Source organism: Planosporangium spinosum, assembly GCF_049999945.1.
In the GTDB taxonomy this organism is placed as follows: Bacteria; Actinomycetota; Actinomycetes; order Mycobacteriales; family Micromonosporaceae; genus Planosporangium; species Planosporangium spinosum.
This window is the reverse complement of the sequence record NZ_JBLYUB010000027.1, coordinates 1-95,053: the sequence shown is the minus strand read 5'-3', so window position 1 is coordinate 95,053 and position 95,053 is coordinate 1. Positions and strand designations below refer to the sequence as shown.

Sequence of the window (95,053 nt, the reverse complement as noted above, 5' to 3'; positions counted from 1 at the left end):
ACCACCCACCCGCCCCGAGCCCGGACGACCCCGGCCCGGTCGGGTCGGCATGACGGCCGAGGTCGCCGACGCGTTCGTGGCCGAGCACGCCGAGCGGGCCACGAGCCTCGCCGACGAGGTCGGGCTGCGCGCCGACGCGGCGGTCCGCTCGGTCGCCCCGCTCGGTGTCGCCGTCCTGGGCCGGCTGGCCCGGCGGGCGCTCGTCAGTGGCGAGCCGTCGCAGGCGGCGGCGCACGCCGAACGGGCCGCGGCGCTGGCCGGCGGGGTACTGTCCCCGGCCGACCGGCTCATCCAGGCACGGGCGTTGCTCCAGCTCGGGCGGACCGTCGACGCGCTCGGGTACGCGGAGAAGATCGCGGCCAACGCGGCCGACGCGGCCGACGACGCGACCGTACGGGCCGGCGCGCTGCTGCTCGCGGGCCGGGGGTACCGGATGATGGGCGATCCGGAGCGGGCGTACGTCACCTGGCAGGAGGCGCTCGACGCGGCGACCGCGGCGGGTCGGCCGGCCGAGCGCGGTGAGGCGATGCGCCGGCTGGGGATGGCCGACTACCTCGCCGGGCGCCTCGCGGAGGCCGGCGAGCGGTTCGCGTCGGCGTACCAGATCGCGGTGGAGACCGGCGACCGCCGCAGCCAGGCGTGGTCGTTGCAGAACCTGGCCTGGGTCACCACGACCCGGGGTGACTTCGCCGGCGCGGACGTCGCGCTCGGCCGGTCCGCCCGGCGGTTCGCCGAGCTCGGTGACCCGGTCGGCCGGGCCTGGATGCGCGGCACCACGGCGTTCGTCCGCATGCTGGCGGGGCGGCTGGGCGAGGCGCGCCGGCTGGCGCGGGTGTTCCTGCCGTTCGGCGAGCGGGTCGGCGAGGCGTGGGCGGTGGGTACGCTGCGCGCGGTCGAGGCGTTCGCGGCGGCCGAGGTGGGCGAGCTGGCCGAGGCCGACCGGGAGGCGCGCCGGTCCTACCGGGACTTCGCGGCCGCCGACGACGACTGGGGACGTGGCCTCGCGCTGGTCGTACGGGGGGTCATCGCGCGCGGCCTGGGCGAGCCGTCGCACGCGACCGACCTGCTCACCGACGCCCTTGAGTACGGTGAGAAGACCGGCCACCCGCTGCTGATCGGCATGGCCCGCACGATCCGGGGCTTCGTGTCGATCGCGCAGGGCGACGCGGAGGCGGCGGAGGCCGACGCCCATGCCGTACTCGCGGTCGTCGAACCGCACGACGTGTTGGAGGCGGCGCAGGTCGGCCCGCGGGTGCTGCTGGCCGCGGCCCGGTTGGCCGCCGGCGACGCGCCGGCGGCGGTGAAGCTGCTGGCCGACCTCGCCGCCCTGGCCGAGGTGCCGTCGCTGCTGTTCCCGCGCCGGGAGGCGGTCGCCTACTACTCCGAGGCGCTACTGGCTGCGGGGAGGGCGGACGAGGCGCTGGAGTGGGCGCGGCGCGCGGTCGCGGCGCCCGGCGAGGACGTCCGCAGCCGGGTGCACGCCGGCCGGGCGCTGGCGCGGGCGCTGGCGGCGGTCGGGCAGCGCGCCGAAGCGGTGATCGTGGCCTCCGCCGCCGTCCGCGAGGCGGAAGCCACCCAGCAGGTCTCCGAGCGGGCGACGACCCGCGCTGTACTGGCGTCGATGTCCTGATCGTCCTTTTTGCTGGTGGTGACATGTCGGAATTCGACGGCTCGGGCGTTGTCGATATGACGATCGTCGCGGCAACCGTGACCACCACGCGACATATCTTGTCAGCTCGCTGGCGTATTTTTCTCACATGACCGATCCCCGCACCACCATGCCGACGGTGCCCGGCCTGACCGGGTTGTCCGTGCTGGCGCGGGGCGGGTACGCGACCGTTTACCGGGCGGTGCAGGAATCGGTCGGCCGGGACGTGGCGGTCAAGGTCGAGAATCGGCGCCTGGAAAGCGGGCGCGATCAGGAGCGGTTCCTGCGTGAGGCGCGGGCGGCCGGGCGGATGTCCGGCCATCCGAATGTGATTGATTTGTTCGACGCCGGAGTGACCGCCAGCGGTCATCCATATCTGATCATGGAACTGTGCGAGGCATCGTACGCCGACCGCATGAAAACCAACCCGCTGTCGCCGGTGGAGGCCCGCGATGTCGGGGTGAAAATCGGCGACGCGCTCGCCGACGCGCACGCGCTCGGCGTGCTGCACCGCGACGTCAAGCCCGCCAACCTGCTGATCTCCCGGTTCGGGGAGCCCCAACTGGCCGACTTCGGGCTCGCCGTGCTCGTCGAGGCGCGCGACCATGCGATCACGCTCGACGTCCTGACGCCGGCCTATGCGCCGCCGGAGATGTTCCGGTACGCGCCGCCCTCACCCGCCGCCGACGTGTATGCCCTGTGCGCCACCCTGTACGCGTTGATGCGCGGCCGCCCGCCCCGCTGGCGCGACGACGTCAACCCGACGCTGGTGTCGATGGCGGGCATGTTCGGCGCGCCGATCCCCGACGTGCCCGGCGTGCCCCCGGAGCTGATGAGCCTGCTGCGGGCGGGCATGGCCAACGACGAGCGGCAGCGACCGAGCGCGGTCGAGCTGCGCGACGCCCTGGTGGCGCTCGAATTCGACCTGGGCGGGGCGCGGCCGGCGGCACCGAGCCGACGGCCGGTGTTCGGCCCGCCGAGCTTCGGCCCGAGCGGGTCGGCGTCGACCACCCTCCCGGCCGCGTCGACCACCCTCCCGGCCGCGTCGACCACTCTCCCGGCCGCCGACGCCACGCTCGCCGAGGTCACGGCCGAGGTGTCGGCCGCCGAGGTCACGGCCGCGGTGTCGGCCGCCGAGGTGGCCACGGGCGCCGACACCGCGGCGGGTGCCCGGCGCCGGATGTGGCTCGGCTTCGCCGCCGGCTGTCTCGTGCTCGTGATGCTGGTCAGCGCGGTGAGCTGGTACGCCAGGCACACCACGCCGTCGTCGAAGCCCCAGTCGCCGGCGCGGCCGTCCCGTACCGCGGCCGGGTCGGCCGGTGGCACGGCGGCAGACTCGTGCGGGCTGACCGCCAACCTGCCCGGTCTGCGCTGTCCCGCCACACCGGAGTGCTTCGGTCCGGTGGGCGTTGACGGCGGTGTCGCGCACGCCGCGCCGACCGGCTGCGACGGCACACATGCCGCCGAGGTGTTCGCGCTCGGCGAGCTTCCCGCCACGGTCACCGGCGTCGACTACCTGCAGGTCAGCAACGACCCGTACGTGCGGAGCGCCTGTAGTGGCCGGACGCTGGCGCACGTCGGCGCCGGGTCGGTCGACTGGCGGGTCGACGTGCTGCCGCCCACCTCTGACGCCTTCCGCGCCGGCGACCGCACCTTCCGCTGCGTCGCCGGGCCGGCGACGGGTACGTCGACCGGTTCGAAGTTCGCCAGGGGCCGCTGACCCGGCCGAGGCCGGCGGCGGGCCGCAGGCGCGGTCAGTACGACTTCTCCTGGCCGAGCATGTGCTGGGACACGAAGTTGAGGATCATCTCGCGGGACACCGGGGCGATGCGGCCGGCGCGTACCCCGCCCATCAGGGTCGCCACACCGTACTCGGTGGTCATGCCGTTGCCGCCGTGTACCTGGATCGCCGTGTCGACGGCGAGCACCGCCGCCTCGGCGGCCGCGTACTTGGCCATGTTCGCGGCCGCACCGGCCTCCAGGTCGCGGCCGGCGTCGTACAGGGTCGCCGCCTTGGCGACCATCAGGCGGGCCAGTTCGACCTGGATCGCCGCGTGCGCGAGCGGGTGCGCGACGCCCTGGTGGGAGCCGACCGGCCGACCCCACACCGCGCGTCCGGCCACATAGGACGACGCCCGCTCCAGGGCGTACCGGGCCGTGCCGATGCTCATCGCGGCGACCGTGATCCGCTCCGGGTTCAGGCCGCTGAACAGTGCCGGCAGGCCGGCCTCGGCGGACCCGCCGACCAGCGCGCCGGCCGGTACCCGTACGCCGTCGAGGAACAGCAGGAACTGGTTCTCCGGCGACACGATCTCCATGTCGATCTTCGTGGCCGACAGTCCCGGCGCGTCGGTCGGTACGACGAACAGCGCCGGTTGCAGCCGGCCGGTGCGTTCGTCGGCCATCCGGGCCACCACCAGGACGTGGGAGGTCTCGTCGACCCCGGAGATGAAGACCTTCCGGCCGGAGAGGACGTAGTCGTCGCCGTCTCGGCGGGCCACCGTCACCAGTCGGTGGACGTTGGAGCCGGCGTCGGGCTCGGTGATCGCGAAGCAGACCTTCAGCGTCCCGTCGGCGAAGCCGGGCAGGTACGCCGTCCGCTGCTCCCGGGTGCCGTGCCGGGCCACGATCGTCGCCGCGATCGCCGGCGACACCACGATCAGCAGCAGCGGGCAGCCGGACGCGGCCAGCTCCTCGGCGACGATCGCCAGCTCGGTGATGCCGCCGCCCCCGCCGCCGTACGCGGCCGGCACGCTGACACCGAGGTACCCGAGCTTGGCCGCCTCGGCCCACAGCTCGTCGGTGTGCGCGCCGGCCTTCGCCTTCTCGACGTAGTAGGAGTGCCCGAAGCGCCGGCCGAGCGCGGCGACGGAGTCGCGGAGCAGCCGCTGTTCGGGAGTCTCATCGAATTCCATCGCTGTCCTTCGCTGGTTATTCCCCGTGATCACGGAATTTTCTCCGTGTCCCGGCGCGGAGAAAATTCCGTGATCACGGGGAGGTCGGTCCGGGGGTCACCACCGCGAGCACGGCGCCGGCCTCGACCTGGGCGCCGGGTCTGACGCGCAGCTGGGTCACCACGCCGGCGGTGGGGGCGGACACGGGGTGCTCGAGCTTCATCGCCTCCAGCGTGAGCAGCAGATCGCCGGCCGCGACGCGCTGGCCGGCGGCCACCAGTACCCGCCCCACGGCGCCCGGCAGCGGGGCCACCAGTGAGCCGGCGATCGTCTCGGCGGTCGGCAGCGGGAACCGCGGCAGCTCGACCAGCGTCACCGAGCCATCGGGTCCATCCACGTAGGACACTTCGCCGACCCGGTGAACCGGGTACGGCAGCCGGACCCCGTCGACGTCGAGCACGACCCGGTCGGCGGCGGCCGACACGAGCGCGACCCGCGGATGACCGTCCGGAGTGGACAGCTCGGCGACGCCCGGCAATCCGGCCCCGTCGCGGTCGACCGGGCGGACCGACCACTCGACGAGCGTGCCCGACCGGTCGAGCCGGTAGCTGGTCTCCAGGCACCCCGTCGGCCCGTCGAAGACCACCACCTGTGGCGCGGACGGCACGTTGCGCCACCCCGACGGCAGCGCCGACCCCGACGGCAGCGTCGACCCCGACGGCAGCGTCGACCCCGACGGCAGCGTCGACCCCGACGACCGGGATGCCGCTCCGGCGAGCGCCGCGGCGAGGGCGGGCAGGCGGATGTCCGCAGTGGACAGCAGCGGCGCGAACACCTCCGGGTGGGCGTCCAGGAAGTCGGTAGCGGTGTCGCCGTCGCGGAACGACGGGTGGCGGAGCACGCGTACCAGCAGGTCGCGGTTGGTCACCAGGCCGTGGATCCGAGCGTGCGCCAGCGCCGTGGACAGCAGCCGTACCGCCTCGGCGCGCGACGGCCCCCACGCGATCAGCTTGGCCAGCATCGGGTCGTAGTGCACCCCGACCACCGAGCCGTCGCCGACGCCCGAGTCCAGCCGTAGCCCGGGCGCGGGCAGCGGACCGAAGGAGTGCGACACCCCCGGTACCGCGAACCGGTGCAGCGTGCCGGCCGAGGGCAGCCAGCCGGTCGCCGGGTCCTCCGCGTACAGGCGCACCTCGATCGCGTGCCCGCGCGGTGGCGGCGGGGCGTCGAACGGTAGCGGCTGGCCCTCGGCGACGAGCAGTTGCAGGCGTACCAGGTCGACGCCGAAGACGCACTCGGTCACCGGGTGCTCGACCTGCAGGCGGGTGTTCATCTCCAGGAAGTGGAACTCGCCCGACGGCGCGAGCAGGAACTCGACCGTGCCGGCGCCCACGTACCCGACCGACCGTGCCGCGACGACCGCGGCGGCGCACAGCCGCTCCCGCAGTTCCGGAGTCACGGCCGGCGAGGGGGTCTCCTCGACGATCTTCTGGTGGCGGCGCTGGATCGAGCACTCCCGTTCGCCGAGCGTCACCACGGTGCCCAGCGTGTCGGCGAGGATCTGCACCTCGACGTGGCGGGCGCCGTCGGTGTACCGCTCGCAGAAGACCGTACCGTCGCCGAAGGCCGACGCGGCCTCCCGCCGGGCCGACGCCACCGCCTCGGCCAGTGCCGCGGGGTCGCGGACGATCCGCATGCCGCGGCCACCGCCGCCCGCGGACGCCTTGACCAGTACCGGGAAGTCGGTGACCTCGTCCGGGTCGGTGTGGCTCGGCAGCATCGGCACCCCGGCCTCGGCCAGCAGGGCCTTGGCCTCCACTTTGGAGCCCATCAGCGCGATGGCTTTGGGCGGCGGCCCGATCCAGGTCAGACCGGCGTCGATGACGGCCTGTGCGAACTCGGCGTTCTCGGACAGGAATCCGTACCCGGGGTGCACCGCGTCGGCGCCGGCCTTCGCTGCTGCGGCGACGAGCAGGTCGGCGCGCAGGTACGTGTCCGAGGGCGCGTCGCCCGGCAGGCGCACGGCGCGATCGGCCTCGCTGACATGGGGGGAGCCGGCGTCCGCGTCGGAGTACACCGCGACCGTCTCCACGCCGATCGCGCGGCAGGCGGCGAAGACCCGGCGGGCGATCTCGCCCCGGTTGGCGACGAGCAGGCGTTCGATCATCGGCAGCTGTTTCCCCTCTGTTCGTGACTGCGGGGCTCGCTTCGCTCACTCCTCGCGCTCACGGTTACATCCGGAAGACGCCGTAACCGGCGCGCTCAGACTCGCTCTGGACGACCGAGAGACACAGGCCCAGCACGGTACGGGTGTCGCGTGGGTCGATCACGCCGTCGTCGTACAGCCGGCCGGACAGGAACAGCGCCGCCGACTCCTGCTCGATCTGATGGGAGACCATCGCCCGCATCTGGGCGTCCCGCTCGGAGTCGAACGGCTTGCCCAACGCCTGCGCGGCCTGCCGGGCGACGATCGACAGCACGCCGGACAGCTGCGCCGGACCCATCACCGCGGACTTGGCGTTGGGCCAGGTGAACAGGAACCGGGGGTCGTACGCCCGGCCGCACATGCCGTAGTTGCCGGCGCCGTAGGAGGCGCCGATGGTGACCGTCAGGTGCGGCACGGTCGAGTTCGCCACCGCGTTGATCATCAGGGCGCCGTGCTTGATGATGCCGGCCTGCTCGTACTCGGCGCCGACCATGTACCCGGTGGTGTTCTGCAGGAACAGCAGCGGCGTGCCGGACTGGTTGGCCAGTTGGATGAACTGCGCCGCCTTCTGCGCCTCCGCGGAGAACAGGATGCCGCGGGCGTTGGCGAGAACACCGATCGGGTACCCGTGGATGCTGCCCCAGCCGGTGCACAGCGCGGTGCCGTACGCGGGCTTGAACTCGTCGAACTCGCTGCCGTCGAGGATCCGGGCCAGGATCTCGCGCGGATCGAACGGTACCCGCAGGTCGGCCGACGGGATCGCGAGCAGGTCCTCGGGGTCGTGCTTCGGCGGCGGGCCCACCTCCGGCAGGGACGACCGCCGGTTGAGGCGGGCGACGCACGACCGGGCCAGCCGGATCGCGTCACGTTCGTCCTCGGCGAGGAAGTCGGCCAGGCCGGACGTCGTGGCGTGCATCGCCGCCCCGCCCAGGGACTCGTCATCGGTGTCCTCGCCGGTCGCCATCTTCACCAGAGGCGGGCCGGCCAGGAACACCGTGGCCCGGTCCCGTACGAAGATCGTGTAGTCGGACATGCCGGGGATGTACGCGCCGCCGGCCGTCGCGTTGCCGAACACGACCGCGACCGTCGGGACGCCGGCCGCGGACAGTCGGGTCAGGTCCCGGAACACCCCACCGCCAGGGATGAAGATCTCGGCCTGGTTGGGCAGGTCGGCGCCGCCGGACTCGACCAGGTTCACCATCGGTAACCGGTTGGCCCGGGCGATCTCGCCGGCCCGCCGGGTCTTCTTCAACGAGTACGGGTTGACCGCGCCGCCGCGTACGGTTGGGTCGTTGGCGACGATCATGCACGTGACGCCCTCGACCACGCCGATGCCGGTCACCAGGCCGGCGCCGACGCCGCTGTCGGTGCCCCAGCCGGCCAACGGCGACAGCTCCAGGAACGGCGCGTCCCGGTCGAGCAGCAGCTCGATGCGTTCCCGGGCCAGCAACTTTCCGCGCGCCCGGTGACGGCTGACGTACCTGTCGCCGCCGCCGGCCACGGCCTCCCGGAGCGCGGCGTCCAGCTCGTCGAGGCGGCGCAGCATCGCGGCCCGGTTGTCCAGAGCGGACGGTGACCGGGGATCGAAGCTGGTGGCGAGTAGCGGCATGACCGTCAGACCTCCACCTGTTCGGCCCGGGCTGCCCGCAGCAGCTCCTCCGGGACGTCGACGAGCCGGGACCGCAGCCACTCGCCCAGCGCCTTGGCCTGCGGGTCGAACCGGGTGGACGCCGCGACCCCGCGCCCCAGCAGGCCGTGTACGACGAAGTTGAGCGCACGGAGGTTCGGCAGCTCGTACCGGTCGACGTCGCGGGAGGCGGTCTCCGGTAGCAGCTCACGCAGCCGTTCGACGGTGAGGAACGTCCGCAGCCACTCGAATCCGGCCTGGTCACGTCCCCAGATGCCCAGGTTGGCGTCGCCACCCTTGTCGCCCGACCGGGCGCCGGCGATCGTGCCGAGCGGCACCCTGCGGGTCGTTGATCGCCCCGGCGTCGATCCACGCGACTTCCCGGAAGTTGTGACGATCTCCGGGGGCGCGATCTCGACCCGCTCGCCGGACGGCAGTACCGCGGCGTGCGCCACCGAGTCCTGCGGTACGGACGCGGTCGTGAACACGCCGACCGGTGTCGCGTCGCCCGGCGGACCGGTGAGCGTGAAGCCCGGGTACGACGCGAGGGCCAGCTCCACCGCGGCCTGCGAGAACGCGCGACCGGCCCGGCGGGCGTCGGTGTCCGCCACGTGTACGTGCAGCAGCGCGCTCGCCGTCTCCTCGGTGTCGGCGTCGGGGTGGTCGGTACGGGCGAGGACGAACTCCAGGCCGTCGGCGCCGACCGCGTCCACGAGCTGGGTCCGGGCCAGCGCCGCCTTCGCCTCGATGTCCGTCCCGCACAGCACGAACGTCATCGCGTTGCGGTAACCGGCCAGCGTGTTGACCCCGACCTTCAGGGTGGGCGGCGGAGCGCTGCCGCGTACACCGCCGATGAGCACCCGATCAGGGCCGGCGTCGGACAACCGGATCGTGTCGACGTGCGCCACCACGTCGGGCCCGAGGTAGGCGGGCGCGCCGATCTCGTACAACAACTGGGCGGTGACCGTCTCGCGCGTGACGGCTCCGCCGGTACCCGGGTGTTTGGTGATGACGGCGGAGCCATCGGCGTGCAGTTCGGCGACGGGGAAGCCGGGCCGGCGGCCGCCGTCGGGGAGCTCGGTGAAGAAGGCGAAGTTGCCGCCGGTCGCCTGGGCACCGCACTCGAGGACGTGGCCGGCGACGGTCGCGCCGGCCAGGGCGTCGAGGTCGTCCCGCGACCAGCCGAAGTGCGCGGCGGCCGCGCCGACCACCAGCGACGCGTCGGTGACCCGGCCGGTGACCACGACGTCGGCGCCGGCGCGCAGGCACTCCGCGATCCCGAACGCGCCGAGGTACGCGTTGGCGGCCAGCGCGTCGGGGAACTGGGCGCTCACGTCGTCGCCGTCGACGAAGCCGATCTTCGCGTCCAGCCCCAGGGCGCGGAGGGCGTCGGCGAGGCCGGACGGGCTCAGCCCGCCGGCGTTACTGACGATCTTCACGCCCCGGTCGAGCGCCGTACCCAGGCACTGCTCCATCTGGCGCAGGAAGGTCCTGGCGTACCCGCTCGCGGCATCCCTCATCCGGTCGCGGCCGAGGATCAGCATCGTCAGTTCGGCGAGGTAGTCGCCGGTGAGGACGTCGAGCCGGCCGCCGTCGAGCATCTCGCGCCAGGCGGTGAACCGGTCACCGTAGAAGCCCGAGGCGTTGCCGACGCGCAGTGTCCCCGTCATGCCGTCGGCTCCCGTCCGGACGCCGTGGGCTCCCGCCCGGACATCGTCGGCTCCCGCCCGGGGCCGGGAGGCCCCGCGAACGCCTGCGCCACGTCGAGCCATTCGTCGGCGATCCGGCCGGTGGCCTCCAGATTCAGGTCGGCCCGGTGCCGCCGCTGCGTGACCAGCAGACAGAAGTCCAGCGCCGGCCCGGACAGCCGGTCGGGAGCGTCGGCCGGGCCGAACTCCCACACCTGCCGGTCCGGGGCGGTCAGCGCCACCCGGACCGGCTCCCGCGGAACCGGCCGGCCGTGTGCGGCGAAGCCGTGGCCCAGCGTGCGGTACCCGATGTACGCCACGTGTCGCAGGCGGGCGGTCGGCTGCCGGGTGAGCCCGAGGGCGTCGGCGACGTCCTGCCCGTGCGCCCAGGTCTCCATCAGCCGGCCGGTCGCCGTCATCGCCGGCGACATCGGCGGGCCGAACCAGGGCAGCTTCACCTCCGGGTCGGTGGCCGCCAGCGCGGCGCGCAGTGCCGCACGCCCGTGCCGCCAGCGCGCGAGCAGCTCGGGCGGGGCGGTGATCCCCTCGGCCGCGGTCCGGTCGACCAGCCCGGTCGTGTCCCGGGCGGCTTCGGCGAGGACGGCGGCGAACGCGTCCGCGTCGGTGGCGGCGAGCGTCGCGACGGCGTCGGTCCAGGCCAGGTGGGCGATCTGGTGGGCGATCGTCCAACCGGGTGCGGGGGTCGGCCGGTGCCAGTCGGCGTCGGGCAGGTCGGCGACGATGCGGTCGAGGTCCGCGGACTCCTCGTCGAGGTCGCGAAGGAGCGTGCCCAGGTCCACCATCTAGCGCTCCCGGATTTGGGTGGCGAGCTGCCGTTTCCATGCCCCGAGCAGGTGCTCGCGGCGCTGCGAGTCGTCGCTGAGCAGGTTGGCGACCCCGAGCCCGCGCAGCAGGTCGAGGGTGGCCTGGACCGCCTCGCGTACCCCCGGCCTGGTCTCGTCCGCGCCCAGCAGGTCGACGGCGAGCCGGTGCAGTTCGCGCCCGACCCGCGCCTCCAGGGGGACGAGGGCGGCCTTGAGGTCGGGATCGGTACGGGCGGCCACCCACACCTCGAGCGCGGCCACGTACAGCGGGCCGGTGAATGCCGCGGCGAGCAGGTCGATGGCCCGGCCGACCCGGCGTTCGAGGTCATCGGCGAGGTACGTGCCGGCCCGGTCGTCCAGCTCGGCGGCGGCTTCCGCCCGGATCTCGGCCGCGCGCCGCTCGGCGAGGTGCTCGACGGCGGCCAGGACGAGCGCCGCGCGGGTGGGGTAATGGTGCAGCTGAGCGCCGCGGGAGACCCCGGCGCGTTCGGCGATGACCGTGGTCGACGTGCCGGACCAGCCGAACTCGACCAGGCACTCCACGGTTGCCTCGAGCAGGCGTTGCTGGGTCGCGCGGCTGCGCTCCTGTTGCGGAGCGCGAATGGCGGTCACCCGACCAGCGTCGCCTCACCAAAACAAACAGTCAAGACTGACTTTTTTCGTACGGTCCGGTTCGCGACGGTGGGTGCGGTGATCCGTCAGGCGCGTAGCCGGCGGGGCGGGGCCGGTGCCGCGCTGACCTCCTGGATGACGGCGCAGGCGCCGGGAGTCGGGTCCAGATCGTCGATCCGGGTCGCCAGGCATTGCAGGAGTGCCCGGAACGCCGCCCGGTCGTCGTCACCGAGTGGCCCCAGCAGGTGTCCCTCGGCCTGGCAGAGCCGTGCGGTCAGCTGGGTCAGGAGGTCCCGGCCGGGGCCGGTCGCGACGACGTGCCGCGCGCGCCGGTCGGCAGGGTCCGGCCTGCGCTCGACCAGGCCGGCCCGTTCGAGATCGTCCAGCAGATAGGTCATGACGGTGCGGTCGATGCCCAGTTGCTGCGCGAGCGCGAGCTGGGTGCCCGGCCGGCCGTCGGCCGCCGACGCCAGAACCTGATAGCCCCGCGGTCCGCCGGGCACGTCGGCCAGTGCCTCGGTGGTGACCTTCAGGTACGCGCGGAAGACGACGCCCAGTGCCCAACCCAGGTCGGCGTCGAGGGTGCCACATAACGGGGCGGCATCACCGCCGGGGGCGGCATCACCGCCGGGGGCGGTCGTGACGTTGGGCACCATCCCTCCATGTTAAGGGGACGGGAATAAAAACGGATGCTAAACAGATCTTCTGTTTAGCAGATCATCTGTCAGACAGTGATCCCCTCGTCTAAGGAGTCCCCGTGACCCTGTTCCGTCTCGACGCCAGCGTCCGGACCAACGGTTCGTTCTCCCGGGAAGTCGCTGACAGCGTGCAGGCCGCATGGCAGGCCGAGCACCCGGACGTCCGCGTGATCCGGCGCGACCTGGGTGCCGAGCCGCTGCCCGCCCGCGCCTGGATGAGCCTGGTCGGTGGCGCCTCGACCGCTGCCGAGCGGGAGGAGGCAGCCGCGCTGACCGCCAGCCTCGCCGACGAGCTGCTCGAAGCCGACGCCTACCTGTTCGCGGTTCCGCTGTACAACTACGGCGTCCCGCAGCACGTGAAGACCTGGCTGGACCTGCTCATCGCCGACCCTCGCCTGGGCCCGGGCGGCGACCAGCCGCTCGCCGGGCGGCCCGCGGTCCTCACCGTCGCCCGGGGTGGTGGCTACGGACCCGGTACCCCCCGTGAGGGCTGGGACCACGCCACGCCGTACCTGCGGCGCATCCTCGCCGACGTCTTCGGCCTGGACCTGAACGTCGTCGTGACCGAACTGACCCTGGCCGGGGTCAACCCCGCGATGGAGGGCCTGCGCGGCCTGGCCGAGCAGTCGCTGCGGGAGGCGCACGAGACCGCCCGGGAGCACGGCCGGACGCTCGCCGCGCGGGCCGGCGCCGCCGCGGCCTGAGCCGGTCGTACGTCGGAGTCCGCTCCGGGGCGCCTGCGCGCCCCGGAGCGGTGGGCGGTGACGTGCGGGCGACCCGGCGCGGTGGGCGGTGACGCGATCACGTCCGGCCCATGACGACCGGCAGGCGAAAATTCGGACGCCGCCACCCGGGCCGGGTGGCGGCGTTCCGATTACACGTTGGAAGCGTCGATCAGACGCGGGCCCGGCGGGCCAGCCGCTCGGGGTCCAGAATGATCACGCTCTTGCCGTCCAGGCGCAGCCAGCCGCGCGAGGCGAAGTCCGCCAGCGCCTTGTTGACCGTCTCGCGGGACGCACCGACCAGCTGGGCCAGCTCCTCCTGGGTCAGGTCGTGCGTGACGCGCAGGACCCCACCGTCGCGGGTGCCGAAGCGCCCCGCCATCTGCAGCAGATTCTTGGCGACGCGGCCCGGTACGTCGGTGAAGATCAGGTCGGCCAGCGAGTCGTTCGTCCGGCGCAGCCTGCGCGCCAGCACCCGCAGCAACTGCTCCGCGATCTCCGGTCGGTGGGTCAGCCACGGCCGCAGGGCCTGCTTGCGCAGCCGGGCCAGGCGGGTGTCGACGACGGCGGTCGCGGTGGCCGTACGCGGACCGGGGTCGAACAACGACAGCTCGCCGACCATGTCGCTCGGGCCCATCACCGCGATGAGGTTCTGCCGGCCGTCGGCCGCCCGCCGACCGACCTTGATCTTTCCGGAGAGCACGATGTACAGGCTGTCGCCCGGCTCGCCCTCGCTGAAGACCACCTCGCCCTTACGGACCTCTATGGTGTCCATCTCTTTGACGAGGACATCCGCCGCTTCAGGGTCGACACCCTGGAAGATCCCACTCCGGGCAAGTACCTCGTCCATGCGTCACCTCTGTCGCTCAAGAGTGCGATGCCGTGGGGGGTGTACGGCAACGCCTGCTGCGAGCCAGTCTAGGCATACCTACCAGTAGGTATGCCATCCACCCGACGCGCTGAAGCGCCCGGCACGCGCAGCATATCCGGTCGCGCGTCCCGTTCTCACCCGCCGCGGTGCCCCGCCGGCCGACCCTCAGGTCGGCGTCGCCGCGCCGGTGTTGAGGCGAAATGTCGTTGATGATCAGCAAAATTATTCGCGACCGTCGCTGCCTGGGGTATGGTCCACGCCAGCGGCGGGCGCCGCGTTCTCGACGGCCCTTGGATGTTGAATGGCGATGTGGGGCGCTGGCCCGGACGATCCGGTGAGTCGGCCGCCCGACCCTTTCCGCCAGTCGCCGCCGGTCGGTGACGCACCCGGTCGCCCCGCCGCCGGCCGGGCCGCTGTCGGTCGCCCCGCCGCTGGTCGAGTCGCCGTCGGGGGATCCGCTGACGGGCGGACGCACCGGGCGGACACGGCCCGTCCGCCGGCCGGCGGGTACGGGCCGCACGCGGCGCCATCCGGCGGGTACGGGCCGCCCGGCGCGGCGGCCGGGCCGGCCCCGGGGGAGCGGGCCACCGAGCGGCCGAGCCGGCTCGCCGGCATCATGGCCGCCGCCCCGCCGCCGCGGGAGCGCCGCCGCCGGCGTCCCGCCTTCACGATCGTCGGCCTGGTCGTGCTCGCGACCGGCCTCGCCGCCGGTACGACCGTGGTGGCCGCGCGGAGCGTCACGGTGAGTGCCGGTACGCGGTGGGCAACCCCGTCGCCGACCCCGGTCGGGCCCGACGGCGCCGCCGCCCCGCTGCCGACCGCGGCACCGGTGGTCGCCGGCGACGTCGAGACGATCAGCCTGTCGGCCACCGGCGACATCATCATGGGTGCGGCGCCGGGCGGGTTGCCGCCGGACGGGGCCAGGAACTTCTTCGCCGACGTCAAGACGGCGCTGCACGCCGACCTCCAGATGGGCAACCTGGAGCAGCCGCTCACCAACGACACGGGGGTCAGTAAGTGCCCGCCCGCCCCGACCGCCGGACCGGCGGCGGGGGCCAAGCCCACCTGTTACGCGTTCCGCTCCCCACCCGGGTACGCGGCGGTACTGCGCGACGCCGGCTTCCGGGTGCTCAACCTCGCCAACAACCACGCGTACGACTTCGGCCCCGAAGGCAACCGGCAGACCCGTACCGCGCTGGCCGCCGCCGGCCTCGCGGACACCGGGGCACCGGGCCAGATCACGGTGGTGGAGGTCAAGGGCGTCAAAGTCGCGGTCCTGGGCTTCTCGTCGTACGCCTGGTCGGCCAACGTCGTCGACATCGCGGGCGGTGCCGCCCTGGTCAAGCAGGCCAAGAACCGTGCCGACCTGGTCGTGGTGCAGATGCACGTGGGTGCCGAGGGGCCGGACCAGACGCACGTCCGGCCCGGTACCGAGATGTTCCTGGGGGAGAACCGCGGGGACCCGTACCGGTTCGCGCACGCCGTGGTGGACGCCGGTGCCGACCTCGTCATCGGGCACGGCCCCCACGTCATGCGGGCGATGGAGTTCTACCGGGGCCGGCTCATCGCGTACTCGCTGGGCAACTTCGCCGGGTACCGGGCGCTCAACATCAACGGGCTGCCCGGCGTCGGCGGGGTGCTCAAGGTGACCCTGCGCGCCGACGGTACGTACGTCGAGGGCTCCCTGGTACCGACCCGCATGGTGGCGCCCGGGCTGCCGGCGCTCGACCCGGCGAAGCGGGCCCTGGGACTCGTCCGTGAGCTCGGTACCGCCGACCTGCCCGACTCGGCGGCGCGGATCGGCGACGACGGGGCGATCACGCCCCGTTCCTGACGTCGTGCGATCGATGTCGTACCGGCGACGTAGGCTGCGATCCGTGGCCGCTGGAGAAACGGAGCTGGGACGCAAGCGGCGGGCCCGGCGGATGGCGCGGGAGCTCGCCCGGGTACACCCCGACGCGCACTGCGAACTCGATCATCGAAACCCGCTCGAACTGGCCGTCGCGACGATCCTCTCCGCGCAGTGCACCGACCAGCGGGTCAACGAGGTCACGCCGAAGCTGTTCGACCGCTACCGGACGGCGGCCGACTACGCGGGTGCCGACCGGGCCGAGCTGGAAGAGATGATCAAGCCGACCGGTTTCTTCCGGAACAAGACCGACTCCCTGATCCGGTTGGGGCAGGCGCTCGTCGAGCGCTTCGACGGTGAGGTTCCCCGCACCCTCGACGAGCTGGTGACGCTGCCCGGCATCGGGCGCAAGACGGCCAACGTCATCCTCGGCAACGCGTACGACGTGCCCGGCATCACCGTCGACACCCACTTCTCCCGCCTGGTGCAGCGCTGGCGCTGGACCGCCGAGACCGACCCGGTCAAGATCGAGCACGCGGTCGGCGCGCTGATCGAGCGGCGCGACTGGACGATGCTGTCGCACCGGGTGATCTTCCACGGGCGCCGGGTGTGCCACTCCCGCAAACCGGCCTGCGGGGCCTGCACCCTGGCCGGTGACTGCCCCTCGTTCGGCATCGGGCCGACCGACTTCGAGGCGGCGGTCACGCTGCTCAAGGGCCCCCGGGCGGCCGAGTTGGCCGAGGAGGCCGGGCGTTACCGGGAGGCGGGGCGGCGATGAGCCGGCTGCGCGGGGCGATCGTGGCCCTCGTGACGGCGGCCGTCGTCCTCGCCGGGTGCACGTCGACCGGTGGCTCCGCCGGGTCGGGTGGTGCCCGGACCGGCGCGGCACCGGCGCCGTCCGGGCCGTCCTGCGTGCCGGCGCAGACGCCGACGCAAACGCAAACGCAGACGCCGACGCCGACGGGCGGCTCCGCCTCGCCCGTCGCGGCGGCGGACCCGCTCCGGTCGGCCGGTACCCCGGCCACCGGCGCCGGCGAGCCGCTGCCCGACCTCGCGCTGCCGTGCTTCGTCGGCGGCCAGCCGGTGCGGCTGGCGCACCTCGGCACCCCGGCCGTGATCAACCTGTGGGCGTCGTGGTGCGCGCCGTGCCGCACCGAGCTGCCCCAGCTCCAGCGGTATGCGGATCGGGCCGCCGGTCGGGTACAGGTGATAGGTGTGATCACCACCGACGTCGACCGCCGCGGCGCGCAGTCCCTGATCGACGATCTCACCCTGCGGTTCCCGATGCTGTACGACGAACGAGGCGACCTGTGGAACCGGATCGGTCCGCCCCGGGTGATGCCGACGACCCTGCTGGTCGACGCCCAGGGCCGGGTGGTCTACCGGGAGGCGACCCGCACGCTGGACGAGGCCGCCCTGGCCGCCCTGGTGCGCGACCACCTCGGGGTGGCGGTATGAGCGAGGCGCACGGTGCCGGCGGGCCCGGCGCGGCGGCCGGGCCCGACCCGCGCCGCGATGGCCTGCCCACGTGGTGGCAGCCGCTGCTGGGCCGGCTGGAGCAGGCCGAGGCCGCCGACTTCACCCGGCTGCCGACGCCCGACACCGCGGGCCGGGAGAGCGCCGTGCTGGTCCTGTTCGGCGAGGGCGGCCCGGACACCGGGCCGGACGTGCTGGTGCTGCAGCGGGCCCACACGCTGCGCAACCACGCGGGCCAGCCCGCCTTTCCCGGTGGTGCCCGCGATCCCGGCGACGTCGACATGGCCGCGACGGCGCTGCGGGAGGCGACCGAGGAGGTCGGCCTCGATCCGACGAGCGTGCGGGTCGTCACCCAGCTCCCGACGCTCTGGATACCGGTCAGCCGCTTCCGCGTGACGCCGGTGCTCGCCTGGTGGCACAGCCCGCACCCGGTCCGCCCGGTCGACCCGGCGGAGGTCGCCCGGGTCGAGCGGCTGCCGGTGAGGGAGCTGGTCGACCCGGCCAACCGGTTGCGGGTGCGTCACCCGAGCGGGTGGATCGGCCCGGCGTTCCGGGTACGCGGGATGTTGGTCTGGGGTTTCACCGCCGGCGTCCTGTCCACTTTGCTGGAGATGGGCGGTTGGTCCGTGCCATGGTCGATCGACCGAGTCGAGGGTCTGCCCGATCCTGGATCCGTCCCCGTACGCTGAATCCGTGCCCGGCACCCTGGTTGATCTCCTTCTCGTGGGTCTGATGCTCGTGTTCGCCCTGAACGGTTACCGTCAGGGCTTTCTCATCGGACTCATGTCGTTCATCGGTTTCTTCGGCGGCGCCCTGATCGGACTGCAACTCGGGCCCCTGATCGCCCAGCGCTTCGCCGACGACCCGGTCCGGGTGCTCGTGTCGTTGGCCGCCGTCTTCGGGCTGGCCGCGGTCGGACAGGGGGTCGCCGGCTTCGTCGGGGCCAAGCTACGGGAAGCGGTCAGCAGCCAGTCCGCGCGCCACCTGGATGATCTGGGTGGCGCGCTCGTCTCCGTGGTCGCGGTGCTCCTCGTCGTCTGGCTGGTCGCCGCGCCGCTCGGCTCGTCGTCGCTGCCCTGGCTGGCCCGTGCGGTGAAGAACTCGGCGATCCTCGGCACCGTCGACCGGGTCATGCCGGGCGAGGCCAAGGCGCTGTCCGGTGCGCTGCGCCAGACCGTCGACACGCGCGGCTTCCCGGACGTCTTCGGCGGACTGACCCCCACCCGGGTCCGGGAGGTCCCCGAACCGGACCCCGCCCTGGCCAGCTCGCCGCTCGTGGCGAACTCGCGCAGCTCGGTGGTCAAGGTGCTCGGCACCGCACCGAGCTGTTCGCGCCGCATCGAGGGCTCCGGGTTCATCTACTCGCCGGAGCACGTGATGACCAACGCGCACGTCGTGGCCGGTACCCGCAACAACACCGTGGAGGTCAACGGGGTGCGCCGGGCCGCCCAGGTGGTCGTCTACGACCCCCGCCGGGACCTGGCGGTGCTGTACGTTCCCGGCGTGCGCGGCCCGGTCATGAAGTTCGGTGGGCCGGCCCAGTCCGGCGCCGACGCGGTCGTGCTCGGCTACCCCCTCGACGGGCCGTTCGACGCGCGCAGCGCCCGGGTCCGTGACCTGCGCGACATCACCGGCCCGGACATCTACAACGCCGGCAAGGTCACCCGCGAGGTCTACACCCTTAAGGGCCTGGTCCGCAGCGGTAACTCCGGCGGCCCGATGGTCGGCACCGACGGCACGGTACTCGGCGTCATCTTCGCCGCCGCGGCCGACGACCCGCAGACCGGCTTCGCGGTGACGGCGGAGGAGGCGTCACCGGTCGCCGTCGCCGGGCAGGCCCGCACGCAGCCGGTCGACACCGGCGACTGCGCCGACTGACGACCCGGCGCGGACCGACCGGCCGCGGCTACCCGGCGCGGGTGAACCGGAGGACGAACAGCACGCCGCCGACGAGGAACAGCACCACGACCAGGCCGACGGCGGCGCCGACCAGCAGCGCGTAGGGCACCACCCGTATCCGGTCGGCGGTGACGGCGGGCTCCGGCGACGTACGCGCCGCGAACCGCTCGACCCCCGGATACGCCGGAGGCGCGACGAGCGGGTTTCGCCGTACGGTCGGCACCGTGGCGGTCACCGCGGCGACCGGGTTGACCTCGCCGTAGCCGTACCGGTCGTCGCGTCCTGGGGGGCCGAGGTCGCGGGCCGTGCGGATCAGCCGGTTGATGACGTTGGCGGCGTCGAGCGTCGGCCAGCGGGCACGCACCAGCGCGGCCGAGCCGGCGACCAGCGGCGCGGCGAAGCTGGTGCCCTGGACCTTCCAGTACCCGCCGGGGCGGGCACCGATCAGGTTGACCGCGGGCGCGGCCAGCACGGTCGGCGAGCCGGTCAGCGACCCCGTCCACAGCGCCTCCGAACCGCCGCCGGAGCCGGCCCCGGCCGCGGTGCCGCCGCCGCTCGCGGGGGTACCGGTGTCCTCACCGCCGGCCAGCCCGGCGACCGCGACCACGCCCGGTTCCCGGGCCGGGTACCAGACCTCGGTGTAGTTCGCGCCGGCTGTCACGTTGCCGGTACAGGCGACCACCACGACGTCGTGGGCGGCCGCGTAGCGCAGCGCCTCCGCGATGGCGTCGCTGTGCGCGCTGCCACCCAGGGAGAGATTCGCGATCTTCGCACCATGATCGACCGCCCAGCGCAGGCCGGCCGCGACCACGGTCGCGTCGTCGTACTTGTTCTCCTTGTCCAGGACCCGTACCGGCAGGATCTTGGCCCCCGGCGCGATGCCGGCCACCCCGGAGCTCTTGTCGTTGCGCCCCGCGATCAGCGCGGCGACGGTGGTGCCGTGCCCGACGAAGTCGCGCCGGCCGTCGGTGGAGCCGTCGACGAAGTCGGCGCCGGGCAGCACCTGCCCGGCCAGGTCGGGATGGCTCGCGTCCACGCCCGAGTCGAGCACCGCAACCGTCACCCCGGCGCCGGTGGTGGTCCGCCACGCCGTGGGCACGTCGAGCGCGCGCAGCTGGAACTGCCCGTCGCGGATCGGGTCCGCGTACGCGGCGGCGGGCAGGCCGGCAGCCGCGACGACGGTGGCCACGGCGCACGCCAGCGTCAGCGCGGCCGCGCGTGTGATGGCTCGGCGGGCGGAGGCGAATCTGGTCACGGTGGCTACATTCTGGCGGTGATCCAGCCGGCGTGGGGATCGGCGTGCGTTAAGAGTTCCTTAGTTCGGCAAGTTCCTCAGTTCGACGGGACGTGCGCCACCTGGATGAGCCGTGCCCCTTCCCTGCGGGTGACCAGCCAGCCCCGGCCGGGCGGCTGGATCGACGGCCGGATGTTGCCCAGCAACTGCCCTTCCTCGCGGTCCCCCGACATGATCAGACCGGGCGAGGACAGCTCGCGCAGTCGCTGGATCACCGGGTCGTACATGGCCCGGCCGGCACCACCGCTGCGCCGGGTCATGATCAGGTGCAGCCCCACGTCGCGCGCCTGCGGCAGGTACTCCAGCAGCGGCAGCAGCGGGTTGTTCGGCCCGCTGACGACGAGGTCGTAGTCGTCGACCAGGACGAAACACTCCGGCCCGGTCCACCACGACCGGTTGCGCAGCTGCTCCTGGGTGACGTCCGCCGGGGGCAGCCGCTCCTTCATGTACTGGGCGACCGCCTGCGTCAGCTCCAGCGTCTGCGCCGCCGATGTGCAGGTGGCCATCTTGTGCTCGGTCTCCAGCGCCCCCAGCAGGCTGCGCCGGAAGTCGACGAGGAGGATCCGCGCCTGCTCCGGCTGGAACCGCTCGGTGATCGTCCGCGCGAGCATGCGCAGGAACGTCGACTTGCCCGCCTCCGAGTCGCCGAAGAGCAGGAAGTGCGGCTCGGCCTCGAAGTCCACCAGGACCGGCCGCAGGTCGGCCTCGGCGATACCGATCGGCAGCGCCAGCGGGCGGCGCTCGTCGCGTACCGTCTCGACGGCCGAGTACGGCACCACGGCCGGCAGCAGCCGTACCCGGGGCGCCGGCGCACCGGTCCAGCTCGCCGCGATCTGCTTGACCAGGTCGGCAGGCTCGCCACCGGTCAGCCTCGGTACGGCGGTCAGGAAGTGCAGCTGCTCCGCCGTGATACCCCGGCCCGGGGTGTTCTTCGGCACGTTGTCCGCGGCCTTGCGCGAGATCGACGAGTCGCTCGGGTCGCCCAGGCGCAGCTCCAGCCGGGAGCCGAACACGTCCCGGATCGCCGGCCGGAAGTCCATCCAGCGCGTCGCGGCCACGACCACGTGGATGCCGTACGACAGGCCGCGGGTGGCGATGTCGGTGACCACGGCCTCCAGATCGTCGTACTCGCTGCGCAGCGTCGCCCAGCCGTCGATGACCAGGAAGACGTCGCCGAACGGGTCATCGGCGGCGCCACCGGCGCCGGCGGCCCGACGCTTGCGGTAGGTGGCCATGCTGTCCACCCCGATGGCCGCGAAGCGGCGCTCCCGCTCCGCCAGCAGCGTCGCGATCTCGCCGATCGTGCGCCGCACCGCGGCGGTGTCCAGCCGGCCGGACACGCCGCCGACATGTGGCAGCTCGCGCAGGCCGGCGAGCTGGCCGCCACCGAAGTCCAGGCAGTACACCTGGGCCTCGGCCGGGGTGTGGGTGAGGGCCAGGCCGGTGATCAGCGTGCGCAGGGCGGTGGACTTGCCGCTCTGCGGGCCGCCGACGACGGCGACGTGGCCGGCCGCCCCGTCCAGTTGCAGCCACAGCAGGTCGCGGCGCTGCTCGTACGGCTTGTCGACCAGGGCGACCGGCACCTGCAGGGCGCCACGCAGCTGCGGGTTGGTGACCGAGAGGCCGCGGGCCGCGTCCAGCGCCACCGGTCCCACCAGCTCGTCGACGCTCGGCGGGGTGGTCAGCGGCGGCAGCCACACCTGGTGGGCCGGAACACCGTTGCCGGCCAGCCGGCCGGCGATGATCTCCAGCAGGCTCTCACCCTCGGCGGCCTGCTCGACCGGAGCCTCCGGCTGCTCCGGTACGGGCACGAAGTGGGTGCTGAAGTTCTGTACCCGACCCGCCACGCGGCGCCCGTCGGCCGTCGTCGTCTCGCCGGGCCGCAGGTACGGCCCGGACACGTACGCCGCCTTGAACCGGACCAGCGGCTCGGTGCCGAACTTCAGGTACCCGTGCCCGGGGGAGCGGGGCAGCTCGTAGGCGTCCGGGACGCCGAGCACCGTGCGCGACTCCAGCGCCGAGAACGTCCGCAGACCGATCCGGTACGACAGGTGCGTGTCCAGGCCGCGCAGGCGCCCCTCCTCCAGGCGCTGGCTGGCCAGCAGCAGATGGACGCCGATCGAGCGGCCGATCCGGCCGATCTGCAGGAACTGGTCGATGAACTCCGGGTTCTGCTGGAGCATCTCGGAGAACTCGTCGCAGACGATGAGGAGGCTCGGCAGTGGCGCCAGCGGCGCCCCGCCGGCGCGGGCCTTCTCGTAGTCGCGCAGCGACGAGAAGTTGCCGGCCGCCTGCAGCAGTTCCTGGCGGCGCATCAGCTCGCCGCTGATCGCGTCGTTCATCCGGTCGACGAGGTGCCCCTGGTCCTTCAGGTTGGTGATGACCGCGGCGACGTGCGGCAGCTTGTCCAGCGAGGCGAACGTCGCACCGCCCTTGAAGTCGATCAGGACGAAGTTGAGCGTCTCCGACGAATGGGTCGCGGCCAGCGCCAGCACGAGGGTGCGCAGCACCTCCGACTTGCCCGAGCCGGTCGCGCCGACGAGCAGGCCGTGCGGGCCCATACCGTCCTCGGCCGACTCCTTGAGGTCGAGTTCGACCGGCTGCCCGTCGCGGCCGATGCCGATCGGGACCCGCAGCCGGTCGCGGTGCGGCCGGGGCGCCCAGCCGTGGGCCACCTCGAACGCGTACGGGTCGGCGATGCCGAGCAGCTCGGTGAGGCCGAGGTCGCGGCTCATCGGCGCGTCGCTCGAGCGCGCCGCGGCGGCCAGCCGCAGCGGCGCCAGGCGCCGGGCCAGCCCTTCGGCGTCGGCCCGCGACAGTGCGTCGGCGGTGCCGACCTCACCCTCGCCGTCGATGGAGATGGTCAGCAGCCGGCGGTCCGGGCCGGACGGGTCGAGTACCAGCATCGACCGGTCGAGCAGCCGCGGTGGCGGCTCGTCGAGGTCGAGCAGCGTCACCCCGTCCACCCCGCCGTCGGTGGCCAGGTGGGCGCTGCCGGTCAGCTCACCGCCGTCGAGGACGACGATCAGGTGCGGGCTGGTACCGCCGCCGGGAGTGAACCGGGGACGGTTGGAGATCAGCTTGTCCAGGCGCTGCTCCAGCTCGGCCGCGGTGGTGGCGACCAGGCGTACCGGCCCGACCGCGTCGGTCGCCGACGGGTGCAGGTTGTGCGGCAGCCACTTGACCCACTCCCACTCGCCGCGCCGCTCGGGTGCGGTGCAGACGGCGATCAGCAGGTCGTCGGGGGCATGGAACACGGCGAGCTGCGCGAGCATGGCGCGGACCAGGCCGCGGGCGGCCTCCGCGGTGGCCGGCGTCACCCGGCCGCCGCCGCCCCGGTCGGCGGAGACGCCGCGCACGTACACCCGGGCGAAGCCGCGCACCGACACCGCGACCGGCAGATCCGGCACGACCGAGTACGCGTCCAGGAAGCGGCGCAGCGCGCCCGCCGTCATCGGCTCCAGGTCCTCCAGCGGCCGCGTCACCGGCGGGACGAGCGGGGTGGCCAGCGTCTGCGGCCCGACCGCGACCCGTACGATGCCGAAGTCGCCGTCGCCCGGCCGCCGCTCCCACAGCCGGTGGCTGTCCACCGTCGACCAGATCCGGTCGGGGTCGGGATGGCGGTAGAACAGGCCGGTGCGCTGCCGCTCGGCCGTCTCCCGGACCCGTTTGCGCAGCAGGGCGAGGTGGCGCAGGTACTCCCGGCGGGCCGTCATCATCTCGGACTTCTTGGGCCCCGAGTTCGACCAGGACGTGGCGAGCATGCCGAGGGTCGAGACGCCGAACACCCCGCCGACGATGTACGAGTACGTGCCGCCCTGCCTCCCCGCGAACAGCAGCGCGGTCGCGACCGTGCCCGCGAGCATCGGCAGCATCTGCAGAGCCTGCTGCCAGCGCGCGTTCGTCGCCTGGGGGATCTCCGGCGGCGCGTCGACCGCCAGCTCGCCCGTCGGGATCTCGGGGGCCGGGCGGCGGGGTAGGCGTTTGACGACGACCGTGCTCATGCCGTCACCTCGCACCGTCGTCCACGCATTGAGCCTCCGCTTCGCTCGCTCACGTCAGGGATGCTAGGTGTTCGATACGAGTTCCGTCTGACCGGTGGTTCGTGGTAGGAGTACCGAGTGCCTGCCCCATCGACCGGCCTCGCCCGGGTGACGATCAGTTCGCCGCAGCGACGCGTCGATGTCGCGCTCCCCGACGGCGTGCCCCTCGCCGAACTCCTGCCCGAGTTGCTCGGCCATGCCGGGGAAGCGCTCGCCGACGACGGCGAGCGCCACGGCGGGTGGCTGCTGCGCCGCGGCGACGGCACCGTGCTGTCCACCACGTCGCCGCTGGCCGCCCAGGGTGTCCGCGACGGCGCCGTGCTGCACCTGGTGCCGGCCCGGGAGGAGTGGCCGGAGCTGGAGTACGACGACGTCGTGGAGGCGATCGCCGCGGGCTCCCGCCGGTACGGGCTGGGCTGGAGCGAGCGGGCGAGCCGGATCACCGGCCTGCTCGCGGCCGGTCTCGCGCTGGCCGTCGGGCTCGGCGCGGTGCTGGCCTCCGGGCCGAGCTGGACCGTGCCGGGGCTGGTCGCGCTCGCCGTCTGCCTCCTGCTGCTGGTCGTCGGCGTCGTGTCGTCCCGCGCCTACGGCGACGGGCCGGTGGGCGCCACCGTCGGGGCGTACGCGCTGCCGTACGCGTTCGTCGGCGGCCTGCTGGTGCTGCGGCCGGACCGGGGCGCACCCGACGAGTGGAACCTGCTCGTCGCGGCGACGACCATGCTGCTGGTGGCGCTGGTCGGCGCGGTCGGCGTCGGGTACGGGCTGCGCCTGTTCGTCGCCGGTGTGACGGCGGCCGTCCTGGGCGTGGCCGGCGCGCTGCTCGGCCACGTCACCTCGGCCGCGGGTGCCGCGGCGGCGCTGCTCGCGCTGCTGGTCGCGGGGATCGGCGTGGTACCGCTGCTCGCGATCCGGCTGGGCAAGCTACCCATGCCGTCGATCACGCTGCCCGCGGACCTGTCGGCCGGTGGTCAGGGCCTGGAGCCGCAGCCGGAGCGGGAACGCGTCTTCGCGGCGGTGGCCCGTACCGACGAGATGCTCACCGGCATGCTGCTGGGGCTGACCGTCGCGGGCGTCGCGTCGGCGGCGCTGCTGGCGCGTACCGGAGACCTGGCCGCCGGCCTGCTGGTCGCGGTCGCCTCGGGGGCCCTGCTGCTGCGGGCGCGGCTGTTCGTGACGGTCCGCCAGCGGTTGCCGCTGATCGGGGCCGGGATCGCCGGGTATGTGCTGCTCGCGGCCGGGGTCCTCGTCCCGCGTGGTGGCCTCGTGGCGCAGGCCGGGGCGTTCGGGATCGCCGTCGTGGCGGTGCTCGCGGCGCTGGCCGGTGCGCGGTACGCCCGGCGTGCGCCGTCGCCGTACCTCGGCCGGGCCGCCGACGTGCTCGACGCGCTCTGCGTGGTGTCGGTGCTCCCGATCGCCTGCGCGGTGCTCGGTCTGTACGGGCTGGTCCGTACGCTGACCTCCTGAGGCGGCGCCCCGTCTTCGGACACGGCCGGCGGCGCCGCCGGAAACGCGAACGGCGCGGCTTCCCGTGAGGGGCGGCCGCGCCGTTCACGATGACGGTGTCAGTCGTGCTTCGGGGCCACGTCGCTGATCGGCTGCACGCCCGGGTCGTGGTACTCGCCCGACTCGATGCCCTGGCGGTAACGGTCCCGCGACTTCTCGATCTCCGCCTCGGCCTCGTGGCGGCCGGTCCACGTCGCGCCCTCGACGCTCTTGCCGGGCTCGAGGTCCTTGTAAACCTCGAAGAAGTGCTGGATCTCCATCCGGTCGAACTCCGGCAGGTGGTGGATGTCGCGCAGGTGCTCCTGGCGGGGGTCGTCCGCCGGCACGCAGAGCACCTTGTCGTCGCCGCCCTTCTCGTCGGTCATCCGGAACATGCCGATGGCGCGGCAGCGGATCAGGCAGCCCGGGAACGTCGGCTCCTGCAGGAGTACCAACGCGTCCAGCGGGTCGCCGTCGTCACCGAGGGTGCCCTCGACGAATCCGTAGTCGGCGGGGTACTGCGTCGCGGTGAAGAGCGTACGATCCAGGCGAATCCGCCCGGTCTCGTGATCCACCTCGTACTTGTTGCGCTGCCCCTTGGGGATTTCGACCGTGACGTCGAATTCCATCTCCGCTCCTCCAGCTCGCCCCGTTGCGACCGCAGGAATAAATTCCCGCGACGACACACACCAACCACGTTCCAGCAGTTGACAGTGTCCCTAGGGTCGTGGAGGGGCGTGAAGGAGGGTGCGATGTCGAGGGAAAGGCCACACCTCGTGCGACGGTTGCTCGTCGCCATGGTATGTGTGTTGTGCGTCGCACTGGCCGTGCTCGGTGGCGTCGTGGCTGCCCCGGACGCGGTCGCCGGCCTGATCGGCGCCCCCCGGCGTTCCTGGCACCCTGGCACCCCGCTCGCTCCGGCCCCGCCGGTTCTGGCCGCGGCCGGCACCACCGCGTCCGCGCCGACCGCGGCGGGCCTCGCGGCCGCCCTGAACCCGCTGCTCAGCGACCCGGCACTGGGCGGGAAGACAAACGTCTCCGTCGTCGATGCCGTCTCCGGCCAGCGGTTGCTCGACCGCGGCGCGGGCGAGGGGATGCTGCCCGCCTCGACGCTGAAGCTGCTGACGGCGGAGGCCGTCCTCAAGGCCCGGGGTGGCGACTACCGGCTGGCCACCCGAGCGGTGGCCGGACCCAACCCGGGCGAGGTCGTCCTCGTCGGCGCCGGCGACCCGACCCTCGGTGCCGGGGAGCGCCGCACGTACGCCGACGGGGCCCGGCTCGACAAGCTGGCCGACCAGGTCAAGCAGGCACTCGGTGGTACCGCGCCGACCCGTGTGATCATCGACACATCACTGTTCGGCCCGGCGACGACCGGCCCCGGCTGGGACAGCGACATCGTCTCCCCGAGCGGCAACGCGTCCCCGATCTCGTCCCTGATCATCAACGGCGGTCGCACCACGCCGGCCAGCCCGCACGGGACCAGCGCGCGCACGTTCACCCCGGACGTCGACGCCGGCAAGGCGTTCGCCGCGGCGCTCGGCCTCCCGCCGACGGCGGTGACCCCGGGTACCGCGCCCGCCGGGGCCGCCCAGCTCGGCGTCGTCGAGTCACCGACCATCGCCCGACTGGTGGAGCTGATGCTGGTCGAGAGCGACAACGTGATCGCCGAGTGCCTGGCCCGGCAGGTCGCCGTGGCACGCAACCAGCCGGCCACGTTCGCCGGGGCCGCGACCGCGATGCGCGAGGTCCTCGCCGAGCTGGGCCTCGCCGTGGACGGGTTGGTGCTCGCCGACGGCAGCGGGTTGTCCCGCACCAACCGGGTCACGCCGGCGCTGCTGACCGACGCGCTGCTGCTCGCGGTCAAGCCGGACCATCCGGAACTGCGCGTCCTCTTCCCCGGCCTGCCGGTCGGCGGGTACTCCGGGACGCTGCGCGACCGGTACCACCGGCCGGTGGGCGGCGTGGCCGCGGCCGGCCAGGTCCGCGCGAAGACCGGCAGCCTGAGTGCGCTCAACGCGATCGCCGGCATCGTCGTCGACGCCGACGGCCGGCCCCTGGTGTTCGCCGTGATCGCCTCGGGGGCGCTCGACGGGGGACCGGTCCCGACTCCGGCGCAGGAGGCCCTCGACCGGGTGGCCGCCGGACTGGCCGCCTGCGGCTGCCGCTAGGACCGGTGGCACCGGCCGCCGCTGCCGCTGCCGCTGCCGCTGCCGCTGCCGCTCAAGATTCGTGCGGTTTCGGCGCCATCGCTGCCATCCATCGGCTGACGGCCGCCGTTCCGGCGACATCGCGGGGGATTTCGCCCCCGGATTCGCCAACGCTTCGAACGTGCACGTGGCGGGTACGGTGGGGGACATGGCGCAGCAGTTCGTCGACTGGGACCTGGCCGCGGCCACCGCCGCCGCGCTGGGCCGGACCGGTCCGCAGGTGTCCTACGACGAAGCGGTCGAGGTCGTCGCCGATCTCCGGCGGCTCACCGACGAGGCCGCCGGCCACGTCCTCGAATACACGCTGATGCGCCCGGTGGGCCCCGATCCGGGCGTCCGGGTGGTCGACCGGCGGGACTGGGCGGCGGCCAACATCGACGGGCTCCGCCAGGTCGTCGTCCCGCTGGCCGAGCGCCTCGCCGGCGGCCGTCCGCCGGGCGCCCTCGCCACCGCCATCGGCGGCCGGGTCACCGGGGTACAGGCCGGCACGGTGCTCGCCTACCTGTCCGGGCGGGTGCTCGGGCAGTACGAGGTCTTCTCCGCCGACCCGGGGCAGTTGCTGCTCGTGGCGCCGAACATCGTCGACGTCGAGCGCAAGCTCGCCGCCGACCCGCGCGACTTCCGGCTCTGGGTGGCACTGCACGAGGTCACCCACCGCACCCAGTTCACCGCCGTGCCGTGGCTGCGTGGCCACTTCCTCGGCGAGGTGCAGGCGTTCGTCGACGCCGCGCAGATCGACCGCGAGCAGCTGCTGGAGCGGATCCGCAACGGGGTGTGGGCGCTCGCGGAGTCGGTGCGCAACCCGGACAGCCGGACCTCCGTGCTGGACCTGGTGCAGACCCCCGCCCAGCGCCGGGTCCTCGACCGGCTGACCGCGCTGATGACCCTGCTGGAGGGGCACGCCGAGTTCGTGATGGACGGCGTGGGCCCGCAGGTCGTGCCGACGGTCGACGCCATCCGCAGCACGTTCAACCAGCGGCGGGAGGCGGCCAACCCGCTGGAGCGGGTGCTGCGCAAGCTGCTCGGCATCGAGGTCAAGCTGCGCCAGTACGCGGAGGGCCGCAAGTTCGTCCACACCGTCGTCGACCGCGTCGGCATGACCGAGTTCAACCGGGTGTGGCAGTCGCCGCTGACCCTGCCGAGGCTCTCCGAGCTCGGCGACCCGGACGCGTGGATCACGCGCGTGCTCCGCCACGACGCTTCCTGATCACGATGGCCGCGCTGGCGCCGTCGGTGGCCGCGGTGCGCGTCGCCGTCCGCCGGGCGCTGGCCGGAACGGCACCGGACTCGCTGGTCCTGGTGGCATGTTCGGGCGGGGCCGACTCGCTGGCGCTCGCCGCCGCCGCCGCGTTCGTCGCGCCCCGGCAAGGGTTGCGCTGCGGGCTGGTCACCGTCGACCACCAGCTCCAGCCCGGCTCGGCGGACCGGTCGGCGGCCGTGGCGAAGTGGGCGGAAGCGTGCGGCCTGAGTCCCGTGGTGACGGTGCGGGTCGAGGTGGGCGGGAGACCGGGAGGTCCGGAGGCCGCCGCGCGCGAGGCGCGGTACGAGGCGCTGGTCGGCGCGGCCCGGCGCGCGGGTGCCACGGCGGTCCTGCTCGGCCACACCCGCGATGACCAGGCGGAGACCGTACTGCTGGCGCTGGCGCGGGGCGCCGGTCCGCGCGGGTTGGCCGCGATGCCGGCCCGCCGGGACGTCGCCGGGATCGCGCTGCTGCGCCCGCTGCTCGACGTGGCGCGCGCCGATACGGTCGTGGCGTGCCGGGCGCTCGGGCTGGAGCCGTGGCAGGACCCGCACAACACCGACCCGTCGTACGCCCGGGCCCGCGTCCGGGCACTGCTGCCGGCGCTGACCGAGGCGCTCGGGCCCGGCCTGGTGGGCAACCTCGCCCGCGCCGCCACGCTCGCCGCGGCCGACACCGAGGTGCTCGACGCCCTCGCCGCCAGGGCGGGCGCGGACGCCGCCGACGGCCGGGGCGGCCTGCGGGTCGACGTCCTCGTCGGGTTGCCGGCCGCCGTGCGTACCCGGGTCCTGCACGCCTGGGCCCGTGGGCTGGGGGTGGCCGGGTCCGCGCTGTCGGCCCGGCACGTGGCCGCCCTCGACGCGCTGGTCACTCGCTGGCGCGGCCAGGGCGCGGTGGCCCTACCCGGTGCCCTACATGTGACCCGCCGAGCAGGTCGGCTGACAGCTTCGCAAGGCTAAGGTTTCGGCATGCCGTTGCCGTACCAGGGCCGCAAGCCGCTCTATGCGCCGCGAGGCGCCGTCGCCACCAGCCAGCCGCTCGCCGCCGCCGCCGGACTCGCCGTGCTCCGCCGCGGCGGCAACGCTGTGGACGCGGCGATCGCGACGGCCGTCGCGCTGACCGTGGTGCAGCCCGGCTCCAACGACATCGGCGGCGACCTGTTCGCCCTGGTCTGGGACGGTAAGGAGCTGCACGGGCTGAACGCGTCCGGCTGCGCGCCGGCCGCGTTCACTCCGGACCTGGTGCGCGAGCGGGGTACCGGGGCGGTCGCCTCCGACGCGCTCGGCGGCGCGCAGGCCGGCGCCGCGGAGGTGGTACCCGACCGGGGGTGGCTGCCGGTGACCGTGCCGGGCGCGCCGGCCGGCTGGCGGGACCTGCACGAGCGGTTCGGTGCGTTGCCGTTCGCCGACCTGTTCACCGACGCGGTCGGGTACGCCGAGCACGGGTACCCGGTCTCGCCGACGGTGGCCGCCGGCTGGGACCGGGCCGTCCGGCTGCTGCACGCGGGTCTGGAGGGCCCTGAGTTCGCCGAGTGGTCGCGGGTGTTCGCGCCGGGCGGGCGGGCGCCGCGCGCCGGTGAGCGGTGGCGCAACCCGGACGCCGCCCGGACGCTGCGGCTGATCGCCGACACCGGGGCGGAGGCGTTCTACCGCGGTGAGATCGCCGCCGCGATCGGGGACTTCGCGGCGGCCACCGGTGGCCTGCTGACCGCCGACGACCTCGCCGAGCACGCCTCGCTGTGGGTGCGGCCGATATCGACCGGCTACCGCGGGTACGACGTCTGGGAGATCCCGCCCAACGGGCAGGGCATCGCCGCACTGCTCGCGTTGAACGTCCTGGAGGGCTACGACCTGGCGGGCACCCCGCTGGAGCAGCGGCTGCACTGGCAGATCGAGGCGATGAAGCTCGGGTTCGCCGACGCGCACGCGTACGTGGCCGACCCGGATGTCGCGCCGGCGCCGGTGGAGGCGCTGCTCGACAAGGCGTACGCGGCGCGGCGGCGGGCGCTGGTCGGCGAGTCCGCCGCCGTCCCCCCGGCGGGCGACCCGCTGCGCGGCGGCACCGTCTACCTGTGTACGGCCGACGCCGACGGCATGATGGTCAGCCTGATCCAGTCCAACTACATGGGCTTCGGTTCGCACGTCGTCGTGCCGGGCACCGGGTTCACCCTGCAGAACCGGGGTGCGGGGTTCGTCCTGGAGGCCGGCCACCCGAACGTCGCGGCGCCCGGCAAGCGCCCCTTCCACACGATCATTCCCGGCTTCCTGACCCGTGGCGGCGAGGCCGTCGGCCCGTTCGGCGTGATGGGCGGCCACATGCAGCCCCAGGGCCACGTGCAGGTGGTGCTGTCCACCGTCGACGACGGCCTGGACCCGCAGCAGGCACTCGACCGGCCCCGCTGGTACTGGCACGCCGGCACCGAGGTGCGCGTGGAGCCGGGCATGGTCGCCGACGACGAGGGTCGGGCGGCGGTCGAGGGGCTGCGCCGGCGCGGCCACCGGGTGACCGTGACCGAGCCGGGCTCGCTCGGCTACGGGTTCGGCCAGGCGATCTGGCGACTGCCCGACGGCGCCGGGTACGTGGCGGGCAGCGAGCCCCGCGCCGACGGCAGCGCGATGGGTTACTAGGCGACGATCCGGTCGCGGAAGGTCGCCCGGTACGACTGGGGCGTGGTGCCCACCAGTCGGGTGATGTGGTGTCGCGGCCTCGGCCGCCGGCCTGGTCGCCGGTTCCCGGGACGGCGACGGTCGACGGGTGGCGTCAGCCGCGCGACCTCGCCCATCGTGCCCCTGTGTGACGCTCTGGCCGGGGGTGTGATCCGGTTCCTTACCGGTACCCCCGGTTCGGCGGCGCCATCGGCATAGGGAAGGCTTGTCGCCATGGCCGAGGGCAACTGGCACGCCGCCGATATCGACCGAGTGATCGTCAGCGAGGACCAGATCCGCGAGAAGATCGACGAACTGGCAAAGCAGGTGGCCGCCGACCACGCGACGGCGGAATCCGTCCTGCTGGTCGGCGTCCTGAAGGGCGCGGTCATGTTCATGGCCGACTTCGCCCGGGCGCTGGGTCGGTACGGTCCACCGGTGGAGATGGAGTTCATGGCCGTGTCGTCGTACGGCCAGGGCACCACCTCCTCGGGCGTGGTCCGCATCCTCAAGGATCTCGACCGGGACATCGCGGGCCGCCACGTGATCGTGGTGGAGGACATCGTCGACTCCGGGCTGACCCTCTCGTGGCTGTTGAAGTACCTGCACAGCCGGTCGGCCGCGTCCGTCGAGGTCGTGGCGCTCCTGCGCAAGCCCGACGCGGTGAAGGTGAACGTGCCGGTCAGGTACGTGGGCTTCGACATCCCGAACGAGTTCGTGGTCGGTTACGGCCTGGACTACAGCGAGCGGTACCGCGAGGTCCCCTACGTCGGAGTTCTGCGGAAGGGCGTGTACGCCCAGAGCTGAACCGGCTTTTCTGATTTGCCGGTTAAATCCTCGTCAGTGCCTGGTTTGAACTGCCTGTCGCTGGTCAGGAAGGGTGTCACCACCTTCAGGCGGAGGCGGTGCTCATCCGCGTCGTTGGCAAACACGGTGTACCGTCGAATAACCGGCGTGCCGCCGACTTGGCACACCCGGCCTCGCGTCGATACGGACGGCGTGAGCACTGACTTCTGGGATCAGGAGGTGCCGGGCGCCGCACCGCGCCCGACAACGATATGGAACGGACCCGTTTCTTCCGCCGGCCAGTGGTCTGGTTCATCATTGTGATCCTCGGTGCCATTGCGGCAAGCACGCTATTCACCGGTGGGGCCAGCTACAAGAAGGTCGACACCTCGCGGGCGCTCGCGGAGCTCCAATCGGGCAACGTGAAGAAGGCCCTGATCGAGGACAAGGAGCAGACGCTCAGCCTCGACCTCAAGCAGAAGGTCGACGGTACCGACAAGATCCAGGCGCAGGTTCCCGCGCTCGCCATGCGCGACATCTACACCGAGCTGAACACGCTCAAGTCGCAGGACAAGCTGGCCAACTGGGACACCAAGGTCACCCGCGACAGCGTGGTGGTCGGCCTGCTGGTGAACCTGCTGCCGATCGGCGTGCTCGTCGTCCTGCTGCTGCTGTTCATGTCGCAGATGCAGGGTGGCGGCTCCCGCGTGCTCAACTTCGGCAAGTCCAAGGCGAAGCTGATCTCCAAGGACACGCCGAAGACGACGTTCGCCGACGTGGCGGGCTCGGACGAGGCCGTCGAGGAACTGCACGAGATCAAGGACTTCCTGCAGGCCCCGGCGAAGTACCAGGCCCTCGGTGCCAAGATCCCGAAGGGCGTGCTGCTCTACGGCCCGCCCGGTACCGGTAAGACGCTGCTGGCCCGTGCGGTCGCCGGCGAGGCGGGCGTGCCGTTCTACTCGATCTCCGGTTCGGACTTCGTCGAGATGTTCGTCGGTGTCGGCGCCTCCCGGGTGCGTGACCTGTTCGAGCAGGCCAAGGCGAACGCGCCGGCCATCGTCTTCGTCGACGAGATCGACGCGGTCGGCCGCCACCGCGGTGCCGGCCTCGGCGGCGGTCACGACGAGCGCGAGCAGACCCTCAACCAGCTGCTCGTCGAGATGGACGGCTTCGACACCAAGGGCGGCGTCATCCTGATCGCCGCCACCAACCGGCCCGACATCCTCGACCCGGCGCTGCTGCGGCCCGGCCGGTTCGACCGGCAGATCGCCGTGGACCGCCCGGACATGGAGGGTCGCAAGGCCATCCTGCGGGTGCACGCCAAGGGCAAGCCGTTCGCGCCCGACGTCGACCTCGACTCGGTCGCCCGGCGTACCCCCGGCTTCACCGGTGCCGACCTGGCCAACGTGATCAACGAGGCGGCCCTGCTCACCGCCCGGGTCGACAAGCGCGCGATCACCAACGACTTCCTGGAGGAAGCCATCGACCGCGTGATCGCCGGTCCGGAGCGGCGCACCCGGGTGATGAGCGAGCACGAGAAGCGGGTCACCGCCTACCACGAGGGCGGTCACGCCCTGGTGGCCTGGGCGCTGCCGCACGCCGCGCCGGTGCACAAGGTGACGATCCTGTCCCGCGGCCGGTCGCTGGGCCACACGCTGGTGCTGCCCACCGAGGACAAGTACACCCAGACCCGGTCCGAGCTGATCGACACCCTGGCGTACGCGCTTGGTGGCCGGGCCGCCGAGGAGCTGGTCTTCCACGAGCCCACCACGGGCGCGGGCAACGACATCGAGAAGGCGACCAGCGTCGCCCACGCGATGGTCACCGAGTACGGCATGAGTTCCCGCCTGGGCGCCGTGAAGTACGGCCAGACCGACGGCGAGCCCTTCCTCGGCCGCACCATGGGCCACGAGCGCAACTACTCGGAGAAGGTTGCCGCCGACATCGACGCCGAGGTGCGCGGCCTGATCGAGCTCGCGCACGACGAGGCGTGGGAGATCCTCGTCGAGTACCGCGACGTGCTCGACAGGATCGTCGAGGAGCTGATGGAGAAGGAGACCATCTCCCAGCCCGACATGGCGAGGATCTGCGCCCGCGTGGTCAAGCGGCCGCCGATGGCCCCGTACAGCGGCAACGGCAAGCGCCGCCGCGAGCTGCCGTCCGTGCCGACCACGGAGCTGGACGCGCTGCGCAAGCCGGCGCAGACGGCCGCCGGGGACGGCGAGGAGGCCCGCGCGGGTGCCGGCAGCAACGCCGCCACTCCTGCGGATCGTTCAACCGGGGACGGCGCGAACTGACCAAGGTAACCGGACCGTCGCCGTCGGGCAGCAGCACCGAGCCCGAGCCCGACGACACGGTCGACTACGACGAACCGCTCGACTACCTGGCCGCCCGTCTTGTCAACGGGCGGCTGGGTGGTACGAGCGTCGAGAGCGCTGTCGACCTGCCCCGGATCGAGGCGGCCGTGCGCGAGATCCTGATCGCGGTCGGCGAGGACCCCGACCGCGACGGGCTGCGTCAGACGCCGGCCCGGGTCGCGAGGGCGTACGCCGAGCTGTTCGCCGGTCTGCGGGTCGATCCGGCGCAGGTGCTCACCACCACGTTCGAGGCCAACCACGAGGAGTTGGTACTCGTCCGCGACATCGAGGTGATGAGCCTCTGCGAGCACCACCTACTGCCGTTCCACGGCATCGCGCACATCGGCTACATCCCGGGGGCGGACGGGCGGATCACCGGCCTGTCGAAGCTCGCCCGGCTGGTCGAGGTGTTCGCGCGGCGGCCTCAGGTACAGGAGCGGCTCACGTCCCAGATCGCCGACCTGCTGATGAAGCGGCTCGAGCCGCGTGGCGTGATCGCTGTGCTGGAGTGCGAACACATGTGCATGGCGATGCGGGGTATCCGCAAGGGTGGCTCGCGCACCGTCACCTCGGCCGTACGCGGTCTGCTCCGCGACGATGCCAAGACCCGCGCCGAGGCGATGAGCCTGATCCTTCAGCGCTGACCGCTGGCATCCGAACGCCTGGGACCTGGCGGTTGACCGCTGGCATCCGAACGCCTGGGACCTGGCCGTTACCGCTTACCGCTGATCTCCGACGTCGCGTCTCCGACGTCGCGTCTCCGACGTCGCGTCTCCGGCATCGAGGTGGCCGGAACGTGTGATCCGTTGCGCGATCACGCAACGGATCAGGCGGGCCGGCAGTTGATCGACCGTATCGTCGAACGCTGATTCCGAATCCGCAGACCGGAGGAGATCGCGGGTGAAGATTCTCCTGCTCGTGTCCAGCTTCAACGGCCTCACCCAGCGCGCCTGGTGTGCCCTGCGGGAGGCCGGTCATCAGGTCAGCGTGGAACTCGCCATCGACGAGGCCACCATCGTCAGCGGCGTCGAGGCCGCGAAGCCGGACCTGGTGCTGTGCCCCTTTCTCAAGGAACGGGTACCCGCTCGGGTCTGGCGCACCTGGCGGACCGTGATCATCCACCCGGGTCCGGTCGGCGACCGCGGACCGTCCTCGCTCGACCACGCCATCATGAACCGCGCGCCGGTCTGGGGCGTCACGGCGTTACAGGCGGTCGAGGAGATGGACGCCGGCCCGATCTGGGCCACCCGTACCTTCCGGATGCCCGACGACGCTCCCCGCAAGTCGGTGCTCTACAACGCGCAGGTGGCGGACGCGGCCCTGGAGTGCGTACGCGAAACCGTCGAGAAGGCCGCCGACCCTACGTTCGTACCCACGCCCCTGGAGCGCGCGCGCCGGCCGGTACCCGGCACCGCCGAGCAGCCGCTGCTGCGCCAGAAGGACCGCACGTTCGCCTGGGCGGACGACCCGGAGGCCATCGTGCGCCGGATCCGGGCCGCGGACGGCTTTCCCGGGGTACGCACGGAGGTCGCCGGCGTCCAGGTCAACGCGTTCGACGCCTACCCCGGCCACCTCGCCGGTCCGCCCGGTGAGGTGCTCGCCCACCGCGACGGCTCGGTACTCGTCGGCACCGGCCGCGGCAGCGTCTGGCTCGGCCACCTCAAACTCCCCGGCGGCGTGAAGCTCCCCGCGACGGCGGTCCTGCGCGGCCGGCTGCGGGGGGTACCGCAGGCCGAGGTCGGACCGTACCGGCAGGTCGAGTACACCAGGCGGGGCGAGATCGGGGTGTTGACGTTCCGGTTCTACAACGGGGCGATGTCCACCCGGCAGTGCCGCCGGCTGGGGGCCGGCCTGCGGCACGCGCTGCGCCAGGACACCCGGGTACTCGTGCTACGGAGCGGCGAGTGCGTGTTCAGCAACGGCATCCACCTCGGGACGATCGAGGCCGCGGCCGACCCGGCCGCCGAGGCGTGGGCCAACATCCGCGCGATCAACGCGGTCTGCCGGCGCATCATCACCGCGTCCGGCCAGCTCGTCATCTCCGCGTACGCCGGGAACGCCGGAGCCGGCGGGGTGATGCTCGGTCTCGGCGCCGACCTCGTCGTCGCGCGGGCCGGGATCGTGCTCAACCCCCACTACGAGATGGGGCTGTACGGCTCCGAGCTGCACACGTACACGCTGCCCCGGCGGGTGGGGGCCGCGACCGCGACGCGGTTGACCACCGAGCGGCTGCCCGTCGACGCGGCCGGGGCACGCTCGATCGGGCTGGTCGACGAGGTCGGGCCGCGCGAACCGGAGGAGTTCACGGCCTGGCTGTACGAGGTGGCCGCCGCGCAGAGCGGCACCTCGCGGTGGCGGGCGGCCCTGACAGCGAAGGCGGAGCAGGCCCGCACGGCCACCCGTCCGCTGTCGTACTACGAGACCCGCGAACTCGCCGAGATGGCCGGCGACATGTTCGACGACCGCAACGGGTTCGCGGCGGCCCGGCGCGCGTTCGTGTACAAGGAGAAGCCGGCCCGGACACCGGCGAAGCTGGCGTCACACCGCCAGCCCGACGCGTACGGCCAGCCGGCCGGCGTGTGGTGACGGCCACGGGCGGGGGCGCGGGGACGGCGCTCCCGCCGCTACGCTGTGGTCGGCCGGCTGGGAGGCATGGTGACGCGCGTACGGGTTGACATGGATGCGCTGGCGGAGTGGATGCGCACCCTCGACCGGTTGCCGCCGCTCGCCGTTCCGCTACCCGCCGAGCCCTCGAGGGTGGAATCCTCGCCCGCCGAGTGCGAGCCGGCGGTGGCGCTGCACCGGGCGAGCACCGCCGGCCTGCTCGCGCTGGCCGAGGTGGTGGAGTCGTTCGACCGCCAGACGGAACAGTTGCGCGCGGCGGTGGCGGTGGCGGCCGCCGAGTACGCCCTCGTCGACGGCCGCGCGGCGACGACGGTGGCCGGCCGTGTCCGCTGACCTCGACGGCCTCGGCTTCGACGAACTGGACGCGATCGCCCGGGCCGTCGCGGATTGGGCGCACGCCGCCGAACTGCTCGAACGGCGGGCCGACGCGCTCGTTGACGGGTTACCGGCGTTGGAGCGGGCCTGGGACTCGACCGCCGGCCGGGCGTACGCCGACACCGTACGGACGATGGTCGCCGGCCTGCGCGCCACCGCGGACCTCGCCCGGTACAACCAGGCGCAGCTCCTCGCGGCCGCGGACGCCACGGACGAGGCGCTCAGTTCGTTGCACACGCTGGCCGCGAGTGGTGGTCCGGCGCGGAACGGTACGGACCACGACGCCGCCCGGGACGTCGTGGGCACGTTGCACGAGGTGTACGCCAACGCCGCCGCCCGACTGACCGCACCGCGGATCGAGACCGGTGCCGCCTTCGACGTCACGCCGGGCCGGCCCGGACCCGTCGTGTCGTTCGTGCCGCCGGACAGCCAGGCCAGGACCTCGGCGCCGGCCGACCAGGCGACCGAGGACGGTGGACCGGCCGACGAGGTGCCCGAGATCGACCTCGACACCGACCTGCCGGACGTCGTGGACGCGCCGGTGCCGGTACGCCGTGCCGGGGGTACGCCGACCGGTGGCCCGCTCAGCCGGTTCCCGGTCACCCCGGGACCGGCCGTCCCGCCGGTCCTGCCCGCCACCGCGCCGTCGGTCGTACCGCCCGCACGACCGGTGGACCCCCGTTCGGGGGCCGAGCGGGCGGTCGTGGCCGGGCGTCCGGGGGCCGAGCGGGCGGTCGCGGCGGAGCGTTCGATGGCTGGGCGTTCGGTGGCTGCGCGATCGGCCCGGCGGGGAGCGGAAGAGACCTACATCGACGCGCGAGGCCACCGGATCCACATTCGCTGGAGCGCGGAAGCAATCGAAAGGCCTGAGGCTCCGATGGCCCGATGACCGGGGTGGCGGTTCAACGACCGTGGATGCCGTAATGCACCCCGGTCATCGTTCGGCGCGCGATTCCGGTGGGCCCGCCGGGTTACGCTCATTCCGTGAGCGACGAGCCGAAGCCACCCGAGCCGCCACACCCGCCGGACAACGGCATCGACGCGACGGCCGGCCGGACGGCGGGCGCGGCGCCCGGTGTTCGCCCGGACGCATCGCCCGGTGTCCCTTCGGGTGCCGCGGCTGATGCTCCTGCCAGCCCGCCGGCCGGAGCCTCCACGGCGGACGGCGAGGCAGCCGCGCCCGACCAGGCCAAGATCGGTCGTGGCCGCGTCGTCGGGATCGTGCTGGTCGCCGTCTTCGCCGTGGCCGTGCTGCTGTGTATGGGTGGGCTGGGCGTGGGCTACCTGTTCTACCGCGGCGTGAGTGAACCCGACCGCAGCACTCCGGGGGTCGTGGTCCGCCAGTACCTTCAGGCCACCTTCGACGACCGTGACAAGTCGAAAGCCGCACGGTTCACGTGTGAGCAGCCGACTGATATCGGCGAGATCGAGCGGACGTTGGCGGAAATCGTGAGTCGCGAGCAGCGATTCGGTATCCGGATAACGGTTGGGTGGGAGGACTTCGTGTCCGAGGAGAACGGGAACGCGGCGACGGTTCGGGTGCGCTTGAAGACCATGGTGCCGGAGCAGACGGGCCAGTCATCGGAATCGTTCCGAATTTGGAGCTTCACGCTGATGCATCGAAGCAACGGTTGGCGGGTGTGTGGAGCCCAGCCGGTTGGCTGACTACTCCAGCCACAGCAGGTGGACAGGCACTTCCAGGGTGCGCGGCGTCTTGCCGCTCCACGCCCAGCGGTACCAGTCGAGTTCGGTGGCGACCCGGACACAGATGTCACCATCGGAGCTGGTGTACGGCTCGGTCACGGCGCGGAGGTCCCGCTGGTCATGGCTGCCGGTGTTGCCGGGGACGGCGACCCTGACCACCCGACGGCCGGTGACGCGGACGGCGTCGCGTACCGGAACCGGTTCCCGGCGGGGCGGAGCGTCGAGCGACACCAGGCGAGAGATGAGGTCACGGCCGCCCGTTTGCTCCACGGTGGACGGTATCGACAGTGTCTCGACCCATACCCGTTCGATCGGCACCATGGGGGCGAACGCTTCGATCCGTTCGGCCTCGGCGCGGTACCACTCCTGTTCGGCGAGGACCGGCACGTAGGTCCGGCTGCCCTGCACGACGGGGGAGTCGGCGCGCATGTCGGCGCGCCAGCCGAGCCCCGGTAGACCGATGATGACTCGTGCACCCCGGATCGACCGGTGTTCGCCGGCGGGTACCGGCACGATCGGCGCCGGTTGCGGGGCGGACAGTGAACCGAAGTCCCAGCCGGAGAGCGGATCGGTCACGGGGACGCCGCTCCGCTCGGCGTCGCCGTCCCCAGCGGGGTGCCCTGCTGCTGCATGAACGGGACGGGATCGATCGCGCCCTCGTTGCCGGCGTCGCCGTTTCGGTGGACCTCGAAGTGCAGGTGCGGGCCGGACGAGTTACCGCTGGAGCCCGAGTGACCGATCTCCTGGCCCGCCGCGACGGTCTGGCCGACGCGCACGTCCGGACGCGCCACCATGTGACAGTACCGCGTGATCATGTTGCCGGCGTGCAGGATGTCCACGTACCAGCCGCAGCCGAGGACGTCGGGCGAACCGTCGACGTCGCAGCTCACGTTATGGCCGTTGGCGTGGGCGTTGCACATGGCTGTGATCACGACCCCGGCGGAGGCCGCCCGGACCACGGTTCCCTTGGGAACGGCCAGGTCGACGCCGTAGTGGCTGGGCCGATCCTTGGTACGGAAGCCGGAGACGATCTCCGCGCGGACCGGAACCGTCCAGCCGGAGGCCGAGATCTCACCGGGGAATGCGCAGCGCAGGGCGGTGAGGGAGCCCACCGAGCGGGCGGCGCCGCCGGCGAGCTTGTTGACGATCTGCGCGGCGAGAGGCTCGTGTTTGGCGTAGGCGTCGGGGTAGGCGCTGCCCTGGACCTCCTGCGCCGCAGCGGTGAGCGACATCTGCTCCCAACCGGACACCTTGATCAGATGCTCGTAGAACTTCGTCGACGCGTACACGGGATCCTGCACCTGCTCGGGCGTTCCCCAACCCTGGCTGGGGCGCTGCTGGAACAGGCCCAGCGAGTCGTAGTCGTTGCGCGCGCCCAGGTGACCGAGGTTGTTCAGCGACGACTCCTGCAACGCGGTCGCGACGGCGATGACCCAGCCACGCGGGGGGACGTTCAGCTTCTGGCCCACCGAGATGATGACGGCCGCGTTGCGCATCTGGCTGGCCCCGAGGGAGCCGATGCGGTCCAGTTTGCCGTCGGGATCGACCAGGTCTCCCGGCTTGCCGCAGCCCGCGCCGAAGGTGGTCAGGGTATTCGACCCGTTGAGTCCGTCGAGGAAGAACGCCGCCGAGCCGCCGCCGCAGCACAGCAGGGCGAGCCCCGCGGTCAGTGCGACGAGCAGCCCGATCCGCGCCCGGCGCGGCGCGGGTGGATCCGTCGTCATTCCCGCCCCCAGTCCACGCCGTCGACCAGCCACCGGCCGTTCGTGGCGAGCAGGCGCAGCCGTACCGTCCCCGAATCCAACGGCACACTCGCTTCGACGAACGTGGGGGCACGGTTCTGCAGTACCACCGGGCCCGTGGCACGTTGGGCCGGCACGCGTGCCGGGTCGGTGTCCTTGAGCTTGTCCCGCAATGCGGGCGTGGCGTACCGGGCGAAGCCCGCGCGCCACTGCTCGGCGGTCACCCCTTCGTGGGCGAGCCAGGCGTGGACGAACTCCGTGGCCACCGCCGCCGGCTCCGGAGCCCCGGGGCTGGTGACCGGCGGCGCGGGGCTCTCCGGGGTGAGTAGGCTGTCATTCCCCGCGGTCGGGTCGATGCTGCTGCGTGGTGACTCGACCGCGGTCCCCCACGTCTGCCGGTACGAACCGGCCACGCCCCGCATGATCCCCACGACGGCCAGTACGAGCAGCGCCAGGATCAGGGCTATCCCGTAACGCGTACCGAGCAGGCGCAGAATCGGGCGCATCGCATCTCACCTGGGCATCTTCGCCGACTCCGGCCGTCGCGCCGACGTGGCCGGTACCTGGACGTCTCCGGCGTCCGGCCGGTAGACGGTGTACGTCGGGGGGCCGTCGACCACGTCCGGCTCGGTCCAGCGCTGGCTGTCCTCGTACCGGCGGCGCGGTGCCGGGGTTGTCGACCGGGCGGCCTCCGGCTTCGGTCCGGTGCTCGCGGTTTCGGGGCGTTCCGCGGCGGCGGGCTCGGCGACGGTTGTGCCGGCCGCACTGGAGCCGACGGTCACCACCGACTCGCTCCGGGACTCGGGCCGCTGGTTGGTCTGTGCCAGCACGCCCCGCCGGCCACCGGCCGGTTCGTTGGTGCCGCCCTCTTCGATGAGTTTCAGGGCGGCCGCCTGCCGCACGTCCCGGAAGAACAGACGGTGCCAGCTGCCGGCCGAGGTGACCGCCCGGGAGGAGTCCTTGCCGCCGAGCTGGGTGATCCGGCGGTACGGGCGAAGCAGCAGCCAGCCCACCACCCCGGTCAGCCAGATCAGGACGACCTGCAACCAGCCGGGCAGGGACGCCGTGCTCATCACCATGTCCACCGCGAACAGGTAGACGGCCGCGCCGGTACCGAAGATGATGATGTTGAAGATCGCGGCGATCACGGCGTTGGCCAGCCGGCGCAATCCGCCGGCGGCGGGGCGGAGCAGGCCGATCGTCCCGAGGATGGGCGCGGCGATCACGGCCCACCGGAAGATCAGGAAGCCGAGCAGGACCAGCACCGACGCGGTGATGTCGAACAGGGCGAAGAACAGCGACGCCAGGATCGCGATGAAACCCGCGCCGATGCGCTCCATGCCCTTCGTGCCCTGGAGGTACTCGTACGCCTCCGGATCCTCGCCCTTGATCTGCTGGGCGACCTTCATCCAGTGGTCCTGCTTCTGTTTGATCAGGACGTCGCGCTGCTTGGGGTCCTTGCGGATGTCCTGGACCTCACCCCAGGTGAAGGCCTTCGCGTCGTAGAGCACGGGGCCGTACTTCTTGGCGGTCTCGCTGTCGGCCGACCCGAGCGCACCGCGTAACCAGTTGCGGTAGAGCATTCCGTCGCTGGCGGTGTCACTGGCCCGGATCGCCGGCGAGCGGTGATCGATGCATCCCTGCGGGTCCGGATTCCGGCACTGTCCGGCGGGAATGTCCTGGGACGGCGGCCCGACGGCGTCATGGATCACGCCCAGCGACCCGACCAGCGTGTTGTCCGCCAGGTTCGCCGACCAGGTCGGCCACTGGGCGATCGCGGTGATGACCACCATGACCAGTACGGCCCAGCCGGCCGTCGTCATCGCGTTCGACAGGTCGGACTGGCGGGAGCGCCACAGCAGGTACAGGCCGACGATCGCCAGCGTGACGGCGCCGAAGGCGGTGAACACCTTCACGTACACGGCCTTCGTGGCGCGCTCGACGAGCGGGTCGGCCCAGCCCCACATGGACTTCGGGTTCCAGGCCCGTTCCCGCAGCGCGTTCGAGGCGCCGATGATCGACGTCGCGATCATGAACTCACCGTTGGCCACGGTGTTCTCGAACTTGTACTGGGGGTTCATGACCGTCTTTACGCAGTCGATGTCGTACGTCGTGTAGTCGTACCCGGCGTAGCCGTATCGCGTGTAGAGCCCTTTGGGACCGGGCTGGTCGTAGGCGTCGGTGCGGGAGGCGAACCAGCCGGCCATGCCCGAGTCCGGGGTGCCCGGGGTGGGGGCTTCCACACACCCGGCCACATCCGAACCGACGTCCTGCAGCGCGTCGACACACTTGTTGAAGTTGGCCGGATTGCGCCACTCGTCGGTGGTGCACAGCGTCGCCGGACCCTCCGTCACCGGCGCCGGTACGGCCGCCGCGGGGCCGACGCCGCCGAACAGCGTCGCCACGGCGCCCACGAACACGGCCAGCACCAGCGACGCCATCCGGTGCTGGAGCTTCGCCTCCACCGATCAGTCCTCCGGCTCGTCGGGGCGGGCTGTCGGCAACACCGGTGTTCCTCCGGCGGCCGCTGGCGTCGTATCCAGGTACCTCAACAGGTCGGGGACGTATGACACGTCGGCGCGCAGTTTCTGTACCCGCCCGTCGACGTCCCGCATCACGAATTCGCGGAACCCGAGCCGGGACTCCGACGAGGTGTCCGCCTGCGACAGCGAGGCGAGGGTCTGCTCGTACCCGACGCCGGTCGGCACGCGCAGCAACCGCAGCGCTTCCTCCGCGATCTCGGTGTCCTCGGCGATACGCCCGACGAACACGGTGGATACCAGGTTCTGCACGTCGAGGCCGAGGATGTCGCGGGGGTTCTGGGAGGCGACCAGGGCCGCCAGATTCCACTTTCGACTGTCGCGGGCGAGTCGGACCAGGAAGGAGCGGCCGGAGCGCCATCCTTCCATGAAGTGCGCCTCGTCGAGACCGACCAGCTTGCGCCGGTTCATCTCGCCGCCGTAGCAGCGGCGTACGGCGAGCCGGTGCGCGGTGTGCAGCATCGGCAGGGCGAGGGACTCCTCGGCCGACCAGTACTCGCGCTCGATCTTAAGGTCGGGCAGTCGCAGCCCGGCCATGGTGATGACCGTCAACGCCGTGTCTGACGACAGTGAGCCCGAGGCGGGCTGGCCGAAGAACAGGGTCGCCAGCGGCATCTCGGCGGTGTCCAGCAGCAGGTTGCCCAGCTCCCGCGACTCGTCGTCGCCGATGCTCTGCAGCAGCGCGACGACGTCGTCCAACGTGGACGCCTCCTCGGCCGGCACCTGGCGGACGGCGTGGCGCAGCAGGGTGGCGGTGGACGCCTCCCGGGCGACCTGCGGCGGGACGAGCATCATGCAGATGTCCTGGACGAGCATCCGCCGCTCGGCCCGGGCGTTGGAGACGGCGATCTCGAACTCGCGGTCCCCGGCCGCCCCCGCCGCGAAGTGCGTGCGCAGCGGCGTGGGGATCAGCGCGTACGGGGCCAGGGTGCCCTGCTCGGAGCCGGTCAGGTTGAGCACCCGCGAGTACGGGGCGAGTTCCGGCATCGAGCACAGCCGGGCCAGCGGTCCGGACGGGTCCAGCAGCGTCACCTGTACGCCGCGCCGGGCGGCCAGGTAGCCCAGCGCGCCGAGCAGCGTCGACTTGCCACCGCCGGGCTCGGCGACGAACACCGCGAGGCCGGACCGCTCGCGTACCTCCATCGGGAAGTGCAGGTCGAGGAAGACCGGCCGCCGGCAGGTGCCCGACGTCCGGCCGATGAGGTCGCCGCGGCGGTCGCCGACGGTCGACGCGGCCTGCGGCAGCGCGGCGGCGAACAGCTTGATGGGCATCCGCCGCACGTACCCGGTGTTGGCCAGTGGCTCGCCGGGGATGAACTCGCGGACCAGCCAGTCCTGGTTCTTGGGGTGCTGCAGCGAGACGCGCATCTCCCGGGAGTACAGCTGGGTCAGCCGGCGGGCCCGCTCCAGGCACTCCTCGCGGCTGCGGCCGCTGACCGCGATGCGGTGCCAGCCGTGCGCGCGGGACGAGTCGACGGGCAGGCCGGTCGTGATGTCGTCGCCGATGGTCAGCGCGCGCTTGGCCAGCCGCTCCAGTTCCGGCGGGGCGTCGATGCCGTGCTCGGCGTAGTCGGTCTGCTGGGAGCGGATGAGCCGCAGCCGGTGTTCGAGGTTGCGGAACGAGTCGGACGGGCCGAGGATGTCGACCCGCGAGGACAGCTCCATCGGCCAGGGCAGCCGCTCGTGGAAGTGCATCCACGGCTCGTGCCGCTCGGGGATGTCCAGCGGCTCCATCCGGCCGACGGTGAGGACGGCGACGTGGCGTTCCTCGCCGGTCATCCGGTTGACGAGCTTGACCGTCGACCCGTACGGGGTGCGGTAGCGCTCGATCTGCTCGGTGAGGGCGAGCAGGTCGCCGTGCTCCCAGGTGCCGTGCTCCACAGGGGACAAGGCGACCGGCGGCTGCATGCAGAGCGCGACCGACCGGTACAGCAGCCACTCCAGCTCCTGCACGGTCACCCGCCGCCCGCGCATCCCGAACGAGCCGAGTACCTCGTCGAACTGCTCGATCGTGCGGGCCATCCGGCGGCGCTCGCCGCCGGTGACGCCCTTGCCGAACAGCCGGCTGATCCGCTCCGACAGCGTGTCGCCGAGCGTGCGTCGGGCGAACGTGATGCCCAGGTACGTCTGGCCCTCGGCGTGGTTGACCGACAGCAGGTGCTGCTGCGCCGCGACGAGATGGTCCGACCAGGACGGGGCGCCGGGCACGGTCGGCAGCGGGTGTGGTGAGTGTCCGTCGACCACCCGGGCCCACTGGTCGGCCGGGAACGGCCGGGTGGTGCGGCGCAGGTGCAGGCGGAAGCCGGCGAGGCCGGCGTACTGCTCGGAGATGGCCGCCAGCAGCGCCTCGCGCTCGGCGTCGGGCCGGAACGCCCACCGCACCTCCGGTAGCCAGTACCAGGCGGTGACGGAGTTGGGCGTGAACGTCAGGTGCCCGGCGATCTCGGTGATCGCCAGTTCGACGGCGGGGTCGCGGTCCTTGCGCCGGGGCTTCGGGACCCTCTCCAGTGGACTGCGCCCGCGATCGGAGGACGGGGTGACCCGGGCGAGCGTCGCGCCGCCGGTACGCGCCACCGTGCGGTCGGACCTGCGCTGGCGCGGTGGTCGGGCTTCCCAGTCGGCGGCGAGGCGTTCGGCGGCGGCCCGGTCGGCGGCGGGGGCCGGGCCGGCCGGGCCGGTCGCGGCGGGGACGGTGACCGCTCCGGTGGGGTCGACCGCGATCGCTCCGTGGGCAGCGGCGGGGGGTGCCGCAGCGCCGGGAGCAAGGAGCTGGCCGGTGGGTTCGACGACGAGTGGTGTCGGTGCGGCGGGTGGTGGCGGTGCGGCGGGCGTCGGTGCCGGTGACGCGCCGCCGACGAGGCCCAGGAACGGTGAGTCGATGTCGGGCGGCACCTCGCCGCTGCGGGCCGTTGCCGGCGCGGACCAGCCGTTCGCCGGGCGGACCGGCCCACCGCCCTGGAGGACGGCGATGCGGCCACCCTCGGCGACCGCCTGCAGCCCGCCGTCGTAGTCGGTGGCGCGGCCCTGGTCGTCGTCGGGCCCGGCCAGTTCGGCGTCGTAGCGTCCCGGCGTCATGCCAACTCCTCGCGGATGCGTACCCGCCGCGCGACGATGCGCGGGTCCCGCATCTCGTTGCGCGGTTCCCGGGTGTGCCGCCAGTCGGTGAGCGCGGTGCGGATCACCATCCGGGCGGGCCGGTCCGGGTCGACGTAGCGGAACACCAGCGACGTGGTGACCATGGCGAGCGCGATCTCCCAGGCGGGGAACAGGTCCGGTCCCTGGAACGTGATCAGCCAGTGCAGGAACATGTAGAAAGGCACTAGCAGGACAAATAGCCCGTACTGGGCGTATGGGAGCTGGATCGGCAAGGTGTACCCGGGTGGGCCGAGGTACACGAGCCTGGCCCGGTAGATGTCGTCATCGGTGCGGAGCCGCATGGTCGCCCTACTTGTCTCGCAGGTCGTTGAGTCCCGTCTCGGCCTACTTGAACACCAGTTTGATCAGCGAGTCACCGACGATGAGGAGCGTGGCCGCGCCCGCGATGAAGGCCAGTCCGATGATGGCGATCGCCGAACTGGTCAGTACGCGCGAGACCTCACCCTTGCTGGCCCGGCCGATGAAGATCACCCCTAGTATCGCCAGCAGGATCGGAGCGATCTTGCTGGCGAAGAAGGTCAGGATCCCCTCGGTGTTGATCTCGCCGGGAGCCGCCATGAGGACGACCGTGTCCGGCGGGGACAGCACGTGTCCCCACACCGCCTGGCCAACCTCTATGAGCATCATCGATCAACCTTCCAGGAACGCGGCCGCCCCGCGTGTACAGCCTTGCCGATGATGGAGCGTTTCGGTACCGATCCGGGCCCGGTGTCGGGGTCCCGGCTGTGCGCTATCCGGACTTTTGGCCTGGTCGGAGGCGTTTGCCAGGGTTAACGGTCTGAATAGCGTCCACTCGCAGAGAGTACGTTGAAGGCCCTCTTACCAACAAGCTGACCGATGCGTCGGAATCCTCGGTGGCCGCACCGCCGGCCGCCCGGCGCGGCCGGGTGCGGCTAGGTAACGTCATCACTGTGACTGACCTGCTCGCCGTGCCACACCCGGTTGTCATGGGCATCCTCAACGTGACCCCGGACAGCTTCTCCGACGGGGGCCGGTACGCCGACCTCGACGCCGCGGTGGCGCACGCCGGCCGGATGCGCGCCGAGGGCGCCGACCTGGTGGACATCGGTGGCGAGTCGACCCGGCCCGGTGCCGACCGGATCAGCGCCGAGGCCGAGCTCGCGCGGGTTCTGCCGGTCATCCGTGAGCTGGCCGCCGCGGGCGTACCCATGAGCATCGACACCACGCGCGCCTCGGTCGCCGCCGCCGCGCTCGACGCCGGCGTCAGCGTGGTCAACGACGTCTCCGGTGGGCTGGCCGACCCGGACATGGCCCGCGTCGTGGCGGACGCCGGCTGCCCGTGGATCCTGATGCACTGGCGGGGCCACTCCCGCCGGATGGGCGAGCTGGCCGTCTACGACGACGTGGTGAAAGAGGTCTGTGCCGAGCTGTCCGAGCGGGTCGACGCCGCGGTCGCCGCCGGGGTCACGCGCGACCGGCTGATCCTCGACCCCGGCCTGGGTTTCGCCAAGACCGGCGAGCACAACTGGCGGCTGTCGGCCCACCTCGACGCGGTCATCGGCCTCGGGCTGCCGGTCCTCTTCGCCTCCAGTCGCAAGTCCTACCTCGGCCGGCTGCTGTCCGGCCCGGACGGCACCGCCCGGCCGGTCGACGAGCGCGGCGCGGCTTCGGTGGCGAGCGCGCTGCTCGCGGTCGCGGCCGGCGCGTGGGGCGTGCGGGTGCACGACGTCCGCGACACCGTCGACGCGATCCGGGTGTGGCAGGCCATGGAGGCGCACCGGTGACAGATCTGATCTCGCTGACCGGCCTGCGGGTACGGGGGCGGCACGGGGTGTACGACTTCGAGCGCGACCAGGGTCAGGACTTCGTCGTCGACGTGGTCCTCGAGCTGGACCTGGCACCCGCGGCGGCCAGCGACGACGTCGGCGACACCGTCCACTACGGCGAACTGGCCGAGCGGCTGGCGGCGATCGTCGAGGGCGAACCGGTCAACCTCATCGAGACGCTCGCCGACCGGCTGGCGGCGGTGTGCCTGCGCGACGACCGGGTGTCGGCGGCCACGGTCACCGTGCACAAGCCGCAGGCGCCGATCGCGCGCGAGTTCGCCGACGTCGCGGTCACCCTGCGCCGCGACCGGACCGGGGGGCGGAGCGGCCGGACCGGGGGGCGGAGCGGCCGGACGGGGGAGCGGGTATGACGCGGGCGGTGCTCTCGTTGGGCAGCAACCTCGGCGACCGGATCGGGCACCTGCGGGCCGCGGTGCGGGCCCTCGGCGACCTCGTGGTGGTGGTGTCAGGGGTGTACGAGACGCCACCCTGGGGCGGGCCGGGGCCCGACGGGCGCGAGTCGCCGCCGTACCTGAACGCGGTCGTCCTGGCCGCCGACGACGGCGACGACCCGTACTCCTGGCTGTCCAGGGCGCGGGACCTGGAACGGGCCGCCGGCCGCGATCGGGACCCGTCGTGGCGGTACGCGCCGCGTACCCTGGACGTGGACGTGATCACGGTTTCGGCCGCGGACGGTACGCCGGTGGTGTCGACAGATCCGGATCTGGTGCTGCCGCACCCCCGGGCGTACCAGCGGGCGTTCGTGCTCCGGCCCTGGCTGGACATCCAGCCGTACGCGCAGCTGCCCGGGCACGGCTGGGTGCACGACCTGGTCCGCGCCGATCCCGTCGCGGCTGACCTGCCCTCCGTACGTCCATGCGCTGATCTGTCCTTGGAGCCTTAGACGATGAGCACGCCTGGCGAGCCGACACGCGAACCGCGGATGCGGCCGACCAACCTGTCCACCCTGTTCGTGGCGGCGCTGGCGATGGCCGCGCTGGCCTGGCTGCTGATCAGCAACTTCTACGGCGACATGCCGAAGCTGCCCTGGGTGCCGCCGTTCGTCATGCTGGGGCTGGCCGCCGTCGAGGCGGTGCTCGCGCCGCGCACCAGGGCGGCCATCGAACGGCGCGAGGGCGCCCTCCCGCTCAACCCGCTGACCGTGGCCTGGTACGTGGTCCTGGCCAAGGCGTCCGCGCTCGGCGGCGCGCTGTTCACCGGCGCGTACGCCGGTCTGCTGATCTGGCTGGTGCCCCAGCGGGACCGGCTCACCCACGTCGGCGGCGACCTGCCGCAGGCGATCGTGGGGCTGGTCGGCGCGCTGGCCCTCACGCTCGCCGGGCTGTGGCTGGAGCGGTCGTGCCGGGTCCCCCCGGGCCCGTCCGAGGACGAACGCCTCGACGAGGACCGGCCCGGCGGCGAGCGGTCGGGCGGCCGGTACGGCGGCGCCTGACGCCGGCCGGGGTCTGTTGCGGGCACCTCCGCGCGGGTACCGTGCGACCGAGCCGGTCGCGCTGGTCGCGGTCGGTGACTGGCCGGCGCCGCGTCGGCCGGTCGGTAACCGGTCGACGCAAGCTTCGGGAGGCGCTGGCTGATGGCCTACGATGACCGACGTTATCGGGGCGATCCGGACCGCGGCGCCGATCCGGACTCCGATCTTTTCGGCGGTTCCTACACCTACCCGCCGGCCGGGCTGGGTGAGCGCACCAAGGTCGCCCCGCAGCCGGGGTACCCCCAGCAGGCGACCCTGGACGATCTGTTCGAGGACCCGACCCACGGTGAGCCCGGTCGCGACCGGGTCGGCGTGCACCTGGTGTGGGAGCTGCTCCTGCTGCTCGTCCTGGCCGGGTTCGGGTACCTGCTGTACCGCGACGGCCGGTCCGCGGTGACCGGCGACGGCCTGCGCGGTCTCATGATCTCCGGTACGGTGCTCGGCCTGCTGGTGCTCGGCACCGGCCTGAGCCTGCGCGCCGCCTCGCCCAACCTCGCGGTCGGTCCGGTGGCCCTGGCGTCGGCGATGTACCTCGCCGAGCACTCCGGCCGGGGCATGTGGATCGCGGCGGGGCAGTCCGTCGTCCTCGCGCTCGGCGTCGGCGCGGCGGTCGCGCTGGTCACGGTGGGCCTGCACGTGCCGGCCTGGGCGGCCAGCTTCGGCGCGGGGCTCGGCGTCATCGTGTGGATCCAGCAGCACCACCGGGTCCTGGAGTTGCCGAGGGGCATGTACCAGCCGGTGCCGCACGCGTTCTACTGGTTCGGTGGGTTCGCCGCGCTGGCCGTCCTCGGCGGGGTGCTCGGTGCGGTCCGGCCGCTGCGCCGGGCCGTCGGCCGGTTCCGCCCGGTGGCCGACCCGGCGGACCGGCGCGGTGGTGCGGCCGCTGCGGTCAGCGTCACCGCGCTGATCGGCTCGTCGGCCCTCGCCGCGCTCGCCGGGGTGCTGATGGCGCTGCGGGCCGGCCGGGTCGCCCCGGTGGACACCTCGCTCGCCCTGGAGAGCCTGGCGCTGGGCGGCGCGCTGCTCGCGGGTACCAGCGTGTTCGGTCGCCGGGGCGGCGTGCTCGGCACGGTGCTGGCGACGACGCTGCTGATCGTGGTGATCCGGTACCTGGAGGTCACCGAGCGGCACGTGGCGCAGTTGGCGATCGGCGCGGTCGCCATCGGCGTGGGTCTGGTCGGGTCCCGGGCGGTCGAGGCGTTCGGCCGGCCGTACCCGGTCTTCGAACCGGACTCCGGTCAGTGGCGGACGATCACGCCGGCGACCGATACCGCCCGGCTGCCCCTGGGCGAGCAGGAGCGCGGCGGCGCCGGCTCGCGTACGGGCGGCTGGACCAGCCCGCTGCCGGCCTCGAGCGCCGACGACCACTGGGGCGACGATGACTGGCGCGGACGGTGACGGAGGCGATTAGGCTGAGGTGACATGACCACCGATCACATCGCCGAACTGGACTCGCTGTCGACGGAGGAGCTGCGCAGGCGCGCGTTCGCCCGGGCGACCGAACGCCATGACCTCGCGTTCTTCTGGTCGGTGCTGCAGCACCTGCCGCACGCCGACGACACCGAGGAGCTGGACGCCTCGCTGGGTGCCGTCGGCGCCTCCGTGGACGACGCGGTCGCGCTGTGGCGGGAGTTCACCGGTCACGGGTACGGCGACGCCGAGCCGCTGCTGCGCGCCGCCTTCATCGATTACCTGTCCTGACCGCCGGGCGGCGACCGGTCCGGCTGACGGGTGACCGCTCGACCTGCCCCTGGGCAATCTGGGTGGCGGTGGGATAAGATGCCGCGCTCGTTTGAAATTTTCGGCGGCCGGGCATGACGCATCCATGGCTCTCACTCGACTGCGTCGACCCGCATCGCGGTCCCGCACCGCGACGGGCGTAGGCACGCTCATCGCCCTGATCCTCGTTCTGGTGTTCGGCAGCCCGATCTTTGTGGACTGGGTCAACGCGAACACCCGGCCCGACACCGCCGGCGGGCTGTTCCTGCGGACGCTCGCCTGGCCGCAGTGGTCCTTCGACGCCGACATCCCCGCCCGGGACCTGCTCGCCCAGGACCTCAAGGCCATCCTGGTCGTGGTGTTCACGGCCGTCTTCCTCAACCTCCTGGCCGGCGCGGAGCTCGCCCGGGCCCGGGGCAGCCTGTCCGCACTGTTCAGTGGCTGGAGCGCGTACATCTTCGCGGGCGCCCTGGCCGGCTTCGTCGCCGCGTTCCTGTCCGCGCAGGCGGGGCTGTACGCGGCGCTGCTGTGGGCGCTGGGCGGCGCCGGCTACGGCCTGATCACCGGCTGGATCGTCGGCCTCGGGCAGATGGGTGCCCGGCGGCCGTAACCGGTGGGGGCGCACCCGTCACCACGGTCGGTCACGGCCGTCGCCGCGCCGCGACCGGCGCCTGAGCGGGGGTACCCCGGAGCCGGGGTACCCCCGCTCAGGCGTCGGCCCGATGCAGTGCCCGGTGGATGTCGTCCGGTGTCAGGATCCCCAGCGGCTCGGTGCCGTCGCGCACGACGACCCAGCCGGTACGCGAGGCCAGCAGCGCCGACAGCGCGTCCCGGAGGGTGCCGCCGACCGGCACGTCCGGGGAGCTGCCGGCGCCGTCCGGGGCCGGCAGTGGCCGCAGGGCGTCACGCGGGATCGGGGTCACGCCCAGCCGCTTGATGGTCCGGTCGCTGCCGACGAACTCCCGGACGAACTCGTTGGCCGGCGCGGCCAGCAGCGCCGCCGGCCGGTCGTACTGCTGGAGCCGGCCGCCCTGGGCCAGCACCGCGATCCGGTCGCCGAGCCGGACGGCCTCGTCCAGGTCGTGGGTGACCAGCAGGATCGTCTTGCGCACGGTCTCCTGCAGCCGCCGGAACTCGTCCTGCAGCCGGGTCCGCACGATCGGGTCGACCGCCGAGAACGGCTCGTCCATGAGCAGCACGACCGGGTCCGCGGCCAGCGCCCGGGCCACCCCGACCCGTTGGCGCTGCCCGCCGGAGAGCTCGTGCGGGTACCGGGAGCCGAACTGTGCGGGGTCGAGCCCGACGAGTTCGAGCAGCTCGTCGGTGCGCTCGTCGATCCGAGCCCTCGACCAGCCGAGCAGCTTCGGCACGGTACCGACGTTGGCGCGCACGCTCTGGTGCGGGAACAGCCCGACGTGCTGGATGACGTAGCCGATCCGCCGCCGCAGGTCGACCGGGTCGGCGGAGGCCACGTCCGCGCCGTCGAGCAGCACCCGGCCCGAGGTCGGCTCGACGAGCCGGTTGACCATGCGCAGCACGGTCGACTTGCCGCAGCCGGAGGGGCCGATCAGAACGGTCAGCTCGCCGGCCGCGAGGTCGAGGGTCAGGTCCTCCACCGCGACCGTGCCGTCGGCGTACCGCTTGCCCACCGACTCGAACCGGATAGGCGCGGCGCTATTGGTCTGCCGGGTACCGTCCACTCATGTCCTTCCTCGCCCAGTCCGCTGCGGCCAACCCGTGGTTCTCGTGGGCGTACCTGCGTATGAACGCCGACACTATCCGGACCCAGACGCTGGAACACCTGTCGTTCACGGTCGAGGCGGTCGCGCTGGCCGTGCTGGTCGGCGTGCCCCTGGCGGTGCTGGCGTACTGGGTACGGCCGCTCACCGGCCCGATTCTGGCATCCGCCGGCGTGCTGTACACCATCCCGTCGCTGGCCCTGTTCGCCTTCCTCGCCCCGTTCCTGGGCACCGGCCGGCGTACCCCACTCACCGGCCTGGTGGCGTACGCGCTGCTGATGGTGATCCGAAGTACCCTGACCGGCCTGTCCCAGGTGCCGGCCGACGTCAAGGAGGCGGCCTCGGCGATGGGGTACGGGCGGCTGCGCCGGCTGCTGCGGGTGGAGCTGCCGCTGGCGCTGCCGGGCCTGCTGACCGGGGTGCGGCTGGCGACCGTGTCGACGGTGGCGCTGGTGACCGTGGGCGTACTCGTGGGCAGGGGCGGCCTCGGCCAGTTGATCATCGGCGGGTTCCGCAACAACTACTACAAGGCCGAGATCGCCACCGGTGCCGTGCTCTGTGTCGCGCTGGCCGTCGTGCTGGACCTGCTTCTGGTCGGGGTGGGCCGGATGCTGACCCCGTGGCGGCGTCGGAGGTCAGCGTGAGCCGGCCAGGTGGACCGGGCGTGAGCCGGCCAGGCGGACCGGGCGTGAGGCGGGGGGACCGGGCGTGAACAGCTTCGACCAGTTGGTCACCTGGCTCAACGACCCGTTGAACTGGACCAATCCCGACGGCATCCTGCCCCGGCTGGGCGAGCACCTGCGCCTGTCCGGGGGCGCGGTGCTGCTGGCCTGCCTGGTCGCCTGGCCGGTCGGCGTCGCGCTCGGCCGCCGCGGCCGCGGCGGCGGCCTGGTCGTCCTGCTGTCGAACGCGACCCAGGCGATCCCGGTCGTGGCGCTGCTGACGATCCTGCCGCTGGCCGGCGTCGGCTTCGGTGCCCGGCCGGTCATCCTGGCCCTCGCGGTGTTCGCCATCCCGCCGCTGCTGGCCACCGCGTACACCGGGGTGCGGGAGGTCGACCCGGAGGTGCGCGACGCGGCCCGCGGGATGGGTCTGTCGCGGTGGCAGCTGCTGCGCGGCGTGGAGCTGCCGCTCGCGCTGCCGTACCTGGCGGCGGGCCTGCGTACCGCCACGGTCCAGGTGATCGCGACCGCCGCGCTGGCCGCGTTCGTCAACGGCGGCGGGCTGGGCATGATCGTCTCAGCCGGCTTCGGGCTCGGCATCGCGGCCGGCGGCGGCCAGATCCTCGCCGGCGGGCTGCTCATCGCCGGGCTGGCGCTGCTGGCCGAGATTCTCCTGGCCGGGGTGCAGCGGCTGGTGACCCCGAAGGGGCGGGCATGACCCACTGAATGGATCGATGGGCCCTGAACGCGGTCGACGGCCACCTGCCCGCGGCCGACAGGCAGGTGGCGGGCGGTCGTGGCCGCGGGAGGGCGGTCGTGTCCCGTTGACGGGGCGGTCACGGCGCGTCCGCGGCGGGCCACGACGCATGTCGCACGGTCGTTGCCGAAGCGTTAGGTGGCCAATACCACCTAACGGACCTTTGAACTTGCCGCGACGGTCGGAAGCGGGTTGTCTTGGTCGCACGGGCGGCCGACAGATGTTCCGCTCGTCGGACACGCGGCCGGCCGACGGGTCGAGCCGGGACACGGAAGGCGGGCTTCACCATATGCATACCGTCATGCGCGCCGCGCTGGGCATCGCGGTCGGAGTGGCCGCGGTCGGTCTCGTCGCCGGTTGCGGCAAGGCCGGCTCGTCGGGCACCAGGGCGGCCCAGGACGTACAGGGCGCCGGCTGCGCACCCGTCGCCGGGCAGCAGCTGGTCATGCTGACCGACGACAAGAAGTGGCAGGTCGCCGACAACGTGATCCCCGCCGTCAACGCCAAGGCGGCCAGCCCCGCGCTGATCGCGGCGCTCGACAAGGTCTCCACGGCGGTCGGGCCGGCCGAGCTGGCCGCCCTCAACAAGGCGACCGACATCGACCGCAAGACCGCGAAGGTGGCGGCCGAGGAGTTCGCGGCGAGCAAGAAACTCACCGACGGCATCGCCAAGGGCGGCAGCGGCCAGATCACCGTCGGCACGGCCAACTTCAATGAGAACCAGACGCTCGGCGAGCTGTACCGCATCGCCCTGGAGGCCGCCGGCTACCAGGCGACCGTCCAGCAGATCGGCAACCGTGAGCTGTACGAGCCGTCGCTGGAGAAGGGGGACATCCAGGTGGTGCCGGAGTACACCGGCACGCTGACCGAGTTCCTCAACAAGAAGGTCAACGGCGGGTCGGCCGACCAGCTGGCCTCCGGCGACCTCGACAAGACGGTCACCGCGCTGAAGGGGCTGGGCTCCCGGGCGGGGCTGGCGTTCGGTAAGCCGGCCCAGGCCGCCGACCAGAACGCCTTCGCCGTCACCTCCGCGTTCGCCGACAAGTACAAGGTCAAGACGCTGTCCGACTTCGCCGCCACGTGCTCGGGCAAGGCGACCGTCCTGGGTGGCCCGCCGGAGTGCCCGCAGCGGCCGCTCTGCCAGCAGGGCCTGGAGCAGGTCTACAAGGTTCAGTTCGGTCGCTTCGCCAGCCTGGACGCCGGCGGTCCGCAGACCAAGACCGCGCTGACCGGCGGCACCGTATCGATCGGACTGGTGCTGTCGTCCGACGCGGCGTTCGCGACCGACTGACGACCGGGCGCCACGGTTTCCGTAGCGAAAGGGGGCCGTCGGGTACGGATCCGTACCCGACGGCCCCCTTTCGGCCGAGGCTGCGAACGTCCCTTTACCACATGAGGTTGATCACTTCAGGCCATTTCGCGTAGGCCCACTCTTGAGTATGGTCTACAGCCATGCCGGCTGCCGAAACTCAGCAAGAACGAGCCGGGCTACCCCTGGCACCGGGTCTGTTGTGGTCCGGCGTGGGACTGGCCCCGGTTGCCGCGCTGCTGGTCGTCTTCGGTGGGGACCGCACCGGTCTCGTGCGCATCGCCGTGCTGCTCGCGGTCGTCGCGGTGGGGCTGATCGGCGCCTCGATGGTGCTGCGCCGCGACCCGGAGGCGATGCGCGAGCAGATCGAGGACATGGTCTTCGACGAGCTGGACCAGCTCCGCGACGACGTGCGCGAGGACATCACGACCGCCGCGCGCGCCACGCACAAGGCGTTCGGCGAGCGGGTGGTCACCCTCCAGGAGTCCGTCGACTCGCTGCGCGGCGAGGTGGAGAACCTGCGGGTACGGGTGGAGCGCGGCGGCGTGCCGGCGCAGCCCGTCTCGCCGGCCGCGGCCCCGCCGCCCCCGCCGATGGCGCCCGCCCCCGGCGTGCTGCCGCACCACGCCGTCGTGCCGCCGCACCCCGTGGTCGCGCCGCACGGCGTGGTCCGGCACACCGAGACCGTCAAGGTCACCACCCGGCAGACGATCGTCGACCAGAACGACCGCGGCCCAGCCGGTGGCACCGTGTACGGCGGGCGGGCTCCCGAGCCGCCGGTCGTGCCGGCCCAGCGGCGCCCCGAGCACGGCGGCCCGGCGCGCGGCGGCGACGCGCGGTCCGGTGGCGAGCCCTGGAGCGAGCGCATGATGCGCGAGCGCGTCGCCGACGACCGGCGGGCCGACCACCATGAGGAGCCACGCTACGGCGACCCCCGGTACGGCGATCCCCGGTACGGCGACGACCGGCCGGGCGCGGAGAGCTGGAGCGGTGAGGTCCGCAACGGCCGGCGGCACGCCGAGCCCGACGACTCCTCGGGGCGGATCAGCGGCGTGCAGGCCGGCGACCGGTGGGCCAGCGTACGAAGCGACGACCGGGGCCGGGAGTTGCGGGTGGGCGAGCGGCGCGCCGCGCTGCACGCCGACGGGTCCGGCACCGAACTGCGCATCGAGGACCGCTGGGCGGCCGTCCGGCGCGAGGACGCCCGCCGGTCCGAGCCGGGCCAGTGGGACCGGGATCGGGACTCCGGCGAGTGGGACCGGGGTCGGGACTCCGGCGAGTGGAGCCGGGACCGTTCGGCGCCGCCGGACGGGTTCTGGTCGGAACCGGGTGGCGCGGCGGCCGGTGGTTGGGGCGACCCGCACCGGGGCCGGCGCGGCGGGCAGCCCGCGTTGCCGGCCACATCGTCGGAGCCGAGCGCGTCGGCTTGGATGCGGGGCTGGGACGCTGCCGCCCCGGAGCCGGTCGCGGAGCGCAGCCGGCGGTCCGCGCCGGACGACAGCGGTGGGTACGGCTGGGGTGGTCGCGCCGAGGAGCCGTCCCCGGCCCGCTCGGCCCGGGCCCGCTCCACCGGCTACGACACCGGCCAGGAACGCTGGGGGTAGGCGCCGCTACTTGTCGATGTCGCCGACGACGAAGAACATCGACCCTAGGATCGCGATCAGGTCCGGCACCAGGCAGCCGGGCAGCAGCGTGGTCAGGGCCTGTACGTTCGCGTACGAGGCGGTGCGCAGCTTCAGCCGCCACGGTGTCCGCTCGCCCCGCGACACCAGGTAGTAGCCGTTGATGCCGAGCGGGTTCTCGGTCCACGCGTACGTGTGCCCCTCCGGCGCCTTGACGACCTTCGGTAGCCGGGTGTTGACCGGCCCGCTGATCCGGTCGACCCGGTCCAGGCAGGCCTGCGCCAGGTCCAGCGATACGTACACCTGGTCGAGCATGCACTCGAACCGGGCGTGGCAGTCGCCGGCGGTACGGGTGACGACGGGGACGTCGAGCTGCTCGTACGCGAGGTAGGGCTCGTCGCGGCGCAGGTCGAAGTCGAGGCCGGAGGCGCGCGCGACCGGTCCCGACGCGCCGAACGCGGCCGCCTCTGCCGCGGTCAGCACGCCGACACCGGAGGTACGGGCCAGGAAGATGTCGTTGTGCCGGATCAGGTTGTCCAGGTCGGGCAGGCGCCGACGGACCTCGTCGATGGCGAGCCGGGCCCGCGTGGTCCAGCCGGCCGGTACCTCCTCCTTGAGCCCACCGACCCGGTTGAACATGTAGTGCATCCGGCCGCCGGAGGCCTCCTCCATGACCGCCTGGAGCGTCTCGCGCTCGCGGAACGCGTAGAACATCGGCGTGATCGCCCCGATCTCCAGCGGGTACGAGCCGAGGAACATCAGGTGGTTGAGCACCCGGTTCAGCTCGGCGAGCGCGGTGCGCAGCCAGACCGCGCGCTCGGGCACCTCCAGCCCCATCAGCCGTTCGACGGCGAGCACCACGCCGAGTTCGTTGTTGAACGCCGACAGCCAGTCGTGCCGGTTGGCCAGCACGATGATCTGGCGGTAGTCGCGCGCCTCGAACAGCTTCTCCGCGCCGCGGTGCATGTACCCGACGACCGGCTCGCAGGAGACGACCCGCTCGCCGTCGAGGACGAGCTTGAGCCGCAGCACGCCGTGGGTGGACGGATGCTGGGGGCCGATGTTGAGCACCATGTCGGTGGTCTCAAGGCCGGCGCCGGTGCCGATGGTCAGCTCGCGCGTCACGTCTTGAATCGTCCCACGGTGGTCATCGACTCAACGAATCAGTGCCTCGACGCTCAGGCCGACCGGTTGCAGCAGCCAGTAGTGGCCGCCCAGGCCGGCCGGGTCGGTCAGCTCCGCGCCGACACTGGCCTCGGCGAGGGCCCGCAGGTAGGCCTGCGGGTCGGTGTGGGCCAGCGCCAGGGGCGGCCGGTCACCGCCGACCCCGAGCGCGCGCAGCGAGTCGCGCTGGCTGGACAGCCGCGGGGGTACGCCGGCGGCCGCGGCGCCCGCCGCCGCGACCGAGTCGAAGGCGACATGGGCGGTCAGGTCCCGGGTGCGGTCGGGTACCGGCAGGACCTGGCGGCCGGCGCGGAAGCCGGTGAGCGTGCCGAAGGCCGGCCGGGCCCCGCTGAGGTGGCCGTAGTCGACGGCGAGGGCGAAGCCGCGGTGGACCGCGCGGACCGCCTGCTCCCAGGCGGCGTCCCGGGGGGCGCCGACCTCGGCCCGGGTGCCCGGCGGGGTCTCCTCGACCGGCCACCAGCGGGCCAGCCACGCCGCGTCGGCCGGTTCGACCATCGGGCCGAGCCGCTCCTGTCCGTCCGGGTCGACGAGGACGTACCGCACCTGGCCGACGTCGTCGACCTCCACCACGTCCAGCGGTACGTTGTCCAGCCACTCGGTGGCCACGACGACCCCGACCAGGTCGTCGGGCAGTACGGCGAGCCACCCGACGCGTGCGTCCAGCTCGGACGGGCGCGGGGCCAGCTCGACCACGGTCGGCCGGACCCGCGCCGCGACCTCGTCGGGCAGCGCGGACAGCACGGCCGTCACCAGCTCGCCGCGGCCCCCGCCGACGTCGACGAGGTCGAGCCGGTCGGGGTGGCCGAGCGCGGTGTCGGCGCGCCCGACGAGGGTGGCGACCGCGTCGGCGAACGCCGGGGAGGCGTGGGCGCTGGTGCGGAAGTGCCCGGCCGGACCGGGGCCGGGGCCGGTGAAGAATCCGCCGGGTCCGTACAGGCTCTGCTGCATCGCCTCGCGCCATCGCACCCGCTCACGGTACGGACTAGCCGAGGAACGACCTGCCCTCACCCCGGTAGGTCGGCACCACCTCGGTGACCGATCCGCCGGCCAGCAGGTGCAGAACGTCAACGTGTTCGCACAGCTCACCGGCCTTGGCGTGGCGGAACCACACCCGGTCGCCCACGGCGAGACCGGCCGCGCCCGGGCCGACCAGTGGGGTCTGCACCTCGCCGGCCCCTTCGGCCGGGATCAGACGCAACCCGGCGGGTAACCACGGCGTCGGCAGCCGGCTCGGGTGCGCCTCGCCGGACGCCACCCAGCCGCCGCCGAGGACCGTCGCGGTGCGGGGGGTCGGTTTGCGGACCACCGGCAGCGCGAAGAACGCCGCCGGCCGGGGCCGCCACGTGCGGTAGGCGTCGAAGAGGGTGGGCCCGTACAGTCCCGAGCCGGCGGTCACCTCGGTCACGGCCGCTTCGGCGGCGGTGGCGGCGACGCTTCCGGTACCCCCGCCGTTGACGAACTCCAGATCGGCGTGGGCCCGGACGGCGGCGACCGCGGCGGCGCGCCGGGCCAGCAGTTCGGTCCGGGAGCGGGCCTGGACCGCGCGGATCAGCGCGCCGCGTACCGGGCGTCCGGGCGGCGCGTCGCCCAGGCCGGCGATCTGCGCCTCGTAGCACATCAGCCCGACCAGCCGGAAGCCCCGGCGGGCGGTGACGGCCGCCGCGAGGGCCGCCGCGGCTTCCGGCGAGTGCACCGGGGAGCGGCGTACGCCCAGGTGGGCGCCGGGCAGCGGGCGCCAGGAGGCGTCGAGGTCGAGGCAGACGCGTACGGTCTCCCGGCGGGTGGGCGGGGCGACCGCGTCGACGAGGTCGAGCTGGGCGACGTCGTCGACCATGAGGGTGACGGCCGCCGCCGCGGCAGGGTCGGCGGCGAGCTTCGCGAGGGCGGCGCGGTCGACCGTCGGGTACGCGACCAGGGCGTCGCCGGTGATCCCGGTCTCGACCAGCCAGAGCGCCTCGGCCAGCGTGTACGCCATGACGCCGGCGAACGTGCCCGGGCGCAGTACCCGGCGCAGCAGGTCCCGGCAGCGCACCGACTTGCTGGCCACCCGTACCGGCTTGCCGGCGGCGAGGGCGCCCAGCGCCGTGGCGTTGGCGTCGAACGCGTCCAGGTCTACCAGCGCGAACGGGGGGTCGAGGTGGGCGGTCGCGGCGTCGTACCGGGCGCGCGCCGCGGACCGGCCGGACGGGGCGGCGGGGGTGGAGCCGGCGTCTGGTGCGGGGGCGGCTGGCACGTGGCAAACGGTAGTCGCCGGGGCGCCGATGCGAAACAGGTTCGCGTTCGTCACGGAGTCCGGATGTCGACAACGACACGGTGTGACGGGCAGTACCAGACAGGTAGCACAGCTACAGTGACCTGTGAGTGGTCACCCGGCCGGGGTGGTCGCCCTGCCCGAGGAGTGCCGATCAGTACCGAAGATCCGGCCGGCAGCGGCCGGCAGCCGACCCCGTCGCCGGAGTCGCCCCAGTCGGGGGCGGCCCCCCGACCGAAGCCGCCTGCCGCAAGCCAGGTCGACCTGTCGGGAATGGCGGAGCTCAAGGCGATCCTCCGTATCCGTCCCTTCCGCCGGCTGTGGGCGGTCCTCGGCCTGTCGTCGATGGGCGACTGGCTCGGCCTGCTCGCCACGTCGGTCTTCGCCGCCGGCCACGTCAGCGGCTCGGCGGCCAAGGGCGCCGCGTTCAGTTCGGTCATCGCGGTGCGCCTGCTGCCGGCCCTGGTCCTGGGGCCCCTCGCGGGCGTGTTCGCCGACCGGTTCGACCGCCGGTACACGATGGTCGTCTGCGACCTGATCAGGTTCGTGTTCTTCGCCTCGATCCCCGCGGCGAGCCTGATCACCAACGACTCCAAGCTCATTGTCGGGTGGGCCGCGATCGCCACGTTCGTGATCGAGACGGTCGCGATGCTCTGGGTGCCCGCCAAGGAGGCGTCGGTGCCCAACCTGCTGCCACGGGCCCGGCTCGAGGCGGCCAACCAGCTCACCCTCGCCACCACGTACGGGATCACCCCGGTCGTCGCCGGCCTCGTGATGTCCGGTCTGACCGCCGGCCTCGCCGCCATCTACGCCTCGATCGGCCACACCTGGGTGGCGCCCACCAACATCGCCCTGTACTTCAACGCGCTGACCTTCCTCGCCACGGCGCTCACGGTCCTGTTCGGCATCAAGGAGATCAGCGGCCACGGCACCCGACAGCCCGGAGAGCGCAATCCCGGGGTGCTCCGGGAGTTCCTCGACGGCTGGAAGTTCGTCGGTAGGACCCCGCTGATCCGCGGCCTGGTGCTCGGCATCTTCGGCGCGTTCGCCGGCGGTGGCGTCGTGGTCGGCAGCGGCCAGGCGTACGCGGTTTCGCTCGGCGGCGGCAGTTCCACCTTCTACCTGTTGTTCGCGATGCTCTTCATCGGCCTCGGCGTCGGGATCCTGGCCGGCCCCAGGCTCGTCGGCGGCCTGTCCCGGCGGCGGATGTTCGGCATCGCGATCGTGCTCGCCGCTGGCGCGGTGACGCTGCTCGCGGTCGCGCCGCACCTGACGTTCGCCGTGGTCGGCACGCTGCTCGTCGGCATCGGCGCCGGCATGGCGTTCCTGTCCGGGACCACGCTGCTGGGTGGCGAGGTCGACGACGAGGTGCGGGGGCGCGCATTCGCGGTGGTGCAGACCGGCACCCGGGTCGTGCTCATGCTGACGATCTCGGCGTCCGGTCTGGTCGTCGGCGCCGGCGGATCGCGCCTGCTGCCCCTGCCCGGTGGTGCCATCCAGGTCTCCACCACCCGGTTGCTACTCGGCGTGGCCGGCGTCCTCGGCATCGTCGCGGGTCTCGCGGCGCTGCGGCAGATGGACGACAAGCCGGGCGTACCGATCCTCGCCGACCTCATCGGCTCGCTGCGTGGCCGGCCGCTCAGCCCGGCCGAGCCCAAGCCCCGGCGCGGGCTGTTCATCGTCTTCGAGGGCGGCGAGGGTGCCGGCAAGTCGACCCAGGTGAACCGCCTCGCCGAAACCCTCCGGGCGCAGGGGCGGGACGTCCTTGTCACCCGCGAGCCGGGCGCGACCGAGGTCGGCGAGCGGATCCGCGGCCTGCTGCTGCACGACCAGCCGGCCTCCGGCACGCTCACGCCCCGCGCGGAGGCGCTGCTGTACGCCGCCGACCGTGCCCACCACGTCGCCGCGCTCGTCCGCCCGGCGCTGGCCCGCGGCGAGGTGGTCATCTCCGACCGGTACGTCGATTCCTCCCTGGCCTACCAGGGCGCGGGGCGGACCCTGCCGGTCGACGAGGTGTCCTGGCTGTCGTCGTGGGCCACCGGCGGTCTCAAGCCCGACCTGACCGTGCTGCTCGACGTCGACCCGCAGGTGGGGCTGGCCCGGGTGGGTGCGCGGGAGACCGGCGCCGACCGGCTGGAGAACGAGTCGGAGGCGTTCCACGAGCGGGTCCGGTACGCGTTCCTCGACCTGGCCGCCGCCGACTCCGGCCGGTACCTGGTGCTCGACGCCGGCCGTTCGCCGGATGTGATCGCCGAGGCGGTGGCCGAACGGGTCGCCGAACTGCTGCCACCGGCCGAGCCGGCCGCGACCTCCGGCGAGGGCGCTCCGGCCGAGGACGCCGGGTCCGGGCGGGAACCGGTGGCGACCGAGCTGGCCGAGCTGGTGGACGCCCGGGACGGCCTGGCCGCGCCGACCACCGACCCGACCGAGTCGGCGCGGGGCCGGTCGGTGTGACCGCTCCCGCCGTCTTCGACATGCTGGTCGGCCAGGACGACGCGGTGGCCACCCTCGCGCGGGCCGCGGCGGCCGCCGGTGCGCTGGTCGCCGGTGCCCCCACCGACCCGGCCGCGATGACGCACGCCTGGCTGTTCACCGGGCCGCCGGGCTCCGGGCGGTCGGTGGCGGCGCGCGCGTTCGCGGCCGCCCTGCAGTGCCCGACCGGCGGCTGTGGCTCCTGCCAGCACTGCCACACCGCCCTCGGCGGCACCCACGCGGACGTGCGGTTCGTCGTACCCGAGGGGCTGACCATCGGAGTGGGTGAGATGCGCGCGCTCGTGCTGCGTGCGGCGAGCTCACCCAGCCAGGGGCGCTGGCAGGTTCTGCTGGTCGAGGACGCCGACCGGCTCACCGAGGCCGCCGGCAACGCGCTGCTCAAGGCGATCGAGGAGCCGCCGGAGCGGACCGTCTTCCTGCTCTGCACACCCTCGACGCACCCCGACGACATCTCGGTGACGATCCGGTCGCGGTGCCGGGTCGTGCCGCTACGCCAGCCCCCGGCCGAGGCGGTCGCCGCGGTGCTGCGCGAGCGTGACGGCACCGACGCCGCGACGGCCGACTGGGCCGCCGCCGCGGCCCAGGGACATGTCGGGCGGGCCCGCCGGCTGGCGAGCGATCCGCAGGCCCGCTCGCGCCGCGAGGCCGTGCTCGCCGTACCGCGCCGGCTGACCGGCGTGGGCGCTTGCTTCGAGGCGGCGAACGCGCTGATCGAGGCGGCGGAGGCGGAGGCGGCGGCCTCGGTGTCCGACCTGGACAGCTCCGAGCGGTCGGCCCTGGAGACCGCGCTCGGTGCGGGCGGTACCGGTCGCGGGGCCGCCGGTGCGGCGCGTGGCGTCGCCGGCCAGCTCAAGGATCTGGAGAAGCGGCAGAAGTCGCGGGCGACGCGGGCGCAGCGGGATGCGCTGGACCGGGCGCTGGTCGACCTGGCCGGCTTCTACCGGGACGTGCTCGCCCGCTCGTTCGGTTCCCCGGTACCGGTGGTCAACGCCGACACCGCCGAGTTGGCGTCGGCGGCCGCCGAGCGGTGGACCCCGGAGAGCACGCTGCGCCGGCTCGAAGCGGTCCTGGCCTGCCGTACGGCGATCGAGACCAACGTCAAGCCCCGCATCGCCGTCGAGGCGATGATGCTCGCTCTCTGGCGCGGCTGACCGCGTTCCATGCTCCGGCGCCGCCGGTGGGCCGCACGCCGGCTGCCGGTGGGCCACACGCCGGCTGCCCGCACACGCCGGCTGCCCGCACGCGCCGGCTGCCCGCACGCGCCGGCCGCCGGCCGCCGGTGACCATCCACGCGATCGTGCAGCGAGTTATCCACAGGTTGCCATTGGTCATTCCCCGGCACCGCGCGGTGCCGTAAGTTCCAGCGCAGGAGGGTCTGCGGATGGGTCGGGAGATCGACGAAACGTGGATCGACGAGGCGGTCGAGCGCTATCAGCGCATCGAGGCACGGCTCGCCGAACTCGACCGCGTGGTCAAGGGCGTGGAGGTGACCGTGCGGTCACCCGACGACCTGGTCGAGGTGGTGGTGACCGCTGACGGCACGGTCCGCGACGTCCGTATCCACGGCGGGGCGCGCAGCAACGAGGAGCTGTCGCGAGCCGTGCGGGAAGCCGTGACGGCGGCCGCTGACGCCGCCGGCTGGGCACGCCGCAAGTTGCACGCCGAGATGTTCGGCGCGTACCAGCCGCTCACCTAGGGGAGGGGACGTGGCGCTGGACGACACCGCCGGCCGCCTCGCCGCGGCCGGGGCGGAGCTGGCCGCCGCCGCGGCCGCGCTGCCCGGACACGATCCGGGCGCCGAGGCGTTCGGCGCCGCGGCCGGCGGCCGGCTGGGCGCGCTCTGCCGGGACCTGCACCGGACCTGTCTGGCCGCGCTCGACGCCCGCGCGCGGGAGGCGGCGGCGCACGGCGCGCGCCTGTCCCTGACGGCCGACGCGGTCACCCGGGCCGCCAGCGGCTACGCGGCGGCCGACGACACCGCCCGGCGCCGGCACGGGGAGACCTCGTGAGCGATGTGCTCGACCGGGTCTGCGAGGCCGGGGCGGATCTGCTCCGGCGGGTCGACGCGGTCCTGGCCGCGCAGGGGCTGCCCGCCGGGCATCCGGCGGTCACGCTGGTGCGGCGGCTCGGAGCACTGCCGGCCGGCGTGCTCGACGCGGTCTCGGCGTGGCGGCCGGCCCCCGTGCGCGCCGCCGCCGGCGACCTCCGCCGCCTCGCCGAAGGGTACGAGCGGCAGCGTGACCTGCTGACCCCGCCGGCCCGGTGGGCGGGCGCCGCCGGGGAGGGGTTCGCCGCGCACCACGCGGCCCTGGTGGACTTTCTGGGACAGACCGGTGCGCCTGACGAGGCGAGCCTGGTGGGCCGGGTGCGGGCGACCGCGGCGTACCTCGACGACGTGGCGGAGTGGCTGGAGCGGTCCCGCCGGGACATGGCCCTGGCGGTCGCCGATGCGATCGGCTCGGCCGAGGCGGTCCGGCTGCACGAAGCCGGTGACGTCGCCGCGGCGGCGGCCATCGCCGCCCGCATCCTCGCCGTCGCGGCGGAGGCGGAGTCCGGCGGGGACGAGGTGGCACGGCGGTGGGCCGGCCGGCTCGACGAGGTGACGTACCGTCCACCCGCGCCCGCCGCCACACCGGTCGACCAGACCCGGCTGGCGTTCTGACCCGCGTCCGCCGCCGTGCTGACTCGCGCCTTTGGCCGCTGGCCGCCGGGGTCAGTATCGTGAAGGCCATGGGCATGCTGTGCGCGGTGAGTTTCAACCGGTACGGCCGCCTGTACTACTTCGACCCGGCCGGCTTCACCCCGCAGGTCGGCGACCGCGTCCTCGTCCCCACCGACGACGGTCCGGAGGTCGCCGAGTGTGTCTGGGCGGCGCAGTGGGTCACCGAGGACACCGACGGGTTCCCGAAGCTGGTAGGGCTGGCCGCCGACGAGGACCTGCGCCGCGACGAGCTCATGCGCAAGCGCAAGGCCGAGGCCAAGGTGGCGGCCAAGAAGTTGATCCGCGAGCACGCCCTGCCGATGAAGGTGGTCGCGGTCGACCACGTTCTCGACGCCGGTGGCCAGGGGCCGCGGACGACCATCTACTTCACCGCGCCGCACCGGGTCGACTTCCGGTCGCTGGTGCGTGACCTGGGCGCCACCCTGCACTGCCGGGTCGAGCTGCGCCAACTGTCGGCCCGGGACTCGGCGCGGGTACAGGGTGGCATCGGCTCCTGCGGGCGGGACCTGTGCTGTGCGACGTTCCTGACCGACTTCGAGCCGGTCACCATCCGGATGGCCAAGGACCAGGATCTGCCGCTCAACCCGCTGCGCATCTCCGGGGCGTGCGGCCGGCTGATGTGCTGTTTGAAGTACGAGCATCCGCTGTACCAGCAGTTCCAGGCGAGTGCGCCGCCGGTCGGCGCCCGCGTGTCCACACCGGAGGGTGACGGCCGGGTGGTGGGGCACAGCGTGCCCCGTGACTCGGTGGTGGTCCGGTTGGACGCTGATGGTTCGCGCTGCTCGTGCAGCCGCGCGTCGGTGTGCGGGCCCCGCCGGGCGCACGAGGAGCGCTACCGCTGAACCCGACCGGCGGGTCGGCGCCCGGCGCGGTCGTCAACCCAGCCGGATCGGCTCCTCGGCGAGGCGTACGGTCAGCGGGCGGGTCGGCTCGAGCCAGGGCCGGTCCGCCGGCGCGTCCGGGGCCGGCCGCCACCGCCGACCGACCCGGTCGACGGCTATGGGGTAGATCGTCAGCGTACCGTCGCGGCCCACGTGCAGGCGCAGGAACGACTTGTGGTCAACGATGCCCTGCGCGGCGAACAGTTCGTTGACGTTGACGTCGAACGTGCTGGCCACCAGGAGGTACCCGGCCACGATCCAGCCCGCGAGCAGGCCGCTGACCGGCAGGTAGAGCAGCGCTCCGAGGAGCAGCGGCAGCGGCCAGGGCAGGTCGTGGAAGGAAAGCCGGGTCCAGGCCCACGCGCCGAACACACCCAGCCCGAGCTGCGCGGCACCGTGACCGGCGCCGAGCGCCCAGTGTCTGAACCGTCTACGACCCGCCGTCGACGGCATCGAGAAGCCGAGGGTGGCGCCCAGGACGAGGAACACCATGCCGACGAAGGGGATGGTGAACAGGCGCTGCTCGAGGCCGGACATACGCTGCGCCGCCCCGAGGAACGCGAACAGGAGCAGCAGGTGGATGGTGCCGAGCAAGCTGACGAAGCCAGGGTTGCGCCAGGGCAGCCGGGTGAAGACACCCGCGGCCAACTGCCGGGACCGGCTCCGGGTCGGGAAGGTCGCGGCCAGTCGGTACTCCTCGCTGGGGCTCTTCTTGCGCACCAGTGTCGTCTTCGGGGGCACGTCCAGCCGCTGCGGCAGCCGGTGCGTCGGGTACAGGTAGGCGCCGCCACCGCCGCACGTGATCAGCTCACGGTCGGGTCGGGTGTAGCGGGCGTAGTGGTGCAGGTCGCCGGAGAGCATCAGGCGGACCTGTGCCCCGGTCGGGTCGATCACGGTACGGATGAAGTAGTCGACGGTGTCGTAGGCCTGCCGGTCCTGGACGGCCTCGACCCAGGTGGGGTTCGGCGGGCACAGGATGATCCGGTCACCCGGGCGTAGCCGCTCGGCCACCCGGCGGAAGTAGTGCAGTTGCGGATCGTCGATGTACGCGTCGAGCTGGGCGTCGATCGCGAACAGCCACCAGCGGTGCGGCAGTCGGATGGCGAAGTACGACCGGGTCTGCCGGGTACGCCAGCCACCCACCTTCCCGTGACCGCGGGTGAACAGTCGCAGGAAGGCCGTCAGTCCGTCGTACCAGTCGTGGTTGCCGGGCAGGGCGTACATCGTGGGTTGGTCGCCGTCGAGCGGGGCCCGGGGGAGCGCCGCCTCGTACGGCCCCTTGAACCGGTCCTCGTACTGTTGCCAGCTCGCGGTCGGGTAGACCTGGTCACCGCCCATGACCAGCACCCGGCCGCGGGGCAGCGCCGCACCGTCGACCGTGAGCCGCGGCTGGGCCAGCAGGTACGCGACCGAGTAGGTGGCGTTGAACCCGTCGCCCAGGTCGGCGACGTAGTCCAGCCAGAGCTCGCCCTGGTCGGCGTCATCGCGGTTCCCGGCGGCACCGCCGGGTTCGACATTTCCGTCGTTCTGGACCTCTCCGGCCGCGTTTCCGTCGTTCCGGACGTCTCCGGCGGCGCCGGGGCGTTCGTCGAAGATCTCCGCGTGCAGCGCGTTCTGCAGTTCCCGCTTGTCGAGGTAGGCGCCGAACAGCCCGGCCAGGACGACCCGGACGGCGGTGCCGGCCAGCAGGGTGGGGCTCAGCCAGGGCACTCCCCGGCGCGGGGTGAAGCCGAGCTGCTCGGGCAGCATCGAGGTCGGGCGGGGGTGGACGTCGTCGACGGGCGGTGGCGGCTTCCGCGCGGGATCGATCGGTGCCGGATCGCCGGGGTCGGCGGTGAGCTCCCCGGGCGCGCGGGAGGTCTGGTCGGGATCCACCCGCGGGACGTTACCGTGCGAGCACGATCATCGATACTCGGCGTGTCCCGGGAACCCCGCGCACGAACCCCGCGTTGGTAACGTACACTTGCCTACCGTTGCCGCCTTAGCTCAGTCGGCAGAGCGACGCACTCGTAATGCGTAGGTCGACGGTTCGATTCCGTCAGGCGGCTCGGCAACAGAAGCCCAGGCCACTGGCCTGGGCTTCGCCCTTTCCCAAGGTCCACCACGTGGCCGTCGGTGATCGCGGTCCGCAGATTGTCCGCAGATTGTCCGCACCCCGCGCCACGACCGCCTGGTCCAGCCGATGTGCCACCGCAGCAGGTCGAGCCGGACACCCGCAGCGCCGACGCCTCACCCCACCGCGCCATCCCGAGCAGCGCCCGCCATATCCTGGCACTACGCACGCCGTTCTCCGTTCACCGGTTCCAAACCCTCGAGATCACCGTGCGACTGCTGCGCTGCCGTGACGCGCTGGAGACCCAGTTCGGCGAGGCGGAAGAGTGCCGTCCCTCGGCTACGTGATGAGTCGGCGCTAGCCGGCGGCCGGGCGCCACACCACGCTGACGTACCACTTCGTCGGCTCGGCGCGTGGGTCGTACTCGTGGTAGGTCGACACGCTGCCCGTTCCGGTCGGGTGGCGGAGCAGGTGGCGGGTCATTCCGGTGGCGCGCATGAGGGGATCGCTCTCGGCGACGAGTTCCAGCTCGCAGCCGAAGCGGCGCAGTTCGTCGGGGTATTCGTCGAACGGCCGGTCGTGGCGCCACCCGGCGTGCTCCCAAATGTCTTTCTTGGCGTGCTGGGCGATCACCAGAATGCCGTCGGTGGGAATCGGGAAGCCTTCGGGAAATGCCGGCGGCAGTCCGCGTTCGTCCAGCGTTTCCAGGAAGGTCACGTCGGAAAGAATGTGCGCCCCGGCGTCGTACTCGAAGGGTGGGGCGGCCGGTCGCACCGGCTTGAGGTGGCCGTCCACTCCGGACTCATCGAGGGCCGCGACGATGGCGGCGACCACCCGGTCCGCGTACTCGGCGTGGTCTTGCAGGTCGAGGTGAAGGGTCGGGCCGTCGTCGCCGGGCAGCACGTCGACCCCATTGGGCAGCGGCTCGTCGGGCTCGTCGGGGTGCGGGATCGCACGTACCGCGGCGGCGGCCCGGCGCAGTGCGGCCATCGCCGTCTCGTCGTCGCCGGCCCGACGCAGCACGAACACCGCTTGACCGGGCCGTTCGGCCAGGTGGGCGGTCAGGTCGGCCTCGTCTCGTTCCAGCATGGCTCGCATTCTCGCATTGACATAAACCGGCACGACGATTACTGCTTATCCCATTTTCTGAGGGCGCTCCCAATCACTTTCGTCACGCGGGATTGAAGGTGGATCATGCGCTCATTCCCTCGTCCTTTCCGCCGCGCCGCCCATCGGATGTGTTCGTGCGCAAAAACGAAGGATCCAAAGGCTAATCCGAAAAGTTCTCGGTGCAGCCCTGGCAGCGCTCGTCGTCGTACCGCTCCTGCCGACCACCGCGTCGGCCGCACCCGTCGTCACCCGCGATCCGGCCGAGGTCTACGGCACCCACTCCGGCTACGGCTACGCCGGCAGCCGCGTGCACACCGCCACCGGCAACGTCACTACTGCCGCCGTCGACCTGGACTTCGCCGGCTCCGGAACGGACCTGACCCGCACCTACAACTCGCGTACTTCTACGAACCAGTACGTAGCGATGTGGTTCCCAGCAGTCTCGAAAGTCATCAACGATCATGGCTCATGTGCCTCTTCGGCCCTGCTTCCCGCGAAAAGGCCTAGCAGACCGCCTGGCGCAGTCCGCATCCAGTCCGCAAGACCGTCGCGCCTCCGCGAGTTCCGACCCGGCCCGCTCAAGCCACGTTGTGGCGCCTCCCGAGAGCCAGATTCGGGGAGATGAGTCTGGCTCTTCCTGGGTTAGGCATCGCCGGCCTGCGCGAGGACCGCAGCCGAGGGTCCGCCACCAACGGGAACGGCCGTGCGTCCGGCGCCGCGCAGCAGGAGCAGCCCGTAGATCAGCAGCAGGGTGTCGCCGCCGACCATCACCGTCCAGTGTGCCCAGGCCGGTAGCGCGTCCACGCGCAGCAGCAGATCGGTGAGGAAGTGCAGGATCATCAGCGGCCACACGCTGCCGGTGCGCAGCCGCAGCGCGGCGTAGCCGACGCCGAAGCAGAAGGTGCCTACAGCTTGGGCAAGGGTGATCGCCGGGGCCTGGCCGAAGAGCATGTTCGGCAGGTGCGCCGCGGCGAACAGCGCCGAGGACACCAGCACCGCCGGCCACACCCCGAGCGGGCGCAGCACGCCGAGGATGAGCCCGCGGAACAGGGCTTCCTCGACGAACCCGGTGGCGGCGTACCCGGCGACGAGCACGGCCAGCAGTCCCGTGCCGGGCAGCTGCACCCCGCCGACCAGTGGTACCAGCGCGACCGCCGCGGGCAGCCACAGCAGCCCGGGCTCACGCACTCCGGCGGTGAATCCAGCCGTCCGCCACCTGCGGGTGGCGGCCAGCAGCGCGGTCACCGCGGCGGCCAGCGCGAGTACGACCACCAGGCGAGCGGTCCACGCCGATGCGGTCGGGAACAGCGCGGCCACGGCGAGCGCACCGGCGACGGTGAGTGCGATGTTGGCGGCGCCGAGGGCGAGCGCGACGCGGCGCGGGGCGGTGGCGGAGAACAGGGCCACGGAATGCTCCTGGAGTCAGGGTCGGTGCCGGGGGACGGCGGGGCGGGGCAGGGTCGGTGCCGGGGGACGGCGGGGCGTGATCGGTACCGGGCTCGTCAGGCCATGGCGGGGACCCGACGGCGGGCGGCCCGCGCGGTCAGTACGCCGGAGGCGGCGACCCGGGCGAGCACCATGCACAGCGCCATCAGTACGAACGCGGTCGTCCAGGCGTCGGCGCCGGTGATCTGGTGGGTCATGGAGAACCGGCCGATCGCGGCGGGGAACCAGTGCTCGGCGCCGTAGGCGAACAGCATCCGGCCACCGACAACGGCGCCCCACAGGGCGGCGTAGGCGGCGCCCGCGCGCATCACGAGGCGGCCGGTGGTGTCCCGGTCGATCCGCACCAGAGCGGCGGCGATCAGCCCCAGCACGGTGCCGGCGGCCGCGCCGACCAGATCGAGGCCGACGTCGTTGCCGGCGGTGGGTACGTCGCGCAGGAAGGCGACGCCGGCGATCGCCACCAGCAGCAGCGGCAGGGTGAACCGGGAGCGGGTGACGGTCCGGATGCCCAGGTTGGACCACAGGACGAAGGCCAGCAGGCCGGCGTTGAGCAGGTACTGGGTGGTGCTCATCGGATACCTCCGCAAGGGTTCGATCGGGTCGGTATCGACGCTAGAAGCGGTGCGGCCGCCGGCCATCGGCGTGGGAGTGGATCTCGACCAGGGCTCGGTCTCCACCCGTGGGTGGAGACCGCTGACCGTGATCCACCCGTGCGTCGATGTGCCTGCTCCGGCGCGCTGCCTACGGTCTGGTGACCGGGGTTTGGTGCCCCGTTGTGGAGCCGTGTCTGTCGACCGCCGCCGCGTTACCAAGCCTGCTGGCTACCGTTTCCCCTGCTGCTCGAACATCCGGCGACACTCGCCAGGAGGATCCAATGACCGTCGATCAACGCTTCGCCCCGCCGTGCACCGTCGCCAGGTGCCGGACGTGTTCTCGACCGCTGGCCGCCCCGGCGCTTCTGATGACGGCCCGATGAGGGCCCTGCTCCGGCTGCGGCGGCCGGCTAGCGCGCGTGGCGGCGGGCCGTCCGCGGCGGCGTCGGACCTGCACGGTCTGGTACACCTGGCCGGCTGGGTCACCACCGGCGCCGTGGCGATCGCGACGGTGGCCGCCGGACTGCCCGCCGGGCCGGTAGCGGGCATCGCCACCGTCGCCGTCACCGTCGTCGGTCTGGCGCTGTGGTGTCTGGCGCTGCTGCCCCGGGTCACCGCGGTGCCGGTGCTGACCGCCGCGCTGGTCGGCACCGGACTGGCCGGGGCGGGGCTCGACGTGCTGCACCCGTCGGGCCCGGGCATCGTGATGATCTGCATGGCGATGGCCGGCCTCGGCTTCGGCGTGCCCCGCCGGCCGGGCCTGGCCGCCGTCGCGGTGATCCTGCTGGCCGCGGGGTGGGCCGACGCCCGCGGCAGCGCCAATCCGCTGGGCGCGGTCCTCGGCCTCGCCGCGGCAGCCGGATTCCTGTACCTGGCCGCCGCCTTCGCCGCGGTGTCCCGCGACGCGCACACCCATTCGCAGGCCCTGCTGGAGCAGGAGGCCGCCACCCGGGCCGCACGGGAGGAGGCCGCCGTCCTCGCCGAGCGCGGCCGGCTGGCCCGCGAGCTGCACGACGTGCTGGCCCACACCCTGTCCGGGCTGGCGGTACAGCTGGAGGGGGCGCGGCTGCTGGCCGAGCGCACCGGCGCCGACCCGCGGCTGGCCGAGCAGGTGACCAACGCCCAGCGGCTGGCCCGTGACGGCATGGTCAACGCCAAGCGCGCGGTGGCCACCCTGCGCGGGGAGGCGCTGCCCGGCCCCGCGCAGTTGCCGGCCCTGATCGAGCAGACCCGGCTGTCCGGCCTTCCGGTGACGCTGACCGTCACCGGCGCACCGCGGCCGCTGCCGAGCGAGTCCGGTCTCGCCGTGTACCGCGCCGTGCAGGAGGCGCTCACCAACGCGGCCAAGCACGCCGGGCGCGGTGCCACCGCGGCTGTCGCGCTCACCTGGACCGATACCGCCCTCACCGCGGCGGTTACCGACGCCGGCGGCGACCGGGTCACCGCCGGTCTGCCGTCGGGCGGCTACGGCCTGGCCGGGCTGGCCGAGCGCGCCGCGCTCGCCGGCGGCCGGCTGGACGCCGGGCCGACCGCCGACGGCTGGCAGGTCACCCTCACCATGCCGATCCCCACCACCACAGCGGAACCGGTTCCACCGCAAGCCCAGGAGGCACACTCATGACGTCCCAGCCGCCGGTCATGCCCGCGATCCGCGTACTCATCGCCGACGACCAGAAGATCGTGCGCGACGGGCTGGCCACGCTGCTCGGCCTGCTCGACGGCATCGAGGTGGTCGGTACCGCCGTCGACGGCGCCGACGCCGTCCGCCAGGCGCTCACCGGCGACCCGGACATCGTGCTGATGGACCTGAACATGCCCGCGGTGGACGGCGTCGAGGCGACCCGGCAACTGGCCGACCGCGGCTGCCGGGCCAGGGTCGTGGTGTTGACCACCTACGCCGACGACGACTGGGTGTTCCGTGCGCTGCAGGCCGGCGCCCGAGGCTTCCTGACCAAAGACGCCGGCGCCGACGAGATCCAACAGGCGATCACCACCGTGGCCGCCGGCCAGGCCCAGCTCGACCCGTCCGTACAGCGGCGACTGCTGGAGGCGCTGGCCGCCGGGGCGAAGCTGGGAGTGGCCGAGCCGGCCGCTCCCGCCACGGTCGACGACGGGCTGACCAGCCGCGAGGTGGAGGTGCTCATCGAGGTCGCCGCGGGCCACTCCAACGCCGAGATCGCAGGCCGGTTGTTCGTTTCGGAGGCGACGGTGAAGACCCACATCAACCACCTGCTGGCCAAGACCGGGTGTCGGGACCGGGCCGCGCTGGTCGGCTACGCCTACCGGACCGGGCGGGTCACCGCCTGACCGACACCCCCGGACGTCGCGATCCGACCCCACCAACCGGCCGGGTTGCGTGACCAGGTGGGAGGAGATTCCCTACCGTAGCTATTCGATCATGTATATTCGCTGGTCAGCGGCGAGCCCGGCGGGTCAGTGTCGACCACGCGGCGCTGCTTGCGGCCAGCGGTCTGAGGGGCCGTCAGCCATCGGCGACGCCGATGTCCGTCGAGAGAGTCCCGCGCCAGCGGGTCAGATGTGAGGAACCATGTCACGCCCACCTCGGGTGTCCTCGGGCACCGCCGATGGCGCGCGCCCGGCCGGCAGGGTCGCGTACGGCATCGACGCCCCACCGGTCGTCGGCGGATTCGTGGCAGCGGGCGTCCTCGGCACGGTCTTCCTGCTGCTGACCGCCTTCACGCGAGCGCATCTGCTGGGTCCGGGCATCGGGTTCTTCGCCTTCGGCTGGCTGACCGCGGCCGCGATGCTGCACAGCTCGCTACGCGGCAAGATCGTGCTGCGGGACCGGGTCCTCGACCGGTTGGCGCTGCGTGGTGACGAGGACGTCGTCGACCTGGGCACGGGTCGCGGGCTGATGCTCCTCGGTGCGCTCCTGCGCGCGCCCGACGGTACGGGGGTCGGTGTCGATCTGTGGCGCTCGGTGGACCAGGCGGGCTCCCGGCCGGAGCGGTTCATGGCGAACGCGGAGACGCTCGGCGTCGCCGACCGGGTCCGCGTCGTCACCGGTGACATCAGCGCGCTGCCCCTGCCGGACGCCTCGGCCGACGTGGTGCTCGCCTGCCTGTCGATCCACAACATTCATGATCGGGACAAGCGCTGCGCCACGATCACCCATGCCGCCCGCGTGCTCCGGCCCGGTGGCCGTCTGGCCGTCATCGACTTCGCCAAGACCGACCAGTACGTGCAGGACGCGCGGGCGGCCGGACTGGTCGACGTGACGCGCAGCCGCCCGACCCCGATGATGTGGCCTCCTGTACGGGTCGTCCTCGCCCGTAAACCGGCTCCGTGACGGACCGCCCTCCGCACATGACGGAGGGCAGTTCCGGAGATGAGTGAGCGCCTCGGCCCGGATGGTCCGAGGCGCTCGCCCATTTCCGCCCCGCTACGCGGGAGGGTCCGTTTCACCCCCGGCCTGAAGGCCGGAGCATTACGGACGATGCCGGTAGCGGGCGCGTTCGCCGAAGCCCGCGGCGGAGACGCTGCGGCCCGACCGGCGCTGGGCCGATCGGGTGGCCTCTGGCCAGCGCATGTCTCCACCCAGGGGTGGAGACATGCGCTATCTGGTCTCCACTTGCGCGCCGATGTCCACGCCGTCCGGAGTGCCTACCGTTTCTCGGCGTCCCCCTCGTGTTCAAGGAGACCCCGATGCCCGTGAACTCCGCCGCCGACCTCGTCCTGATCGTCGCCGCCGTCGCCTGGATCCTCGCCAGGCAGATCCGGCTGCAGCAGGTCAAGCCACGGCTGCTCGTGCTCGCGCCGCTCATCCTGGCCTACTTCGGGCTCCGGACAATGACCGCGCCGGTATGGCACAGCGCCGCCGACATCGCGCTGCTGGCGCTGAGCGCGGCCGTCTCCGCCGCGCTCGGGATGTGGCGCGGCCGCACCATCGCTGTCTGGCAGGACCCGCAGGGCATCTGGTGGCGGCGCGGCTCGAAGCTCACGTTGGCACTGTGGGGCGTGCTGTTCGTCGCCCGCGGCCTGTTCTACCTGGTCGACCGGGTAGCCGGCCACCCAGAGGCCGCCAGCCTCGGCGCCCTGCTGTGCACCCTGGCAGTCAGCTTCGCCGCGCAGAACGCCGTCATCGCGCTACGGATGATCGCCCCCGCCGTCACACCGGCTCCAACCGCCATCCGGTGACCGCGCCGGAGCCGCTCACCCCGTCGTCCACGCCGCACGTCCTGGTCGTGCGGACCTGACACCGCGAGCCATTGCGACCGCTTACCTCCACACCTCGCCGTCCAGCCTACGTGGCCGTACCGAAGTCGACGGTCCGTGGCGTGACCTGCTCTCGGCCATTGCCGGTGATTGTTATCGTGTGCCCGGCGTGGTCAACACGCCGGGGCACCGTGGGAGGCCGTTATGGGCTTGATGGACAAGATCCGAGGCCAGTTCATCGACATCGTCGAGTGGCTCGACGCCAGCCGCGACACGATCGTCTGGCGCTTCCCGCGTCACGACAACGAGATCAAGATGGGCGCCCAGCTCACCGTCCGTGAGTCGCAGGCGGCGGTCTTCGTCAACGAGGGCCAGATCGCCGACGTCTTCGGCCCCGGCATGTACACGCTCGAGACCGCCAACCTGCCGATCCTGTCCGACCTCAAGGGCTGGAAGTACGGTTTCAACTCGCCGTTCAAGGCCGAGGTGTATTTCGTCAACACCCGGCAGTTCACGGACCTGAAGTGGGGCACCCAGAACCCGGTCATCGTCCGGGACGCCGAGTTCGGCGCGGTGCGGCTGCGCGCGTTCGGCGCCTACTCCGCCCGCGTCATCGACCCCGCCAAGCTGCTGCGCGAACTGGTCGGCACCGACCAGCAGTTCCGCACCGAGGAGGTGGAGGGGTACCTGCGGCAGATGATCGTGGGCCGGCTGGCCGGCGCGCTGGCCACCGCCGGAGTGCCGGTGCTCGACATCGCAGCCCACCAGGAGGCGATCGGCGACCGCCTCGCCGGCGTGCTGAGCGAGGACCTCGCGTCGGTGGGCATCGAGATCCCGAAGTTCATCATCGAGAACATCTCCCTGCCGCCGGAGGTGGAGCAGGCCCTCGACAAGCGCACCCAGATGGGCATCGTGGGCGATCTGGACCGGTACACCCGGTTTCAGACGGCGAACGCGATCGAGGAGGCGGCGCGCAACCCGGGCGGCGCGGGTGAAGGAATGGGCCTGGGCCTGGGTATGGCGGTCGGACAGCAGATGGCCGCGAGCCTCAACCGGCCCGCCGCGCCGGGGGCGCCGGCCGCCCCCGCTGCGCCCGCGGGGCCGCCGCCGCTACCGGTGCAGCAGCAGTGGTACATCGGCGTCGGCGGCCAGCAGCGGGGGCCGTTCGACCTGGCCGAGTTGGCCGCGCAGGTGGCGAGCGGCACGCTGACCCCGACGACGCTGGTCTGGACGGCGGGGATGCCTGCGTGGGCACCGGCGCAGCAGGTACCCGAGTTGACGGCCGTCTTCGGTGGCCCGCCGCCGCTTCCGCAGACCTGATCCGGTGAGCGACCAGACGGCTCCGGTGTCGCACTCCTACCCGTGCACGGGGTGCGGCGCCCGCCTTGAGTACCAACCGGGCACGGACGTCCTGCGCTGCCCGTACTGCGGATACTCCCAGCGCGTCGCCGACACCGGCCGGCAGGTGCGCGAGCACTCGTACGCCGAGTTCACCGCCCTGCCACACAAGCCGGTGGCGTCGCTGGGCAAGTACGTCTTCGCGTGCCAGAAGTGCGGGGCGCGCACCGAGAGCGACGACCTGTCGCAGGCGTGCCCGTTCTGCGGCGCGCCGCTGGTCGCGGATACGACGGCGGGCGACCAGGTCGCCCCGGAGGCGGTGCTGCCGTTCACCGTCGATCGCGCCGGCGTGCGCACCGCGGTACGGCGCTGGGTGTCCTCGCGCTGGTTCGCGCCGTCCCGGCTGAAGAAGGTGACCGAGACGGAGTCGGCGGCCGGCACCTACCTGCCGCACTGGACGTACGACTGCCACACGGTCAGCCACTACCGGGGCGAGCGCGGCGAGTACTACTGGGTGACCGAGACCTACACGGAGACGGTCAACGGGCAGACGGTGACCAAGACCCGCCAGGTCCGCAAGACCCGGTGGTGGCCGGCGAGCGGCACGGTGCAGCGCGACTTCGACGACGTCCTGGTGCCCGCCACCGGACACGTGACCGGCAAGCAACTGGACGGGCTCGCGCCCTGGCCGCTGAAGGACGCGGAGCCGTACCAGCCGGACTTCCTCGCCGGGTACCGCACCCTGCGCTACGACACCGAGCCGGAGGCCGGCCTGGAGGCGGCGAAGGCCCGGATGGCGCCGGTCATCGAGGGCGACTGCCGGCGCGACATCGGCGGCGACGAGCAGCGGGTACATACGGTGAACACCAGCTACTTCACCATCACGTTCAAGCTGATGCTGCTGCCGGTGTGGATCGCGTGTTACCTGTACGCCGGCCGCACCTGGCAGGTGCTCGTCAACGGGCGTACCGGCAAGGTGGTGGGGCAGCGCCCGTACAGCGCCGTCAAAATCACCATGGCGGTGCTGGCCGCGCTGGTGGCGATCACCGCGATCATCCTGCTGTACCTGCGATACCGCGGCTGATGCTGCGGGGCCCGGGGTCTGTCCTGCTGATCATCGAAGCCGGTTAAGCAGCGTTCTTCAGCGGCTCGTCCAGCACCACAGGTTCCGCGAACTCACCACAGAGGACGCTCGCCAGAACAACCGATTGGAACGTGTCGGGCTGCCGGTACCTTCACGTCAAAGAAGCTGCCGGTAGCGACCATGTTGGCCGGACCTGACGCTGGTGTCGAAGCCGACCGGTGGCACTCGTGATCCGTAGGTCGAGGGTTCGGTTCCGTCAGGCGGTTCCACTCGAGAAGCCCAGGTCACTGACCTGGGCTTCGCTGCTTCTCACGGTCGACAACCGCGGTGCGGGTGGTGCGGGTTCCGTGGCGACCCTGCGGAGACCGCCAACCGTCCACGAGTGGTACCGGGGGACCGGCCGACCGGGGGACCGGCCACCGGGCGACAGCCGACCGGCCGACAGGCTGACCGGTTGGTTGCCGGGCGACGGCGTGGGCGCTGGCGACTGGTGGCGATGAGTGCCTGGTCAGAGCGTCGCCGGTACCCGAGTGGCCGGGATCCGTACACCTGACGGTTTCAGCCGTTAGTGTCTCTTGACGCAAGAAGATATTTGACATTTGATAAAACTCCCCTGAAGGAGGCAACCGTGAAGCGTTCGTACGGGATCGGTGTGGCAGCGTTAGCTGCTGTGGCGTTGGGACTTGCGGCCTGCGGTGGCGGCAGCGACGCCAAGTCGGGCGGGCATGCGAGCAAGCAGCCTGTGGTCAACGTCAACTACCTGACGTCCTTCAACACGTTCGGGCGCGACGCCTATGCCTACGTCGCCCAGGAGAAGGGCTACTTCGAAGAGGCGGGGCTGAAGGTCGACATCAAGCCCGGTACGGGCACGGTCGACGTGCTCAAGCTGATCGCCTCCGGCCGTGCCGACTTCGGCATCGGGGACTTCACCACCACCGTCATCACGGCGGCCAACGAGTCGCTGCCGGTCACCACGACCGCGATGATCCACCAGAGCTCTCTGGCGGCGATCATCAGCCTGGAGGGCCAGGGCATCACGAAGCCCGCCGACCTCGAGGGCAAGAAGATCGGCGACCAGCCCGGCTCCACCAACCAGGTGATGTTCCCGGTCTACGCGCGCGCCGCCGGCATCGACGCATCCAAGGTGCAGTTCGTGCCGGGTGCGCCCCCCGCCCTGCCGCAGTTGCTGGTGGCCGGCCAGGTGGACGGGATCGGCCAGTTCGTCGTCGGCCAGCCGCTGATCGAGAAGGCGGCCAAGGGCAAGAAGGCCGTCGTGCTGCCCTACGGCGACCTCGTGCCGGACCTGTACGGTAACGCCCTGGTCACGTCCAGGAAGTTCGCGAGCGAGAAGCCGGACGTGGTCAAGCGGTTCAACGAGGCGCTGCTGAAGGGCCTGAAGTACTCCATCGAGCACCCGGACGAGACCGGCACCATTCTCAAGAAGTACCAGCCGACCCAGGACGCGCAGGTGGCGGCCGCCGAGGTCACCGCGATGGCGTCCTACGTGAAGCCCAGGAGCGGCGCGGCCGGGGAGATCGGCAGCGTCGACCGGGACCGGGTCGAGAAGATCGTCAAGCTTCTCGTCGAGGCCGGCTCGCTGAAGCAGAGCGTGCCCGCCGACGACGTGGTCAGCTTCTCCCTCGCGCCCGGCGCGAAGTAACTCCATCGAGGCTGAGATGATCCGTATCGAAGGGGTCAGCCAGGTCTTCGAGGGGAGCCAGGGCTCCGTCCACGCCCTCGACGCGATCGACCTGGAGGTCCGCGAGAACGAGTTCGTGACGCTGGTCGGCAGGTCCGGTTGCGGCAAGTCCACCTTGCTGCGGCTGGTGGCGGGTCTCCAGCGGCCCACGTCGGGCCGGGTCCTGGTCGCCGGCCAGGAGGTCACCGAGCCCCGCCGGGACGTCGCCTTCATGTTCCAGCGTGCGGCCCTGCTGCCCTGGCGGTCGGTGCTGCACAACGTCCTGCTGCCGGTGGAGATCCTGGGCCTCGACCGCAAGCAGTCCACCACGCGGGCTCACGAGCTGCTGGAGCTGGTGGGTCTGGGCGGCTTCGAGCGGCGGCTGCCGCACGAGCTGTCCGGCGGGATGCAGCAGCGGGTTTCGCTGTGCCGGTCGCTGATCCAGGAGCCGAAGGTCCTCCTCATGGACGAGCCCTTCTCCGCACTGGACGCCTTGACGCGCACCGAGCTGTCCCAGGAGTTGCAGCGCATCCAGATGGAGCAGTCGACGACGATCCTGTTCGTCACCCACTCCATCGACGAGGCGGTGCTGCTGGCCGACCGGGCGGTCGTGCTCAGCCCCCGCCCCGGGCGGCTGCGCCGCATCGTCGACATCGACATTCCCCGGCCGCGTTCGCTGGGGCACAACGCACACGCCGACGAGGTCGCCCGGTGCAGCGCGGAGCTGCACGAGCTGCTCATGGCCCAGCCGGAAAGGACGGCATGATGGCGGTACTGGAGGCGACCCGGCAAGGCTCGCGTTCCCGGTCCGCGGTCGCGCGCGGCCGCATCTCCGGCTGGGCCCTGCCGACGGCCGGTGGGATCGTCGTCATAGGTCTGTGGTGGCTGGCCACCGTGGTCTTCGACATCGACCGGTTCCTGCTGCCGTCGCCGGTCGACATCGCCGGCTCGCTGGCCGAGCAGCGCAGCTACCTCCTGGAGCAGACCTGGGTGACGCTGGTGGAGACGGTGGAGGGCTTCGGGCTGTCGGTGCTGGTCGGCGTGCCTATCGCGATCGTCATCGCCAGCTCGCGGCTGCTCGAACGGACCATCTACCCGCTGCTGCTGGCGGTCAATTCGATACCCAAGATCGCCATCGCGCCCATCCTGGTGGTGTGGATGGGCTTCGGCCAGCTACCCAAGGTCGTGATGGTCTTCCTGGTCTGCTTCTTCCCGATCGTCATCTCGACGGCCACCGGCCTGAAGTCCACGCCCACCGAGCTGGTGGAGCTGGTCCGGTCGCTGAAGGCATCGTCCGGCAAGACCTTCCTCAAGGTGCGGTTCCCGTACGCGCTGCCGCAGGTGTTCGTGGGCCTGAAGGTGGCCATCTCCCTGGCCGTCATCGGCGCCGTGATCGGCGAGTTCGTCGGGGCCGACGCGGGACTCGGCTACGTCATCGTGCAGTCCGGTGCCAGCGCGGACACGAGTCTGGCTTTCGCCGCGATGGTCCTGCTGGGAGTGATCAGCATCGCGCTCTTCTACGGTCTGGTCGCCCTCGAGCGCCGTCTGCTTCCCTGGGCGGAGCAGAACCAGTGACCCGACATCCGGCGTCGCTGCGGACCGACTCGAATCGAAAGGGACACGCCATGGCAAAGGTGAGGAACGCCCGAGGGCTCTCGCCGGACGTGGCCGGGCCGCGCCATCGAACCCTGGCGGAGACCGCGGCGGCCGAACTGCACCAGATGATCATGTCGGGGGAGCTGCCGCCCGGATCGCCGTTGCGCCTGGTCGAGCTCGCCGAGCAGTTGGGCATGAGCAACATGCCGGTACGGGAGGGGCTGCGCCGGCTCGAGGCGCTGGGAATGGTGGAGATCATTCCCCACAAGGGTGCCTGGGTGCGTGAACTGTCCGAAGAGGATCTGCTCGACACCCACCAGACCCGGCTGGCCCTGGAGACGCTGGCGGTGCGGATGGCGGCGGAGCGGTTCACGGCGGCGGACGCCGAGGCCGCCGTGGCCGCTCTCGACGAGCACGCCCGGCTGTCCCAGTCGGGTCAGGAGGTGGCGGCCCGGCGGGCGCACACGGAGTTCCACTTCGCGATCTACCGGGGGAGCGGGTCGGTGTGGTTGCCGAGAGCGATCGAGCCGGTCTGGGAGAACTACGAGCGCTACCGGTTCGCCGGAAGCCTGACACCGGCCCGGCTCGAGCAGATGCGCTGCGAACACCAGGCGATCCTCGACGCGTGCGTCGCACACGACGTGGCGGAGGCCGAGGCCGCACTGTGCCGTCATCTGGAAGGGGCCATGGAACGCATCACCAGGACGATGAAGGACCGGATGAAGGCGTCGGAGAAGCTGCGCGGGGAGGCCCGCTCGTGAAGGCGACGTTCGACGCCACCGGCGACGTCATCGTGGTGACCGGAGGGGCCCAGGGCATCGGCGCCGCGATCGCGACGGCCTGCGCCCGCGCCGGTGCCCGGGCCGTGGTGCTGGACGTGGCCGAGCAGGCGCCGGCCCTGGCGGACACCCCGCAGGTGGAGCTGTGCACCGTCGACGTGAGCGACCGTGCGGCGGTGTTCCGGGCCATCGACGGTGTGCTGGAGCGGTACGGGCGCATCGACGGCCTGGTGGCCGGGGCGGCGGTACAGCCGCGCACGCCGGTGCTCGACACGCCGCCGGAGGAATGGTCGCGGGTGATGGGCGTCAACCTCGACGGCGTGGTGTGGGTCTGCCAGGCGGTCGTGCCGCACATGGTCGCCCGGCGCAGCGGTTCGGTGGTCGTGTTCACCTCCGGGATGGCCCTGACCGGCTTCCCCGGCGCCGCCGGCTACATCGCCAGCAAGGCCGCGCTCATCGGGTACGCCAAGACCCTGGCGGCCGAGGTGGCCGAGCACCGGGTCCGGGTGAACGTACTGGCCCCCGGCGTGATCGACACCGCCCAGTTCCGGGCCGCCAACGAAGGCGCCGACCTCAACCACTGGCGCAGCACCACCGGGATCGGTGCGCCGGAGGACGTCGTCGGGCCCCTGCTGTTCCTGCTGTCGGACGCCGCCAGCATGACCGGCTCGCAGCTGACCCGCGAACGGGTCTTCGAACGGCTCGCCGACTACTGAGCCGTCGCGGGCTGCTGAGCCGTCGCGGACTACTGAACGAGGAGAACTGATGGAAGGCGTACATCCTCCCGAGAGGATCACCGTCGCCTGGCTGGTGGATGCGGCCGACGCGATCTTCCGTGCGGCCGGGCTGGCCGGACCGGCCGCACGGACCGTCGCGGAGTCGTTGGTCGACGCCGACCGGCGGGGCATCCCGTCGCACGGCGTCATGCTGGTCCCGATGTACGTCGAGCGGCTGCGGCGAGGCTCGGTGAGCACGGCGGACACCGCGGAGGTCGTCTCGGACCACGGCGCGGTGGCCGTTCTCGACGCCCGTCACCAGCTGGGTCAGCTCAGCGGCGACCAGGCCATGCGGATGGCCGTCACCAAGGCCAAGTCCTTCGGTATGGGTGTGGTCGTCGTGCGGCACGCCTTCCACTTCGGCGGCGCGTTCCGCTACGTCGAGGCGGCCGCCCGGCAGGGCTGCATCGGGGTCGCGGCCGCCAACACCCGGCCCCTCATGCCGGCCCCCGGTGGCGCCCGGGCCGTGGTAGGCAACAACCCGATCGCCTTCGGCATCCCCCGTCACGGCGAGCCACTGATCCTCGACATGGCGTTGTCCGAAGCCGCCCTCGGCAAGATCAGAATCGCCGCGGCGGAAGGCCGGCCCATCCCGTCGACGTGGGCTACCGACGCGGCGGGCAGCCCCACCGCCGACCCGGTCGCAGCCCTGGCCGGCATGCTCCTGCCCGCCGCCGGGCACAAGGGTTACGGCCTGGCGTTGATCGTCGATGTGCTCACCGGCGTGCTGTCGGGCGGGGCGTTCGGCGCCGCGGTCCAGGGTCTGTACGCCGACACCGGCACCGTCAACGACTGCGCGCACTTCTTCCTGGCCCTCGACACCGCCGCGTTCGGCGATCCCGGCGACTTCGCCGACCGCGTCGAGCAACTGGCGCGATCGGTCACGGAATCACCGGCGGCGCCCGGGGTCGACCGGGTGCTGCTGCCCGGCCAGCTCGAGCAGGAACGGTACGCGGTGTCCGCGACCGACGGGGTCGTGGTGGACCGCTCCGTCCTGCGCGCGCTGCAGGAAACGGCCGACTCGCTGCAGGTCGTGCTGCCACCAACCGACCAGCCCCAGCCCGCCGGAGCGGCCTCGTGAACACCGAACTTCCCGTCGCGATCGTCGGTGCCGGCCCGGTCGGGCTCATCACCGCCCTGGGACTGGCCCACTACGGCGTCCCGGTCGTGGTTTTCGAAGAGGACCAGCAGCTGTCCCTGGACACGAAGGCCGGCACGATCCTCACCCGCACGCTGGAGGTCCTGCAGCGCTACGGCGCGGTGGACGAGGTGCTCGCGGCGTCCCTGCGTATCGACGAGATCGGCGAGCTGGACCGGGAGACCAACAAGCCGACGCTCACCCTGCGCACCGACTGCCTCACCGACGACACCCGGTTCCCGTTCGTCATCAACATCCCGCAGCACGAACTCGAACCCGTACTGCGGGACGTCCTCGACCGCAAGGCGCCGGGGGCGCTGCACATGGGGCACCGCCTGCTCGGTTTCACCGAGCGCGACGACCACGTGGAGCTGCGCCTGGCCACCGGTGACGGGGAGCGCCTCGTCCCGGCCCGGTACCTGCTCGCCTGCGACGGCGGCCGCTCCCAGGTCCGCGAGCAGCTGGGCATCACGGTGGAGGGCCGGACGCTCGAGGAGCGCTACATGCTCGTCGACCTGCGCGCCGACCTCGACGTGGGCAACCCGCGGGACTACCCCTACCTCGCGTACTTCGGTGACCCGACCGAGTGGATGATCCTCGTCCGGCAGCCGCACTGCTGGCGCTTCCTCTACCCGTTGCCTCCCGGGCAGGCCGAGCCGACCCGCGACGAGCTGCGTGACAAGGCCAGGCGCTTCATCGGCGACGTGGACGACCTCGAGGTGCTCGGCACCAACGTCTACAGCGTCCACCATCGGGTGGCCGGCCGTTGGCGTGACGGCCGGGTGTTCCTGATGGGTGACGCCGCCCACCTGATCACCCCGATGTGGGCACTCGGCCTCAACACCGGGGTGCTGGACGCGTCGAACCTGCCCTGGCGGCTCGCCTGGGTGCTGCGGGGCTGGGCCGACGAGTCCCTGCTCGACGGGTACGAGACGGAGCAGCAACCGGTCGCCGTCCAGGGCTCCGGGGAGATGGCGGAGGCGGCCCGCGCGTACATGAGCCGCCGCGCCGACCTGGCGGGCGCGATGACCGCCGGGGACTGGGGGAACGTCTACACCCGGGCGCTGCTCGGGGTGACCCTGGACGTCGAGGGGGCCGGCGACTGGTCCATGGTGAAGACCGGCGACGTCCCGGCGCCCGTGCGCCCCGGCGACCGTGCCCCCGATCTTCCCCTCTTCGGTCCCCACGGTGCCGTGCACCTGCACGATCTCACCGCGGACGCCTTCGTCGCCCTGTACTTCACCGACACCCGCCGGCGCCCGGTCATCCCGGCTTCCTCGGCGCCGCTGCGGCACTTCGTGGTCAGCCGCTGGGACGCCCCGCACGACTCCGGACTGCGCGGCCAGGCCCTGTTCGACCCCGGCGACCGGGTGCGCCGCCGGTTCGGCATCACCGGGGACGTCGTGGTGCTGCTGCGCCCGGACGGCCACGTCGCGGCCATCGCGCCGTACGGGCCCGCCGTCGGCGACGTCGCCACGGCGATGTACCGGCGCATCGTCGGGACGCCGTTCGGCGACGCGACCGCGACCGCCAACCCCCACCTTCGGTAAAGGAGAGTCACATGGCACGTGGAGATGTGGTAACCGGACCGGACGGGTCGCAGATCGTCCTCGGTGACGTCGGCCAGCGCGTCGTGTTCGAGAACGACGAGGTCCGGGTCTGGGAGATCACCCTGGAGCCGGGGCAGCAGCAGCCCTGGCACGAGCACCACAACCCGTACCTGGTCATCGCGGTGCAGGAGGCGGACAACCGCATCGACCCGCTCACCGGGGGCGAGCCGCGCCTGGTCCACGAGCCCGCCGGTGGCGTCGTCTACCGCGAGCCGGGTGAGGTGCACATGCTCACCAACCGCGGCACCACCATCTACACCTCCCGGCTGGTCGAGCTCAAGTGTCTCGGCGAGAACCGGACCGGAGGGGGCGACCGTGGCTGAGAACGGGCCGACCGGGGATATGACCGAGGCGGAGTGGGCCGCCAACCTGTCCGAACCCGCCGCGTACTCCGGTGAGACGGCCGACCGTTCGCGCGAGCGGGACGTCGCCGGTCCCGACGGTGAGGTGCTGGGCCGGTTCCGCGAGATCATGGTCCAGACCGGTGACCTGGCGTGGGTGGACAAGACCCTCGCCGGCCTGTCGCACAAGATGCTCTGGCGCGACGACGAGACCGGGGCGTCGATCGCGCTCGTGCGGTTCGAGCGGGGCAGCGGGATCCCGTCGCGGCACTCCCACGCCTCCAACCAGTTCATGTTCTGCCTGTCGGGCCGTTACACCTACGTCCCGACCGGCATCACGCTCACCCCGGGTTCCTTCTACTGGAACCCCAAGGGCAGCCTGCACGGGCCCACCTTGGCCGAAGAGGAGTCCGTGCTGCTGGAGGTCTACGACGGGCCGCACTACCCCACCCAGCCGGAGTGGTACTCCAGCCCCGACGACGCCCGCTGAACGCACGTAACCCGCAGGAGAACGAGAATGCCCAAGTCCCAGGTCGTGTCCCCCCGGCTCGCACCGCCCAACGGCCACTTCGCCCAGGCCACCGTCGCCGAGGCGCGCGGCCGTCTGCTGTTCATCTCCGGCATGACGGCCCGCAACGAGAGCGGCGGCGTCACCGGGGTCGGTGACATCTCCGCCCAGACCCACCAGGTCTGCCAGAACCTCAAGGCGGCCGTGGAGGCCGCCGGAGGCACGCTCGACGACATCGCCCGCGTCGACGTCTACGTGCGCAACATGGAGGACTTCGACGCGATCCACGCGGTGCGCCGGCAGTACTTCACCGGCGGTGCCCCGGCGTCGACCATGGTCGAGGTGTCCAAGTTCGTGAACAAGGACTACCTGATCGAGATCAACGCCATCGCCGTCCTCGCTGCCGAAGGCGAGTGACCGGATGAAACTGGCTCGGGCGAAGGTGGACGGGGTCTGGCGCGCCGTCGCCGTGATCGACGACGGGGCGGCCGTGGCGCTGCTCCCCGACGAGCTGGGCGCCGTCGACGACATCGTCCGTGGGGGCGGCCGGGCGCTGGCCGCCGCCGCCACGGCGGTCGGGACGGCACCGGTGGTCGACGCGTCGGCGGTGACCCTGGGCGCCCCGCTGACCCGGTTCAACCGGGACCTGCTGTGCACCGGCTGGAACTACTGGGACCACTTCGAGGAGTCGAAGGGGCTGCGCGAGGGGCAGGACCCGCCGGAGCGGCCGGAACACCCGACCTTCTTCACCAAGGGCCCCGACACGGTCATCGGTCCCTACGACGACATCGCCTGGGACCCCGCCATCTCCCAGAAGTGGGACTACGAGGCGGAGGTCGCGCTGGTGATCGGTACCGAGGGCCGTTCCATCCCCGAGGACCGGGCCTGGGAGCACGTCATGGGCCTGTGCGTCGTCAACGACGTCTCCCAGCGGGACCTGCAGCGCGCCCACGGCGGGCAGTGGCTCAAGGGCAAGAGCATCGACGCCACCATGCCGCTCGGGCCCTGGATCACCACCGTCGACGAGGTGGACATTTCCGTGGGGCTGCGGATCCAGTGCGAGGTCAACGGCCGGTTGCTGCAGGACGCCGACACCAGGCAGATGGCCTTCGACTGCGCGCAGATCATCGCCGAGCTGAGCTGGGGGATGACGTTGCGGCCCGGGGACGTCGTCCTCACCGGTACGCCCAGCGGCATCGGCAATGCCCGTACGCCGCAGGTCTTCCTGACCGACGGGGACACCGTCGTCACCCGGGTGAGCGGGCTGGGCGAGCTGCGCAACCGGGTGAGCCGGACGGTGCTGAGTTGAGTGGGGCGAACCCCGGACGAGGAGGGGCAGCGGTGTCCAAAGTAGATATGCACGCGCATCTGGCGCCGGTGGTGGACCCGGCGCACCTCGATCCCGTACTGGGGATCGCCGAGCGCGACGGGCAGCTCGTCCTGGACGGGCACGCCGTCGGCCCCCGGCCGCTCTACGACGCCGGTGCGCTGTGCGACTACCTCGACCGTGCCGGGCTCGACGAGGCGGCCGTGTCGGTACCCCCGCCGTTCTTCCGCCAGCACCTGGGCGCCGGGGTGCGTCCCCGGTGGGTGTCCCTGCTCAACGAGGGCCTGCTCGCGGCCACCGGCGCGCACGCCCGGCTGCTGCCCCTGGCCTACCTCCCGCTGGAGGATCCGGACGCGGCCTGCGCCGAGTACCTGCGGGTACGCGGCGAACCGCGCTGGGCGGGCGTGGTCGGATCCGCCGCCGGCGCGTCGGTCTCGCTGGCCTCGCCCGACCTGGAGCCGCTGTGGGACCTGCTGGCGGCCGACCGCCGCATGCTGCTGCTGCATCCCGGCACCTCACCCGACGCCAGGCTCGAGGAGATGTACCTGGCCAACCTCCTGGGCAACCCGGTGGAGACGGCGGTCGCGGCCGCCCAGCTCGTACTCGGTGGCGTGCTGACGCGCCACCCGGGTATGCGGGTGGTGCTCGTGCACTGCGGCGGCTGCGTACCCACGGTCGTCGGGCGCTGGACGCGCGGCGTGGACACCTCCCGCCCGGGGCTGGTCCGGCAGGTCGAAGACCCGCGGGCGGCCGTACGGCGGCTGTGGGTGGACTGCCTCGCCCACGATGCGGCCGTCGTCGATCTGGCCGTGACGACGTTCGGCGAGGACAAGCTCGTCCTCGGCAGTGACTGGCCCTTCCCCATGGGTACCGACGACCCGCAGTCCCTGGTCGACCACCTCCCGGCGGCGCTGCGCATCCAGGTGGCGACCGGGAACGCCGCCGCCGCCCTGGGCCGCACCGCACGGACGGTATGAGCGATCAGGCGTCCGTGCGGGTGGCGGCGACCTCGGCCTCGCTGCGCAGGATGCAGAACTCGTTCCCCTCGGGGTCGGCGAGTACCACCCACCCGGTGCCGTCGGGGTTGCGCCGGTCGTCGACCTGGGCTGCGCCGAGCGCGACGAGCCGCGCCAGCTCCTCGTCGCGCGTACCCTCGCGGGGGCGCAGGTCGAGATGGAGCCGGTTCTTGACCTGCTTCCGCTCCGGGACCTCGATGAACAGCAACCGGTGCCGTCCGTCCGGAGAGAGGATCATGCACTCCTCGTGGCCGGGCTCGTTGGGGTCGTCCGGGTCCTCGCTGTAGTCCAGTACATCCCGCCACCAGGACGACAAGGCGTAGGCATCGAGACAGTCGACGGTGGTGTGGGAGATGAAGGACGCCATCCACTCAGATTAAGGTGCTCACCGAACGCGAGGAGAAAGCCTCCGTCGCGACCGCCTCCGACGAGGCGTACTCCAAACCGCACATGTTCGCGTGAACCTGTGTCAGGCAGTGGCGAAAGTGGACATGTTTGTCCCCGCGGCTCCCAGCCCTGAGCAACGCCTGTGGCGCGACAGCGATAGAGTCGCTGCGGTGACGAGCACCGAAATCGAGATCACTGCGGATCTGATTGTCGAGTTGCTCCGCGAACAGCACCCCGATTTGGCGGACTTGCCGCTGAGGTTTGGTGCCATTGGCTGGGACAATCAGTTGTGGCGGCTCGGTGACGACCTCGCGGTCCGGCTGGCCTGGCACACCCTGGACGAGGACGAGTTGCTCCTCAAGGAGCACACCCTGCTGCCGGCCATGGCGCCGCGCCTGCCCCTGCCGATTCCTGTTCCGCAGCGTCTGGGCCGGCCTTCGGAGCGGTTCCCGCGCCCCTGGATCGTCACCACCTGGGTCGCCGGTGAACCTGCTGACCGCGCCCCTGCGACGCGCGGCGCCGAGGCAGCCGAACTCCTGGCAGCTTTCTTGACAGCCTTACATCAGCCCGCGCCTGACGACGCACCTGTGGGCCGGCACCGCCGAGGTGGGCCACTGGCCGCTGTGAGCCAGGGCGTCGCGCAAATGCTGACGGAGACAACCGAGCGGGGGTTGATCTCCGACCCGGATGCCTTGCGCGAGGTCTGGGATGATGCGGTGACCGCGCCCGCCTGGATCGGTCCGCCGACATGGCTGCACGGCGACCTGCACCCGGCGAATGTTCTGACCAGTGACGGCAACTTCTGCGGCGTGGTGGACTTTGGCGACATGTGCGCAGGGGACCCGGCCTGGGACCTGGCCGGCGGCTGGCTGCTTCTGCCCGACGGGGTTATCGACCGTTTCCATCAGGCCTACTCGCCGGGTGCTGATGCCGCGACTCTGCGCCGCGCTCGCGGCTGCGCGTTGGGCAAGGCACTCGCGTGCCTGCTCATCGGCGACAACGGAGTCCATGGCCGGCCCGGCGGGAAAACCACGTGGGCTCCGCCGGCGGCCGCAGCCCTGGAACGGCTCGCTGCGACCCGCGCCTAGCGCTCAAGTCTTCGCGGCCGTAGGACAAGCTCGGCGAGAGGACGTCGCACACTACAGAACCACCGTGGACGCTGGGGGCCTGAACTGGACTGCGCGGTTGCGGGTCGGGCTTGGCACTCGCATCGTCATCGTTCGGCTGAGCCTCAGCCGTTGCGTGGGGGCTCGATCTCGAGCTGCCCGATCAGCTGAGGGCTGATCGGCGGCACCAGCAGCACGTCGGCCGTGGCCGGGGCTGACTGCATGTCGACGACTATGTAGCCGGAGCCGAGCTGGTCGGACAGGGACGCGTGCGCCGCGTCGGGGTACGACCTGCTCCGCAACGCCGCCGAGCAGCGGTCGGCCCGGGGGATTGCCGGCGCGGTGGGCCGGCCGGGACGATCATCGATGTGGACAGCATCACCAAGCGCCGGCTGGGCGAGGCCACGATCGACGAGTTGGCCCGCCGGTCCCTCGGTGCCGGCGTGACCGGTGTGGAGGAGCTGTCCGGCGGGACGTTCAACGCGGTGTACGGGGTGACGCTCGCCGACGGCCGGCGCAGCGTGCTCAAGGTCGCGCCGCCGCCCGAGCTGGAACTGCTGACCTATGAGGCCGACCTGATCCACGCCGAGGCGCTGTTCTACCGCAGCGCGGCGGGCGCCGGGGTACCCGTACCGGAGGTGTACGCGGCCGACCTGAGCCGGACGCTGATCTCCAGCGAGTACGTCTTCGTGGAGTGGCTGCCGGGCGGCCGGCTCGCCGACCTCGCCGCGGACCTGACCCCCGACACCGACGCCGGGATACGCCGGGAGCTGGGCCGGATCGCCGCACGGTTGCACACCGTACGGGGGCCGGCGTTCGGGTACCTGCGCCGCGACGGCCGTACCCGCTCGCCGCGCTGGCGGATCTCGTTCCTCGCGATGGTCGACGACATTCTCGCCGACGCCCGGCGCCTCGGCGTCGACCTGGGCGTACCAGCCGACCGGGTCGCCGCCTCGGTGCACCGCCACGCCGCGGTCCTCGACGAGGTCGACCGGCCGGTACTCGTGCACTTCGACCTCTGGGACGGCAACGTGCTGATCCAGCCGGACCTCGGGGTGGCCGGCCTGATCGACGGTGAGCGGGCGTTCTACGGCGACCCGTACGCGGAGTTCGTGTCGCTTGCGCTGCTGCGCGACGTGGCCGAACTGCCGGACCTGATCGACGGGTACGCCGCGTGGGCCGGTCACCCGGTCCGGCTGGACGGCGCCGTCCGTACCAGGCTGACCCTGTACACCGCGTACCTGTACCTGCTGATGCTCACCGAGGGGCCGACGCGGGGATACGCCGGGGAGGGGTACGACGCGTTCCTGGCGGACCTTCGCGGCCGCCTCGACGGGCTGCTGAGCGCGCTGTGAAGTCTCCGTTGTGGAAGTCTCCTTTGTGGTGGAAACGCACCCGATCGAATGACGCAGCGCGCACAGGTTGAGCCGGTACTGTTCCGCCCGTAACGATTCGCCAGCCGGATTGGGCCGTACGAGGAGCGTCGATGAGTGCCGTGGGCAGCGGTATGGGGTCGAGGCGGTTGGGCGTGACCCGGTCGACCGCCGGCGACGGCGTGATCCGTCTGATCGTCAGCGGCGAGGTCGACATCGGCACGGTCGACCAGCTCCGTGACGCGATCACCACGGTCCTCGACGAGCCCGGCGTCGGCGGTCTGCTGCTGGACTTCGATCCGTTGCGCTTCCTTGACTCGAGCGGCATCGCCGCCCTCATCGCCGGGTACCACACGGCCCGGCAGCGGGGGGCCGGCTTCGGCGTGTGCAACTGCCACGGCACGGTCCGCAACGTGCTGGAGGTCACAGGCGTGTACGAGGTGCTGGCGGCCGGAGATCAGGCGTAGCGAGCCCGGAGATCAGGCGTGGGGAGTGGCGGAATAGGACGACCCCCGGGGTTCCGCGCTGTCGCACGGACCGGCTGGACAACGGCCGGACCCCGGGGGTCGGGTAACTGCCTGGTATTCGCCGAGCCGCCGTACGGTTCGGCTACGAAAAGCCAGAGGACGGCGACTAGCGGACAGTCACCTCACGAGTCCAAGCACTACACAACTTTGGACCACCTCCCTTCACGTGTACGCCAACCATATGAGGTGCCCGGACGACCCGCAACGGTTTTACGCCACACGTACGCTGGGCTGATGCCGGAGGGAGGCACGTGAAGCTCAAGCTCGACCTGCACGACATCTACAACCGCAACGACGACATCGAGCGGGCGTTGAACGGGATCATCGCCGAGGCGGTCGCGAAGAAGGCCACCCTCGTGGAGATCATCCCGGGTAAGGGGTCAGGCCAGCTCAAGAAGCGGGTCCTGCGGTTCCTGGACCAGAAGGAGATCAAGGCCCTGTACCACCGGGTCGAGAAGGACTCCAAGAACTTCGGGCGCCTGTTCGTGCACTTCAAGTGGAAGTGACGCCTAAACCGGCCCTGACCTGCGGTGGAGGTCCTCCGAAGGCGCTCTAGGCCGTCTCCAGGCCGGCACGCTCGTCCGGGCCGTCGGTGAACGCCCGGTCGATAGCGCGGCGGGTGCGGTCCTCGCTGGTGGGCAGCAGGTGGGTGTACGTGCGCAGCGTCAAGCCGGGGTCGGCGTGCCCGAGGTAGGCGGCGAGGGCCTTGACGCTCTCGCCGGCGTCCAGCAGCACCGAGGCGTAGGTGTGCCGCAGTACGTGCATGCCGTTGCGCCGGCTGTCCTCGATCCCGGTGGCCGCCAGCGCGGACCTCCACGCGGTCTGGTTGAACCCGGAGCGCTTCACCGTTTGCAGATCGGCCGTGTACAGGTAGAGCATCACGGTTCTGGGCTTCCCGGTCGAGCTACCCCACGGCAGCGTGATCGGGATCGGCGGGAACTGTTCGGCGTGAGCTTCCAGCCGCCGGATCACCGAGTCCGGCAGCGGCACCTCACGGATTTCGCCGCCCTTAGGGAACGCGAAGATCGGCTTTCCGCGCACCATCTTGATCTGCCGGGCGACGTGCAACACCCGGCGTTCGGAGTCGACGTCCCGAGACCGGACAACGCCTCGTGTTGATTGTCGGGCTCCGCTCGACGCTTCTATGGCCTGTCAAGCGCTGCGGCGGTTTCCATCAACCGGAACAGTCGGCGCGCGGTGTAGCGCTTGAGACAGCGGCGGATCTCCGGGTCGCTCTTTTGTTCTGCCCGTCGGCGGTCGAC

At 72.4% G+C, this 95,053-nt stretch carries 88 protein-coding genes and 1 tRNA gene; 60 read left to right on the top strand and 29 right to left on the bottom strand.

Annotated elements, in window-relative coordinates:
- Both ACNTMW_RS27930 and ACNTMW_RS27925 read left to right on the top strand, forming a co-directional pair.
- Positions 1–1,630: tetratricopeptide repeat protein (locus ACNTMW_RS27930; RefSeq protein ID WP_426636845.1), on the top strand; the 1,630-nt coding region annotated here is incomplete at its 5' end.
- A 127-nt stretch (positions 1,631–1,757) separates the two neighbouring features.
- Positions 1,758–3,368: a serine/threonine-protein kinase gene (locus ACNTMW_RS27925; protein ID WP_426636844.1), complete on the top strand. Its 1,611-nt coding sequence runs from the start codon at positions 1,758–1,760 to the stop codon at positions 3,366–3,368.
- Positions 3,369–3,402: 34 nt separating this feature from the next.
- Here the strand turns inward: ACNTMW_RS27925 and ACNTMW_RS27920 are convergent, their stop codons facing one another.
- From ACNTMW_RS27920 to ACNTMW_RS27890, 7 genes are all read right to left on the bottom strand, one after another.
- Entirely contained in the window at positions 3,403–4,563 is a 1,161-nt protein-coding gene (locus ACNTMW_RS27920; RefSeq protein WP_426636843.1) for an acyl-CoA dehydrogenase family protein, read from the bottom strand.
- A gap of 73 nt (positions 4,564–4,636) precedes the next feature.
- A complete protein-coding gene (locus ACNTMW_RS27915; protein ID WP_426636842.1) occupies positions 4,637–6,709 on the bottom strand; it encodes an acetyl/propionyl/methylcrotonyl-CoA carboxylase subunit alpha in 2,073 nt (690 codons plus the stop codon).
- Between the two features lie 64 nt (positions 6,710–6,773).
- Positions 6,774–8,357, bottom strand: coding sequence for an acyl-CoA carboxylase subunit beta (locus ACNTMW_RS27910; RefSeq protein WP_426636841.1), 1,584 nt, complete (start codon positions 8,355–8,357; stop codon positions 6,774–6,776).
- Between the two features lie 5 nt (positions 8,358–8,362).
- A complete protein-coding gene (locus ACNTMW_RS27905) occupies positions 8,363–10,045 on the bottom strand; it encodes an acyclic terpene utilization AtuA family protein (RefSeq protein WP_426636840.1) in 1,683 nt (560 codons plus the stop codon).
- A complete protein-coding gene (locus ACNTMW_RS27900; RefSeq protein ID WP_426636839.1) occupies positions 10,042–10,866 on the bottom strand; it encodes a TIGR03084 family metal-binding protein in 825 nt (274 codons plus the stop codon). The genes ACNTMW_RS27905 and ACNTMW_RS27900 overlap by 4 nt, the downstream gene beginning before the upstream one ends.
- Positions 10,867–11,499, bottom strand: coding sequence for a TetR/AcrR family transcriptional regulator (locus ACNTMW_RS27895; protein ID WP_426636838.1), 633 nt, complete (start codon positions 11,497–11,499; stop codon positions 10,867–10,869).
- A gap of 86 nt (positions 11,500–11,585) precedes the next feature.
- Positions 11,586–12,155: a MarR family winged helix-turn-helix transcriptional regulator gene (locus tag ACNTMW_RS27890; RefSeq protein ID WP_426636836.1), complete on the bottom strand. Its 570-nt coding sequence runs from the start codon at positions 12,153–12,155 to the stop codon at positions 11,586–11,588.
- Between the two features lie 101 nt (positions 12,156–12,256).
- Here ACNTMW_RS27890 and ACNTMW_RS27885 point away from each other — a divergent pair, with 101 nt between their 5' ends.
- The gene (locus ACNTMW_RS27885; protein WP_426636835.1) at positions 12,257–12,901 is read left to right on the top strand and encodes an FMN-dependent NADH-azoreductase; all 645 of its coding nucleotides are present in this window, start codon (positions 12,257–12,259) and stop codon (positions 12,899–12,901) included.
- Positions 12,902–13,091: 190 nt separating this feature from the next.
- Here the strand turns inward: ACNTMW_RS27885 and ACNTMW_RS27880 are convergent, their stop codons facing one another.
- Positions 13,092–13,769, bottom strand: coding sequence for a Crp/Fnr family transcriptional regulator (locus tag ACNTMW_RS27880; protein ID WP_168115237.1), 678 nt, complete (start codon positions 13,767–13,769; stop codon positions 13,092–13,094).
- Positions 13,770–14,406: 637 nt separating this feature from the next.
- Between ACNTMW_RS27880 and ACNTMW_RS27875 the strand changes: the two genes are divergently transcribed.
- From ACNTMW_RS27875 to ACNTMW_RS27855, 5 genes are read left to right on the top strand one after another with little or no spacing between them, the layout of a single operon-like run.
- Complete coding sequence (locus ACNTMW_RS27875; RefSeq protein ID WP_426636854.1) at positions 14,407–15,624, top strand: CapA family protein; 1,218 nt, start codon at positions 14,407–14,409, stop codon at positions 15,622–15,624.
- Positions 15,625–15,637: 13 nt separating this feature from the next.
- Positions 15,638–16,417: an endonuclease III gene (nth, locus tag ACNTMW_RS27870; protein WP_426636833.1), complete on the top strand. Its 780-nt coding sequence runs from the start codon at positions 15,638–15,640 to the stop codon at positions 16,415–16,417.
- Positions 16,414–17,097: a TlpA family protein disulfide reductase gene (locus tag ACNTMW_RS27865; RefSeq protein ID WP_426636832.1), complete on the top strand. Its 684-nt coding sequence runs from the start codon at positions 16,414–16,416 to the stop codon at positions 17,095–17,097. The genes nth and ACNTMW_RS27865 overlap by 4 nt, the downstream gene beginning before the upstream one ends.
- Positions 17,094–17,804, top strand: coding sequence for an NUDIX hydrolase (locus ACNTMW_RS27860; protein WP_426636831.1), 711 nt, complete (start codon positions 17,094–17,096; stop codon positions 17,802–17,804). Before ACNTMW_RS27865 ends, ACNTMW_RS27860 begins: the two co-directional genes overlap by 4 nt.
- Positions 17,805–17,808: 4 nt before the next feature.
- Complete coding sequence (locus tag ACNTMW_RS27855; RefSeq protein WP_426636830.1) at positions 17,809–18,993, top strand: MarP family serine protease; 1,185 nt, start codon at positions 17,809–17,811, stop codon at positions 18,991–18,993.
- A 28-nt stretch (positions 18,994–19,021) separates the two neighbouring features.
- Here ACNTMW_RS27855 and ACNTMW_RS27850 read toward each other — a convergent pair whose 3' ends face one another.
- Together ACNTMW_RS27850 and eccCa are read right to left on the bottom strand one after the other, a co-directional pair.
- Complete coding sequence (locus tag ACNTMW_RS27850; RefSeq protein WP_426636829.1) at positions 19,022–20,269, bottom strand: S8 family serine peptidase; 1,248 nt, start codon at positions 20,267–20,269, stop codon at positions 19,022–19,024.
- Between the two features lie 77 nt (positions 20,270–20,346).
- Positions 20,347–24,312 (bottom strand): type VII secretion protein EccCa, encoded by a 3,966-nt coding sequence (eccCa, locus tag ACNTMW_RS27845; RefSeq protein ID WP_426636828.1) that lies wholly within the window; start codon positions 24,310–24,312, stop codon positions 20,347–20,349.
- 117 nt (positions 24,313–24,429) lie between these two features.
- On the opposite strand from eccCa, the gene eccD reads away from it, so the two are divergent.
- A complete protein-coding gene (gene eccD / locus ACNTMW_RS27840; RefSeq protein ID WP_426636827.1) occupies positions 24,430–25,815 on the top strand; it encodes a type VII secretion integral membrane protein EccD in 1,386 nt (461 codons plus the stop codon).
- Positions 25,816–25,913: 98 nt separating this feature from the next.
- Here eccD and ACNTMW_RS27835 read toward each other — a convergent pair whose 3' ends face one another.
- Positions 25,914–26,462 (bottom strand): inorganic diphosphatase, encoded by a 549-nt coding sequence (locus ACNTMW_RS27835; protein WP_426636826.1) that lies wholly within the window; start codon positions 26,460–26,462, stop codon positions 25,914–25,916.
- 123 nt (positions 26,463–26,585) lie between these two features.
- On the opposite strand from ACNTMW_RS27835, the gene dacB reads away from it, so the two are divergent.
- The 11 genes from dacB (at position 26,586) to ACNTMW_RS27780 (ending at position 39,733) form a co-directional block, all read left to right on the top strand.
- Positions 26,586–28,001 carry a D-alanyl-D-alanine carboxypeptidase/D-alanyl-D-alanine endopeptidase gene (gene dacB / locus ACNTMW_RS27830; RefSeq protein ID WP_426636825.1) on the top strand — a complete coding sequence of 472 codons (1,416 nt, stop codon included), beginning with the start codon at positions 26,586–26,588 and terminating at the stop codon, positions 27,999–28,001.
- 187 nt (positions 28,002–28,188) lie between these two features.
- On the top strand, positions 28,189–29,247 hold the full coding sequence (locus tag ACNTMW_RS27825) for a zinc-dependent metalloprotease (protein ID WP_426636824.1): 1,059 nt from the start codon (positions 28,189–28,191) through the stop codon (positions 29,245–29,247).
- Positions 29,248–29,252: 5 nt separating this feature from the next.
- Entirely contained in the window at positions 29,253–30,239 is a 987-nt protein-coding gene (tilS, locus tag ACNTMW_RS27820) for a tRNA lysidine(34) synthetase TilS (protein ID WP_426636823.1), read from the top strand.
- 9 nt (positions 30,240–30,248) lie between these two features.
- Complete coding sequence (locus ACNTMW_RS27815; protein WP_426636822.1) at positions 30,249–31,907, top strand: gamma-glutamyltransferase family protein; 1,659 nt, start codon at positions 30,249–30,251, stop codon at positions 31,905–31,907.
- A 252-nt stretch (positions 31,908–32,159) separates the two neighbouring features.
- Entirely contained in the window at positions 32,160–32,732 is a 573-nt protein-coding gene (hpt, locus tag ACNTMW_RS27810) for a hypoxanthine phosphoribosyltransferase (protein WP_426636820.1), read from the top strand.
- 251 nt (positions 32,733–32,983) lie between these two features.
- Positions 32,984–35,008, top strand: a complete 2,025-nt coding sequence (ftsH, locus tag ACNTMW_RS27805; protein ID WP_426636819.1) for an ATP-dependent zinc metalloprotease FtsH — start codon at positions 32,984–32,986, stop codon at positions 35,006–35,008.
- An 86-nt stretch (positions 35,009–35,094) separates the two neighbouring features.
- Complete coding sequence (gene folE / locus ACNTMW_RS27800) at positions 35,095–35,712, top strand: GTP cyclohydrolase I FolE (protein WP_426636853.1); 618 nt, start codon at positions 35,095–35,097, stop codon at positions 35,710–35,712.
- Between the two features lie 256 nt (positions 35,713–35,968).
- Positions 35,969–37,654, top strand: coding sequence for an enoyl-CoA hydratase-related protein (locus ACNTMW_RS27795; RefSeq protein ID WP_426636818.1), 1,686 nt, complete (start codon positions 35,969–35,971; stop codon positions 37,652–37,654).
- A gap of 66 nt (positions 37,655–37,720) precedes the next feature.
- Positions 37,721–38,026 (top strand): hypothetical protein, encoded by a 306-nt coding sequence (locus tag ACNTMW_RS27790; RefSeq protein ID WP_426636817.1) that lies wholly within the window; start codon positions 37,721–37,723, stop codon positions 38,024–38,026.
- Complete coding sequence (locus ACNTMW_RS27785) at positions 38,016–38,957, top strand: hypothetical protein (RefSeq protein ID WP_426636816.1); 942 nt, start codon at positions 38,016–38,018, stop codon at positions 38,955–38,957. The genes ACNTMW_RS27790 and ACNTMW_RS27785 overlap by 11 nt, the downstream gene beginning before the upstream one ends.
- Before the next feature lie 95 nt (positions 38,958–39,052).
- Complete coding sequence (locus ACNTMW_RS27780; RefSeq protein WP_426636815.1) at positions 39,053–39,733, top strand: hypothetical protein; 681 nt, start codon at positions 39,053–39,055, stop codon at positions 39,731–39,733.
- Here the strand turns inward: ACNTMW_RS27780 and ACNTMW_RS27775 are convergent, their stop codons facing one another.
- Genes ACNTMW_RS27775 through ACNTMW_RS27745 form a run of 7 tightly spaced genes read right to left on the bottom strand, consistent with a single transcriptional unit; the run spans position 39,734 to position 47,768 of the window.
- Positions 39,734–40,348: a hypothetical protein gene (locus ACNTMW_RS27775; RefSeq protein ID WP_426636814.1), complete on the bottom strand. Its 615-nt coding sequence runs from the start codon at positions 40,346–40,348 to the stop codon at positions 39,734–39,736.
- On the bottom strand, positions 40,345–41,496 hold the full coding sequence (locus ACNTMW_RS27770; protein ID WP_426636813.1) for a M23 family metallopeptidase: 1,152 nt from the start codon (positions 41,494–41,496) through the stop codon (positions 40,345–40,347). The genes ACNTMW_RS27775 and ACNTMW_RS27770 overlap by 4 nt, the downstream gene beginning before the upstream one ends.
- The gene (locus ACNTMW_RS27765; RefSeq protein WP_426636812.1) at positions 41,493–42,020 is read right to left on the bottom strand and encodes a hypothetical protein; all 528 of its coding nucleotides are present in this window, start codon (positions 42,018–42,020) and stop codon (positions 41,493–41,495) included. The genes ACNTMW_RS27770 and ACNTMW_RS27765 overlap by 4 nt, the downstream gene beginning before the upstream one ends.
- Before the next feature lie 6 nt (positions 42,021–42,026).
- Positions 42,027–43,955, bottom strand: a complete 1,929-nt coding sequence (locus tag ACNTMW_RS27760) for an MFS transporter (protein ID WP_426636852.1) — start codon at positions 43,953–43,955, stop codon at positions 42,027–42,029.
- 27 nt (positions 43,956–43,982) lie between these two features.
- Positions 43,983–47,129 (bottom strand): ATP-binding protein, encoded by a 3,147-nt coding sequence (locus ACNTMW_RS27755; RefSeq protein ID WP_426636811.1) that lies wholly within the window; start codon positions 47,127–47,129, stop codon positions 43,983–43,985.
- The gene (locus ACNTMW_RS27750) at positions 47,126–47,491 is read right to left on the bottom strand and encodes a hypothetical protein (protein ID WP_426636810.1); all 366 of its coding nucleotides are present in this window, start codon (positions 47,489–47,491) and stop codon (positions 47,126–47,128) included. Before ACNTMW_RS27750 ends, ACNTMW_RS27755 begins: the two co-directional genes overlap by 4 nt.
- 43 nt (positions 47,492–47,534) lie before the next feature.
- Entirely contained in the window at positions 47,535–47,768 is a 234-nt protein-coding gene (locus ACNTMW_RS27745; protein WP_426636851.1) for a hypothetical protein, read from the bottom strand.
- A gap of 353 nt (positions 47,769–48,121) precedes the next feature.
- On the opposite strand from ACNTMW_RS27745, the gene folP reads away from it, so the two are divergent.
- The 7 genes from folP to ACNTMW_RS27710 all read left to right on the top strand — a co-directional run bounded on the left by folP (position 48,122) and on the right by ACNTMW_RS27710 (position 52,818).
- A complete protein-coding gene (folP, locus tag ACNTMW_RS27740; RefSeq protein WP_426636809.1) occupies positions 48,122–48,955 on the top strand; it encodes a dihydropteroate synthase in 834 nt (277 codons plus the stop codon).
- Positions 48,952–49,368 (top strand): dihydroneopterin aldolase, encoded by a 417-nt coding sequence (gene folB, locus ACNTMW_RS27735; protein WP_426636808.1) that lies wholly within the window; start codon positions 48,952–48,954, stop codon positions 49,366–49,368. Before folP ends, folB begins: the two co-directional genes overlap by 4 nt.
- On the top strand, positions 49,365–49,901 hold the full coding sequence (folK, locus tag ACNTMW_RS27730; RefSeq protein WP_426636807.1) for a 2-amino-4-hydroxy-6-hydroxymethyldihydropteridine diphosphokinase: 537 nt from the start codon (positions 49,365–49,367) through the stop codon (positions 49,899–49,901). The genes folB and folK overlap by 4 nt, the downstream gene beginning before the upstream one ends.
- 3 nt (positions 49,902–49,904) lie before the next feature.
- Entirely contained in the window at positions 49,905–50,450 is a 546-nt protein-coding gene (locus ACNTMW_RS27725; protein ID WP_426636806.1) for a DUF3180 domain-containing protein, read from the top strand.
- Between the two features lie 141 nt (positions 50,451–50,591).
- On the top strand, positions 50,592–51,887 hold the full coding sequence (locus ACNTMW_RS27720) for an ABC transporter permease (protein ID WP_426636805.1): 1,296 nt from the start codon (positions 50,592–50,594) through the stop codon (positions 51,885–51,887).
- Positions 51,888–51,911: 24 nt separating this feature from the next.
- Entirely contained in the window at positions 51,912–52,190 is a 279-nt protein-coding gene (locus ACNTMW_RS27715) for a hypothetical protein (RefSeq protein WP_426636804.1), read from the top strand.
- A gap of 124 nt (positions 52,191–52,314) precedes the next feature.
- Positions 52,315–52,818: a hypothetical protein gene (locus ACNTMW_RS27710; RefSeq protein ID WP_426636803.1), complete on the top strand. Its 504-nt coding sequence runs from the start codon at positions 52,315–52,317 to the stop codon at positions 52,816–52,818.
- 97 nt (positions 52,819–52,915) lie between these two features.
- On the opposite strand, the gene ACNTMW_RS27705 is transcribed toward ACNTMW_RS27710, so the two are convergent.
- Positions 52,916–53,908, bottom strand: coding sequence for an ABC transporter ATP-binding protein (locus ACNTMW_RS27705; protein WP_426636802.1), 993 nt, complete (start codon positions 53,906–53,908; stop codon positions 52,916–52,918).
- Positions 53,909–53,910: 2 nt separating this feature from the next.
- Here ACNTMW_RS27705 and ACNTMW_RS27700 point away from each other — a divergent pair, with 2 nt between their 5' ends.
- The 4 genes from ACNTMW_RS27700 (at position 53,911) to ACNTMW_RS27685 (ending at position 58,279) form a co-directional block, all read left to right on the top strand.
- Positions 53,911–54,591 (top strand): ABC transporter permease, encoded by a 681-nt coding sequence (locus tag ACNTMW_RS27700; protein WP_426636801.1) that lies wholly within the window; start codon positions 53,911–53,913, stop codon positions 54,589–54,591.
- 64 nt (positions 54,592–54,655) lie between these two features.
- Positions 54,656–55,327, top strand: coding sequence for an ABC transporter permease (locus ACNTMW_RS27695; RefSeq protein ID WP_426636800.1), 672 nt, complete (start codon positions 54,656–54,658; stop codon positions 55,325–55,327).
- Positions 55,328–55,667: 340 nt separating this feature from the next.
- The gene (locus tag ACNTMW_RS27690; protein ID WP_426636799.1) at positions 55,668–56,657 is read left to right on the top strand and encodes a glycine betaine ABC transporter substrate-binding protein; all 990 of its coding nucleotides are present in this window, start codon (positions 55,668–55,670) and stop codon (positions 56,655–56,657) included.
- Between the two features lie 230 nt (positions 56,658–56,887).
- Positions 56,888–58,279: a hypothetical protein gene (locus ACNTMW_RS27685; protein ID WP_426636798.1), complete on the top strand. Its 1,392-nt coding sequence runs from the start codon at positions 56,888–56,890 to the stop codon at positions 58,277–58,279.
- A 6-nt stretch (positions 58,280–58,285) separates the two neighbouring features.
- On the opposite strand, the gene ACNTMW_RS27680 is transcribed toward ACNTMW_RS27685, so the two are convergent.
- The 3 genes from ACNTMW_RS27680 to ACNTMW_RS27670 all read right to left on the bottom strand — a co-directional run bounded on the left by ACNTMW_RS27680 (position 58,286) and on the right by ACNTMW_RS27670 (position 61,715).
- A complete protein-coding gene (locus ACNTMW_RS27680) occupies positions 58,286–59,371 on the bottom strand; it encodes an NADH-quinone oxidoreductase subunit D (RefSeq protein WP_426636850.1) in 1,086 nt (361 codons plus the stop codon).
- Positions 59,372–59,452: 81 nt separating this feature from the next.
- Positions 59,453–60,430, bottom strand: coding sequence for an SAM-dependent methyltransferase (locus tag ACNTMW_RS27675; RefSeq protein ID WP_426636849.1), 978 nt, complete (start codon positions 60,428–60,430; stop codon positions 59,453–59,455).
- Positions 60,431–60,464: 34 nt separating this feature from the next.
- Positions 60,465–61,715 carry an alanine racemase gene (locus tag ACNTMW_RS27670; RefSeq protein WP_426636797.1) on the bottom strand — a complete coding sequence of 417 codons (1,251 nt, stop codon included), beginning with the start codon at positions 61,713–61,715 and terminating at the stop codon, positions 60,465–60,467.
- Between the two features lie 291 nt (positions 61,716–62,006).
- Here ACNTMW_RS27670 and tmk point away from each other — a divergent pair, with 291 nt between their 5' ends.
- From tmk to ACNTMW_RS27640, 6 genes are all read left to right on the top strand, one after another.
- Positions 62,007–64,187 (top strand): dTMP kinase, encoded by a 2,181-nt coding sequence (tmk, locus tag ACNTMW_RS27665; RefSeq protein WP_426636796.1) that lies wholly within the window; start codon positions 62,007–62,009, stop codon positions 64,185–64,187.
- Positions 64,188–64,207: 20 nt separating this feature from the next.
- Positions 64,208–65,377, top strand: a complete 1,170-nt coding sequence (locus ACNTMW_RS27660; protein WP_426636848.1) for a DNA polymerase III subunit delta' — start codon at positions 64,208–64,210, stop codon at positions 65,375–65,377.
- Positions 65,378–65,607: 230 nt separating this feature from the next.
- Positions 65,608–65,922 carry a YbaB/EbfC family nucleoid-associated protein gene (locus ACNTMW_RS27655; protein WP_426636795.1) on the top strand — a complete coding sequence of 105 codons (315 nt, stop codon included), beginning with the start codon at positions 65,608–65,610 and terminating at the stop codon, positions 65,920–65,922.
- Between the two features lie 10 nt (positions 65,923–65,932).
- Positions 65,933–66,235, top strand: coding sequence for a hypothetical protein (locus tag ACNTMW_RS27650; RefSeq protein ID WP_426636794.1), 303 nt, complete (start codon positions 65,933–65,935; stop codon positions 66,233–66,235).
- Positions 66,232–66,888: a hypothetical protein gene (locus ACNTMW_RS27645; RefSeq protein ID WP_426636793.1), complete on the top strand. Its 657-nt coding sequence runs from the start codon at positions 66,232–66,234 to the stop codon at positions 66,886–66,888. The genes ACNTMW_RS27650 and ACNTMW_RS27645 overlap by 4 nt, the downstream gene beginning before the upstream one ends.
- 68 nt (positions 66,889–66,956) lie before the next feature.
- On the top strand, positions 66,957–67,790 hold the full coding sequence (locus ACNTMW_RS27640; RefSeq protein WP_426636792.1) for a PSP1 domain-containing protein: 834 nt from the start codon (positions 66,957–66,959) through the stop codon (positions 67,788–67,790).
- Between the two features lie 33 nt (positions 67,791–67,823).
- Here ACNTMW_RS27640 and ACNTMW_RS27635 read toward each other — a convergent pair whose 3' ends face one another.
- Positions 67,824–69,578, bottom strand: a complete 1,755-nt coding sequence (locus ACNTMW_RS27635) for a metallophosphoesterase family protein (protein WP_426636847.1) — start codon at positions 69,576–69,578, stop codon at positions 67,824–67,826.
- Between the two features lie 226 nt (positions 69,579–69,804).
- On the opposite strand from ACNTMW_RS27635, the gene ACNTMW_RS27630 reads away from it, so the two are divergent.
- Positions 69,805–69,877, top strand: a tRNA-Thr gene (locus ACNTMW_RS27630).
- A 362-nt stretch (positions 69,878–70,239) separates the two neighbouring features.
- On the opposite strand, the gene ACNTMW_RS27625 is transcribed toward ACNTMW_RS27630, so the two are convergent.
- The 3 genes from ACNTMW_RS27625 to ACNTMW_RS27615 all read right to left on the bottom strand — a co-directional run bounded on the left by ACNTMW_RS27625 (position 70,240) and on the right by ACNTMW_RS27615 (position 73,010).
- Entirely contained in the window at positions 70,240–70,971 is a 732-nt protein-coding gene (locus tag ACNTMW_RS27625) for a hypothetical protein (protein ID WP_426636791.1), read from the bottom strand.
- A 663-nt stretch (positions 70,972–71,634) separates the two neighbouring features.
- Entirely contained in the window at positions 71,635–72,399 is a 765-nt protein-coding gene (locus ACNTMW_RS27620; RefSeq protein WP_426636790.1) for a CPBP family intramembrane glutamic endopeptidase, read from the bottom strand.
- Between the two features lie 95 nt (positions 72,400–72,494).
- On the bottom strand, positions 72,495–73,010 hold the full coding sequence (locus tag ACNTMW_RS27615) for a CcdC protein domain-containing protein (protein ID WP_426636789.1): 516 nt from the start codon (positions 73,008–73,010) through the stop codon (positions 72,495–72,497).
- A 400-nt stretch (positions 73,011–73,410) separates the two neighbouring features.
- Here ACNTMW_RS27615 and ACNTMW_RS27610 point away from each other — a divergent pair, with 400 nt between their 5' ends.
- The 18 genes from ACNTMW_RS27610 to ACNTMW_RS27525 all read left to right on the top strand — a co-directional run bounded on the left by ACNTMW_RS27610 (position 73,411) and on the right by ACNTMW_RS27525 (position 90,359).
- Positions 73,411–74,652 carry a sensor histidine kinase gene (locus ACNTMW_RS27610; RefSeq protein ID WP_426636788.1) on the top strand — a complete coding sequence of 414 codons (1,242 nt, stop codon included), beginning with the start codon at positions 73,411–73,413 and terminating at the stop codon, positions 74,650–74,652.
- Complete coding sequence (locus ACNTMW_RS27605) at positions 74,649–75,338, top strand: response regulator (RefSeq protein WP_426636786.1); 690 nt, start codon at positions 74,649–74,651, stop codon at positions 75,336–75,338. The genes ACNTMW_RS27610 and ACNTMW_RS27605 overlap by 4 nt, the downstream gene beginning before the upstream one ends.
- A gap of 241 nt (positions 75,339–75,579) precedes the next feature.
- Positions 75,580–76,341, top strand: a complete 762-nt coding sequence (locus tag ACNTMW_RS27600; RefSeq protein ID WP_426636785.1) for a class I SAM-dependent methyltransferase — start codon at positions 75,580–75,582, stop codon at positions 76,339–76,341.
- A gap of 356 nt (positions 76,342–76,697) precedes the next feature.
- The gene (locus ACNTMW_RS27595; protein ID WP_426636783.1) at positions 76,698–77,189 is read left to right on the top strand and encodes a hypothetical protein; all 492 of its coding nucleotides are present in this window, start codon (positions 76,698–76,700) and stop codon (positions 77,187–77,189) included.
- A 231-nt stretch (positions 77,190–77,420) separates the two neighbouring features.
- Positions 77,421–78,527: an SPFH domain-containing protein gene (locus tag ACNTMW_RS27590; protein WP_426636782.1), complete on the top strand. Its 1,107-nt coding sequence runs from the start codon at positions 77,421–77,423 to the stop codon at positions 78,525–78,527.
- Between the two features lie 4 nt (positions 78,528–78,531).
- Positions 78,532–79,629, top strand: a complete 1,098-nt coding sequence (locus ACNTMW_RS27585) for a hypothetical protein (RefSeq protein ID WP_426636781.1) — start codon at positions 78,532–78,534, stop codon at positions 79,627–79,629.
- 670 nt (positions 79,630–80,299) lie between these two features.
- A complete protein-coding gene (locus ACNTMW_RS27580; RefSeq protein ID WP_426636780.1) occupies positions 80,300–81,289 on the top strand; it encodes an ABC transporter substrate-binding protein in 990 nt (329 codons plus the stop codon).
- A 16-nt stretch (positions 81,290–81,305) separates the two neighbouring features.
- The gene (locus ACNTMW_RS27575; protein ID WP_426636778.1) at positions 81,306–82,073 is read left to right on the top strand and encodes an ABC transporter ATP-binding protein; all 768 of its coding nucleotides are present in this window, start codon (positions 81,306–81,308) and stop codon (positions 82,071–82,073) included.
- Entirely contained in the window at positions 82,070–82,882 is an 813-nt protein-coding gene (locus tag ACNTMW_RS27570; protein ID WP_426636777.1) for an ABC transporter permease, read from the top strand. The genes ACNTMW_RS27575 and ACNTMW_RS27570 overlap by 4 nt, the downstream gene beginning before the upstream one ends.
- A 50-nt stretch (positions 82,883–82,932) precedes the next feature.
- The gene (locus ACNTMW_RS27565) at positions 82,933–83,664 is read left to right on the top strand and encodes a GntR family transcriptional regulator (protein WP_426636776.1); all 732 of its coding nucleotides are present in this window, start codon (positions 82,933–82,935) and stop codon (positions 83,662–83,664) included.
- On the top strand, positions 83,661–84,398 hold the full coding sequence (locus tag ACNTMW_RS27560) for an SDR family NAD(P)-dependent oxidoreductase (protein WP_426636775.1): 738 nt from the start codon (positions 83,661–83,663) through the stop codon (positions 84,396–84,398). The genes ACNTMW_RS27565 and ACNTMW_RS27560 overlap by 4 nt, the downstream gene beginning before the upstream one ends.
- A 49-nt stretch (positions 84,399–84,447) precedes the next feature.
- Positions 84,448–85,539, top strand: coding sequence for an Ldh family oxidoreductase (locus tag ACNTMW_RS27555; protein WP_426636774.1), 1,092 nt, complete (start codon positions 84,448–84,450; stop codon positions 85,537–85,539).
- Positions 85,536–87,146 (top strand): FAD-dependent monooxygenase, encoded by a 1,611-nt coding sequence (locus ACNTMW_RS27550; protein ID WP_426636773.1) that lies wholly within the window; start codon positions 85,536–85,538, stop codon positions 87,144–87,146. The genes ACNTMW_RS27555 and ACNTMW_RS27550 overlap by 4 nt, the downstream gene beginning before the upstream one ends.
- Before the next feature lie 11 nt (positions 87,147–87,157).
- Positions 87,158–87,529 (top strand): cupin domain-containing protein, encoded by a 372-nt coding sequence (locus ACNTMW_RS27545; protein WP_426636771.1) that lies wholly within the window; start codon positions 87,158–87,160, stop codon positions 87,527–87,529.
- The gene (locus ACNTMW_RS27540; RefSeq protein ID WP_426636770.1) at positions 87,522–88,037 is read left to right on the top strand and encodes a cupin domain-containing protein; all 516 of its coding nucleotides are present in this window, start codon (positions 87,522–87,524) and stop codon (positions 88,035–88,037) included. Before ACNTMW_RS27545 ends, ACNTMW_RS27540 begins: the two co-directional genes overlap by 8 nt.
- Before the next feature lie 27 nt (positions 88,038–88,064).
- On the top strand, positions 88,065–88,472 hold the full coding sequence (locus ACNTMW_RS27535) for a RidA family protein (protein ID WP_426636768.1): 408 nt from the start codon (positions 88,065–88,067) through the stop codon (positions 88,470–88,472).
- 4 nt (positions 88,473–88,476) lie between these two features.
- Positions 88,477–89,364 (top strand): fumarylacetoacetate hydrolase family protein, encoded by an 888-nt coding sequence (locus ACNTMW_RS27530; protein WP_426636767.1) that lies wholly within the window; start codon positions 88,477–88,479, stop codon positions 89,362–89,364.
- Between the two features lie 32 nt (positions 89,365–89,396).
- Entirely contained in the window at positions 89,397–90,359 is a 963-nt protein-coding gene (locus tag ACNTMW_RS27525; protein ID WP_426636766.1) for an amidohydrolase family protein, read from the top strand.
- 4 nt (positions 90,360–90,363) lie between these two features.
- Here the strand turns inward: ACNTMW_RS27525 and ACNTMW_RS27520 are convergent, their stop codons facing one another.
- Entirely contained in the window at positions 90,364–90,765 is a 402-nt protein-coding gene (locus ACNTMW_RS27520) for a VOC family protein (protein ID WP_426636765.1), read from the bottom strand.
- Between the two features lie 190 nt (positions 90,766–90,955).
- Between ACNTMW_RS27520 and ACNTMW_RS27515 the strand changes: the two genes are divergently transcribed.
- Positions 90,956–91,873: an aminoglycoside phosphotransferase family protein gene (locus tag ACNTMW_RS27515; RefSeq protein WP_426636764.1), complete on the top strand. Its 918-nt coding sequence runs from the start codon at positions 90,956–90,958 to the stop codon at positions 91,871–91,873.
- A 143-nt stretch (positions 91,874–92,016) separates the two neighbouring features.
- On the opposite strand, the gene ACNTMW_RS27510 is transcribed toward ACNTMW_RS27515, so the two are convergent.
- Complete coding sequence (locus tag ACNTMW_RS27510; RefSeq protein ID WP_426636763.1) at positions 92,017–92,193, bottom strand: hypothetical protein; 177 nt, start codon at positions 92,191–92,193, stop codon at positions 92,017–92,019.
- A gap of 66 nt (positions 92,194–92,259) precedes the next feature.
- Between ACNTMW_RS27510 and ACNTMW_RS27505 the strand changes: the two genes are divergently transcribed.
- From ACNTMW_RS27505 to ACNTMW_RS27495, 3 genes are all read left to right on the top strand, one after another.
- A complete protein-coding gene (locus tag ACNTMW_RS27505; RefSeq protein WP_426636762.1) occupies positions 92,260–93,246 on the top strand; it encodes a phosphotransferase family protein in 987 nt (328 codons plus the stop codon).
- Positions 93,247–93,377: 131 nt separating this feature from the next.
- Complete coding sequence (locus tag ACNTMW_RS27500; protein WP_426636761.1) at positions 93,378–93,731, top strand: STAS domain-containing protein; 354 nt, start codon at positions 93,378–93,380, stop codon at positions 93,729–93,731.
- Between the two features lie 311 nt (positions 93,732–94,042).
- A complete protein-coding gene (locus ACNTMW_RS27495) occupies positions 94,043–94,297 on the top strand; it encodes a Smr/MutS family protein (protein ID WP_426636760.1) in 255 nt (84 codons plus the stop codon).
- 46 nt (positions 94,298–94,343) lie between these two features.
- Here the strand turns inward: ACNTMW_RS27495 and ACNTMW_RS27490 are convergent, their stop codons facing one another.
- Complete coding sequence (locus tag ACNTMW_RS27490) at positions 94,344–94,937, bottom strand: tyrosine-type recombinase/integrase (RefSeq protein WP_426636846.1); 594 nt, start codon at positions 94,935–94,937, stop codon at positions 94,344–94,346.
- Positions 94,938–95,053: the final 116 nt, after the last annotated feature.

Bases quoted from the DNA above. Each gene is read 5' to 3' on its own strand.
- ACNTMW_RS27760 (WP_426636852.1), bottom strand. From the start codon at position 43,955: ATGGCGTCGCTGGTGCTGGCCGTGTTCGTGGGCGCCGTGGCGACGCTG.
- ACNTMW_RS27860 (WP_426636831.1), top strand. From the start codon at position 17,094: ATGAGCGAGGCGCACGGTGCCGGCGGGCCCGGCGCGGCGGCCGGGCCC.
- ACNTMW_RS27835 (WP_426636826.1), bottom strand. From the start codon at position 26,462: ATGGAATTCGACGTCACGGTCGAAATCCCCAAGGGGCAGCGCAACAAG.
- ACNTMW_RS27750 (WP_426636810.1), bottom strand. From the start codon at position 47,491: ATGCGGCTCCGCACCGATGACGACATCTACCGGGCCAGGCTCGTGTAC.
- ACNTMW_RS27615 (WP_426636789.1), bottom strand. From the start codon at position 73,010: ATGAGCACCACCCAGTACCTGCTCAACGCCGGCCTGCTGGCCTTCGTC.
- ACNTMW_RS27535 (WP_426636768.1), top strand. From the start codon at position 88,065: ATGCCCAAGTCCCAGGTCGTGTCCCCCCGGCTCGCACCGCCCAACGGC.
- ACNTMW_RS27635 (WP_426636847.1), bottom strand. From the start codon at position 69,578: ATGCTGCCCGAGCAGCTCGGCTTCACCCCGCGCCGGGGAGTGCCCTGG.
- ACNTMW_RS27915 (WP_426636842.1), bottom strand. From the start codon at position 6,709: ATGATCGAACGCCTGCTCGTCGCCAACCGGGGCGAGATCGCCCGCCGG.
- ACNTMW_RS27720 (WP_426636805.1), top strand. From the start codon at position 50,592: ATGGCCTACGATGACCGACGTTATCGGGGCGATCCGGACCGCGGCGCC.
- ACNTMW_RS27595 (WP_426636783.1), top strand. From the start codon at position 76,698: ATGCCCGTGAACTCCGCCGCCGACCTCGTCCTGATCGTCGCCGCCGTC.
- ACNTMW_RS27815 (WP_426636822.1), top strand. From the start codon at position 30,249: ATGCCGTTGCCGTACCAGGGCCGCAAGCCGCTCTATGCGCCGCGAGGC.
- ACNTMW_RS27530 (WP_426636767.1), top strand. From the start codon at position 88,477: ATGAAACTGGCTCGGGCGAAGGTGGACGGGGTCTGGCGCGCCGTCGCC.
- hpt (WP_426636820.1), top strand. From the start codon at position 32,160: ATGGCCGAGGGCAACTGGCACGCCGCCGATATCGACCGAGTGATCGTC.
- ACNTMW_RS27610 (WP_426636788.1), top strand. From the start codon at position 73,411: ATGAGGGCCCTGCTCCGGCTGCGGCGGCCGGCTAGCGCGCGTGGCGGC.
- ACNTMW_RS27605 (WP_426636786.1), top strand. From the start codon at position 74,649: ATGACGTCCCAGCCGCCGGTCATGCCCGCGATCCGCGTACTCATCGCC.
- ACNTMW_RS27675 (WP_426636849.1), bottom strand. From the start codon at position 60,430: ATGCAGCAGAGCCTGTACGGACCCGGCGGATTCTTCACCGGCCCCGGC.
- ACNTMW_RS27745 (WP_426636851.1), bottom strand. From the start codon at position 47,768: ATGGCGGCTCCCGGCGAGATCAACACCGAGGGGATCCTGACCTTCTTC.
- ACNTMW_RS27925 (WP_426636844.1), top strand. From the start codon at position 1,758: ATGACCGATCCCCGCACCACCATGCCGACGGTGCCCGGCCTGACCGGG.
- folK (WP_426636807.1), top strand. From the start codon at position 49,365: ATGACGCGGGCGGTGCTCTCGTTGGGCAGCAACCTCGGCGACCGGATC.
- ACNTMW_RS27770 (WP_426636813.1), bottom strand. From the start codon at position 41,496: ATGACGACGGATCCACCCGCGCCGCGCCGGGCGCGGATCGGGCTGCTC.
- tmk (WP_426636796.1), top strand. From the start codon at position 62,007: ATGGCGGAGCTCAAGGCGATCCTCCGTATCCGTCCCTTCCGCCGGCTG.
- ftsH (WP_426636819.1), top strand. From the start codon at position 32,984: ATGGAACGGACCCGTTTCTTCCGCCGGCCAGTGGTCTGGTTCATCATT.
- ACNTMW_RS27600 (WP_426636785.1), top strand. From the start codon at position 75,580: ATGTCACGCCCACCTCGGGTGTCCTCGGGCACCGCCGATGGCGCGCGC.
- ACNTMW_RS27900 (WP_426636839.1), bottom strand. From the start codon at position 10,866: ATGGTGGACCTGGGCACGCTCCTTCGCGACCTCGACGAGGAGTCCGCG.
- ACNTMW_RS27575 (WP_426636778.1), top strand. From the start codon at position 81,306: ATGATCCGTATCGAAGGGGTCAGCCAGGTCTTCGAGGGGAGCCAGGGC.
- ACNTMW_RS27640 (WP_426636792.1), top strand. From the start codon at position 66,957: ATGGGCATGCTGTGCGCGGTGAGTTTCAACCGGTACGGCCGCCTGTAC.
- ACNTMW_RS27755 (WP_426636811.1), bottom strand. From the start codon at position 47,129: ATGACGCCGGGACGCTACGACGCCGAACTGGCCGGGCCCGACGACGAC.
- ACNTMW_RS27500 (WP_426636761.1), top strand. From the start codon at position 93,378: ATGAGTGCCGTGGGCAGCGGTATGGGGTCGAGGCGGTTGGGCGTGACC.
- ACNTMW_RS27570 (WP_426636777.1), top strand. From the start codon at position 82,070: ATGATGGCGGTACTGGAGGCGACCCGGCAAGGCTCGCGTTCCCGGTCC.
- ACNTMW_RS27910 (WP_426636841.1), bottom strand. From the start codon at position 8,357: ATGCCGCTACTCGCCACCAGCTTCGATCCCCGGTCACCGTCCGCTCTG.
- ACNTMW_RS27865 (WP_426636832.1), top strand. From the start codon at position 16,414: ATGAGCCGGCTGCGCGGGGCGATCGTGGCCCTCGTGACGGCGGCCGTC.
- ACNTMW_RS27790 (WP_426636817.1), top strand. From the start codon at position 37,721: ATGGTGACGCGCGTACGGGTTGACATGGATGCGCTGGCGGAGTGGATG.
- ACNTMW_RS27920 (WP_426636843.1), bottom strand. From the start codon at position 4,563: ATGGAATTCGATGAGACTCCCGAACAGCGGCTGCTCCGCGACTCCGTC.
- ACNTMW_RS27520 (WP_426636765.1), bottom strand. From the start codon at position 90,765: ATGGCGTCCTTCATCTCCCACACCACCGTCGACTGTCTCGATGCCTAC.
- ACNTMW_RS27765 (WP_426636812.1), bottom strand. From the start codon at position 42,020: ATGCGCCCGATTCTGCGCCTGCTCGGTACGCGTTACGGGATAGCCCTG.
- ACNTMW_RS27875 (WP_426636854.1), top strand. From the start codon at position 14,407: ATGGCCGCCGCCCCGCCGCCGCGGGAGCGCCGCCGCCGGCGTCCCGCC.
- eccCa (WP_426636828.1), bottom strand. From the start codon at position 24,312: ATGAGCACGGTCGTCGTCAAACGCCTACCCCGCCGCCCGGCCCCCGAG.
- ACNTMW_RS27655 (WP_426636795.1), top strand. From the start codon at position 65,608: ATGGGTCGGGAGATCGACGAAACGTGGATCGACGAGGCGGTCGAGCGC.
- ACNTMW_RS27565 (WP_426636776.1), top strand. From the start codon at position 82,933: ATGGCAAAGGTGAGGAACGCCCGAGGGCTCTCGCCGGACGTGGCCGGG.
- ACNTMW_RS27690 (WP_426636799.1), top strand. From the start codon at position 55,668: ATGCGCGCCGCGCTGGGCATCGCGGTCGGAGTGGCCGCGGTCGGTCTC.
- dacB (WP_426636825.1), top strand. From the start codon at position 26,586: ATGTCGAGGGAAAGGCCACACCTCGTGCGACGGTTGCTCGTCGCCATG.
- nth (WP_426636833.1), top strand. From the start codon at position 15,638: ATGTCGTACCGGCGACGTAGGCTGCGATCCGTGGCCGCTGGAGAAACG.
- ACNTMW_RS27680 (WP_426636850.1), bottom strand. From the start codon at position 59,371: ATGGTGCTCAACATCGGCCCCCAGCATCCGTCCACCCACGGCGTGCTG.
- ACNTMW_RS27700 (WP_426636801.1), top strand. From the start codon at position 53,911: ATGTCCTTCCTCGCCCAGTCCGCTGCGGCCAACCCGTGGTTCTCGTGG.
- ACNTMW_RS27905 (WP_426636840.1), bottom strand. From the start codon at position 10,045: ATGACGGGGACACTGCGCGTCGGCAACGCCTCGGGCTTCTACGGTGAC.
- ACNTMW_RS27660 (WP_426636848.1), top strand. From the start codon at position 64,208: ATGCTGGTCGGCCAGGACGACGCGGTGGCCACCCTCGCGCGGGCCGCG.
- ACNTMW_RS27880 (WP_168115237.1), bottom strand. From the start codon at position 13,769: ATGGACGAGGTACTTGCCCGGAGTGGGATCTTCCAGGGTGTCGACCCT.
- ACNTMW_RS27545 (WP_426636771.1), top strand. From the start codon at position 87,158: ATGGCACGTGGAGATGTGGTAACCGGACCGGACGGGTCGCAGATCGTC.
- ACNTMW_RS27715 (WP_426636804.1), top strand. From the start codon at position 51,912: ATGACCACCGATCACATCGCCGAACTGGACTCGCTGTCGACGGAGGAG.
- ACNTMW_RS27725 (WP_426636806.1), top strand. From the start codon at position 49,905: ATGAGCACGCCTGGCGAGCCGACACGCGAACCGCGGATGCGGCCGACC.
- ACNTMW_RS27890 (WP_426636836.1), bottom strand. From the start codon at position 12,155: ATGGTGCCCAACGTCACGACCGCCCCCGGCGGTGATGCCGCCCCCGGC.
- ACNTMW_RS27590 (WP_426636782.1), top strand. From the start codon at position 77,421: ATGGACAAGATCCGAGGCCAGTTCATCGACATCGTCGAGTGGCTCGAC.
- tilS (WP_426636823.1), top strand. From the start codon at position 29,253: ATGGCCGCGCTGGCGCCGTCGGTGGCCGCGGTGCGCGTCGCCGTCCGC.
- ACNTMW_RS27710 (WP_426636803.1), top strand. From the start codon at position 52,315: ATGGCTCTCACTCGACTGCGTCGACCCGCATCGCGGTCCCGCACCGCG.
- ACNTMW_RS27825 (WP_426636824.1), top strand. From the start codon at position 28,189: ATGGCGCAGCAGTTCGTCGACTGGGACCTGGCCGCGGCCACCGCCGCC.
- ACNTMW_RS27625 (WP_426636791.1), bottom strand. From the start codon at position 70,971: ATGCTGGAACGAGACGAGGCCGACCTGACCGCCCACCTGGCCGAACGG.
- ACNTMW_RS27555 (WP_426636774.1), top strand. From the start codon at position 84,448: ATGGAAGGCGTACATCCTCCCGAGAGGATCACCGTCGCCTGGCTGGTG.